The sequence below is a fragment of the Streptosporangium brasiliense genome (genome assembly GCF_030811595.1).
Classification (GTDB): domain Bacteria; phylum Actinomycetota; class Actinomycetes; order Streptosporangiales; family Streptosporangiaceae; genus Streptosporangium; species Streptosporangium brasiliense.
This window is the reverse complement of record NZ_JAUSRB010000001.1, coordinates 1711914-1827256: the sequence shown is the minus strand read 5'-3', so window position 1 is coordinate 1827256 and position 115343 is coordinate 1711914. Positions and strand designations below refer to the sequence as shown.

Sequence of the window (115343 nt, the reverse complement as noted above, 5' to 3'; positions counted from 1 at the left end):
CGGCGGCGCACCAGGTCGCCGGTGCGGTACATGCGGCCGCCCGCCGGGCCGTACGGGTCGGCCACGAACCGCTCGGCGGTCAGGCCGGGCCTGATGTGGTAGCCCCGGGCGAGCTGTACGCCGGTCAGGTACAGCTCGCCGGGCACGCCGGCCGGCACCGGGCGCAGGCAGGAGTCCAGCACCCGCAGCCCGGTGTTCCACACCGGGCGGCCGATGGGCACGGTGGTGTCGGCGGAGCCGTCGCAGACGTGGTGGGTGACGTCGACGGCGGCCTCGGTGGGCCCGTACAGGTTGTGCAGCGGCACCGCGGTGAGCGCCCGCCAGCGTGCGGCGGCGGCGCCGGGCAGCGCCTCGCCGCTGCTGAAGACGCGGCGCAGCGGGGCGGCCCAGGACGGGTCGGCGGTAACCTCGTCGGCCCGCAGGAATGCCTCGAGCATCGACGGCACGAAATGCATCGTCGTGACGCGCTCCCGGCCGATGAGCCCGGCCAGGTACGACGGGTCGCGGTGGCCGTCGGGCCTGGCGAGCACCACGGCGGCGCCCTCGCACAGCGCCCAGAAGAACTCCCAGACGCTCACGTCGAAGCCGGCGGGCGTCTTCTGCAGCACCCGGTCGTCGGCGCGCAGCCCGTACTCGCCCTGCATCCACGCCAGCCGGTTGACGATGGCGCGGTGAGTGACGACGACCCCCTTGGGCCGTCCGGTGGACCCGGAGGTGTAGATCAGGTAGGCCGGATCGTCCGGCCCCGCGGCCGCCGGGGCGGGGTCCGTGCGCCGGCCGCCGCCGTCCGGGGTGTCCGAAGTATCCGGGGCGTCCGGCACGTCCGGGGTGTCAAGGACGAGCAGGGTGTCGAGCGTTTTCGGGGTGTCCGGCACGTCTGGGATGTCCGGGGTGTCCGGGGTGTCCGGGGTGTCGAGGACGAGCGGGGCCGGCCCGCCGGTCCGGGGCAGCCGCGAGGCCGCGGCGGCGGTCGTCACGACCGTCCTCGCGCCGGAGTCGGCGAGCATGTACGCCACGCGGTCGGCCGGGTAGTCCAGGTCGAGCGGCAGGTAGGCGGCGCCGGACTTCAGCACGCCGAGCAGGGCGACCATCAGCTCCGCCGAGCGCGGCACGGCGACCGCGACGATCCGTTCCGGGCCCGCGCCGCGGGCCCGCAGGCGGCGGGCCAGCGCCTCGGCGCGGGTGTCCAGCTCCTCGTAGGTGAGGCTCTCCCCCTCGTGGACGACCGCCGTGGCCCGCGGGGTGCGCGCCGCCTGGGCCTCGAAGGCGGCGGCCAGGGTGGTCGCGGGGACGTCCCGCTCCTCCCCCTCCTGCTGCGCCCGCCCCAGCTCCTCGCCGGACAGCAGGTCGACGCGGGCGGCGCGCTGCCCGGGGTCGGCGGCCAGGGCCCGGAGGATCCGGACCAGCCGGTCGGCGATCCGCTGGACGCGCTCGCCGTCCAGCCGCTGGGTGTGGTGCTTCAGGCGCAGGTCGAGCCGGCGGCCCGGCTTGACGATCAGGGCGAGCGGGTAGTGGACGGTGTCGTGGAACTCGTGGCCGGTGATCCGGACCGTGCCCGAGGGGTCGGCCAGGCCGGTGCCGGCCGGGTAGTTCTCGAAGACGACGAGGGTGTCGAACAGCTCGCCGCCCCCGACGAGCCCGGCGATGCGCTGGAGTTCGGCGAGGCCGAGGTGCTGGTGGTCCAGGAGACCGGCCTGCTCGTGCTGGAGCCGGTCCACCAGCTCGGCGAGGGTGTCGGCGGGCTGCCACCGGAAACGGGTCGGCAGGGTGTTGATGAACAGGCCGACCATGGACTCGATGCCGTCGACCTCGGCGTCACGGCCTGAGACCGTGGTGCCGAAGACCACGTCCTGGCGGCCGGTCAGCCGCCCGAGGAGCAGGCCCCAGGCGCTCTGGACGATCGTGCCGAGGGTCACCCCGTGCTCCCTCGCGCGGGCCGCGAGCCGGGCGGTGACCCGCTCGGGCAGCTCGACGCGGATCTGCCCGGTCCGCAGCGGCGCGCCGCCCGCTGGGACGTCGACCAGGCGGGTCGGCCCGTCGAGCCCGGTGAGCGCGGTCCGCCAGGCCGCGCGGGCGGCGTCGCGGTCGGCCGCCGACAGGCGGCGCAGGTACTCGCGGTAGGGGGCCGGCTCGGGCAGCGCGGCGGGGACGGTCCCGTAGGAGGCCATCAGCTCGCGGTGCAGCACCGGCAGCGACCAGCCGTCCGCCACGATGTGGTGGAACGTCAGCACCAGGAGGCCGCGGTCGTGCCCGAGCCGTACCAGCGCGCAGCGCACGAGCGGCGGCCGGGCCAGGTCGAAGCGGCGGGCGCGCTCGTCGGCCGTGACGGCGTCGACGAGCGGGCGCTGCGCCTCACCGTCCCGCCCGGACAGGTCCACCTCTCGCCAGGGCAGTTCCAGCCGCCCGGCGACGATCTGAACCGGCCGGCCGTCCGGGCGCCGGCGGAAGCAGGCGCGCAGCGGGGCGTGCCGGTCCAGCAGCCGCTGGGCGGCGCGGCGCAGGGCCTCGCCGTCGACCGGGCCGGCCAGCTCGACGACCTGCTGGACGACGTAGGCGTCGCCGTCCGAGCCGTCCACGAGGGAGTGGAAGAAGAAGCCCTCCTGGAGCGGGCTGAGCGGCAGCAGGTCCTCGACGGCGACCGGGTGCCCGCCCTGGACCTCGGCGAGCTCGTCCGCCGTGAGCCGGACGAGCGGGAGGCCGTCCGCGGCGTCCCGGAGGGCGTCCCCGGCGTCCCGGGGGTCGGCGCGATCCACCGCGACCCGGGCCAGCGCGGCGACCGTGCGGTGCCGGAAGACGTCCCGGGAGGTGAGCTGCACCCCGGCCCTGCGGGCGCGGATGAGCAGTTGGATGGCGATGATGCTGTCGCCGCCGAGGGCGAAGAAGTCGTCGTCGACGGAGACCGACCCCAGACCCAGCACCTCGGCGTACAGCGCGCACAGCAGTTCCTCGCGGGCGTCGCGCGGGGCGCGTCCGGAGCTGAGGGCGGCGTAGTCGGGGGCCGGGAGCGCGGCGCCGTCGAGCTTGCCGCTCGGGGTGACCGGGAGCCGGACAAGGGGGACGAAGGCGGAGGGGATCATGTACTCGGGCAGCCACCCGGCCGCGTACGAGCGCAGGGCCTTCATCAGGCTGGTGACGTCCCGGAACGGCGCGGGCCGGTTGGCGTGCGGGAAGCCGCCGGCCGGGCGGTACAGGCCGCCGGACGGCGTGTCCCCGACGGCGAAGACCACATCGAGGGCGCCGTCGTCGGCGTGGCCGTTCCAGGTGACGGTCACGCGGTAGCCGTGCCGGGCGCCGAGGGCGTGCAGCGTCTCGGGGTCGGCGCCGCCGGTCCGGGCGGCGGGACGGCTGCTGTCCTCGAGGGCGCCCAGTGCGGCGAGGTCCTCGGCGAGCCGGACGTTGGGCACGCCGGTGACCCGGAGCAGGGTGGGGCGGCCGGTCAGGCGCGCGTCGAGCGCGTCCAGGCCGTCGAGGCCATCGAGGTCGTCGAGGTCGGCCCAGCGGATCTCCTCCCCGCCGGGCTCGGCCCGGCCGGCCTCCTCCGGCCCCGGGCCGGCCCGGCCGGTATCCTCCCCGCCGAGCTCGGTCCCGCCGGCCTCCTCCGGATCCGGGGCGGCCCGGCGGGTCTCCTCCGCGTCCACCGGGGCCGGCGCCCCGGCGCCGCCCGGCACGGTGGCGGCGGTGGCGGTGTCCCGCTTGCGCAGCACCACGTCGTAGCGGTAGCGGGTCAGCTCGTTGTGGCAGGTGCCGCGCTTGACGCGGATGTCGGCCTCGAAGTCCTCCAGCGCCGCGAAGAAGTCGGGGTCGAGCAGCAGCTCGCCCTCCCACGCCACGGACCGCTCGACAGCCGCCCGCAGGGCCTGCTTGTCCTGCGGGTCGGCGCCGCGCCGGGTCTCGACGGCCGCCCGCAGGCAGCGCAGCAGGCGCAGGTTCCGCACGTCGCCGACGAGCACCCGGCCGCCGGGGGCCAGCAGCGTCCCGGCCTTGTGCAGCACGTCGGCCAGGTAGGCGGCGCTCGGGAAGTACTGGGCGACGGAGTTGACGACGACGGTGTCGAAGAAGCCCTCGGGCAGCCCGGTGACGTCGTGGGCGGGCTGGGCGCGCAGCTCCACCCGGGTGGCCAGGTCCGCCACCGCGTCGACCTGGCCGCGCAACGCCCGTACCGCCTCTTCGGAGAGGTCGGTGCCCCAGTAGGTCTCGCAGCCGGGCGCGACGCGGGAGAGGATGAGCCCGCTGCCGACGCCGATCTCCAGCACCCGGCGCGGCCCCAGTTCCTCGATGAGGCCGACCGTGGCCTCCCGCCACTGCCGCATCTCCTCCACCGGGATGGGCAGGCCGTCGTACATGCTGTTCCAGCCCGCGAAGTTCTCCTGGAAGCCCTCGGCGCCGGCGGCGGAGTAGAGCAGCTCGTGCAGGCCCTTCCACTCCTCCACCTGCCCGGTCTCGTCGTGGCCCGCCCCGGCCTCCAGCGACGGGACGACGTAGGCGGCCAGCCGCCGGTCTCCGGGCCGGTCCTCGCGGACCACGACCGTGACCTGGTCCACGGCCGGGTGCCCCCGCAGCACGGACTCGATCTCGCCGGGCTCGATCCGGAAGCCGCGGATCTTCACCTGCGAGTCGGCGCGGCCGAGGAACTCCAGCCGCCCGTCGGGCTTCCAGCGCACCAGGTCACCCGTGCGGTACAGCCGTTCCCCCGGCGCCCCGAAGGGGTCGGCGACGAACCGCTCGGCGGTCAGGCCCGGCCGCCCGAGGTAGCCGCGCGCCAGCCCCGCGCCACCGAGGTACAGCTCGCCCGTGGCCCCGGCGGGGACGGGTTTGAGACGGCTGTCGAGCACGTAGGCCCGGGTGCCCGGGTCGGGGCCGCCGATGGGCACGATGGAGCCGGAGGGGATGTCGGGGTCGCACAGGCCGAGGGTGGAGTTGGTGGTCGCCTCGGTCGGGCCGTAGGCGTTGAACATCATCCGGCCGCGCGCGTAGCGGCCGACCAGCTCGGGCGAGACGCGTTCGGTGCCGGCCAGCAGGGTGGCGGCGGGCGGCAGCAGGACGTCGTCCGGCATGGCGGCCAGCAGGGCCGGGGGCAGGATCATGAAGGTGACGCCGTTGGCGTTGGCGTAGTCGGCCAGCGGCGCGCCGGGCACCCGGCGCTCGGCCGGCGCGACGACGAGGCGGCCGCCGGAGAGCAGGCCCAGGCACAGGTCCCAGAAGGCCACGTCGAAGCCGGGCGAGGCGAACTGCAGGACACGGCTGTCGGGCCCGACGCCGAATCGCTCGCTCTGGGTGGCCACCAGCTTGGCGACGCCCGCGTGGGACAGCACGACGCCCTTGGGGCGGCCGGTGGAGCCGGAGGTGTAGATCACGTATGCCGCGTTGAGGACCGACAGCGGTCCCCGGTCGGCCGCCGTCGGGTCGTGGTCCGGGCGGGCGGACAGCTCCCGCTCCGTCTCCGGCGCGTCGAGGACCAGCGGCTCCGTGCCGGCGTGCCCGGGGATGTCGGCCACCGTGTCGGCGGTGGTGACCAGGCAGACGGGCGCGGCGTCGGCCAGCATGTAGGCGACGCGGTCGGCCGGGTAGTCGGTGTCCAGCGGCAGGTAGGCGGCGCCGGACTTCAGGACGGCCACCTCGGCGACGATCAGCTCGGCCGACCGGGGCAGGGCGAGGGCCACCACCCGTTCGGGCCCGGCGCCGCGGGCGATCAGCGCGTGGGCCAGCCGGTTGGCGCGCTCGTCCAGCTCGGCGTAGGTGAGCGAGACGTCCTCGAACACGAGGGCGACGGACTCCGGCCGCCTGCGGACCTGCTCGGCGAACATCTCCGGCCAGGTGAGCGGCGGGACGGAGTGGCCGGTGTCGTTCCATTCGACGAGGATCCGGTGCCGTTCCCCGGCGCCCAGCAGCTCCAGCTCGCCGACGGGGGTCTCCGGCCGGGCCAGGCCGTCGGCCAGCAGCGTCTCGTAGTGGCCCAGCAGCCGATCGACGGTCGCGGCCTCGAACAGGTCCGGGCGGTAGGTCGCCCGCGCCTGTCCCGCCGAGACGTCCACGGACACATCCAGCGGGCCGGCGCTCTCCCCCGCCGTGGCGCCGGTGCCGAAGCCCACGTTGAACAGCAGCCCGCCGCCGCGGGTGGGTTCCGGCCGCAGCTCGGCCACGAGAGCGGACAGCGGGAGCCGGTGCGCCCGCGCCTGCTCGCAGGCGTCGGCCACGCGCCGGACCAGCTCGCCGAAGCTCATCTCACCGCTCAGCCCGACGCGGACCGGCAGCCCGTCGTAGCCGACGCTGACGTCCGCCGCGCCCGCGTAGCGGTGCAGCAGCGCGACATACGCGGCGAGCAGGGACGCCTCGGGCGCGGCGACGGCGAGCGCGCGGCTGCGCGTCCGGCGCTCCTCGGCGGGCAGCAGCGGATAGGGGAAGTCGACCGGAAGGGCTGTTTCCTGCGGGAGCGGAGCGAGCTGCCGGCGCCAGTACGCCACCGCCTCATCAGCCGTCGCTTCTTCGATAGCAGACACAGTCGACCGCGCCTCCCAAGCTGTACGGAACCGGCTCAACCGAGCCGCGACCGCCACATACTAAGGTAAGCATTACCTAAATTAGTAGACCCTCACAAAGAGGGGATCAACCACACTGGACGTTAAAGTTAAGGTCTGCCTAACCTAAGGAAGTCGCAAAGTGGAGACAGCTCGATGATCCGTGGCGAGGGGCTCCGCCCGGCCCTCCTCGTGGCGCTGCTCGGCGCCCTCCTCGTCGCACTCTGCCTGCTGTCGATCGCGCTCGGCGCTCTGAGCATCCCCCTTGACCAGGTCATACGGACGCTGTCCGGCCACCCGCACAGCCGGCTCATCGAGAACGTCATCTGGTCGGTGCGCGTGCCGCGCACCGCGCTGGGGCTCACGGCCGGCGCCGCCCTCGGGCTGTCCGGCGCGCTCATGCAGGCGCTGACCCGCAACCCGCTCGCCGACCCCGGCCTGCTGGGCGTCAGCGCCGGCGCGGCCTTCGCGATCGTGCTGTCGGTCGCGGTGCTCGGGATCGGCTCGCTGCTCGGCTACATCTGGTCCGCGTTCGCGGGCGCGCTCGTCGCCAGCGTCCTGGTCTTCCTGCTGGGCAAGCTGGGACGCTCCGGCCTGACGCCGGTCAAGCTCGCCCTCGCCGGGGTCGCCGTGACCGCACTGCTGACCTCGCTCACCAGCGCCGTCGTGCTGACCGACCCGGACGCGCTCAACCGCTACCGCTTCTGGTCGGCCGGCTCGCTCGCCGGTCAGGACGGCGACGCGGTGCTCCGGATCCTGCCGTTCGTCGCCGCCGGCGCGGTGCTCGCGCTGGCCTGCGCGCCCACACTCAACAGCCTGGCCCTCGGCGACGACGTGGCCGCCTCGCTGGGGCGGCGGCTCGGTCTCGTACGGCTCCAGGGCGTGGCCGCGGTCACCCTGCTGACCGGCGGGGCGGTGGCGGTCATCGGCCCGGTCGTCTTCCTCGGGCTGGTGGTCCCGCACATCGCCCGGGTCCTCGCCCAGTACGCCGGCCTGGGGCCCGACCACCGCTGGCTGCTGCCGCTGTCGGCGGTGCTCGCCCCCTGCCTGCTCCTCGTCGCGGACATCGCCGGACGGCTCCTCGCCCGGCCCGCCGAGATCCAGGCCGGGGTCCTGGTCGCCTTCATCGGCGGCCCGTTCTTCATCGCCATGGTCCGCCGCCGTCGTCTCGCGGAGGTGTGAACGTGGCCCGCCCGTCGTCCCCGCGCCCCTGGCGGATCTCCCCTCACCCCGGCGACACGGTCCCGGCCCGCTCCCACCGGACCTTCCGGCTGGCCGTACCACCCGTCTCCGGGATCCTGCGGCCCCGGCTGGTCACGGTGTGCGCGGCGCTCGCCGCCGCCGTCTTCCTGGTCTTCTGCTGGGGGATCTCGGTCGGCGACTACCCGATCGGCCTGCCCGCCGTGATGAGGGCACTGGCCGGCTCCGGCGACCCCGGGACCCTGATCGTCGTCCGGGAGCTGCGGCTGCCGCGCGCCGTGGTGGGGCTGCTGGTCGGCATCGCCTTCGCCGTCTCCGGCGCGCTGTTCCAGACGATGACCCGCAACCCGCTGGCCAGCCCGGACATGATCGGCCTCATCGAGGGCGCCGGCACCGCCGTGGTCGCCGGCATCGTGCTCGGCTGGGACGGCGGCCTCGGCACCCAGACGCTCGGGCTGCTCGGCGCGCTGGCCACCGCGCTGGTCGTCTACCTGCTCGCCTGGAGGCGCGGCACCACCGGCTACCGGATCGTCCTGGTGGGCATCGGGATCTCGTGGATCTGCACCAGCGCCACCGACTACCTGGTGGCCGGCGGCGGACGGTTCGAGGCGCAGGCCGCCGTCGGATGGCTGGTGGGCAACCTCAACGGCCGCGCCTGGGAGCAGGCGGTCCCGCTCGCCGTCGTCATGGCGGTGCTGGTGCCGGCGGCGCTGGCGCTGGGCCGCCTGATGCGCACGCTCCAGCTCGGCGACGACGTCGCCGCCGGCCTCGGCACCCCCGTGCAGCCGGTCCGCCTCGCCGTGCTGCTGACGGGCGTCGGGCTGATCGCCTTCGGCACCGCGGCCGCCGGGCCGATCGCCTTCGTGGCACTCGCCGCGCCGCAGATCGCCCAGCGGCTGGCCGGCACCGCCTGGCCGCCCCCGGTCGCCTCGGGACTGACCGGAGCCCTGGTCGTGCTCTCCGGCGACCTCATCGCGCGCACGCTGATCTCCGGCATGGAACTGCCGGTCGGAATCGTCACCGGCGTCCTCGGCGCGCCGGTCCTGCTCTGGCTACTCATCCGCGCCAACCGCGCGGGCTCAGGAGGCTGAACGCATGTCGACCCCCGACCCGGACCTGCGGGCGAGCGGCCTGCACCTGGCGTACGACAACCGGCTGGTCGTGGAGGATCTCGACCTGGTCGTCCCGCCGGGCCGCATCACCGCCATCGTCGGCGCCAACGCCTGCGGCAAGTCCACGTTGCTGCGGGCCCTGGCCCGGCTGCTCGCGCCGCGTCAGGGGAGCGTGCGGCTCGACGGCCGCGCCCTGCAGTCCATCCCCACCAGGGAGCTGGCCCAGCGCCTGGGCATCCTGCCGCAGACGCCGGTGGCCCCCGAGGGGCTGACCGTCATCGACCTGGTCAACCGCGGCCGCTCACCGCACCAGACCTGGTGGCGGCAGTGGTCGAAGGCCGACGAGCAGGCCGTCCACGGCGCGCTGGCCGCCACCGGGATGACCGACCTCGCCGACCGCGCGGTCGACGAGCTCTCCGGCGGCCAGCGCCAGCGCGCCTGGATCGCCATGGCCGTCGCCCAGGGCACCGCGGTGCTGCTGCTGGACGAGCCGACGACCTATCTGGACCTGGCCCACCAGATCGACGTCCTGGACCTGATCACCGACCTCAACCGGCGCGAGGGCCGTACGATCGTGATGGTCCTCCACGACCTCAACCAGGCCTGCCGGTACGCCGACCACGTCATCGCCATGAAGGCCGGCCACATCGTCGCCGAGGGGGCCCCGGCCGACGTCATCACCGCGCGGACCGTGGAGGAGATCTTCGATCTGCGCTGCCAGGTCACGACCGACCCGGTCAGCGGCACACCGTTGATCATCCCGATGGGCCGCCACCACGACGCCCGGGGCGTCGGGACGGCCGCCGGGACGGCCGGCTGACCGCGCCCCCGTGCGGCGCGGCCCACCGCCGCACGGTACGGCCCACCGCCGTGCGGCGCGACCCACCACCGTGCGGTACGGCTCACCCCGCACGGTACGGCTCACCCCGTGCGGCGCGGCCCACCACCGCACGGTACGGCCCACCACCGCACGGCGCGGTTCACGGCTGCGCGGTGAGATAGCCGCCCATGGTCCGGAAGTAGTCGCCGGCCGCGTACTCCGTGCCGTCCTCGGTCCGCAGCCGCTTGACGACCAGCCCGCGCCTCCGTCCGCTCCGGGCGTCCGCGCCGGCGACGATGACCACCCCGTCCCCCTCGCGGATGAAGACGCGCCCCGGGGTGCCCCCGTAGCAGGCCTGCGACACCGCCGCCGACACGATCCGGATCCGCTCTCCGCGGTGATGGGTGAAGGCGTTGGGATACGGGTCCGACTGGGCGCGCACCAGTCGCTCCAGGTCCTCCGCCGGCCAGTCCCAGTCGATCCGGCTGTCCTCGACGGACCGCTTGTGGAAGAAGCTCGCCCTGCTGCGGTCCTGCGGGACCCACTGCGCCCGGCCGGAGGCGATCAGGTCGAGCGCGTCGCGCACGATCGGCCCGATCAGGTCGACCGTCCTGTGGAACAGGTCGGTCGCGGTGTCGCCCGGCCCCACCGGCACGGCCCGCTGCAGCACGACGTCGCCCGCGTCCAGCTCGGCGTTCATCCGGTGCGCGGTGACGCCGACCTCCTCCTCCCCGTTGATCAGAGCCCAGATCAGCGGGGAGAAGCCCGCGTACGCCGGCAGCAGCGAGTCATGGACGTTGAGCGTGCCGTGCGGCGGGGCGTCGAAGATCTCCGGCGGCAGCCAGGTCCGCCAGTTGTTGGCGACGATGATGTCCGGCTCCGCCTCGCGCAGCGCGCGCAGCAGCTCCTCGTCGTCGGGCCGGTAGCGCAGCAGCACCGGGACGCCGTGCTTGTCGGCGAGCTCTGCGACCGAGTCGTCCCAGATCTTCTCGTAGGCGTGGTCGCTCTTGGGGTGAGTGACGACGAGCACCACCTCGTGGTCGGAGTCCAGCAGGGCCTGCAGCGTGCGATGGCCCCACGTCTGGTAGCCGAACATGACGACCCGCATGGTGGATCCTCTCCTCGAAAGGGATCATTGCAAGGCAAGGCTAACCTTATTTAACATATGGCGCACAGAGGGAGGCGATGCCGCGGTGGACACACTGCACAGTGAGCCGGACAGCATCTACGACATCCTGGGGGTTGGTTTCGGACCATCGAACCTGGCGCTGGCCATAGCCGTCGAAGAGCACAACGAGGGGGCGCCCGCCACGGAACGGCTCCATGCCGGCTTCCTGGAACGGCAGCCGCATTTCGGCTGGCATCGAGGCATGCTCATCGACGACGCGACGATGCAGGTGTCCTTCCTGAAGGACCTGGTCACCATGCGTAATCCGGCGAGCGGGTTCAGCTTCCTGTGCTACCTGCAGGAGCGCGGCAGGCTGACCGACTTCCTCAACCAGAAGACCCTCTTCCCGCTGCGCATCGAGTTCCACGACTACTTCGAGTGGGCCGCCGCCCGGGTGCGGCACCTGGTCGACTACTCGGCGGAGGTCCTGGCCGTCGAGCCGGTGACGACGGAGGACGGCGAGGTCCGCTGGTTCGACGTGATCAGCCGTGACCCGCAGGACCCGGGCCGCACGGTCGTGCGCCGGGCCCGCAACATCTCCGTGGCCACCGGCCTGGAACCCCACCTACCGCCGGGCACGGTCCTGTCCGACCGGGTCTGGCACAACAGCGAGCTGATCCCGCGCGTCGCCGGGCTGACCGGCGCCGGCACCCCGGTGCGCCGGGCCCTCGTGCTCGGCGCCGGGCAGAGCGCCGCCGAGGCCGTCGACTACCTGCACCGCACCCTCACCGGGGCCGAGGTCTGCGCGGTCTTCGCCAAGTACGGTTACACGCCCGCCGACGACAGCCCCTTCGCCAACCGGATCTTCGACCCCGAGGCGGTCGACACCTTCTTCAACTCCCCGCCCGGGGTCAAGCAGTCGCTCTTCGACTACCACCGCAGCACCAACTACTCGGTGGTCGACATGGATCTCATCCAGTCCCTGTACGCGACCACCTACCGCGAGAAGATCCAGGGCCGGGAACGGCTGCGCATCCTCAACGTCTCCCGCATCCGGGACGTGCGCGCCCTGGACGACCGCCTGGACGTCACCGTGGAGTTCCTGCCCACCGGCGAGCGGCAGGTCCTCGCCGTGGACATCCTCGTCCACGCCACCGGCTACCGCCCCCAGGACGTCGGCGCCCTCCTCGGCGAGACGGCCAAGCTCTGCCTGCGCGACGAGGAGGACGCCGTCCGCGTCGGCCGCGACCACCGTGTCGAGGTCGCACCTCAGGTCACCGCCGGCATCTATCTCCAGGGAAGCACCGAGCACACCCACGGCATCACCTCTACCCTGCTGTCCACCACCGCCATCCGCGCCGGCGAGATCCGCGACTCGCTGCTCGCCCACCATGCGCGCACGGCGCCCGCCCTCGCCGACCGCTCCGCCTGAACCCGGCCGTGTTCCGCGACGGCGTCGGACCGTCGCGGTACACGGCCGGGTCCCGCCCGCACCGTGGCGGCCCGCACGGGACCCGGCCGGCGGCTCACGCCACGTCATGATCCAGCGTCTGGATCACGCTGACCACACGCTAGGGCTTGGCCGTCAGAGCGAGGCGGACGGCCAGACCGATCAGCAGGGTTCCTGACACGTACTCCAGGTAACGGCGTACGGCGGGCCGCCTGAAGAATCGCTCGGCCGCACCGACCAGCCGGACGATCCCCAGATACCAGGCCAGGTCGATGAGGGCCGAGGCCACCGCCAGGAGCAGCAGCATCGGCAGCGCCGGCGCCCCTTCGGGCACGAACTGCGGCAGGAAGGACAGCGCGAACACGCCGGCTTTCGGATTGGCCAGGTTGGTCAACAGCCCGGACCGGTAGCAGCTCCACAGCGAGGGCCTGACGGCCGATGACGCGGCCAGGTCTTCGGCCGGGCCGCCCCGCGCCTGCCACAGCATCCTCACACCGAACCAGACCAGCACGATCGCGCCGACGATCCGCATGATGTCGAAGGCGAGCTCGGAGACGAGCAGCAGCGCGGACAGGCCGAAGGCGGCCGTCAGGCACCACACCAGCCAGCCGGTCTCGTTGCCCAGCACGGTCGCCACCCCCGCCGACCGGCCCGCGCGGATGGACTGCCGCAGGATCACCACGGTGGTGGGCCCGGGAATCATGGACACCAGCAGGGAAGCGACCGCAAAGGCGATCATTTCCTTCAACATCGGACTTCCCTCCCGAAAACCGACTTAACTCCTCACGAGACCCTAGATGCTCCCTTCATGCCCATTCGACACCGCATCAGGATCATTCACGGGTTTGACGGCACCGCTAGTAGTAGCTCTGCTCCTCGGAGCGCTCGTAGTCGTCATCGTCGTGGGTCCGGCCGGACCAGCGCGAGGGCATCAGGACGGGCACGAACAGCGCGACCCCGAGGAGGGCGTAGACGCCGTTGGCGAGCAGCAGTCCCATGCCCCGGCCGGCCGGGGCGAGGGCCTCGTGGAGGGAGACGACGTCGGACAGCAGGCCGGCGGCACGTCTGGCGTCGAGGGCGTAGACCACGTTCCAGGACAGCAGGACCATCGACGGGACGAAGGCCGCCAGCGGGGAGACCCGGCCGGCGACCACCAGGCCGAACAGCAGGCCGATCACGGCCATGGCGCCGAGCGCCACCCAGGTCGCCGGACCGCTCTCGCCGGAGAGCGCGATCACGTTCGCCCCGGCCTCCTGCACCGCCCAGCCCCCGCCGGGCAGCAGGGCGGCCGTCATGATCAACCCGATCAGCAGCCCGGAGAAGTGCCGCATCACCACCACCTCGGCTCGGAGCGCTTGTCACGGTCGCGGCAACCTTAGCGACAAACAACTTGAAACGGCAGGCGCTGCGGAGGCGTGGGAATCTATAACATGTGGGGCATCATGCGTGCCCGACTCCCGTTACGCGTCATGCGCGCGGCCGCCTTCTCGGCCGTCTGCGTGATGCTCGCCGCCCTCGGCCACCTGGCCGCCGGCGGTTCGGGACCCGCCCCGTGGGCGATGGCCACCGGGACCTCGGCGGTCACGGTCCTGGCCGTGCTGCTCGCCGGGCGCGAACGCTCCACCGCGACGATCAGCGTGGGGCTGTCGGCCATGCAGCTGTTCCTGCACGAGCTGTTCGCCTACGGCGACCCCTCGGGGATCGCCCTGACCGCGCACCCGCACGGTCAGGGGCTGGGCGAGGGCCTGGGCATGCTGATCGCACACCTCACCGCCACGCTGGTCACCGGCTGGTGGCTGGCGCGCGGCGAGGCCGCCCTGTGGGCGCTGCTGCGCGCGGCCGGACGGCGCCTGGGCGCGCTGCTCCTGCTGCTGCCCTCCCCCACGGCGCCCGCCCCGCCCGCCCGCGCGGCCGGGGCCGCCGACGTGCCCGCCCCCGCGCGGAGCCCCCTCCGTCACACCGTCAGCCGGCGCGGTCCTCCACTGCCCGCCGTCTGACCTTCCCGCCCGCCCTTCCCGCGCGTCCTGACGCGGGGAGGTTCCCCGCACATCCCGGCGTGCCCGGGATCCACCGCACGCCCTGACACGCGCAACGCCCACCGCACGCCCTCACGGCATGTCCTCACGGCATGTCCTCACGCGCGGCGCCCACCGCACGTCCTGGCCGGTCGGAGTCCCCGCACGTCCGGCGTGTCCGGAAGATCCCGGAATCGAAATCCGAAGTGGAGAACCCCCATGTCGCTTTCCTCTGCCTGCCGCCGCACCGTGGCCGTCGCCGCCGGCGTCACCGCCCTCACCCTCGGCCTGGCCCTTCCCGCCCTCGCCCACGTGACCGTCAATCCCGGCAGCGCCGTACAGGGCGGCTTCACCAAGGTCGCCTTCAGGGTCCCGAACGAGCGTGACGACGCCTCGACCAGCAAGGTCGAGGTCGCCTTCCCCACCGACCACCCGCTGGCGTTCGTCTCGGTCAAGCCGCTGCCCGGCTGGGAGGTCAAGGTGACCGAGGGCAAGCTGCCCAAGCCGGTCACCACCGAGTACGGCGAGATCACCGAGGCCGTCACGAAGGTCACCTGGTCGGGCGGGAAGATCGAGCCCGGCCAGTTCCAGGAGTTCGAGGTGTCCATGGGCGCGCTGCCCAAGGACACCGACCACCTCGTCTTCCCCGCGACCCAGACCTACACCGGCGGCGAGGTCGTGAAGTGGGCCGACGAGCCCAAGGCCGACGGCTCCGAGCCCGAGCGCCCGGCCCCGGTGCTGAAGCTCACGCCCGCCTCCGCCGAGGGCGACGGCCACGGCGCGGTCTCCGCGAGCCCGTCGGCGGCCGCCTCGGCCACCGGCGCCGCGCCGTCGGTGGCGCCGGCCGCGGCCGCCGGGAGCGCGGACTCCTCCGACGGCACGGCCCGCCTGCTCGGCGGCGTCGGCCTGCTGGCCGGGCTGGCCGGGCTGGTGGCCGGCGTGCTCGGCCTGCGCCGCGGTGGCCGCGCCTCCTGAGCCGCCGTAGCCCGGCCGGAGCGGCCCCGCGGGGCCCGCTCCGCGGGGCCGTCCCGGCCGGGACGGCGCAGCGCGTCGAGCCGGGCGGCGGTGTCGGCCTCGCCCGGGACGTCGCCGATCTCGGCGAACAGGGCCCGCGCGAGGCCCAGGGTGTCCAGGCACTCCCGCTGCCGGCCCTGGCGGTGGTCCAGCTCGCCCAGGCCGCGCAGGGTGACGGCCTCGCCGCGCCGGTTGCCGGTGGCGCGGCAGGCCAGGAGCGCGGAGCGGTGGGTGGCGCCGCTCTCGGCCCACGGCGTCCGGGTGATCGCGGCGTTCAGCGTGGCGGCGGCCAGCTCCCAGGCCAGCTCGTCGTGGCCCAGCTCCGAAGCCTGCCGCACGGCGGCGGCCAGGCAGGGCCGTTCGCTGTCGAACCAGGCCAGCGGGTCGGCGAGCAGCGTCTCCCGGATGGCCGCCGGCGGCGGCCAGCGCGGCGACCGCCCCTGGACCGGCGCCCGGACGGTGTGCGGCAGGCGGCCGTCGGCGTCCTGGGCCAGCGCCAGCAGCGTGGCCAGGGCGCGGGTGACGACCGTCCTGACGGTGACCTCGCTCTCCTCCCGCAGCGCCAGCTCGCGGGCGTAGCGGCGCACCAGCTCGTGGAAGCGGTAACGGGGCCGGCCACCGGCGTCGGCCCCGGCGAGATCCAGCAGGTAGGCGTCGGCCAGCGCGTCGATGAGATCCTCGGCCGCCTCGGTGGACGTCTCCAGCACCCCCGCGGCCAGCCATGGCGCGAAGGTCGGCAGGTCCAGCAGCCCGAGCAGGCGCAGGGCCCGCTGGGCCGGCCCGTCGAGCCTGCGGTAGCCGAGCGCGAGGGTGGCCCGCACGTCCGACAGCTCGTCGAGACCACGCCGCTCGTCGGCCATGCGGCTGGCCATCCTGGCGAGCGTCCAGTGGGGGCGGGCGGCGAGCCGGGTGGCGGCGATCCGGATGGCCAGCGGCAGCCGGCCGCAGAGCCTGACGAGTTCGGTGGCGGCCTCCGGCTCGGGCGCGACGCGCTCCTCACCGACGATCAGCGCGAGCAGGTCGCCCGCGTGGTGGGGCTCCAGCAGGTCGAGGTCGACGGCGTGCGCGCCGGGCCAGCCGGCCGTCCGGGACCGGCTGGTCACGATGACGGAGCAGGACGGCGACCCGGGCAGCAGCGGCCGCACCTGGGCCTGGTCGGCGGCGTCGTCCAGCACGACGAGGACGCGGCGGCCGGCCAGCCGGGTGCGGTACAGCTCGGCGCGCTCGTCCGGATCCTCGGGGATCACCGGATCGCAGACGCCCAGCGAGCGCAGGAACCGGCTGAGCACCCTGGATGGGTCGGCCGGCTGCTCGTCGGAGCCCCGCAGGTCGGCGTAGAGCTGGCCACCGGGGAAGTCGCCGCTCATGCGGTGCGCCAGATGGACGGCCAGCGTCGTCTTGCCGACGCCCGCCCTGCCGGTGATCGTCGACACCGGGATCGGCCCCGGCCTGCGGTCGGCGATGAGGGCACTCAACTGCTCGACCAGCTTCTCCCTGCCGGTGAAGTCGGCGATGTCGGCGGGCAGCAGGGACGGGCGGGGCGCTCCGGCCGGGTCGGCGCCCTCGTAGCGCGGTTCCTGGCGCAGCACCTGGAAATACGCCTCGCGCAGCTGGGAGCCGGGGTCGACGCCCAGCTCCTCGGCCAGCCTGAGGCGGATGAGCCCGTATTCGGCCAGCGCTTCGGCCTGCATCCCGGAGGCGGCGAGGGCCAGCACGAGCGAGGTGTGCACGGCCTCGTTCAGCGGTTCGGCGGCGGCGACCGCGCGCAGCTGCGGGACGACGTCGGCCGACCGGCCGAGCCGCTGGGCGATCCTCGCCGCCTCCAGCAACGCGTCGATCCGCTCGTGCTCGATGGCGCGGACCCAGGGATGGCCGCGCAGCACATGGTCGAGATCGGCCAGACATGGCCCGTTCCACATTTGCAGCGCGGCGATCAGCAGCGCCAGGGACTCCTCCGGGGCCGCGGCCGAGCGGGCCCCCGCCACCCCCGCCCGGAAGCGGACCAGGTCCACGTCGCACCGGCCGAGCTGGACCACGTAGGCGGCACCCATCCCCTTGAGCCAGGTCGTGGCCGAGGACGCGCCCCTGCCCGGGTCGACCTGGCGGCGCAGCCGTCCCACGTAGGTCTGCACCAGGTTGACCACCGACTCGGGCGTGTCGTCGCCCCAGAGCGTGTCGATGATCTCCTGGCGCCTGACCGGTGAGCCCGCCCGGAGCAGGAGCAGGGCGAGCACGGCCCGCTGCTTGTCCGAGCCGATCCTGACCTCGGTCTCACCCCTCCACACCCGGAGCGGACCAAGCAGGCGGAACCGTATGCCCGTCATATTCCCATCCAGGACAGACCAGCGGCGGGTAGCTAAAACCAGAGAATCATACGATTTGACCTAGTCGAGTGCGAGGTATTGACCTGTCAAAGTACGGCCGGCCGAGTGCGAAGTATTGACCTGGCACCGGCCTGATATCGGCCTGTCGGAGTGCGGCCGCTGGAGCCGTTCTGGCATCCGGCTGTATTCCCCCCTCCCCATAGGGGATCTCCCGTCCAGTGCGGCGTCGGCGTCGCTCCAGCGCCACCGGTCATGGTGATGCGGAACCTTCGACGCAGGGAGGGGGTGCACAGATGAAGAAGATCAAGATTCGCAAGGTCGGCCCGATCCGCCTGACCGCCGCGGCGTGCTCGATCTACAAGGTGCCCAACTAGGCAGCCCCCGTGCGGGTGCCTCTGGCACCCGCACGATCTCTCACGCCCTCACGCCCTCATGCACGGAGCCCTCATGCACGCAAAGGCCCCGCGGTGACCGCGAGCGCCGGCTACGACCCCGACCGGCCACTCCCGCTGCACCCGCTCGTCTACCTGGACGACGGCGATGAGGTGACGGTCGGCAGGCCCGACATCGACTCCTACGGCATCTTCCCCCCCGACGGCGCCGAGATCCTGCGCAGGCTGGAGGCCGGCGCCACGCCGCGCGACACGGCGGCGTGGTATCTGGGGGAGTACGGCGAGAGCGTCGACATGGACGACGTGATCGCGGCACTGGGCGAGCTCGAGTTCGTCAGGCAGACGGGCACGCCGGAGACGGCGGAGACGGCGGAGACGACCCCGGCCGAGACGGCCCCGGCCCCGGTGCGCTGGCGGCGGCTGGGCACGGCGCTCTTCTCTCCCCCGGCCTGGGTCGTCTACGGCGCGCTCGTCGGGTGGGCCCTGCTCGCCATGGCCCGGCGGCCCGACCTGGCGCCGAGCTACGAGCACGTCTTCTTCACCGACTACTACACGGTCGTCCAGGCCGCCCTGTTCGTCTTCGCCATCCCCCAGCTCCTGCTGCACGAGGCCTTCCACGCCCTGGCGGGGCGGCGGCTCGGGCTGCGCTCCACGCTGACGGTCGGGCGCAGGCTCTACTTCATCGTGCTGGAGACGTCGCTGCCCGGCCTGGTCGCCGTGCCGCGCCGCAGGAGATATCTGCCGATCCTCGCCGGGATGCTGGCCGACGTGCTCGTCATGGCCGTGCTCACCCTCGCCGCCGACCTCACCCGGGAGCCGGGCGGCGCCTTCTCCCTCGGCGGGAAGATCTGCCTGGCGATCGCCTTCGCGGTCCTGATCCGGATCGTCTGGCAGTTCTCCTTCTATCTCCGCACCGACCTCTACGTGCTCATCTCCACCGTCCTCGGCTGCGTCGATCTGCACGACACCGCCAAACAGCACCTGCGCAACCGGGTCAACCGGCTGCTGGGCCGTACCGGGCGGCTGGTCGACGAGTCGGACTGGCACGAGACCGACCGGCGGACCGCGCGATGGTACTCCTGGCTGATCGTCGTCGGCTACGCGGTGAGTATCGGCTCCTTCGCCCTGGCCGCCGTCCCGATCGCCTATCGGATGTTCGCGGGGGTGCTCGGGCGCTTCACCGGCGGCGGCGCGGCCGGCTGGGAGGAACTGCTGGACTCGGCCGTCTTCTCCGGGCTGGTCGTGCTCCAGGCCGTGATCATCACCTGGCTGATGATCCGTGACCGCCGGCGCAGGCGCGCGCGGCGGCGGCTCGCCCACGTCATCGCCTGAAGGGATTCACCATGGGCAACCACTACTGGCTCACCGGCGCCCGCCGCCGCGACCGTGACCGTGCCAGGCAGGGGCTCGACCTGCCGCCGACGCTGGCGGTGCTCGACGCGCACCGGCGGCTGCGCGGCCCCTACACCGCGGCCGGCGCGCTGATCCGGTCGATCGCCGCCGAAGCCTTGGCCCTCCGCCCCGAGCTGGGCCCGGCCCACAACATCGAGCTGCTGACCAGCACGCCGGAGCTCGCCGGCGTCGTGCCCCCGGCCTGGGCGACTCTGGAGTGGAGCGTCGGGGAGAAGGAGCGCACGCGTTTCTACTCCCGGCTGCACACGCTGAACATCTCCAACGGTCTGGCCGAGTTCCTCCGCGACTATCTCGCCGCGGCCGGCGGCGGGCCGCGCACCCTGGTCCTGGAGAACATGCATCAGGCCGATCCGACCGACCAGGAGTTCGCCGCGGTGCTGCTGCGCCGGAGCGACCTCGGGGCGCTGACCGTCGTGGTCGGCACCGGCCCGGACCCGGTCGCCGACCCGCCGGGCGAGATCGCCGTCTCCCTGGCGCGGGTCCTGGCCGCCCATGCCGAACCCGTCGACTGCCCCGCCACCACCGGCTCCCCGGCCGGGGACGCGCGCGACTACGTCGACAGCGACGGCACCAGCGACGAACCGGAGCTCCTGGCCGCCTACCGGCGGCTGGCGCCGGAGGAGCGCGCCCGCCTGCACGACGAGCGCGCGGCGCTGCTGGCCGGCCGGGGGGAGTTCTCCCTGCTGCTCGGCGCCGTCCCCTACCACGCCGAACACGGCGGCGACCCGCGCGGGGCGGGGCTGGCCGCCATGCGCCAGGCGCTCCAGCACTGCAAGGACATCGGCCTCTACCAGGCGGCCGTCGAGCTGGGACAGCGCGCCCGCGCGATCGTCGACCGGCCGACGCAGGAGGAGCTCTGGTGGTACTTCACCAACTCCACCAGCACCTGCATGGCCTCGCTCGGCCGGGCCGACGAGGCGGAGGCGATCTATGACGAGGCCCGGGGGGCGACCCAGGACCCGGTCGTGCACATGGACCTCGCCTACGGCACCGCGATGCTCTATGCCCGCCACTACCCCGAGGAGCGCCGGGACTACCAGCAGGCCAGGGCCTGGATGAACCTGTCGGTCGCGATCGCGTCGCTGCTGGGCGACCGGAAGGAGCGCGCCTTCCACTCGGTCTTCGCCAACAACGGGCTCGCCCTGGTCGAGGTGCGGCAGCAGAGCGCCGAGGTGGCCCTGCGGCTGCTGGAGGACGGGATGGCCAGGCTGGACCGGGAGCTGGAGCCGGGCGAGCACGCCCTGCACCGGGCCGTACTGCGCTACAACCGCGCCCAGGTGTTCGGCATGACAGGCCGTCTGGAGGAGGCGCTGGCCGACTACGCCGCGGTCGTCGAGCTCGACCCGGACTTCCCCGAGCACCACTTCAACATCGGCAACATCCTGCGCCGCCTGGGCCGCGACGAGGAGGCGGTCGCCTCCTACGAACGCGCGCTGCGGCTGTCCCCGCCGTTCCCCGAGGCGTACTACAACCTCGCCGACGCCCGGCTCGAACTCGGTGACGTGCAGGGGGCGCTGGCCGACTTCCTCTACACCATCGAGCTGGACCCCGAGCACGTGGACGCCCACGTGAACCTGGCCGGCCTGCTGCACGGGCTGGACGACGGCGAGGCCGCCTGGCGGGTCACGGCCGCCGGGCTGGCCCTCGCCCCGGACAACGCCCATCTGCTCTGCCTCAAGGGGAAGCTGCTGGCCGAGCGGGGCGAGGCCGGCGCCGCCCGCACGGCCCTGTCGGCGGCGCTCCAGCGGGACCCCGGCCTGGCCGAGGCGTGGGCCGCCCGGGGCGAGCTGGCCTTCGAGGCCGGCGACCTGGCCGGCGCCACCGGCGACCTGGACCGGGCGGTCGAGCTGGCCGGGACGCCCGCGATCCGGTTCAACCGGGCCGTGGTCTACCAGGAGGCGGCCCGCTACGCCGAGGCGGCCGCGGATTACGGGACGGTGCTGACGGTGGTCGACGACGCGGAGGCGCGGGAGCGGCTGGAAGCCTGCCTGAAGGCCGCCGCGATGTGAGACTGCCCGCCCCGGCCGGACCGGAGCCCGCGAGTACGCGGCGTGGCCGGGGGCCGGGGGTGACGCCACCGGCCCTCGACCGCGCCACCGCCCTCCACTAAGGCCGCCGGAGGCCGGCGGGCCGGACGGTCACGCGACACTCGCGACCGCCCGGCCCGCCGCGGCGAACTCGCGGTAGCCGCCCGAGTGGAAGACCAGCGGCTCACCTGCCGAGCGCTGGAAGCGCTCGACCTCCCCGATGAAGATCAGGTGGTCGCCGCCGTCGTAGGTGGTCACCGTACGGCAGGCGAAGTAGGCCAGCGTCCCGGCGAGCACCGGCACGCCGTCAGGACACGGACGGGTCTCCACCCCGGCGAACTTGTCGGGCAGCGGGGTGGCGAACCGCCGCGACAGGTGGTCCTGACCCGCGGCCAGGACGTTGACCGTGAACCGCCCGGCCCCGAGGAAGACCGGCGCGCTCGGCGCCCGCCTGGACAGGCACCACAGGACCAGCGGCGGGTCGAGGGAGACGGAGGTGAAGGAGTTGACGGTCACTCCGGCCCGCTCCCCGGCCGGGGTCGCGGTGGTGACCACCGCCACCCCGGTCGCGAACTGGCCGAGCGCCTCGCGCAGCGATCTCATGATGTCTCCTCAGGCGCCGATCCGCGCCAGGTACTCGCCCGCTCCGGCGGGGTCCATGAACCAGCCGGCGTAGTCCGACGGGTCGTCGAAGCCGTTGACGAAGCGGGAGGCCACCTCGGGCAGCCGGCCGGCCGCGGTGAGGAGCTCCAGCACGTGCGGCGGCGGGGGCGCCAGGAGCGCGTTCGTCCAGGCGGTGACGTGCCGGGCGCCGTCCCAGTAGCGCTCGAAGGTCCGCTCCATCCAGGCGGCGTCGAAGGGCCGCTCGCCGTGCTCCAGGATGCTCGACAGGTAGGAGACGGCGCATTTGGCGGCGTTGTTGGCGCCCTGACCGGTGATCGGGTCGTTGAGCACGACGACGTCGGCGACCCCGAGGACCGCGGCTCCGGAGGGCAGTGCCGCGACGGGCCTGCGGACGGTCGGGGCGAACCGGCCCGACAGGACGCCGCCCTCGTCGGTGAGCTCGACGCCGCCGCAGCGCTCGGCCTCCCACGGCAGGAAGGTCTCCAGGATCCACCGGCTCCTGGCCAGGTGCTCGGCGGGGGTGCGCACGTCCGACCAGCAGTCCATCGGCCCGCCGGGGACCCCCTCGAACACCATGATCTCGCAGGGGCCGTTGAGGGTGAGCGCGGGGAAGACGAAGTACTCCCCGACCCCCGGGATCAGGTTGAAGCACACCGCCGAGTGTCCGGGCCGGGGCGTGAGGCCGGTGACGTAGGTGACGGCCAGGGCCCGCTGCGGGGCGTCGTACGGCGAGCGCGACCCGTCCCGCTCGAACAGCGAGGCGATCGGCCCCTTGCCGGCGGCGACCAGGACGAGGTCGTACTGGGCGGCGTACGCCTCCAGGTCCTCCACCGTCGCGTCGTGGATGAGGATCTTGCCGCCGAGCCGTTCCACCTCGCCCATCCAGACGGGCATCTTCAGCCGCTGGTCGATCGAGCGGGCGGGCGTGTCGAGCCGGGCCGCCCAGTCGATCGCCCGGCCGCCGCCGGGACCGGGCACGGTGAACTGGATCCCGTCGATCGGCGGGCACCGGTCGGCCCACAGATCCAGGCCGAGCTCGCGCTCATGGCCGAGGGCCGTGCCGAACATGGCCTGGCCCGACATGACGCGGCCGTCGCGGATGTCCTCCGGCGTGCGGTTGGAGACGACGGTGACGTCGTAGCCGTTGCGCAGCAGGCCGGCGGCGAGGTGGAGACCGGCCTGGCCGGCCCCGACGATGAGGATTCTGCGCATGACGATCTGTCCTTTCCAGGTGGGAGGGAGGGGGTCTGGCGGCGCCTGATGAAAAGGTACGGCGGCCGGTACGGGACGGGCCATCCGCTCAGCGCGGGTCCCATCCATCTGGCGCGGAATCCTCCGGAGCGCCTCCTCGACCACCGGCGGACGGCCGGCGGGGAACGGCGGACGGGGCCGGCAGGGCGCGACGGACGGCCGGCAGCGGACGGCCGGCGCCGAGCGGTCAGCGCCGGACGGTGAATGCCGGACAGCCGATATCGGACAGTCAACGCCGGACAGCCAGTGCCGAACGGTGAATGCCGGATGGCCGATACCGGACGGTGAATGCCGGATGGTCAGCGCCGGACAGCCGGTGCCGGACGGTCAGTGGCCGCGCAGCGTCTGCGACGGCGCCTGTCCGTACCGCGTGCGGTAGGCCGCGGCGAACCGCCCCTGGTGCAGGAAACCCCACCGCGCCGCCACGCCCGTCACGGTGCACCGGGCGGGGTCGCCGATCACCAGCTCCTCGTGGACCCGGCCCAGGCGCACGTCCCTGAGATAGGTCATCGGGGTCAGGCCGAGATGGCGGCGGAAGCCCTCCTGCAGCGAGCGTCCGCTGACGGCCACGGCGCGGGCGACGTCGTCGGTCGTCAGCGGCTGATGGGCGTGCCCGTCGATGAACTCCATCGCCCGGCGCACCACCTTGGGCACGGCGGGGGCGCGGGGGGCGTTCAGCCGCTCGTGGTAGTTGGACGGCTGCATGGTGAGCAGGGAGGTGAGCATCGCGTTCTCCAGATGGGCGATCGCCAGCGGCTGCACGGCGAGCCCGTCGTCGTGCTCGGCCTCCCCGACGATCAGGTCGGCCATCGCCCTCCAGGCCCGCGCCCAGCCGGCGGTCATGTCCATGCCCAGGTCGAAGACGATCGGCCGGTCGAGCCGCTCCCCCAGCATCCGCTCCAGCGCGTCCTCGACGGCCGGCCGGTCGAACTTGACGATCAGCTGGGGGCAGCCGGCCTCCCAGCGCATGTCGAGGTGCTCCGACGGCGAGGGCAGGGAGGCCAGCCCGGGGGTCGAGACGATCTCCTGCCGGCCGCACCGGATCAGGCTGCGCCCGGCCAGCGGGATCTGCACCAGGAAGAAGGACTCCAGCTCCCCCGGCTCGATGCGGACGTCGGTCCCGTAGTCCAGATAGTTCACCCGAACGGCGCCGAGCTGGGCGGAGTTGAACCGCGCGGCCAGCCGCGACACCTCACCGGTCAGCTCCAGCCGGTGCGGGCAGAACACCCGCGCCACCTGCTCACGGGCCTCGTCGAGGTCCCGGGTGCCGAAAAGCGGCCTGTTGCCGAGCGGGACCCGCTGCCGCGCCTCACCCATCGACGCTCCCACCGTCGGGGGTCCATCGCCCGCTTACGGCGGTGCGGGACCACGCATGACCGGACACGCCGATGATCCCTCTTGCGGCCGCGCCCGACCATGTACAAATACGCAGAGGCCGGGCCCGGGCGCACGGAGGTTCAGCAGGTGACGTCCTTGCCGGTGAAGCGGGCCCAGGCGAGCGAGCCGAAGACCACGGCGTAGGCGGCGAAGACCAGCAGGCCCTGACCCATGTCGCCGGTGGCCACCGGGTCGCGCAGCACCCCGTCGAAGCCGCTCCACCAGCGGCTCAGCAGATACGGCTGGAGCCCGGCGAGCTGCGGGACGACGCCGAGCACCTGGGCGACGATGACGAACACCACGGTCGAGGCGATGGCGCCGACGGCCACCTCGGTCAGCGTCGACAGCGCCAGCGCGACGGCGGCCAGGGCCGCCATGCCCGCGGTGACGTACAGCACGACGAGGCCGATCCTGAGAATGCCGTCGAGCAGGGGGACCGTCCCGCCGGACAGCAGGGTGATCGGGCCGGCCGGGAAGAGCAGCAGCCCGGTGATCAGCGCGGACAGCGCGATCGAGGTGACGGCCGCCAGGCAGAAGACGACGGCGTTGGCGTATTTGACGGCCAGCAGCCGGCTCCGGCCGGCCGGGGCGGCCAGCAGGTAGCGCAGCGTGCCGATGCCCGCCTCTCCGGCGATGGAGTCTCCGGCGACCACCGCGACCGCGACCGGCAGCAGCAACTGCACCAGGACCGAGAACGCGGCGAAGGTGAGGAACAGCCCGTTCCCGGTGACCTGCCCGAAGATGGACGGGCCGTCGTCGCCCTCGCCCTGCCCGCCGAACGTCCGCAGCGCGACGCCGATCAGCACCGGGACCAGGGCGAGAACGGACAGCATGGCGATGTTCCTCGGCCGCCGGAAGGTCAGCCCCACTTCCGAGCCGAGCAGCCTCAGCCACGCCCGGGGGGCGCCCACCGCCCGCACCCGGACGGCACCCGTGCCGGTACCGAGACCGGTGCCCGTGCCGGAGCCCATGCCGGGACCCATACCCGTGCCCGTGCCGGAGCCCGTGCCGGAGCCCATGCCGGGACCCGTACCGGCACTCGTGCCCGCGCCGGGACCGGTTGCGGTGCCGGGACCGGGTACGGCGGACGCGGGCGGCGCGGATCCCGCCCCCGCGGGCGGCGCGTCGCCCGTGCCGGCGGCCATGACCTCTCCTCCGCTAACCGTTGACATCGAACCCCTCCCCGGTCAGGCCCACGAACACGTCCTCAAGGCTCGGCCGCTGCACCGCCAGGCCGCGCACGGCGACGCCGGCGGTCACCAGCGCCGCGCAGATCCGCTCCGGGGCGGCGGAGCCCAGCTCGGCACCGGCCTCGCCGTCACCGGTGCGGACCCCTGCCAGCCCGAGACCGGCGAGCACGGCCGCCGCCTCGGCGGTGTCGGGTGTCTCCACCCGGATCCGCGCCACCTCCCCGGCCCGCAGGTCGGCGATGGGCCCCTGGGCGACCAGCCGCCCGCCCCGCATGACGGCGACGTGGGAGCACATCTGCTCCACCTCGGCCAGCAGGTGGGAGGAGACGAACACGGTCGTCCCCTCGGTGGCGATCTCCCTGACCAGTCCCCGCACCTCGCGGGTGCCCTGCGGGTCGAGGCCGTTGGTCGGCTCGTCGAGGATCAGCAGCTCCCTGGGCCCCAGCAGCGCTGCGGCGATGGCCAGCCGCTGGCGCATGCCCAACGAGTAGGCCCGGTAGCGTTTGCGGGCCGCGGCGGCCAGCCCCACCCGGTCGAGGGCCAGCCCGATCCGGGCGGAGGCCGTGCGCGGGTCGGCGGCCGGGTCGGCGGCGTCGTAGCGGCGCAGGTTCGCCTCGCCCGACAGGTAGGGATAGAACGCCGGCCCCTCGACCAGCGCCCCCACCCGTGACAGCACCGCGGGCATCCCGGCCGGCATCGGCGTGCCGAGCAGCTCCCAGGTGCCGGCGGTCGGCGCGGCCAGGCCGAGCAGCATGCGGATGGTCGTGGTCTTGCCCGAGCCGTTGGGGCCGAGGAAGCCGAAGACCGACCCCCGGGGCACGGCCAGGTCGAGGCCGTCCACGGCCACCTGACCGCCCCGGAACCGCTTGGTCAGCCCACGGGTGACGAGCGAGCAGTCTTCGGCGGGGGCCGCGGCGGGCGGCGTCGCCTCCTGGACGGTCAGCACTGCTCTCCCATCGGTCGGCGTGGTACGGCGGGCGGGCGGGGGCGCCCCGTGGACGCCCCCGGGTTCTCGTCGAGCCCCGCACCGTGGAACCCGCCGTCGCGGTCTCCGCGGCCGCCCGCCAGGAGTCGCGTGTCTCCCGGCATCTCGCTCACTTCCGCCCGGCCGCCTCGGTCAGCTTCTCCGGGGTGACCGCGCCGACCAGCAGGCGGCCGTCGTCGGTCAGCAGCGCGGAGACCAGCTTGGTCTGGATGACCCTGCCGCTGCCCCACGCCCCGCTGACCGGCTTGGCCGACTTCATCAGGGCGTCGGCGACGGCGGCCGTGTCCTGGCCGGCGGGGTTCCCGTCCTGCTGCTGGGCCTGGCCCGTGAGCGCCTGCTCGGGGAGCGGGAGCACCGCGACCGTGGTCCAGCCCTCACCCACGGTCGTGACCGCGCCCTTCAGCAGCTCGGCCCTCTCCTGCCCGGCCGCCGGGCCCCGGACCAGGTCGGCGAGCGACTTCTCCTCCACCTTCGCGCCCGCCGGCGGGGTGAAGGTGAAGTTGTCCGGGGCGGGAGGGGTGAACGTCACCGAGGTGAAGCCGACCTCGAAGGCCGGCTCGGCCGCGCTCTTGGCGTAGACCTGGACCCGCAGCGGGACGAGGGTCTCCCCGTCGAGTGCCAGCTTGACCTCCTTGACCAGCGAGGAGGTGTCCTTGGGCGCCAGGACGAGCTGGTAGGCCGGCCGGTCGGCGACCTTCTCGGTGTTGCTCACGCTGACCGCGGTGCCGGCGTCGGCCCGCTCCAGCACCTCCTGGGCGAGCTGCTGCGGGGTGGTGGCCGTGGGCAGGGCCTTGTCGTGGTCGCGCTCCACCTGGTCGACGCCCTTGAGCCGGGTGGCCTTGTTGGCCTCGCTCTCCCACAGCCACGCCTGGTCGCCGTTGACGATCAGGTCGGTCTCGCTCATCCGCCCGGGAAGGGCGAAGCGGAGCCGGTCGGCGCCGCCGTACCAGACCTTGAGCTCGTGCGAGCCGGCCAGCAGGGCCGCGGGCGACGTGCCGCCCATGCCCGTCACCTCCGGCAGCCCGGGCAGGCCGAGGGAGGCGGTCTGCATCACGGTGCCCGACATGGGCTTCAGGCCGGACCTGGCGGCCTGGGTGGCGTCGGCCAGCAGCTGTGCGGCGGTGCGCTCGGGCAGCACCGGCTCCCCCTGGACCGCGGCGATCACCGGACCTGCGCCGATCGCGCCGGCGACCACCGCGGCCGCGGCGATCGGCACGCTCCACCTCACCATGCGGCCTCGTCTCGCTCGCTCTGACATGTCACTCCCTCACGGTATGCCGTCAATCTCTGTCATTCGCAGCTTGCGTGAGCGGTCCTGTGCCGGAGCTGAGACAGACTGAGAGGGCTCACAGGGTTCTCAGCCGCCTCTCAGGACGGCTGGTCGAAGATGGGTCCGACAGCGGAGGAGGTGGGAGATGCGGGTTCTCGTCGTGGAGGACGAGCGGCGGATGGCCGCGGCGCTCCAGCGCGGGCTGCAGGCCGAGGGGTTCGCGGTCGATCTCGCGCACGACGGCGAGGACGGCCTGCACCTGGCCAGGCACGGCGACTACGACGTGGTGGTGCTGGACATCATGCTGCCCAGGATCTCCGGATACAACGTCTGCAAGCATCTGCGGGCGGAGGAGAACTGGGTGCCGATCCTGATGCTGTCGGCCAAGGACGGCGAGTACGACATGGCCGACGGGCTCGACCTGGGCGCCGACGACTACCTGACCAAGCCGTTCTCCTACGTCGTGCTGGTGGCCAGGCTGAGGGCGCTGCTGCGGCGCGGCGCCGGGCGGCGCCCGTCGGTGCTGCAGGCCGGGGACCTGTCGCTGGATCCCGCGCGGCGGCGGGTCCACCGGGGCGAGACGCCGGTGGAGCTGACGCCCAGGGAGTTCGCGCTCCTGGAATACCTGATGCGCCGCCACGACGAGGTGGTCTCCAAGGCGGAGATCCTGGAGCACGTCTGGGACACCTTCGACACCGATCCCAACGTGGTCGAGGTCTATGTCGGCTACCTGCGCCGCAAGATCGACGCGCCGTTCTCCCGGAGCGCGCTGCAGACGGTCCGGGGGGCCGGATACCGGCTGGCCGGCGATGGCGGCTGAGCGGCCGTCCCGGGCGGCCGCCCGGGACGGGCGGCGCACGGTCGGCTGGTGGCGGCGCAAGAGCCTGCGCTTCCGGCTGACCGCGGTGGCCTCGGCCGTGCTGGCGGCGGCGCTGGCGGTCTCGGCGTGGGTGATGATCGGCGTGCTCGGCAGGTCGCTGCTGTCCACCATCGACGACTCGATCTACCAGCGGGCCCGTGGCACCGTCTCGCTGGCCGACGCCGAGCGGCTGCCGGGCGAGCTGACCTCGCCGGACGGCACCCTCCTGCAGGTGATCGACGGCGCCGGGCGGATCACCCACGCCACCGCCGGCACCGACCGGCTGGTCCCGCTGCTGAACTCCGGGGAGCGGGCGGCGGCGGTCCGGGAGGGCCGGGCGCGGTTCCTGAACGGCGAGCCGTACGGGATCCCGCACGTGCTGCGGGTGCGGGTGCTCAGCGCCGACCGGGGCCTGACGGTGATCGCCGCACGCCCCTTCAGCGAGGTGCAGGCCAGCATCACCACGGCCGGGCACGTGCTGCTCGGCGGCACGCCGCTGCTGCTGGTGCTGCTCGGCGGGGCCAGTTGGATGATCATCGGCAGGACCCTGCGGCCCATCAACGCGCTGCGCCGGGGCGCGGAGGAGATCACCGACACCGCCCGGTCCCGGCGCCTGCCGGTGCCCGAGGCCCGGGACGAGGTGCACAGCCTGGCCGTCACCCTCAACGACATGCTGGCCAGGCTGGAGAAGGCCGACGCCCGCCAGCGGGCCCTGGTCTCCGACGCGGCGCACGAGCTGCGCAGCCCGCTGGCCAGCATCCGGCTCCAGCTGGAGGTGGCGCTCGGCCACCCGCACGGCCAGGACTGGCAGGAGACGGCCGAAGGGGTGCTGGAAGACACCATGCGCCTGGCCCGGCTGGCCGAGGACCTGCTCGCGCTGGCCCGCCTGGACGAGCGCGGCGGCGCGCCGGGCCGCCGGGAGCCGGTGGAGCTGGACCAGCTCGTCCCCCAGGCCGTCGAGCGGTACGGCGAGGCCGTCACGGTGCGGATCGGCGGCCTGCCGCCCGGCCCGCCGGCGCCGGCGGAGGGGACGGACGGGGCGATCGTGGTGGCCGGAGACGCGCTGGACCTGGGGCGGGTTCTGGTCAACCTGGTGGACAACGCGCTGCGACACACCCATGCCCCGGTGGCGGTGGAGCTGCGCGTCGAGGGCGCCGACGCGGTGCTGACCGTCACCGACGACGGCCCCGGCATCCCCGAGCCCGACCGGGAGCGGGTCTTCGACCGCTTCACCCGGCTGGACAGCGCGCGCAGCCGCGACGAGGGCGGGGCCGGGCTCGGCCTGGCCATCGTCCGCGAGACCGTCCACGCCCACGGCGGCGCGGTCCACCTGGAGGACGCCCGCCCCGGCCTGCGGGCCGTCGTACGGCTTCCGCTATCTTGACCGAGGCTTGCCCGTCGGGTGATTGGCCCGGCCGCGTTTCCGGATCTAGCGTCATTTTCATGACTTCCGCTGATGGCGGTCAGCGGGAGCTGATCCTGCAGGTCGCGACCAGGCTGTTCGCCGCCCTGGGCTACGACGCGACCTCCGTCAGCCAGATCGCCGAGGCCGCCGGGCTCGACATCGCCGCCATCACCGGGTCTGTCGGCTCGAAGCGGGATCTGTATCTGGCGGTCATGGAACGCGCGCACCAGGCCGAGCTGACCGGTCTGGAGAGGTCGGTCCGGGAGATCGCCGCCGCGGCGCCGGAGGAGACCACGGCCGCCGTGCACCGCCTCATCGACGACTACATCGACTTCTGCACCCAGAACTCCGAGTTCCCCGCGCTGTGGATGCACCGCTGGCTGTTCGACGCCAGCGACGTCACCGAGCTGGACCGGCACTACGTCCAGCCGCTGGTCCAGTACGTCACCGAGGCCCTCGCGCCCCTGACCTCCGGCTCCACCGACCTGAAGTACGTGATCTGGTCGGTGATCTGGTGCACCCACGCCTTCGCCCGCGGCGGGGTGCTCGACGAGGACGGCAACCGCGTCGGCCCCGAGGATCCGGAGACCCTGCGGCGCTTCCGCGCCTACCTGCACCAGATGCTGCACTGCGTCCTCACCCTGCCCGGGGACGCGCCCCCGGCCCCCGGCGGCCCTCCCCCGGCGCCCGGCCCTCCCCCGCCCCTCGGAGGCCCCTTCTGACAGTCGCCCCTTGGAGGCCCCTTCTGACAGTCCGGCCGCGCAGGGGCGCAACCCCCGTCCGCGGGCCGCCGTACGGCTTCCGCTATCTTGACCGAGGCTTGTCCATCAAGTGATTGGCCAGGGCATGTATCCGGATCTAGCGTCACTTTCATGACTTCCGCTGATGGCGGTCAGCGGGAGCTGATCCTGCGGGTCGCGACCAGGCTGTTCGCCGCCATGGGCTACGACGCGACCTCCGTCAGCCAGATCGCCGAGGCCGCCGGGCTCAACGTCGCCGCCGTCACCGGACACATCGGCGGCAAGCGCGAGCTGTATCTCGAGGTCATGGAACGGATGTACCAGGTCGAGCTGGCCTCCCTGGAAGGGGTGCTCAAGAACACCTCCGTGGCGAGCCCCGAAGAGGCGTCGGCCCTCATGCACCAGCTCATCGACCACTACCTGGACCTGTGCCTGGCCTACCCCGAGATGCCGGCGCTGTGGATGCACCGCTGGCTGTCCGACGCCAGCGACATCACCGAGCTGGAGTGGCGCTACACCCAGCCGCTGAGCGGTCTCATCTGGGACGCGCTCGAACCGGCGGTGGCCGCCGGATACATCCGCCGCGACGTCGACATCGAATACCTCATCTGGTCGATGATCTGGTGCGCCAACAGCTTCTCCCAGAGCGGGGTGCTCGACCAGCGGGGCAACCGCAGGCGGATGGACGACCCCCGGGCCATGCGCAGGTTCCGTGCCCATCTCCATCGGATGATGCACCTCACCGCCTATCTCCAGGGAGACCCTCCCACCTGACCCCGCCTCTCCCGACGCCCCGCCCCCCTCTCTCCTCCTCCCGGGAGCCCCTCCTTGCCACCTGGACATCCCCCCTCGCGGTCCGCGGCGGTCGGCGCGGTGATGACGGCGGCTCTGCTGCCCGCCGCCCTGTCCACCCGGTGGGTGGTCTCCCGGCCGGGCGCCCGGCCGCTCGGCCTGGTGGCCGCCCAGGCCGGGCCGGCCCTGACCGGCCTGCTGCTCGGCTTCACCGCCCTGCCGGCGGCGCTCATGCTGCTCAGCCTCCCTCTCGTCATCGCCTACCACCGGCTTGCCCGAGCCGTATCACCCAAGGAGATCCATGAACCTGCCTGAGAAGGGCCGGGACGTCGAGGAACTGCTCGCCGAGATCGCCCGGCTGAAGGAGGACGACCTGCCGGTACGCGGAGGCAAGGTGACCGCGTACGTGTACGACACCGGGCGGCCGGAGGTGCACGAGGCCGCGGCCCGGGCCTACTTCGAGATGCTGGAGGTCAACACCCTCGACCCGACCGCGTTCCCCAGTGTGGTGGAGATGGAGAAGCAGGTCGTCGGCGCGGTCGCCGAGCTGCTGGGCGGCGGCTGCGGCATCTTCACCAGCGGCGGCACCGAGTCGATCATGCTGGCGGTGAAGGCCGCGCGGGACTCGCGGCGGGTGCCGGGGCGTCCCCGGATGGCCGTCCCGGTCACCGCGCACCCGGCCTTCCACAAGGCGGCGCACTACCTGGGGGTGGCGGTGGACACCGTGCCGGTCGACCCCGAAACGTTCCGGGCCTCCGCGGCGGCCGTCGAGGCGGTGATCACCGAGGACACGGTGCTGGTGGTCGCCTCGGCGCCCTCCTACCCGCAGGGCGTGGTGGACCCGGTCGCCGAGATCGCCGCGGCCGCCTCGGCGCGTGGCGTGCTCTGCCACGTGGACGCCTGCGTGGGTGGGTGGCTGCTGCCGTGGCTGCGCGAGGCCGGGGCGCCGGTCCCGCCGTTCGACCTGTCGGTGCCCGGCGTCACCTCGCTCTCCTGCGACCTGCACAAGTTCGGTTACTCCCCCAAGGGAGCCTCGGTCGTGCTGTTCGCCGACCCGGCGCTGCGGCGCAGGGCCTACTTCGCGTCGGCGTCGTGGCCCGGCTACACGGTCATCAACGCCACCGTGCAGAGCTCCAGGTCCGCCGGTCCGCTGGGCGGCGCCTGGGCCACCCTCCAGGCCCTCGGCCGGGAGGGTTACCTCGAACTCGGCCGCGCCACCCTGGCGGCGGCCCGGCGGCTCCGCGAGGGCATCGCGGAGATCCCCGGCCTGCGGGTGCTCGGCGACCCCGACTCGGCCCTGGTCGCCTTCGGCTCGGAGGAGGTGGACGTGTTCGTGCTGTCCGACGAGGCCCGCAGGCGCGGCTGGTTCCTGCAGCCGCAGCTCTCCTACGCGGGGATCCCGGCCAACATCCACGTCACGGTCACCGGGGTGACCCTGCGGGGGGTGGAGGCGATGCTGGAGGTGATCGCGGAGTCCGCCGCGGCGGCGCGGGAGCGCGGCCCGGCGACCCTGCCCGAGGGGCTGGTGGAGCTCGTCGCGGAGCTGGACCTGGACGCGCTGGACGACGCCGCCTTCGGCGAGCTCGCCGCGGCCGTCGGGGTGGAGCTCGGCGGGCCGGGTCAGCCGGAGATGGCCGTGGTCAACGCGGTCCTGGACGCGCTGCCGGCCGACAGGCGCGAGGCGGTCCTGATCCGCTTCCTGTCGGTGATCTACGCCTGAGCGGGCCGGCCGACGTACATAACAAATTGATTTACCCAAGTCAGGATATTGCGGTAAATATCCTCATTGGTTGACCATGGGGATGTCCGATCGCCGCCCGCGCACCTCGCGGAGGCGTGCCGGTCGCCCTCCACGGGCCCCGGCGGCGCCGGGATCGGCAACGGCAGGACCACGCGAAAAGCGAGACACGTCCCGTCTCGCCATCGGGCCACCCGTCCCCCCCGCGGGTGGCCCGACCTCTTCCCGGCCGGGCCCAGCGCCGGCCCGCGTCGCCCGGGGACGGCATCGGCCCGCGCCGCCCGGGGACGGGATCGCCGGCGGGCCCCCGCCTCCCGCTCAGCCCGAGGCTAGCGCCGCAGCTCGGCGACGGTGGCCAGCGCGGTGCGGGCGGAGGCCGCGTCGTGGACCCGGAAGACCCGGGCGCCCTGCCAGGCCGAGACCGCCAGGGTCGCCATGGTGCCGGCGTGGCGCTCGTCGACCGGGAGACCGCCGAGGGTCTCGCCGACGAAGTCCTTGTTGGAGACCGCGACGAGCACCGGCCAGCCGGTGGCCACCATCTCGTCCAGGCGGCGGCTGACCTCCAGGGAGTGCCAGGTGTTCTTGCCGAAGTCGTGCGCCGGGTCGATCAGGATCGACTCCCTGCGGACCCCGGCGGCGACCGCCCGCTCGGCGAGCTCGACGGTGTAGCCGATGACGTCGGCGACCACGTCGGCGTAGGCGATGCGGTGCGGGCGGGTGCGGGGGGCGACGCGGCCGGCGTGCGCGCAGACCAGCCCGATGCCGTGCTTGGCGGCGACCTCCGCCAGCGCGGGGTCGACCCCGCCCCAGGTGTCGTTGAGCAGGTCGGCGCCCGCCTCGGCGACGACCTCGCCGACCTCGGCCCGCCAGGTGTCGACACTGATGATCAGCCGGGGGTGGCGCTCCCGAACCGCCGCGACCAGATCGGCCACCCGGCGGATCTCCTCGGCGGGGTCCACCTCGTCGCCGGGGCCCGCCTTGACGCCGCCGATGTCCACGATGTCCGCGCCACCGTCGACGGCCCCGGCCACCGCCTCCAGGGCGGCCTCGAAGCCGTAGGTCCTCCCCTTGTCGAAGAAGGAGTCCGGGGTGCGGTTGACCACCGCCATGATCGCGAATTCGCCGGGCCGGAACTCACGGCCACGCAGGCGCAAGATAGTCATCGAGACCGAGCCTATCGCCCGGTGTCGGAGAGGCAGGCGCTCCCACCTGCGCCGCCTCTGGGGGGTTTCGAAAGGACGTGACGTTCCTAGGCGGCCGACCCACCTTCGGCCACCGACAAGAACTCCTGGGCGATGGCGGGCAGCCGCCGCCGCGCGTGGACGAGGGCGATCACCCGGCGGACCGAGGGATCGAGGGGACGGACCACCAGCCCGGCCCGGGCGGCCTGCTCGGCCATCCCCCGGTACCAGAGCAGGGAGGCCGCGCCCGAGCGGACGGTGTTGAGCCAGTTGCCCCGCTCGTCCAGCTGCACGGTCGGCACCGGGGCGACGCCGTACTTGGCGAACAGCGCGTCGAACTCCCTGCGCCGGGCGCTGCCGGGGACCGGCAGGACCAGCCGCATGCCGTTGAGCCTGCTCATCGGCACCGGGTCGGGCAGGTCCAGGCCGGGCGGGGAGATCAGCACGATCTCCTGACGCTCCAGCGGGTGACTGATCAGGTCGGCGGGGACGGGCAGGTCCGTCAGGCCGAGGTCGGCCCGCTGGTCCCTGATGGCGTTGACCACGCCGTCCCGCCCGTCGCAGCGGACGATGTGCACGCGCACTCCGGGGTGCTCGGCACTGTAGGCGGGGAGGAGGCGTCCGGCCAGCCCCGGTTCGAGGCTGGGGGTGGAGGCGATCCGGAGTTCGGCCTCCGAGTCTCCGTGGCTGGACAGTTCCTCGATCTCGCGGACCGCGTCGAGCGCCTCCCTGGCGAGCTTGACCACCCGGCGCCCCTGCGCCGTGACGACCACGCCACGCCCGGAACGGGCGAACAACGTCATCCCGAGTTCTCGTTCGAGGTCTCTGATCGCACGGGAAAGCGCAGGTTGTGCGATGTACAGCGACCTGGCCGCATCGGTCATGGTGCGGTGCTCCGCCGTCGCGACCACATAGCGGAGCTGCTGCAGATTCATGGTTTTGAAGCTAAATCACAGTGCCCGGCCCGGTCCCGCACATCGCGGAGATCACCTCGGATGATTTCGGAATGTAATCGAACGCAGCGACATCCGTGACGGGTGAGAAATCAGTATGCTTACGCCCCAAATTCGGCAAAGGTCCGGGCTTTCATGCCATATCGGACGCTCGGGTTAACGGGGAGACAGCGTGACAGGCAACGGGCACTACCCTCCACCACCCCCGCCCCAAGGACACCCGTACCCCGCCCAGCAGCCGCCCGCATGGGCCCCCGCCCCGCCGCAGGGACCGCACCAGGGACCTCCGCAAGGACCGCCTCAGGGTTATCCGCCCCCGCCGGGACAGGGTTATCCGCCGCCCCCAGGACAGGGCTACCCGCCGCCTCCGGGGCAGGGGTATCTCCCGCCCCCGCCGGGACAGGGCCTCCCACCGGGCCACGGCCATCCGCCGCAGCCGGCCCCCGGGCCGCCCCCGCCGGACCGGGGCCGCCCCCCGCAGGGACCGCCCCAGGCCTATCCGCCGCAGCAGCCCATGCCGCAGGGGCCGCCCCAAGGGCCACCCCAGGGCCGTCCGGGGCCGGGATACCCGCCCCCGCCCGGACAGGGACACCCGGCACCCCCCGGACAGGGATACCCGCCGCCCCCGGCACAGGGATACCCGCCCCCGCCGCAGGGGCGGATGCCGTACGGCCAGCCGCCCCCGCCGCCGGACCCCCGGCACCGGCGGCCGCCGTATCCGCCGCCCCAGTGGCAGCCGCAGCGCCCCCGCTCCGGCGGCGGCGCGGGGGCGATCATCGGCGGCGTCTTCGGCGTGGTCGCGCTGGTGTTCGTCGGGCTCGTGGTGGTCGGCGCGCTGATCAAGAGCAGCCGCCACGCGGACCCGGTCTCACCGGTCGCGATCCCCACCTTCAGCCCGTTCGACAGGCCTACGGACAGCTCCGCCTCACCGGAGCCCGCCGAATCGCGCTCCACCGAACCCACCTCCTCCGCCGAGCCCACCTCGGACACGGTCCCGACCGGGCGGCAGACCCTCAACACCAGCCTGAAGAACAACACCCTCTACCGGACCGGCGGCCTGCCCAGGGTGAACTGCCCGGTGGGCTCGCCCAGCGTCCGCAGCGGCAGCCAGCTCAAGGCACTGATCATGAGGACGTCCACCTGCCTGGACAGGGGCTGGTCGCAGATCATGCGCGCGCAGGGACTGAGCTGGCAGCGCCCGGGCTACGCCATCGCCTCCGTCCGGGGGCGCGGCGCCTGCGGGGACTACCCCTCGGCCGGCAGCAACGTGCCGTACTACTGCCCGCGCAACCTCACCATCTACGCCTCGACCACGGCCCTGGTGAAGGAGTACGGCGACATCACCGACTGGCACGGCACGATCGTCAGCATGATGGCCCACGAGTACGGGCATCACGTGCAGCAGATGTCGGGCCTGTCCGACTCCTGGTGGGAGCAGACCTCGCGCTCCAGCAGCCAGAGCGGCAGGCTCGCACTGAGCCGCCGCTTCGAGCTCCAGGCCACCTGCTTCGGCGCGATGTTCATGCGTTCGGTCTCGGCCAGCTACCCGGTGACCCCGGCGCGGCGTAACACGCTCTACTACTTCTACTCGCGGGTCGGCGACTGGCCGGGCCACCCCCGCGACCACGGCTCGCCCGCCAACAACAATCGCTGGTTCCGCCAGGGCTACGAGAAGAACAAGACCTTCCAGTGCAACACCTGGCTGGCCCCCGCTTCGACGACGTCGTAGCTTAGATGACCGTTAACCGAGAATTGGTCATCTGTCTGTCATGTCCAGGTATGGGGACTAGAATCCTGGCAATTCTGTGAAATCGGGGAATCTTGGCCGTTTTGCCAGGTTGACCGGGATAAGACGTAGGAAGCGGTGTGACGATGCGCCTTGGGCAAGACTCGGGGGATCCCGCCGGCGACGGTGGGAAACGGCGCACTCGGCGGCGCGGCCCGGGCGGTGAAGCGCAGCCCGGCACCGGCGGCGCGCAGGACCTCCCCGGGGCGCCGGCCGTAGGGGGGCCGGAGACCGGCCAGGCCGGGCAGCCCGAGCGGACGGCGGAGACCTCCGCGCAGGCGGGGGGACCCGCACCGGCGCGGGAGCCGGCCGGGCAGCCCGGGCCGGTGCCCGCGGCCGGCCCTCCGGCGCCCGGCCAGGCCCCCGAGGGCAAGGGCCGGCCGCAGTTCGCCAGGCCGCTGACGACCGCCTCGCTCATCGGCTGGACCCTGCTGTCGGCGGTCCTGCCCGGCGCGGCGCACCTGCGCGCCGGGCGCCGCCGCACCGGCTACATCCTGCTGGGCGTCTTCGGCGTGCTGCTGGTGGCCGCGCTGGCCGGCGGTCTCATCATGTACGGATCGGGCAACACCGGCTTCATCACCCGGGACGGCACGCTCCTGGCCGGGGCGCTCATCGCCGGGCTCGGCGCGCTCGTCTGGTTCCTGCTGGTGCTGTCGTCCTACATCTCCCTGAAACCCAACCGGCTGAACCGCAGCGGGCAGGTCGTCTCGGGCATCGCGGTCGGCCTGCTGTGCGTGTCGGTGATGGCGCCGTTCGCGCTGGCCGCGAGCACGGTGCTGACCGTCAAGGAGACGGCCAACAGCCTCTTCCCGACCGTCAAGGACGACCCGACGGCGGCCCCGATCAAGCACGAGGACCCGTGGGGCGGGCGCGACCGGGTGAACTTCCTGCTCATCGGCGGCGACGGGGCCGGCAACCGGGAGGGCGTGCGGACCGACAGCATGACCGTGGCGAGCGTGCACGTCGCCACCGGCAACACGGTCATGTTCAGCCTGCCCCGCAACCTGCAGCACGTCCGCTTCACCCCCGGCACCCCGCTCGCCAAGCACTTCCCCAACGGCTTCATGCGCGAGCTGCCCAACGGCGGCCTGCTCAACGAGGTCTGGCAGTACGGCGAGGACCACCCCGAGATCGTGCCGGGCAAGAACGAACAGCGCGGCCCCCGGGCGCTCATGGACGCCATCGGCCACACGCTCAACCTGAAGATCGACTACTACGCCCTGGTGAACATGTTCGGCTTCGCCCACCTGGTGGACGCCATCGGCGGGCTGAAGATCCGGGTGGACACCGACGTCAAGTGGGGCGGTCTCTACGGCACCGCGGGCACGATCAAGGCCGGCTACCAGACGCTGTCCGGCGAGGAGGCGCTCTGGTACGGGCGCTCCCGCGTCGGCAGCGACGACTTCTCCCGCATGGCCCGCCAGCGGTGCGTCATCGGCGCCTTCGCCCAGCAGGCCACCCCCCAGGTGGTGCTCACCAACTTCGTCAAGATCGCGAATGTGGCCAAGCGGATGGCCAAGACCAACATCCCCCGCGAGCTGCTGGAGCACGTGACCGACCTCGGCCTCAGGGTCAAGAACGCCAGGATCACCAGCCTGCAGTTCGTGCCGCCGGAGTTCTACACCGGCTCCCCCGACTGGCCGAAGATCCGCACCGCGGCGGCCAAGGCGCTGCGCCAGTCGCTCCAGCCCAGCCGCCGCGCCCTGGCGGCCGGCGTGACCGCCTCCCCCGGCGCGACGACCTCACCCGGCGAGACGGCCTCACCCGGCGAGAGCGGCGCCTCTCCCGCCCCGACGCCCAGCAGGACCGCGACGGTCCGGCCGAGCCAGACCCCCACCCAGAACGGCAAGGGAGCCAAGTCCCTCGGCGAGCTCTGCGGGTTCTGACCCCTCCCCGCGCACGCGTGGCCCGGCTCCCCCTGGAGGAGCCGGGCCACCGTCTTTCCCGCCGGCGCTCAGGCGGCCTTGGCCCCGCGGGGCAGCAGGGCGAAGGCGCCGAGGTAGAGCAGGCCCGCCACGATCAGCAGGGCCTGGTAGCCGATGACCAGCGCCAGATACTCCAGGCAGCCGCCGACCATCGCGCCCAGCAGGTTCGCGCCGAAGGCCGTCGTGCCGTCGCCGGAGTCGGCGAAGCGCTTGGCGAACACCACGTTGGCCGCGAAGATCGGCAGGAACGCCACCACCACGGCGACCAGCGCCCGCAGCGGCAGCGGCAGGCCCAGCAGCCAGGAGTTGGGCACCAGCCAGGCCAGCACCAGCCCGCCGAGGAGCACGCCGTACATGACGGGCAGCGGCGGGATCCTGAAGCGGCGCGTCACCTCCACCGCGGCGAGCACGGCGACCAGCACCCCGGCGAACACGATGGCGTTGACCACCCAGGTCGTGCCGAACAGCAGCGCGAAGCCGGTCACGCTCTTGGTCTCCAGCAGCAGGAAGGCCACGCCCAGCAGGAACAGGTCGGCGTAGGGGCGCATCCGGGTGTACGGCCCGGCGACGGCCCGGACGGCGAGCATGCTCACGATCAGGATCAGGCCGAGGGTGATGATGTAGATCTGCGGGACCGTGCGGTCCTTCAGGTAGAGGAACGGCCGGTCGTCGCCCGTCGGCGGCGGGGTGGCGGCGGTCGCGCCGGCCCACTCCGCGCCGCAGCTCTGGGCCTGGGGACCGAGACCCGCGGTGATCACGGCCTGCTGGCCGGTCTCGCTGACGATGTCCACGCACGGCTTGTGGCCGAAGGCGGCCTGCATGGTGGCGGCGAGCCGGTCCACCAGCCAGCTCTCCCGGTAGTAGTTGTACATCGAGAAGGTGCCGCCGGGCTTGAGGTGGTCCCTGGCCGCCTCCATGGCCTGCTGGGTGAACAGGTAGCTCTCCAGCCGCAGCGAGCTCGCCCCGGAGACCAGGGTGAGCGAGTCGGGCAGCGCGAAGAGGATCAGGTCGTACTTGCCGGAGGTGCGCTCCAGGAAGGCGCGGCCGTCGGTGACGACGGTGGTGACGCGGGGGTCGGCGTAGGGCCGGTCGGGGTGGTAGGTCCCGCCGAGCTCGCGGAGCTTGGGGTCGATCTCCACCGCGTCCACGTGCTTGGCGCCCTTGGACAGCGCGATGGCCACGTCGGTGCCGCTGCCCGCGCCGACGATCAGGACGTCGTCCAGCTTCCGCGCCGCGGCCCGCTCGTACGGCAGCGCGTACTGGCGCTCCCATTGGAGCCGGCTGGCCGCCGGGACGGCCTGCTGGTGCGGGATGCCGTTGACCTGGATGTCCATCACCGGGACGCCGGCGTAGTCGAGCCGGTCGTAGGTCACCTTGTAGTAAGGCGACCACAGCGCCCCCGCCGTCAGCGTCTCCACCGCGAGCGCTCCGACGACGATCAGGGACGGGACGGCCAGCGCGACCCTCCCCCAGACGTTGCGCGGCCACAGCAGCACGATGTAGGCGGCCGCGGCGATCACCCCCCACACGACCGGGGGCGCGCTGAGGAAGGACAGGGCGGTGAACAGCGCGATGCCGGTGAGGCTGCCGATCAGGTCGTAGCGGTAGGCCTCCAGCCGGTCCAGCTCGGGGAAGCAGCGCCCGACCAGCTCGGCCGGGCCCATCAGCACCACCGCCGCGGCCGCGAAGATCACCGGCAGGATCAGCCAGGGCGGCGGCCCCTGGGTGCTCAGGCTCGTCCAGTACAGGACGCCCTCGGTCTGCCGGTCCACCGTGACCGGGAAGAACAGGATGACCAGCACGAGGACGGCCAGCACGATCGGCGAGTAGTACGGCTGCCGCCTCGTGCGCCCCACCCGGAGGAACCCGAGCCCGATGCCGAGGAACGAGCCGAGCAGGACAAAGTTCGTGAAGTAACTCAGATGCACGATGTTCGATCCGGTCCACCGGATCAGCGCCAGCTCCAGGAAGAGCATGAACGCGCTGGCCACGACCAGTCTCGGCCGGGTGCCCAGCCAGTGCGTGGACAGGACATCGGAATGGGGGGGTGGCGTCGTCTCCGCCGCTGCGGTCATGCCGTCCAACGCTAGTGACCGCCATGCCCCCAGGGAAGGAAATAAGTGTCGGCGGTTTGCGGGCTTCAGGTGGGCTGATACCGATACACGCTGGTTTGAATGGCTGGACGCGATCGAGGCGGATGAAGGAACGTGGTGGAGTCCGATCCCCCGAATTCTGGTGGTGCACCATGCGGGTCCTGATCCAGCTCCGCCCCTCCCCGGACGTCGTCGCGGCGGTGGCCGATCCCGACGTGACCACGACGACGGCCGACGTCGCCGACCGGCTGCCCGGCGTCGTCCTGGACCCCTCCTACACGCCGGTCGCCGTGCCGCGTCCCGTGCCCGCGGCCGGGGGCGACCCCCTCTCCCTGAACCAGGCGCTGACCTTCTCCCTCGCCGCCGACGACGCCTCGGTCATGGTCCGCGGGGAGATCTCCGACGACGAGCTGTCCACCCGCCTCACCCTGCTGCCCACCCTCCGCAACGACGTCGTGGGGATCTACGCCGACCCGGTGATCGAGACCAACCTCACCTGCGGCGGCGACGCCCCCGTGGGCGACTGGCACGACGTGGAGCGGCTGGTGCACGCCGCCGAGCTGCACGCCGAGGGGCTCGACGGGTCGGGCGTCGCGCTGGCGGTGCTGGACACCGGCATCAACGCCGCGCACGTCAAGCACCATCTCGGCCGGGACCTGCTGCTGGACAGGGAGCGGAGCTGGAGCCCCGACGGGGTGAGCGGCGAGCCGGGCGAGTTCCCGGTCAACCACGGCACGATGTGCGCCTTCGACGCGCTCATCGCCGCCCCGCGGGCGTCGCTGATCGACATCCCCGTGCTGCTCTCCCAGCGCCCCGGCGGCTCGGCCCTGGACGGCCTGCTGTCGGACGCGGTGGCGGCCTTCGCCCACCTGCGCACCGTCCTGGAGGCCCAGCCCGCGGAGTCGCGCTCCCTGGTGATCACCAACAGCTGGGGCTCCTTCTCCCCCCGCTGGGACTTCCCCGTCGGCCACCCGGGCAACTACTCCGACAACCCCGCGCACCCGTTCAACCTCATCATCTCCAGCCTGGAGCAGGCCGGCGCCGACGTGCTGTTCGCCGCCGGAAACTGCGGGCGCGACTGCAAGGACAGGCGGTGCGCCTACCCGGACCGGCCGATCACGGGCGCCAACTCCCATCCGGGTGTGCTGTCCATCGGGGGCGTCGACACCAACGGCCAGCGGGTCGGATACTCCTCCCAGGGGCCCGGCCGCCTCACCCTCCGCAAGCCCGACGTCTGCTCCTACACCCACTTCTCCGGCTCCAAGGCCTTCGGCGACGGCGAGCCCGACTCGGGCACCTCGGCCGCCTGCCCGGTGGCCGCCGGCCTGGTCGCGGCCGTCCGCACCCGGTGGTCCTCCACCGCCCTCACCCCCGCCCAGCTGCGCACCCTGCTGCGCCGCACCGCCGACGACCGCAGCGACATCGGGTTCGACTACGACTACGGCTACGGCGTCACCGACACATCGGGGATACTCGCCGCGTTGCGCCGCAGGGCGATGCGCGTAGCGTGAGGTCATGGTCCTTGTCACCGTACGGCTCCCGCCCCAGGCGACACTCACGCAGGCGATGCGCCGCCTGGGGCTGTCGGAGGAGGAGGTCGACACCGGCTACGGCCTGGTGCTCATCGATCCCGGTCAGGGCCTGTACGGCCTGCGGGTGAGCGAGGAGGCCGCCCGCCGGATCGACCCCGAGGCGGGCGGCGGCCCCTACGCCGACCCGAGGATCGAGCCCTACGGCCCGCCGGGCTGAGGCGGCGGCGCGTCCGGGCCCGCGGCGCCGCCGCTCCGTCCCGCCCGGTGGTCAGGCGTTCTCGCGGTTGAAGACGCGGGTGCCCACCGTCACGCAGACCAGCGACAGGGCTAGGGTCACGGCGACGCCCGCGGCCACGGTCCAGCTCGCGTAGTGCCCGTCGAACAGCTCGCGCAGGGCTTCGAGCACGTAGCGGAACGGGGTGAGCCGCGACAGCGCGTCCAGCCAGCCGGGCGCCATCGACATCGGCAGGAACGCGCCCGACAGCAGCACCAGCGGGACGACCGCGGTGCTCATGACCGGCGCGAACAGGTCGGGGTTCATGGTGAGCGCGACCGCGTTGGACAGGGCGGCCAGGCTCACCCCCAGCAGCGCCATGAGGACGAGCCCGGCCAGCACGCCGGGGAGCGCCGCGCGCATGCCGAAGGCGTAGCCCACCACGATCAGCATGACCGACTGGATCAGCAGGGTGACCGAGCTGCCCAGGACCCGGCCGAGCAGCAGGGCCATCCGGTGCGCCGGGGTGACCCGCAACCGCTCCAGCACGCCCGACCGGGCGTCGAAGACGATCCCGAACCCGGCCATGCCCGCGCTGAGCAGCCCCACCTGGACCAGCAGGCCGGGGACCAGCGTCTCCCAGGTCCCGATCGTGGCGAACAGCGGACCGAACAGCACCAGATAGAGCAGGGGCTGCAGGACGCCGAAGACGATCCCGGCCTTCTGCCTCAGGGAGATCCGGACGTTGTACCGGAAGACCAGCCAGGTGTCACGGAGGATGTCCATCGAGCCGTTCACCGTCCCTCTCCGGCCGGCTGGACGGCCTCCGCGTCCGAGACCCGCTCCGCGGGCCCGTTCTCTCTCAGGGAGCGGCCGGTGATGGCCAGGAAGACGTCGTCGAGGGTGCCGGAGCCGCCCTTGAGCTCGGCCGGGGTGCCCTCGGCGACGATCACGCCGTGGTCGATGACGAACAACCGGTCGGCGAGCGCGTCCGCCTCGTCGAGATAGTGGGTGGTGAGGAAGACCGTGAGGCCGCGCTCCTGGCGCAGGCGCCTGACGTGGTCCCAGAGGTTGGCCCGGCTCTGCGGGTCGAGGCCGGTGGTGGGCTCGTCGAGGAAGAGCAGCGACGGACCGTGGACCAGCCCGAAGGCCAGGTCGAAGCGGCGGCGCTGGCCTCCGGAGAGCGCGCCGCCCGGGCGGGCCTCCAGCCCGGTGAGGCCGAAGCCGTCGAGCACCTCGCCGATCCGCTCACGCGCTTCGGCCGGACGCATGCCGTACAGCAGGGCGTGGAGTTCGAGCGCCTCCCCGACCGGGTCGGCCGGGCCGATCCCGCCGTGCTGGGACACGTAGCCGATGTGCCGCCGCACGGCCCGGGGATCGGTGAGCAGGTCGTGCCCGGCGACCGTGGCGGTGCCGCCGGTGGGGCGCAGCAGCGTGGTCAGCATGCGCATGGTGGTCGTCTTCCCCGCGCCGTTGGGGCCCAGGAAGCCCACGATCTCCCCGGCCTCGACGGCCAGGTCGACGCCCCGGACGGCTTCGACCCCGCCCGGGAAGGTCTTGCTCAGGTTCGATGTCTTGATCATTGATCGCCTCCGTTTTTAAAGTAACACCAATTTTGAGGTGGCCACAAAATTTGACCGGCACCATAGGATGGCGCACATGAGCGAGGGCCTGCGCGAGCGCAAGAAGAGAGAGACCCGGCTGCGCATCTCCGACATGGCGACGGGGTTGTTCATGGCGCGCGGCTTCGACAACGTGACGGTGGCCGAGGTCGCCAGGGCCGCCGACGTCTCGGTCAACACGGTCTTCAACTACTTCCCGACCAAGGAGGACCTGCTCTTCGACCGGCAGGACGAGGTGGTGGAGCTGCTCGGCAAGGTCATGCGGGAGCGCAGGCCCGGAGAGAGCGCGGTGCAGGCGCTGCGCCGCGACTTCCTGGACGCCCTCGACACCGGTGACTGGCGATACGGCTTCCACGAGGGGAGCGACGCCTTCCCCCGCATGATCAGCGCCAGCCCGGCCCTCGTCGCCCGGCTGCGGGAGATGAACGAGCTCCGGATGGAGGCCCTGACCCGGGCTCTCGCCGACGAGGCCGACGCCGACCCCGACGACCTCACCCCCGCGCTCGTCGCCGGCCAGATCTGCGCGACGCTCCACACGCTGACGACGCACGCCGTCCAGCGCGTGCTCGCCGGCGAGAGCGTGGCCGCCATCACCCCGGACCTGCGCGAGCACGCCGATCGCGCCTTCCGCCTCCTGGAGTCCGGGATCGGCGACTACTGCGCCCGCCGTACGGAATGAAGATCTTTCAGGCGATATGATCTACCGGCAGTCCGTTCGGCCTTAACCCCCGGGGAGTCATCCGTGCCGGTGCGCGAGCGTGTCCGCGCGACCCTGGAGGCCCCGCGTTTCCAGCAGGTCATCATCGCGGTCATCGTGATCAACGCGGCCACCCTGGGGCTGGAGACCTCCACCACGGCCGTCGAGCGGTACGGCACGGCACTCACCGTCGTCGACCACCTGGCGCTCTACATCTTCGTGATGGAGTTGGCCGCGAAGATCTACGCCTACCGCCGGCGGTTCTTCCAGGACCCGTGGAACCTGTTCGACGCCATGATCGTCGCGGTCTCCCTGCTGCCCACTGCCGGGGGCCTGTCGGTGCTGCGGGCGCTGCGGATCCTGCGGGCGCTGCGGCTGATCTCGGTGGTGCCGAGCCTGCGCAAGGTCGTGACGGCCCTGCTCACCGCGGTGCCGGGGATGACGTCGATCGTGCTGCTGCTCGGCCTGGTGCTCTACGTCACGGCCGTGATGGGCACCAAGCTCTACCACGCCACCGCGCCGGAATACTTCGGCGACCTGCCCACCTCGCTGTTCACCCTGTTCCAGATGATGACCGGGGACGCGTGGTCCGACATCACCCGGGAGGTGATGGACGAGCATCCGTCGGCGTGGGTGTTCTTCGTGCTGTTCATGCTGGTGTGCACCTTCGTGGTGCTGAACCTGTTCATCGCGGTGGTGGTCAGCGCGATGGAGGACGAGCACGCCGAGGAGTCGGTCCAGGCGACCCAGGATCTCGGCGTGGCCGTACTCGCCGAGCTGCACGCGCTCCGGGCCGAGGTGCGGGAGCTGCGGGAGCGGGTCCCCGTGACACCGGGGGCGGGCGGCGGGAACACCGCCCCACCGGCGCCCCGCAGGCGCGGATCGGCGCGCGGGCGCTCCGGCGGCAGATGACCCGGCCACGCCGGACGGCGGACGGTCCGGCCGTCCCGCGGCACCGACGTCCGGGACGGCCGGGCCCGGCGGCGCGGACGCGCGGGGCGGCGGGACACCCGGCCGCGGGCGCGCGAGGTGGCCCGACGGCCCGGTGACCGCGTGATCCGGCCGGCCGGCGCCGGACGGCCCGAGCCGGCGGCCCGGCCGCCGGGCCACGAGGGTCGGCGGGCCGTGGGTCAGCGGGAGTAGAACTCCACCACGAGCTGCTCGTCCACGGGGACCGTGATCTGCTCGCGCAGCGGCCGGCCGACCACGGTGAAGCGGAGCTCGGCGTGGTCGACGGCCAGGTAGGAGGCGATCCGGTCGTCGGCGTAGACGCCCTCGGCCGCGGCGACGAACGGCTGCATCCCGCGGGAGCGCTGCCGCACCGCGACGACCTGACCGGGCTTGACCAGATAGCTGGGGATGTCCACCTTGCGGCCGTCCACGGTGATGTGGCCGTGGGTGACGTACTGACGGGCGGCGTAGATGGACGGGGCGAGGCCCGCGCGCAGGACGAGAGAGGCGAGACGGCTCTCCAGCAGCACCACCAGCTCGGCCCCGGAACGGCCGGTGCCGCGCAGCGCCATGTCCCAGTAACGGCGCATCTGCCGCTCGGATACGTCGTAGTACCAGCGCAGCTTCTGCTTCTCCATCAACCGCAGGCCGTAGTCACCGGTCTGCCGGCGGTTGGTCTTGCGGCCGTGCTCACCCGGCGGGTAGGGCCGCTCCTCGAAGTAGCGGACGGCCTTGCGGGTCAGCGGGACGCCGGCCCTGCGGGACAGGCGCACCTTGGGTCCGGTGTAGCGCACGGTCACTCCTTTGTGGTTAGGTTTACCTTATTGAGGTAAGCCTAACCTTAGTGAATGAGCCGTCCGATCTCAAGGAGAGCCGGTCCATGCAGCAGCAGCCCGTCACCGCTCCGCCGATCCCCGAGCGCGTCCGCACGCTGGCCGCCGCCGCCGTCCCCACCCACGTGTCCCTCGCCGGCACCGACCGGCCGGCGATGCCCGCCAGGGGCGGCGTGGACGGCGCGGGACGCCCGGTGCTGCTGGTCCTGCCGGGGGATCCGCTCTACGACCTGCGCGACGAGCCGGTGGTGACCGTCGACCTGACCGCCGGCCGCTCCCTGGGCGGGCGGGAGGTCTCGCGCGGCCTGCTCAAGGTGCAGGGCTGGACGCAGGCCGTGCCGGCCTCCGAGGCGTGGCAGAGCGCGGCGGCGATCGCCGAGAGCTGCCCGGACGAGGCGCTGTTCGAGGCCCTGGAACGTTCCGACGGCCCCCGGCTGCTCCGGGTCGACGTCGGGCAGGTGATCTATCTCGCCGCCCCCGAATCGGGCGTCCTGGACGGCGAGGAGTATCTCGGCGCGGCCCCCGACCCCCTGATGGACGGGGCCGAGCGGATGCTCCGCCACGTCAACGTCACCCACCGCAGACAGCTGGAGACAGCGCTGCGCACGCTGCTCGACTCCCCCGTCAGCGAGGTGTGGCTGTGGGAACTCGACCGCTTCGGCGCGACCGTCCGCTCCGGCATCGACAGCCCCACCCTGGTCCGACTGCCCTGGCCCACCCCCGCCACCGACGTCGACTCCCTGGAGCAGGCCCTGCGCTGCCTGCTCTGCCACCACCGCTGAGCGGGCGGCTCCCCGAGGGGGCGCCTGCCGCACCGGCAGGGCCGCGAGCTCGCCGAGGCGGCCCGCGAGATCACGGCGCCGTCAGAGGGCGTATTTCCGGACGCGAGCCGCGCGGGCGTCCTCCGCCGCGGGGCGGGAGGCCGACGCCGCCCGGCGTGACGTGCCGCTCCCGGAGGAGACGGCCCGTCACACTCTCGGCAGGGCCTGCCGCCGGTTACGCGGGGAGCCCGCTAGGACTCCCCGGAGAAACTCGGCGCAATTCTCGATGCACGCCTGAATTGAGAGAAAAATCACCTATAAGGTGAATTATGAATTCTCCGCCCCGACCACACTGGTGCTGCGGATGACCTCGTCGACCAGTCCGTAGTCCTTGGCCTCGATGGCGGTGAACCAGCGGTCGCGGTCCCAGTCTTCCTCGATCTGCTCCAACGGCTGGCCGGTGTGGAAGGAGATCCGCTCGCTCATCACCTTCTTGGTGTAGAGCATCTGCTCGGCCTGGATGACGATGTCACTGGCCGTGCCGCCGATGCCGCCGGACGGCTGGTGCATCATGACCCTGGCGTGCGGCAGCGCGTACCGCTTGCCGGGCGTGCCCGCGCAGAGCAGGAACTGCCCCATCGAGGCCGCCATGCCCATACCGACGGTGGCGACGTCGTTCGGGATGTACTGCATCACGTCGTAGATCGCCATCCCGGCCGAGATCGAGCCACCGGGCGAGTTGATGTAAAGCCAGATGTCACGCTCGTCGTCGTCGGCGGAGAGCAGCAGCAGCTCCCCGCAGATCCGGTTGGCCACCTCGTCGTTCACCTCGCTGCCGAGCACCACGATCCTCTTGCGCAGCAGCCGCTGGTACAGCGGGTCCTCGAACACGGGCTGCGGACTGGTCATCTCTTTCACCTGCCCCGAATCCATAATTTACGAATGGTGAATCCCTGCGACCATAACGCGGGGCGACACCCTGATTTCGGCCCGTTCGCTGTCAGCGCTTTCCGCTGACAGCGCAGCGCGTGAATCCGTTCGCGTCTCCGGGACACGGCAGGGCTGAGGCGGGGGCGACCCGGTGGTGTGTGATGATTGCCGAATCATGCCCGCGACCACGATCTTCCGCCTGACCCGCACCACGGCCTTCGCCGTGGTGTCCCTCGGGCTGGGCGCGGTCGCGCACGTGCTCGCCGGCGGCACGGTGCCGGCGTGGAGCGCGGCGGGCGGGCTGGTGCTGGCGGCGGCGGCCGCACTCCCGCTGACCGGGCGCGAGCGCGGCGTGGGGGTGATCCTGCCCCTCCTGGGCAGCACGCAGGCGGCGCTCCACCTGCTGTTCGCCGCGACGGACCCGGCGGCCTGCCACGCGGCCTCCGCGCACCCGCGGCCCGGACTGCTGCCCGAGCTCACCACGCTCATCACCCACCCGCACTCGGGGCTGCTGCCCGGGCTCGCCATGCTGGTCACGCACGGCTGGGCGGTGGGGCTGACCGCGCTGTGGCTGGCCCGCGGCGAGGCCCTGCTCTGGGGCCTGCTGCGCCGGCTCGGCGCCCGGCTCGGCCCGGTCCTCGGCGGCGGCCCCTTCTCCTTCGCGCCACCCGTGGTGACCGTCACCCCGGACGGACCCGCCGTTCTCCGCCCGGCCCTGCTCCGTCACGTGGTGAGCCGGCGCGGCCCTCCCGCACCGCACCCCGTCATGCTCTGACGAGCTCGTCCTTCCGGCGATCTCGCCTCCGTCCCCGACGACGTCCACCGACGCCCTGTCCGGCGACGGCCTGTCCGACGGCGCCCTGTCCGGCGACGGTCCCGGCCACCGGCGGCTCGCCCACCGGGGAGCCCGTCCGACGGCGGCCTGCCGACCGGCGGTCCGGTCCACCGGCGGCCCCGTCCACCGGCGGGTCCTCGCATCCCGGCGGCCTGGTCCTCGGCGATCCCGTCATCCGGCGGCCTCGTTCTCGGCGATCCCGTCCACCGGCGGCCCCGTCCTCGGTGACCTCTGACGACCTCGTCCTCGACGGCCTGACGGGCCCTGCGACCTGACGACCCGGGCCGGACCACGCGGCGCCGGGCGCTCCACCTGACCTGTCCACCTTTCCGGCGCCTCCAGGCGGCATGTCGAGCACCGCTCCGGCCGCGGCGCCGTACGTCGAAAGGCTTTCTCATGATCGTTCGTCGTGTTCTCTCCGCCGGCCTCCTCGCCGCTCTCGCCGCCGCGTCGGTGAGCGCCTGCGGCGCCCAGTCCACCGGGCAGCCCGCCGAGCGGGCGGCCGCGCCCGCCGCGAGCCCGGCCGCCACCGGCGCCGCCGCCGAGGCCGCCCCGCCCCTGGCGATCACCGACCCGTGGGTGAAGACCGCCAAGAAGGGGATGAGCGCCGCCTTCGGCACCCTCGTCAACAACACCGACGCCGAGGTGACCGTCGTCTCCGTGACCTCGCCGCTGTCGCCGAAGGTCGAGCTGCACGAGGTGGTCGACTCCAAGGGAAAGATGGTCATGCGGCCCAAGGAGGGCGGGTTCGTGATCCCCGCGCGGGGCACGCACCAGCTCCAGCCGGGCGGTGACCACATCATGCTGATGGGCGTCACCGAAGAGGTGAAGCCCGGCGCGCAGATCCCCTTCACCCTCACCCTCAAGGGCGGCGAGACCCTGAAGTTCACCGCGGTCGGCAAGGACTTCGCCGGCGGCAAGGAGGACTACCAGCCCGACATGGACATGGGCAAGGACCACGGCTGACGGACGCAGAGCAAACGGACACAGGATCATGCGAGACCCCCAGTTGACTCGCAGGGGCCTGCTCGCCGGGGGCGCCGCCGCAGCGGCCGGCGCCCTCGCGGCGTGCGCCCCCGAGCAGGCCGTCTCCCCCGGCCGGGCCGCCGCGGCGGCCCTCCCGCAGGCGGCCCCGGCCGTCATCGGCTCGGCGGTGGAGTCCTTCCACGGCGCCCACCAGGCCGGGATCGCCACCGCCCCCCAGGCCCACGCCGCGTTCGTCGGCCTGGACCTGCTGCCCGGCACCGGCCGCGAGGCCGTCGTGCGGATGATGCACCTGCTCACCGACGACGCCCGCCGCCTGACCCAGGGCCGGCCCGCCCTGGCCGACACCGAGCCGGAGCTGGCCTCCGCCCCCTCCCGGCTGACCGTCACCTTCGGCTTCGGCCCCGGCCTGTTCACCGCGGCCGGAGTGGAGGAGCGGCGGCCGGAGTCGGTGGCGCCCCTGCCGGAGTTCGTGATCGACAAGCTGGACAAGCGGTGGACCGGCGCGGACCTGCTGCTGCAGATCTGCGCCGACGACCCGGTCACCCTCGCCCACGCCCTGCGCATGACGGTCAAGGACGCCCGTTCCTTCGCCCGGGTGCGCTGGACCCAGCGGGGCTTCCGGCGCGGCCCGCAGACCCTGGCCCCCGGCACGACCCAGCGCAACCTCATGGGCCAGCTCGACGGGACCGTCAACCCCCAGCCGGGCACGCCCGACTTCGACCGGGCCGTGTGGGTCAGCCAGGGCCCCGAGTGGCTGCGCGGCGGCACCACACTGGTGCTGCGGCGCATCCGCATGGAGCTGGAGACCTGGGACGCCGCCGACCGGGTGGCCAAGGAGTTCACCATCGGCCGCCGCCTGGACACCGGCGCCCCGCTCACCGGGCGCGCCGAGCGCGACGAGCCGGACTTCGCCCGGCTCAACGCCCTCGGCTTCCCCGTCATCTCCGAGTACGCCCACATCCGCCGCGCCCACGTCACCGACCCCGGCATGCGGATCCTGCGCCGGGTCTACAACTACGACGCGGGCCTCACCCCCGAGGGACACGCCGACTCCGGACTGCTGTTCGCCTCCTACCAGGCCGACATCAACCGGCAGTTCCTCCCCGTCCAGAAGCGCCTGGCCGAGGCCGACCTGCTCAACGAGTGGACGACCCCCATCGGCTCGGCCGTCTTCGCCATCCCACCGGGCTGCTCCGCCGACGGCTGGATAGGAGAGAGCCTCCTGTCCTGACCCGTCACCGCGCCGGCCCGCCGTACTGATCCGCATCCGCCGCGGGCCGCGCTCCGGGCCCCCATGTCTCCGAAGCCCGGAGCGCGGCCGGGACGCCGCGACGGGAGCCGCTCCACACCGGACCGTCCGGGGCGGAGATCTCCGGCACGCGGTGGAGCGTGCCTACCCGTCGAGCTGGGCGATCCGGGCCTTCTCCAGGCTTCCGGCGAGTTCCTTGACGGCCTGTTCGGCGCCCGATCCCTGTTCGCCGCGGGAGACCAGGACCCCCTGCTCCAGGTGCTCGCGCACGTTCTCGGTGAAGAGCCGGCCGGATCGGGCGTCGATCGCCGGGCCCTCGCGCGTGCCCCCATGGGGCACGTCACGGCAGGCAGGTCTCGTGGGCCCACTCCAGGTAGGCGGGCGTCTCGTCGGTGATGACGCGGTCGACTCCGTAGTCCGCCAGGCGCCGCCACGCATCCTCGTCGTTGGGCGTCCAGGCGTAGACGGCCACGCCGTACTTCAGGTATTCGCGGGCCAGCGCGGAGGTGAGGCTGTCGTGCCTGACCCCGACATAGGAGAACTTCCGGGCGAGCGAGAGCCGCGGCGCGGTGTTCGACAGCAGGCCCTTGCGGGCGGGCACGGACTTGACCGCCTCCATGGCCGCCGTGGAGAACGACATCAGGCTCGCCCATCCGTAGGCGTCGGAGCGACGGTAGGCGCCCTGCAGCGAGCGCAGGTCCCGGGCGTCGGGGACCTCCTTGAGCTCGACCAGCAGCTCCTCGACGCCTCCCCGGAGCAGCTCCAGGGTCTCCGACAGCGTCGGCGGGCGCTGGCCGTCGGCGGTGCGGAGCTCGCGGAACTGCGCCAGCGTCATGTCGGCGACCCGGCCCGTGCCCGTGGTGGTCCGGTCGACCAGGTCGTCGTGCATCAGCACCGGATGATGGTCCCTGGTGAACCGCACGTCGAGCTCGATGCTCGGCGAGCCCTCGTCGAGCGCCTGCTCGAAGGCCCCGAGCGTGTTCTCCACGGTCCCGTCCCAGTAGCCGCGGTGGGAGACCAGACCGGGCACCGAGCACACCGACGCGCCCGGCCGGGCGTGGCCGTGCGCCGCCTGCGCCCCGCCCAGCGCCAGAACCGACACCAGCAGGACCTTCGCGGCCGCCCCCGCACCCGCCCTCCGCCGCCTCCACCGCGCCGGGATCCGCGCCGCCCCGCCGCTGCGCGATCCGCGTATTCGGACCCATCCCCGACGGCCGGTCTCCGGTCCCCGCACGCCGCTCACCCGAGGTCTGACAGGGCCGCGATCCGCTTTCCGAGCATGGCATCCCCTTCGATCCACGTCGCACCCACCGGGTCCGGAGCCACCGGACGGCCGGGCTCCGACCCTCGATCCGCAATACTTACGTAAAGTATCTCTCCAGTTACTTAGAGTACAAACACCTGGAGTGACGGATCAAGCACCCTGCGCATGGATCGGATCCGGCCGGGCGCCGCTCCCGGCGCTCGCCGGAACGCCGACGGCTCGCCGCCCGCCGTACCGCCTCTCACCTACTCGCCGCCGGGGCCCCATCGGGTTCCGCCGTCGAGCCGGGCGCGGAGCGTGCCCAGCGCCTCGTCGACCAGCTCGGGCTCGTCGATCTCCAGGCCGTGCACGACGTCCAGCGCTGGCTCGGCCAGCGCCCAGAAGTCGAGCTTGCCCACCAGCCGCCGGCTGTACGGCAGGTCCCGGTGGGCCTGCACCCGGCAGACGAACTCCGGTCCAGCCTCGGCCCACAGGTAGGACAGGTCGTAGTCGGGGTCGGCGATCGCGGTGTCGCCGAAGTCGATGAGCCCGGTGATCTCCTCCCCGGTGACCAGCAGGTGGTCCAGGCTCATGTCGCCGTGGGTCAGCGTGGGCCGGTAGGCGAAGTTGGCGTCGTCCTCCAGGTAGCCCTCCCAGGCCACGAGCAGCGCCCGGCCCTCCATCGTCTCCAGCCGGGGCAGCACCTCCTGGCGGATCGGGTCCAGGTCGTCGGCGAAGTCCTCCCGCAGGTCCCACACCGGCACGCCGAGGTCCTCGGCCGTCTCCACCGGGAAGGCGTGGACGGCGTCGAGCGCCGCGGCGACCTGCCCCACCGGACCCGGACGGTCGACCAGCCCGCGCGCGTGCCACTGCTCCGGGGCGAGCACCTCGCCGGGGACCAGGCGGTATCCGCAGAAGGAGCCGGGCCCGAGCGGGTTGGGCGCGGTGAACAGGAACCGGGGAATGGCCAGGTCGAGCGCGAGCTCGGGGAGCAGCCGGGCCTCCCGCTCGACGCTCTCGGCCCCGTCGGCGTTCTTCGGCAGCCGCAGGACGATCTGCCCGTCCAGGAGCAGCGTCACGTTGTCCAGCCCGGCCCCGAGAGGCCGGAGCGAGGCGTTCCCCACCTCGGGCAGCACACCGCTGAGCGCGTCGCGGACCTTCGGCTCCCAGCCGTCCGGCAACGAGACCTTTCTGATCATTGGTCCACGGTAGCCGACAGGGCATCGGTAGTGATCGCCTATGGCGATGCCCGCTCTCCGCAGGGCCATGACATTCCGCCGTACCGGGCGGCCTGCGTGACGGCCTCACCGGCCCGTGCGCGGTCAGGCCGGGAGGGTGGGGAGTCCCCGCCGGACGAGGTCCCAGACCTGCTCGGCGCTCCGCGCCGGCGGCACGCGTGACTACCGGTAGTCCTGCGGGTCGCCCGCCGTGCCGCGCCGGGAGTCGGCGAAGTAGCGGCCCCAGTCGGGGCGGGAGCCGTCGGCGTCGGTGAAGCCGTACTCCTTGACCAGCTCCCAGGTGGCCAGCGACCTGCCGTTCCAGCGGTGCACGTCGGGGTCGGCGGCCAGGGCGGCGACCGCGCGGCCCAGGTAGGCGGGGGTCTCCGACATGGCGAAGTAGGGGTCCTTGGCGACCCCGTCGCGCCAGGTGGCCTCGGTCACCCCGAAGTGGTCGAGCATCGCCTCCGAGCGGAGGAAGCCCGGGGTGAGGGCGAGTGCCGTCACGCCGTGCGGCTTCAGGTCGGCGGCCTGCGCCTGGGCGATCCGGATCACGCTGGACTTGACCAGGTCGTAGAAGAAGGTTCCCCGGTAGCCGTGGTCGGCCAGCCCGTCGGTGACCTCCACGACCAGACCCCGGCCCCGGGCGACCATCAGCGGCAGCGCGTGCCAGCTGGTGATGATGTGGGTGTGCACGGCCTGGCGCTGCAGCCGCAGGCCGTCCTGGAGCGGCTGCTCCCACAGGGGCCTGTCCCACACGGTCAGCGGGTCGCCGCCCCAGACGTTGTTGACCAGGACGTCCAGGCGGCCGTCCTGCTCGGCGCCGATCCTGGCGACCAGGTCGCGCACCTGCTCCTCCGCGAGGTGGTCGACCTGTACGGCGATGCCGCGCCCGCCGGCCGCGGTCACCAGCTCCGCGGTCTCCTCGATGGTCTCGGGCCGGTTCATCGGCGACCGGGAGGTCGCGGTCGTGCGGCCGGTGACGTAGACGGTCGCGCCGGCGGCGCCGAGCTGGACCGCGATCCCCCGTCCGCCGCCCCGGGTCGCTCCGGCCACCAGGGCCACCTGTCCACCACTCACTGTTCCTCCTTGATGACGCGGTAGGGGTCGAGCAAGGTCCGCAGGTCCCGGCGGAGCGCCTCGGCGAGCGGCCCCGACCGGTCCATCGCCCAGGCGAGCTGGGTGCCGTTGCGGATGGAGTCGGCGGCCGCGGCGAGCGCGCCGAGATCGGCGGTGCCCGCCAGGTGGCCGCTCGCCACGGCGGCCTCCAGGTAGCCGTGCAGCTCGGCCCGGACACCGCGGATGTGCTCGCCCAGGAGCGCGCGGAACTCCTCGTCGGCCAGCTCCAGGTGGAGGAAGGCCAGGTTGTTGGCGAACTCCGCCGGCTCCGCCTCATGGCCGACGCTGCGCACCACCGCCCGGATCAGCCCCTCGACGGGGTCCGGGGCGGACTCGAACGCCGCGCGCATCGGCCGCACGGAAGAATCCCGGGACAGCTCCCACCGGACGAACCCGAGCAGCAGGCCGCGCTTGCTGCCGTAGCGCTGGACGAGCGCCCCCGTCGACACCCCGGCGGCCCTGGCCACGTCCGCCAGCGTCAGCCGGGCCGGCCCGGCGCTCCCCACGGCCGCCGCGACCGCGGCCATGATGTCCTCTTCCCTGATCGTGCGAGGTCTCCCCGCCACGTCCCACCCCAATTAGATAATGACTGTTCATTATTTATATCAGGAGTGGCGGGGCCGCGGACACGCCGCCCGGCGACCGCCCGCCCCCACGGGCCCGTACGGCGGGGCGGCCGCTGCTTGCACCGGACATGTTTATCCGGCGCCGCCTCGGAAAGTAGGTATCACTGCGTGGAGGGAAACTTCACTTAAGGGGAGGAATCGCACCATGGGTGCCGACGACAAGATCTCCAACAAGGCCGAAGAGATCGGCGGCAAGATCAAGGAGGGCGCCGGCCGCGCCACCGGTGACGAGCGCCTGGAGGCCGAAGGCAGGGCCGACCAGTCCGAGAGCCACCTCAAGCAGGCGGGGGAGAAGGCGAAGGAGGGCATGAAGAAGGTCAAGGACGCTTTCAAGAGCTGAATCCCAGCGCTCCTTCGGCGGAGACCCCGGCTTCCGGGGCCTCCGCCGCGCGCTTTCCGGAGCTCCCGCGCTCTCCGGAGGCTCCCGTGCTCCGCCGGAGGCTCCGAGGCGGCCCCTGGGCGCGGGGACCGCGCCCAGGGGCCGGTCAGGAGGCCGGGCCAACTTCGGGCTCGGGGGCGCGTCCGCCGGACTTCTCGCCGGCGCCGACGGCCGGGCCGGGCTCCTCGCCGCCGCCCGGGGGACGGCGGGCGTCGTCGGGATCGGCCAGGAGCGGGCGCTCGGGGAAGGAGGTGTCGGCCCCCGACCTCTCCGCCACGACCCGGCTCTCACCGTCGATGCCCCGCGGAGCCGCAGGCGCCGGATCCCCGCCCCCGTCGCCTTCCGCGGGCGCGGGACCCTCGCCGCCCATCCGCCCCGCCTCCGCGGTCACGGAGTTCTCGTCGTCCACACGCGTGTCCGCGGACACGGCGCTCTCCTGCGGGGGGACGCCTCCGGCCGCCTTCTCACTCACTTCCACTTCGTGGTCATCGGTCATGCCACCCCCTCTCCCCGACAAAAGCCTAAATATGCCGCCCACCTGGCATGGAGCCGTGCAGCCGGGTACGGGACCTCTGGAGAAAGGAGCAGCACCATGACGGTGACGCGATTTCAGGATCTGCCTCTCGCCGACCGGGATCGGCACTGGGACGGCGACGCGGCCGACAAACACGTCCGCAAGTGGGCGGGGGCCGAGGAGGAGCCCGGTGCGAAATACCGTGACGCGCACGTCTGGTACGACGGCGACAACGCTGACAACTTCGAGAGCTACAAGCTGCCGATCGCCGATGTGGTCGACGGCGAGCTCAAGGCGGTGCCGCGTGCCGTCATGGCCGCCGCTGCGGTCGTGCAGGGCGCGCGGGGCGGGGTCGACGTGCCGGAGGAGGACATCGGCCGGATCAAGTCCCACCTGGCCAAGTACTACGCCAAGATGGGCGAGACCGCTCCGTGGGAGCGCTGAGCGGTGCCGCGTTTCGACTTCGCGATCGAGCCGGCGTGGCGGGCGCCCCTCCGGCTGCTCGGCGTGACCCCGGAGCGGGCCTCCGTCCTTGTCGAGAACGGCACGCTCACGGTCCGTTTCGGGCACTGGCTGCTGCGCACGCCGGTGTCCAATATCGCCGACGCCACTCTGACCGGCCCCTACTCGATGTGGAAGGTCATCGGACCGCACCTTTCGCTGGCCGACCGGGGGGTGACCTTCGGGACCAACCCCAGGCGCGGCGTCTGCGTCCGCTTCCACACCCCGGTCCCCGCGCTCCTGCCCGGCGGCCTGCTGCCCCATCCCGGTGCAACTCTCACCGTCTCCGATCCCGAAGGACTCATGGAGGCACTGAGAGTGCACCAGGCACATGACGGACCACAAGAGACATGACAAGGAGGCATCCGGGTACAGGGTGCGTCTGATCGAAGGAGAGGACAATGACGTTCGAAGGACAGCCGGAGGAGACATCCGCGACCGGTAAGCCCATGGTCCGCGCGACGCCGCGGGATGTGGTCCACATCCGCATGGGATCGTTCGCCCTGATAGCGATCATCGCCATCGGCGTGCTCGGTCTTGTGGCCGGCCTCAAGTGGCTGACGGTCGCCATGGCCGTGCTGGCGGTGATCGCGATCGTCGACATCGCCCTTGCGGTCCACCGCCAGTCACGGAGACCGGGCACCACCACGGAAGCGGGCTGAGCCACCGGCGCGGGTCAGGAGACGGAGTCGACGGCCTCGGGCGAGAGGATGTGGTCGAGGACCATGTGGGCGCAGCCGACGATGCCCGCGCCGGGGCCGAGACGGCTGCGTTCGATCCGCAGGTTGCGGGTGGACAGGGCGGTCGAGCGGCGGTGGACGACCTCGCGCACGCCGGACACCATGGGCTGGAAGGTCTCGGCCACGTCGCCGCCGAGGACGACCACGGCGGGGTTGAGCAGGTTGACCGCGCTGGCCACGACCTCGCCCAGCATCCGGGCGGCGTTGCGGACCACGGTCATGGTCTCGGCGTCGCCCGCCCGCACCAGGCCCACCACGTCGGCCAGGGTCTCCACCTGGTGCCCGCGGGCGCGCAGGTCGCGCAGGATCGCGGTGCCGCTGGCCACCGAGTCGACGCAGTCGATGTTGCCGCAGCGGCACAGCACTCCCCCGCCGTCGCGGACCGGGATGTGCCCGATCTCCCCGGCCGCGCCCAGCGCGCCGCGCAGGATCTCGCCGCCCGCGATGACGCCGGAGCCGATCCGGGTGGAGACCTTGATGAACAGCAGGTCGTCGGCCTCGCCCGCGTAGACCGCGCGGTGCTCGCCGATCGCGATGACGTTGACGTCGTTGTCGAGGAAGACGGGGGCGGGGAAGCGCTCGGCGATGATGGGCGGGATGGCGACGCCGGTCCAGCTCGCCATGATGCGGGCGCTCTCGGTGCGGCCCGCCGCGAACTCGACCGTGGCGGGGACGCCCAGGCCGACGCCGCGCAGCTGGGAGATCGGCCGGTCGCCGAGCAGCTTGGCCCAGGTGTCCATGACCAGGGGGAGGACGACGTCCGGGCCCTCCTCCACGTCGACGGCCAGGCCCTCGCGCTCCAGCTCGCGGCCGGCGAGGTCGCAGACGGCGATCTGCGCGCGGCTCGCGCCCAGGGAGGCGACCAGCACGACGCCGCCGGAGGCGTTGAAGGCCAGGCGGGTGGGGGGCCGGCCCCCGGTGGAAGGGCCCTCGCTGTCCTCCACGACGAGGCCCCGCTCCAGCAGCTCGGTGACGCGCAGGGAGACGGCGGGCCGGGACAGACCGGTCACGCGCCCTATGTCCGCGCGCGTAACAGCCTCACCAGTGCGGATGAGGCGGAGCACCTCACCGCTGGTGGCGAGCGCGGCAGCCGGACGTCGAGGCATCGGCCAAGTGAATCACACCCACTTAGGAAATGAAAACTTCGACCTTTCTCATCTCGAATTACAAAACTCCGCTTGTGTGGAGCGCAAGATGTGGCTAGTGTCCGATCTATCCCCAATTTCGGTAGATCACTACGGAGCACCCCCCATGTCAGAGAACCCGCAATCCGCCGACCTGATCGTCTTCGGCGGCACAGGTGACCTCTCCATGCGGAAGCTGCTCCCCGCCCTCTACCACTGCGACCGCGACGGACGCCTCTCCCCCGAGACCCGCATCATCGCGATGTCCCGCGGCGGGCTCGACGACGCCGACTTCCGCGGCAAGGTGGACGCCGAGGTACGGGGCTCGGTGCCGGTGGACGACCTGGAGACCTGGCAGCGCTTCCTCGGCCGCCTGCACCACGTCTCCATCGACATCGGCGGCGAGGACACGACCGGCTGGGCGAAGCTCACCGGCCTGCTCGCCGGGCACGAGCAGCGGGACCGGGTGTTCTACCTGGCCAGCCCGCCCATGACGTTCGGCCCGTTCTGCCGGGAGCTGCACCGGGCCGGGCTGGTCACCCCCGCCTCGCGGGTGGTGCTGGAGAAGCCGCTCGGCCGCGACCTGGCCAGCGCGCAGCGCATCAACGACGAGGTCGGCGCCATCTTCGACGAGCGGCAGATCTACCGCATCGACCACTACCTGGGCAAGGAGACGGTCCAGAACCTGCTCGTCCTCCGGTTCGCCAACGCGTTCCTGGAGCCGATCTGGAACTCCCTGTGGATCGACCACGTCCAGATCACCGCCGCCGAGACCGTGGGCACGCCGGGCCGCCGCGGCTACTACGACCACGCGGGCGCGCTGCGCGACATGGTCCAGAACCACCTGCTCCAGCTGCTCTGCCTGGTCGCGATGGAGCCGCCGGCGCGCAACGACCGCGAGTCCATCCGCGACGAGAAGGTCAAGGTCCTGGAGTCGCTGCGGCCGATCACCGGTGGCGAGGTGGACCGTTTCACCGTCCGCGGCCAGTACACCGCGGGAGAGTCCGGCGGCGTGCCGGTCCCCGGCTACCTCGACGAGCCCGACAACACCGCGCCCACCGACGCCTCCCGCCAGGTGGAGACCTTCGCCGCGATCCGCGCCGAGGTCAAGAACTGGCGCTGGGCGGGCGTGCCGTTCTACCTGCGCACCGGCAAGCGCATGCCGTACCGGTGCTCGGAGATCGTGGTGCAGTTCAAGGACGTGCCCCACTCGATCTTCCCGGGCAGCGCGCCCAACCGGCTGGTGCTCCGGCTGCAGCCGAGCGAGGGCATCAGGCTGCACCTGATGGCCAAGGAGCCGGGCGCGGGCGAGGTGGCGCTCAAGCCGGTCCCGCTCAGCCTGAGCTTCGCCGAGACCTTCACCAACCGGGTGCCCGAGGCCTACGAGCGGCTGCTCATGGACGTCCTCACCGGCAACCCGACCCTGTTCATGCGGCGCGACGAGGTGGAGGCCGCCTGGCGCTTCATCGACCCGATCCTGCGGGAGTGGGAGTCGTGGGGCACCCCGCCCGAGCCGTACCCGGCGGGCTCCCCGGGCCCCGCCGGAGCCCACGAGCTCGTCCTGCGCAGCGGCCGCTTCTGGCACGAGGAGGACCCCGCATGAGCGCCCACGAGGCCCGGACGGCCCCAGCAGGACACGCAGACCGACCCGACAACGACGGAGGAGGCCGGATGAACCCCGTCATCCAGGAGATCACCGACCGCCTGATCGAACGTAGCCGCGCCAGCCGTACCGCCTACCTGGCACGGCTCGACGCCGAGGCCGAGGAGGCCCGCCGGCGCGGACCGGCCCGGGCCGGCCTGGGCTGCGCCAACCTGGCCCACGGCTTCGCGGCCGCGGGCCAGGCCGACAAGCTCGACCTGCGCTCCAACGTCAAGCCCGGCGTGGCGATCGTGTCGAGCTACAACGACATGCTGTCGGCGCACCAGCCGTACGAGACCTACCCGGCGACGCTCAAGGCGGCCGTCCGCAAGGCCGGCGGCGTCGCGCAGTTCGCCGGCGGCGTGCCCGCCATGTGCGACGGCATCACGCAGGGCCGCGCGGGCATGGAGCTGTCGCTCTACAGCCGCGAGGTCATCGCGATGGCCACCGCGATCGCGCTCTCGCACGACATGTTCGACGCCTCGCTCATGCTCGGCGTCTGCGACAAGATCGTGCCGGGCCTGCTGATCGGCGCGCTGCACTTCGGCCACCTGCCGGCGGTGTTCGTGCCGGCCGGGCCGATGACCTCCGGCCTGCCCAACAAGGTCAAGGCCCGCACCCGGCAGCTGTTCGCCGAGGGCAAGGTCGGCAAGGGAGAGCTGCTCGACGCCGAGTCGAAGTCCTACCACTCCCCCGGCACCTGCACCTTCTACGGCACCGCCAACTCCAACCAGGTCATGATCGAGGTCATGGGCCTGCACCTGCCCGGCTCGACCTTCGTCAACCCGCGCACCGAGCTGCGCGAGGCCCTGACGGAGGCGGCGGGCAGGCGGGCGGTGGAGCTGACCGCGCACGGCGACGAGTACACCCCCGTGGGCCGGGTCGTCGACGAGAAGGCGGTCGTCAACGCCTGCGTGGCGCTGCTGGCCACCGGCGGCTCGACCAACCACACCATGCACATCGTCGCCATCGCCGCGGCGGCCGGCATCAACCTGCTCTGGGACGACCTGGCCGCGCTGTCGAAGGTGGTGCCGCTGCTCACCCGCATGTACCCCAACGGGCAGGCGGACGTGAACCACTTCCAGGCCGCGGGCGGCATGCAGGTGCTCATCGGCGACCTGCTGGACGCCGGGCTGCTCCACCGCGACGTGCTGACGGTCGCCGGGCACGGGCTGGACCACTACCGCTCGTCCGTCGAGCTCAAGGACGGCGAGCTGGTCTGGGAGGAGCGCACCGGCGGCAGCACCGACCTGGACGTGCTCCGTCCCGTCTCGGACGCCTTCTCCCCCGACGGCGGCATCCACATGCTCAACGGCAACCTGGGCTGCGCGGTCAGCAAGGTCTCCGCGGTCAAGGACGAGCACCTGGTCATCGAGGCCCCGGCGAAGGTCTTCGACGACCAGCTGGAGCTGCTGCGCGCCTTCGAGGCGGGTGAGCTGGACGGGCAGGACTTCGTGGCGGTCATCCGCTACCAGGGTCCGAGCGCGAACGGCATGCCGGAGCTGCACAAGCTCACCCCGCCGCTGTCGGTGCTGCTGGACCGGGGTCAGCGGGTGGCGATCGTCACCGACGGCCGCATGTCCGGCGCGTCGGGCAAGGTCCCCGCCGCCATCCACCTGTCGCCCGAGGCCGCCCACGGCGGCCCGATCGCGCTGGTCTGCGACGGTGACCCGATCCGCCTCGACTCCACCGCGGGCACCCTGGAGCTGCTGGTCCCGGCCGAGGAGCTGGCCGCCCGCACCCCACAGGGGGCGCCGCTCACCGACGCCCAGTGGGTGGGCACCGGCCGCGAGCTGTTCGCCGCCTTCCGCCGTACGGCGGGCCCCGCCGAGCGCGGTGCCGGGATCTTCGCCCTGAACGGCGAGGCGGAGGCCGTCGCCCGCGCCGCCGCGGACGGGGTCCCGGCGTGAGCGGGCGGCACGGCGGGCGCGCCCTCTCGCACACGGACGCGGCGGAGAAGGAGGCCCGGTGAGCCTTCCCTGGCTCGTCGCCGACATCGGCGGCACCAACGCCCGGTTCGCGCTGGTCACCGAGCCCGGCGGGCAGCCGGAGGCGGTGGCCGTACTGGCCGGAGCGGATCACGACGGGCTCCCCGAAGCCGTAGCCGCCTATCTCGCAGAACATGCGGGCGGAGTTCAGCCGGGAGCGGCCTGCATCGCGATCGCGGGTCCGGTGGAGGGCGACCGCTACCGGCTCACCAACGCCGGCTGGTCCGGTTCGGTGCTCGATCTGGGGATCCCCCACGTCGAGCTGCTCAACGACTTCGAGGCCCTGGCGGCGTCGCTGCCGCACCTGGAGGGTGACGACCTGGTCTCCCTTGGCGGCCCCGAGCCCTCGCGCGGGGTCAAGGCCGTGCTGGGCCCGGGGACGGGCCTCGGCGTGGGCGGCCTGGTGCCCGCGGCCGAGGGCTGGGTGCCGGTCCCCGGCGAGGGCGGGCACGTCACCGTGCCGGTCCTGGACGAGCGTGACCACGCGATCGTCCAGGCGCTGCGCGCCGAGGGGCTGACCCACGTGGTGGCCGAGCACCTGCTGTCGGGGCCGGGACTGACCCGGCTGCACCACGGTCTCGCGCTGGTGAACGGCGTGGACGCGCCGCGGCTGTCCGCCTCGGACATCGTGGCCCGGCTGGACGACTCGCTGTGCGCCGAGACCATCGAGGTCTTCTGCGGGATGCTCGGCACCTTCGCCGGGAACGTCGCGCTGACCCTGGGCGCCCGTGGCGGCGTCTATCTGGGCGGCGGTGTGCTGCCCCGTATCGTGGAGCGGGTCCGCGCCAGCGACTTCCGCCGCCGGTTCGAGGCCACCCCGACCCTGACCGACTATCTGTCCGCCATCGCCACGACCCTGATCGTGGCCCCCCAGCCCGCGCTGGTCGGCGCGGCGGCCTGGTTGAACCAGCGCCTGTCGAACATGGAGTATGTATGAGTCTGCTGGACATCGCCCCGGTCGTCCCGGTCGTCGTGATCGACGACCTGGAGGCCGCGGTGCCCATGGCGCGCGCCCTGGTGGCGGGCGGTCTGCCGGTGATCGAGGTGACCCTCCGCACGGCCGACGCCCTGCAAGCCATCGAGCGGATCGCCGCCGAGGTGCCCGACGCGGTGATCGGCGCCGGGACCATCCGTACCCCGGCCGACGTGGCGGCCTCCGTGGCGGCCGGCGCCGGGTTCCTGGTCAGCCCGGGCAGCACGCCGAAGCTGGTGGACGCCATGGAGGCGAGCGGCGTGCCGTTCCTGCCCGGTGTGGCGACCGCGTCGGAGGTCATGGCCCTGGCCGAGCGCGGGCTGACGGAGATGAAGTTCTTCCCGGCCGAGGCCGCCGGTGGCCTGCCGTACCTGAAGTCGCTCGGCGGTCCGCTGCCCGACGTGCGGTTCTGCCCGACGGGCGGGATCAAGCTCTCGACGGCCCCCGGCTACCTGGCGCTGCCCAACGTCGGCTGCGTGGGCGGAAGCTGGCTCACCCCCGCCGACGCGCTGGCCACCGGTGACTACGCGCGGATCGAGAAGCTGGCCGCCGAGGCGGCCGCGCTCCGCTAGACCGCTGGACCGCTGGACCGCGCTCCACCGGCGCGGCCCGGCCGGGGCGCGCTCCATCGGGGCCCCTCGGCACGGGCACGCCCGGCCTGGGCCGCGCCCGCCGGGTGCGCCCGGCCTCTCGAACTCGCAGGCGGACCGCCTCCTCCCTAGGTCCGCGTGCGCCATGAGTCACCGTGACCCGGTGTGACGCTCATGGGACCCGGCCCATGGCCGCCTTACCCGGCGCCATGGGCCTTCCCCGTCCTCGGCCTTCCGTCCGGTCGGCGCCGCGCTCACCGGTGCGTGGCCGGCGCGTGGTCGCCGGCGCGGAACGTGTGGCGGTAGGCCATGGGCGACACGCCGATCGTGGCGGTCAGGTGCTGGCGCAGCGAGGCGGCGGTCCCGAAGCCCGCCTCGGCGGCGATGCGGTCCACCGGCAGGTCCGTGGTCTCCAGCAGGCGGCGCGCGTGCTCGACGCGCTGCCGGGCCAGCCACTGGCCGGGGGTCATCCCCACCTCGTCGCGGAAGCGCCGGGAGAAGGTGCGGACGCTCATCCGCGCGTGGCCGGCCAGCTCGGACAGCGAGAGCGGCCGGTCGAGCCGCTCGAGCGCCCACACGCGGGTCGCGGAGGTGGTGGCCGCCGACGGCTCGGGCACCGGCCGCTCGATGAACTGCGCCTGACCGCCCTCACGCCAGGGCGGCACGACGCAGCGGCGGGCCACCCAGTTGGCGACCTCGCTGCCGTGGTCACGGCGCACGATGTGCATGCACAGGTCGATGCCGGCGGCGACCCCCGCCGCGGTGAGCACATCGCCGTCGTCGACGAACAGCACGTCCGGATCGAGTTTGACCCGCGGGAACGTCCGCTGGAAGTGGCCGGCGTCGTTCCAGTGCGTGGTCGCCGGGCGGCCGTCGAGCAGGCCCGCGGCGGCGAGGACGTATGAGGCGGTGCAGATCGACACGATGCGGGTGCCCCGCCGAAGGCGGGTGAACGCCTCGGCCAGCGGCTCGGGGAGCCGGTCCCTGGGTTCCACCGGACCGCAGACGAACGGGGGGATCACCAGGGTGTCCGCCGTATCGAAAGCCTCGACCCCGTGCTCCACGGCGACGGTGAAGTCGGCGTCGGTTCTCACCGGGCCTCCGTCGAGACTGCAGGTGATCACCTCGTAGAGCGGCTCGCCGTCCTTCCCGACCGCGGTGCCGAAGATCCGGACCGGGATGCTCAGCTCGAACGGATAGACACCCTCAAGGGCCAGTACGACAACGCGATGCATGGCCAGATTCTTTCACATATTGGCTATCTGGCCACTCGTAGGGGCCGGCCGGCTGCGGCAACGTTGGCCGTACGCCGCACCAGGCGATCACCCGAGAGCAAAGGAACAACGACTATGCGCGCCATCGGCCAGGACTCGCTCGGCGGACCCGAGGTGTTGAAGGTGGTGGAGGTGGACCGCCCGGAGCCCGGGATCTCGGAGGTGCTCATCCGGGTCCACGCGGCCGGGGTGAACCCGACCGACCGGTGGCACCGGGCCACCGGGGGGCTGCTGGGCGGCTCGCCGGTCAGGCTGGGATGGGACGTGTCCGGCGTGGTCGAGGCCGTCGGACTCGGCGTGAGCGTGTTCAAGCCCGGCGACGAGGTGTTCGGCATGCCGCGCCTGCCGCAGGCGGCGGGCACCTACGCGGAGTACGTGACCTCCCCGGCGCGGCACCTGGCCCGCAAGCCGGCCGGCCTCTCCCACGTGGAGGCCGCCGCGCTGCCGCTGGCCGCGCTCACCGCCTGGCAGTCGCTGGTGGACACCGCCGACGTACGGCCCGGCCAGCGCGTGCTGGTCCACGCCGCGGCGGGCGGCGTCGGCCACCTGGCCGTCCAGATCGCCAAGGCACGCGGCGCGTACGTCGTCGGCACCGCCCGCTCGGCCAAGCACGCCTTCGTCCGCGCCCTCGGGGCCGACGAGGTCATCGACTACACGCAGGTCGATTTCGCCTCGGCGGTCGGCGACATCGACATCGTGATCGACACCATCGGAGGCGACTACGGGCCGCGCTCGCTGCGGACCCTGCGCGGCGGCGGCATCGTCGTGTCGCTCGCCTCACCGGCTGAGGCGTATCTGGCGTCCGAGGCGGACAAGCTCGGCCTGCGGGCCGGGTTCACGATCGTCGAGCCCGACCACGCGGGGATGAAGGCGATCGCGGCGCTCGTCGAGGCGGGGCAGCTGCGCGCCGAGATCGACACGGTCCTGCCGCTCGAACAGGCGGCCAAGGCCCACGAGATCGGCGAGAGCGGCCGGACGGCCGGAAAGATCGTCCTCACCGTCGCCGGCTGAGGGTCCGCCGCCGGCCACACTCAGATCCGGGCCGCCCGGCAGGCGAGCTGCAGGGCCAGACGCTGCTGGGGATCGCCGAGATCGGTGTGGAGGAGGTCCTCGATGCGCCGGATCCGCTGGCTCACGGCGTTGCGGTGCAGGTGGAGCTCCTCGGCGACCCGGGCGGGCGAGCCCTGGTGGTCGAGGTAGGACTGCAGGGTCCGCACCAGCGGCTCGGCCCGCTTGGGCCCGAGGGCCAGCAGCGGGGCGAGGAGCTCCTGCACGGCCTGGCGGGCGGCGTCGGAGGAATACCACTCCACGAGCATGCGGTCGAGCCCCGCCACGTCGTGCGCGGTGACCGGCGAGGCGGCGGCCGGGTTGCGGAGCAGCGCCGTACGGGCTTCGAGGGCCGAGGCGCGCAGGCCGAGCGGGCCGCGGTGCGCGCCGCTGACCCCGCAGCGCAGACCCGCGCCGGGGAAGCGGTCACCGAGCCGGGACAGCAGCCATCCGGCGTCGGCGACGGCGGCCCGCAGGCCGTCCCTGCCCGGGTCGAGCTGCTGGGTGCGGATGACGATCAGCGCGTCGTCGGCGCGGGCCAGGTGCCAGTCGGGTCCGCCCGCCGAGCGCAGCAGGCGCGCCGCGACGGGTCCCACCGCGTCGAGCACGGCGTAACGGTCCGTACCGGCCAGCGCGGTGGGCTCCACGCGGAGCGCGATGTGCCAGGAGTCGACGGCGAGCCCGAGGGCGCGGGCGCGGGTGGCGAGCCGGAACGCCTGCTCCTCGGGGGCGATCAGCAGCTCGGTGAGCAGTTGCGAGCGCGAGCGCACGGGGTGGTCGTCGGACTGGCCGCCGGAGGCGGCGAGAGCGGCGACGCCGAGGACCAGCCGGACGGCGCGGGCGAGATGGCCCTGCGGCGAGGCGGAGCCGGTGGGCGGGGCGTCCGGCGGGTCCGCCGGGAGGTCCGCCGAGAAGACCGCGCCGTCGGTGCGGACCGGGACGCCGAGGGCCTGGGAGGCCGCCTCGGCGATCCGGTCGGGGTCGCCGCCCGCGCGCAGGACGGCCGAGGTCGCCGCCTCGGCCCGGGCCAGCGCGTCCGCCGCCGGGCCGGACAGGGCCCGTTCGGCCGCCACCGCCAGCTCGGCGAGATCTCCGGTGAAGGCGAGCAGCGCGAGTGCGCCCCGCTCGGCCAGGGCCGTCGCGGTGGCGGGGAGCGGGGCGTCGAAGGAGGTGAGCACCAGGGCCGCGGCCGACGCCGCGGCGGCGTCGCGGATGGCGACGTCCAGGCGGTAGCCGGCCGCCTGCCGGGTGGCGGCGCCGGTCAGCACGATCATGGATCCGGGCGGCTGGCGGACCAGGTCGCGCAGGTCCTCCGCCAGCCGGACGTGGACGACCCGCCGGGCGGCGAGCGGGCCGGCCAGATGCCGCAGGCCGTCGAGGCCGGGTGCGCCCAGCAGGCGGTCCATCACCTTCCCAGTGTGCCAGGGTCACATTTACCCGGCCAACCGTGTTCTCCCAGCACAGGGAGCATGCGGGAGGCCGTCCATAGCCTTTCGGTGTGGACATCGACATCGAACTGCTCCCCGCGTACGCGCGCGGCTGCGCCGTCCTGGGTTCGGGCGGCGGCGGATCGGTGTCGATGATGCGCGCGGTGGCCCAGCAGGCCCTGGAGGAGCACGGCCCGGTCCGCGTCGTCCAGCCGGAGGAGCTGGACGGCGACGCCCTCGTCATGCCCTGCGGCAGCGCGGGCACCTCCGCGGTGCAGGTCGAGCGGATCGGCGGCAGAGGCGAACCCGCCTACCTGCGCGACAAGGTCGAGAAGCTGCACGGCTCCCGCGTCGCGGCGCTGATGCCGAGCGAGATCGGCGGCGCCAACGGATGCGTCGCCGTGGCCTGGGCGGCCTACCTCGGGCTGCCGCTGGTCGACGCCGACGGCATGGGGCGGGCCTTCCCCCGGATGGACCAGACCGCGATGGAGCTGCACGGCATCAGCCCCACGCCCGCCGTGCTCTGCGACGAGCGCGGCCGGACCGTTGTGATCGACAACGTCGACGGCCGCTGGCTGGAGCGCCTGGTGCGGGTCTCGCTGGAGGCGTTCGGCGGACAGGTGGCCTCCAGCGAGTACGTGCTGCGCGCCGGCCAGGTCCGGGCCGCCACCGTCACCGGCTCGGTCACCCGCGCGGCCGAGATCGGCCGGCGCCTGCCGGTTCCCCTGCTCACCGGGAAGGTCGCCGAGGTGGAGGGCGGCTCGATCCTCGTCGAGGGGCTGGGCCCGGACGCCGGACGGCTCGTCCGGATCGAGGCGCAGAGCGAATACCTGGCGGTCTTCGAGGACGGCGACCCGCTGGCCGCCGTCCCGGACGTCATCGCGCTGCTGGACACCAGGAGCGGCGACGCCGTCCAGGTCGAGCAGCTCCGGTACGGCCTGCGGGTGGGCGTCGTGCATCTGGAGTGCGACCCCGTCTGGCGGACTCCCGCCGGACTCCGGCTCGGCGGCCCCGAGGCCTTCGGGCTCCGCGGGCTCCCGGAGCTCCCCCGGCCTCGCGGGACGTCCGAGCCCGCCGCCTCCCCCCTGCCGCCGGCCCCGGCCGTCCCCTCCGGACCGTCCGGGACGGCGCGGCGTTCCGCGCCGGAGGTGGGGAGATGAACATCGGCGTGGACGTGGGGCCCACCAACACCGACGCCGCCGCGCTGGACGACGCCGGGGCCGTGCTGGCCACGGTCAAGGTGGGCTCGGTCCACGGCGACCCGGTGGCCGGCGTGGTCGCGGCGCTCGCGGCGCTCGGCTCCACCGGGCGCCTCCCGGCCGCGCCGGTCACGCGTGTCCCCCCGGCCGCCCGGCGCGTCCCCCGCACGCTCACGCACATCCGCTCCGGACACTCCGGCCGCGTCCCCCTCGCGCCCGGCGGCGCCGGGGCCGTCCGGGTCGCCGTCGGGCTGCGCGGGGCCGCCACCGCGGTCGCCGAGCGCGCCGGGCTCTGCCGGGTCGCCGCGCTGCGCATCGGCGGCCCCTCCGCGCAGGCCGTGCGGCCGTTCTTCGGCTGGCCCGCCGACCTGCTGGAGGCGGTCGAGGCGGGCGCGGGGATCGTCGACGGCGGCGGCGGCCTGGGCCCCGAGCACCGGACCCCGCTGGACCGCGAGGCGGTCGCCCGGTTCGCGGGCCGGGTGGCGGGGCGGGCCGAGGCCGTGGCCGTGACCGGCGTGTTCTCCCCCATCGACGGGGACCAGGAACGCGAGGCCGCGGAGATCCTCCGCGCCGAGCTCGGGCCGGTGCCGGTCTCCCTCTCGGCCGACCTGGGCTCCCTGGGGCTGATCGAGCGGGAGAACGCGACGATCCTGGACGCGGCGCTCTCCCGGTTCGCCCAGGACACCGCCGAGCGGCTGGCCCTCGCCCTCCCCGGTGCGGCCGTCTTCGTGACCCGGGGGGACGGCACGCTGATGAGCCTGGAGTATCTGGCCCGCCATCCCGGCCTCAGCCTGGGCAGCGGGCCGGCGAGCACGCTGCGCGGCGCGGGCGTGCTGACCGGGCTGCGGGACGCGGTGGTCGCCGACGTGGGCGCGGGCCGCATCCGGGTCGGGGCGCTGGCCGGGGGTTTCCCCGAGGAGACCACGCGGGGCGCCGACATAGGCGGGGTGCCCGTGGGCTTCCGCATCCCCGAACTGATCCGGGTGCCCCGCGCCCCGGCCGGTGACCGCGCCCCCGGGCCCTCCGACCGCGTCCCGGCGGCCCCCCACCGTGGCCGCGCCCCCGACCCCTTCGGGGAGGACGGGACCCTCACGGAGCTGGCCGAGGCGGTGGACCGGCTGCAGCCGGGCCTGGACCGGCTGCCGGTGGTCATGGTGGGCGGCGGGGCGCCGGCCGTACCGGACGGGGCGCTGGGAGTCCCGGACGTCCGGCGGCCCGAGCACGGCCGGACCGCCGGGGCGATCGGCGCGGCGACCAGCCCGGTCGGCGGGCAGTACGAGCGGATCGTCCGCCTGGAGGGACGGGCCCCGCTCCCCGAGGCGCTCGACGCCGTCGTGGAGGAGGCGCGGGCGCACGCGGTGCGCGCCGGGGCCGATCCCCGGCACGTCGAGATCGTCGAGACCGACGCCTCCCCGCTGCCCTACCTGCCCGGCCCGTTCCTCAGGCTCCGTGCCCGGGCGGCCGGTCCCCCCTCACAGCTCTGAACCCCCCTGAAAGGCCTTCGCAATGATCGATGAGGACTACCCGCTGGAGCGGGTCCCGCAACAAGCCCGTTACTCCTGGTTCAACGTGGCCGTACAGCGCTTCGGCCAGCTGTCGGACCTGACGCAGTTCCTGCTCGGCGCGACGCTGGGCGCGGGGCTGTCGTTCTGGGGGGCGTTCTGGGCCTTCACGCTGGGGTCGGTGATCCTGGAGGTCGTCTGCATCTTCGTCGGCGTCGCCGGGATGCGCGAGGGCCTGTCCACCTCCGTGCTGGCCCGCTGGACCGGGTTCGGCCGGTACGGCTCCACGCTGATCGGTGTGATCATCACGCTGAGCCTGTTCGGCTGGTTCGGCGTACAGACCGCGGTCTTCGCGGCGGGCCTGCACGCCATCATGAGCGGCGTCCCCCTGTGGGCCTGGTCGCTCATCGCCGGGCTCGGGGTGACCGCCCTGGTCCTCAAGGGGTTCAGGGCGATGGGCTGGACGGCCTTCGTCACCGTGCCCGCCTTCCTCGGGCTGGCCGGCTGGGCCATGTGGGTGGAGGTCTCCCGGCACAGCCTGGGCGAGCTGGTCTCCTCCGCGCCGTTCGGCGAGCCGATCACGATCGCCACCGGCGCGACGATCGTCGCCGGTTCCTACATCGTCGGCGCGGTCACCACCCCGGACATGACCCGCTTCAACCGCAGCACCGGTGACGTGGTCAAGCAGACGCTGGTCGGCATCTCCCTCGGCGAGTACGTGCTCGGCCTGGCCGGGGTGCTGCTCGCCTACGCCGTCAAGACCTCCGACATCGTCGCGATCATCACCGCCTCCTCGGGCATCGTCGGCGTCGTCATCCTGGTCTCGGCCACCGTGAAGATCAACAACTGGAACCTCTACTCGGCGGCGCTCGGCCTGATGAACGCCGTGGAGTCCACGGTCGGCGTGCGGCTCAACCGGGTCGCCGTCACCCTCGGCATCGGCCTGCTGGGCAGCGTCGCCGCCGCGGCCGGGATCCTGGACGCCTTCGCCGGCTTCCTGTTCGTCCTCGGCGTCGTCACCCCGCCGATCGCCGGGATCATGGTCGCCGAGTATTTCGTGGTCAAGCGCTGGCGGCCCGTCCTGGACACCTCCCGGGAGCTCGGGCGGCTGCCCGAGACCGAGCCCGCCTGGGTGCCCGCCACCCTCGTGATCTGGGGGGCCGCGGCCCTGGTCGGCTGGCTGAGCGACATCTACGGGTGGATCGGCATCCCCGCCCTCAACTCCCTCGTCCTGGCCGGGCTCGGCTACGTCGCCGCCGGAAGGCTCGGCCTGGTCCGGGGGACACGGGAACTCCCCGTCGAACAGCCCGCCGTACACGCCTGAAAGCCATCGGGAAGAAGAGCATGATGCGCATCGGAATCGACGTCGGCGGCACCAACACCGACGCCGCCCTGCTCGGCGACGCCGGCGAGGTGCTGGCCGCCGTCAAGTCCCCCACCACGGCGGACGTCACCTCCGGCGTCGCAGGGGCGATCACCGCCCTCGGCGCCGCCGACGCCTCCGCCGTGATGATCGGCACCACCCACTTCGTCAACGCGCTGGTGGAGGCCTCCCGCCTGGAGCCCGTCGCCGCCGTACGGCTGGGCCTGCCCGCCACCGCCGCGCTGCCGCCGATGGTCGACTGGCCGGCCCGGCTGCGCGAGGTCGTCAGGGGGCACGACTACCTGTGCCACGGCGGCCACGAGTACGACGGCACCCCCATCTCCGACCTCGACCCCGAGGAGCTGAAGCGGGTCGCGGCCGACATCGCCGCCCGGGGGCTGCGCTCGGTGGCGGTCTCCTCGGTCTTCTCTCCGGTCAGCGGGGAGTTCGAGCTGCGCGCCGCGGAGATCCTGGCCGCCGAGCTCGGCCCGGAGGTCCACCTGTCGCTCTCCCACGAGATCGGCAGGATCGGCCTGCTGGCCAGGGAGAACGCCACCATCGTCAACGCCGCCCTGCGACCGCTCGCCGAGCGCACCGTCGGCGCCTTCGAAGACGCGCTGAAGACCGCGAGCATCGTCGCCCCGCTGTTCCTGTCGCAGAACGACGGGACGCTGATGGACCTCCGGCAGGCGCAGCGCTACCCGGTGGCGACGTTCGCCTCGGGGCCGACCAACTCGATGCGGGGCGCGGCGTACCTGTCCGGGCTCACCGACTGCGCCGTGGTCGACATCGGCGGCACCACCACCGACGTGGGCATCCTGGTCGGCGGCTTCCCCCGGGAGGCCACCGGCGAGGCGGAGCTGGCCGGGGTGCGGACCAACTTCCGCATCCCCGACGTGCTGTCGCTGGGCATCGGCGGCGGCTCGCTCATCGCCCCGGACGGCTCGGCCGGGCCGCGCAGCGTCGGCTACCGGCTCACCGAGGAGGCCCTGGTCTTCGGCGGCTCCACCCTCACCGCCACCGACCTGGCGGTGGCGGCCGGCTACGCCGAGATCGGCGACCCCTCGCTCGTCGCGCACCTCGACCCCCGCGCCGCGCTGGCGCGGATCGCCGAGCGCGTCGCCGAGACCGTGGACCGGATGCGGACCTCGGCCGCCCCGCTGCCCGTCGTCGCCGTCGGCGGCGGCAGCATCCTCATCCCCGACGGCCTGCCCGGCTTCGACGAGGTCCACCGGCCCGGCCACTTCGCCGTCGCCAACGCCGTCGGCGCGGCCATCGCGCAGGTCGGCGGCGAGGTGGACCAGGTCTTCTCCGGAGCCCGCGACGCCATGCTCGACGAGGCCCGCGACAAGGCGGTCTCCCGCGCCGAACGGGCCGGGGCCCGCGCCGGCAGCGTGCGGATCGTCGAGGTGGAGGAGATCCCCCTGGCCTACCTGCCCGGCGGCGCGACCCGCGTCCGCGTCAAGGCGGTCGGCGACCTGGACCTGGAGAAGATCAATGCGTGAACTCGGAGCCGACCAGCTCGACGACCTCGCCCGCGGCGCCGGGATCCTGGGCACCGGCGGCGGGGGCGACCCCTACATCGGCAAGCTCCTGGCCCGCGAGGCGATCCGCGCCCACGGCCCGGTGACCGTCCTGGACATCGACGAGGTGCCGCACGACGCCACCGTCGTGCCGGTCTCCGGCATGGGCGCGCCGACCGTGCTGCTGGAGAAGCTCCCGGCGGGCACCGAGGAGCTCACCGCCCTGCGCGCGCTGGAGGCCGTGCTCGGCCGGCGGGCCACCCACATCGTCCCGATCGAGGTCGGCGGCGTGAACTCCATGATCCCCATCGCCGCCGCCGCCCAGGCCGGGCTGCCGCTGGTCGACGGGGACGCCATGGGCCGGGCCTTCCCCGAGGCCCAGATGGTGCTGCCCACGCTGATCGGCGTCTCGACCACCCCGATGGCCCTGGCCGACGACAAGGGCAACACCCTGGTCGTCGACGCGGTCTCCAACCGGTGGTCGGAGAAGATCGCCCGGGCGGCCTGCGTGGAGATGGGCTGCCAGGTCTCCTGCGCCGACACCGTGCTCCGCGGCGACCAGCTCCGCGACGGGCTGGTCCCGGCGACGCTCACGCTGGCGGAGGACCTGGGCCGGGCCGTACGGCTGGCGCGGGCCGAGCACTCCGACCCGGTGGAGGCGGCCAGGCGGCTGCTGGAGGGCGTGCGCCTGCTCAGCGGCAAGGTCGTCGACGTGGAGCGCCGCACCACCGGCGGCTTCGCCCGGGGCCGCGCCCGGTTGGAGGGCCCGGACGGCGTCCTGGAGCTGAGCTTCCAGAACGAGCACCTGCTGGCCGTGCGGGACGGCGCCACCGTCGCGACCACCCCGGACCTGATCTGCGTCCTGGACACCGACACCGGCGAGCCGGTCACCACCGAGGCCATGCGGTACGGCCTGCGTGTCACGGTGATCGCGGCGCCCTGCGACCCCCGGTGGACCACCCCCGCCGGGCTGGCGCTCGCCGGGCCGCGCTACTTCGGCTACGACTGTGATCACGTGCCCCTGGCCGGCGTGCGGGGGTAGGCCCGGCGCCGTCCGCGGCCCGGGCGGGCCGCCGGGGCGGGCCGCCGGATCCGGTGGATCCGGCCGGATGGGTGGAGCGGCACGCCGCGGTCGCCTAACCTGTAGGGACGAGGGGAGTACTTCCCAAGAACCGGTCCGGTCAATACGGACGCCCCACGGCGTCCCCGGGCGGTCGCCCGCGAGGTGCGGGTGAAGGAGACCTCGAATGGCCGAGCGCATTCGAGGAGCCCCCATGCCGGCTGACAGACCGCTTCCGACCTCCGCTCCGGCCCCCGCCGGTCCGCTCCGACCGGAGACGGTCCCCGCCGGTCCGCTCCGGCCGGGGACGGTCCCCGCCGGTGAGCTGAGCTATCCCCCCGGGTCGCTGGTGCTGCTCGCCGGGCTGCCCGGCGCGGGCAAGAGCACCCTGCTGGACCGGCTGTACGGACTGCGCGGCGACGAGCGGGGACCGGTCCGGGCCGGCGCGGTGCGGGTGATCGACTCGCGGCAGTCCCGCAACTGGTGGGCCCGCTATCTCGGCCCGATCCCGCCGCGGATCCGCACCCCGATCGTGCACGCCACCCATGTGTCGCGGATCGCGCGGGCGCTGCTGCGCGGGCACGGCGTCGTCGCGCACACCCGGGGCACCTGGCCGCACATCCTGTACGGCTTCGCCTGGCTGACCCGCCGGGTCGGCAGCGAGGTCCACCTGATCCTGCTGGACGTCGAGCCGGGGGTCGCGCGCGCGGGGCAGCTGTCCCGCGGCCGGGTCGTCACCGCCACCGGCTTCGCCCGGCACTGCCGGCGCTGGCGGGTGCTCGTCGCCCGCGCCCGCGGCGGCTCCCTCCCGCCGGCCGCGGGCGTCACCGTGCTGGACCGCCCGGCGGCGGACCTGCTGGGCGCCATCCGTTTCGACAGGCTGCCGGACCCGCGGCGGGAAGAGCACCGCTAGGAGCCGTCAGCTGGGCAGACCCCATCCGCCTGACCCAGGCCCGGTTGAGTGCCGCCTGTGCTGTGGTCACACGGTGTGCAGGAAGTCTTCGAGGATGTCGTTGTAGAGGTCCGGGCGCTCCATGTTGGGGTAATGGGCGGCACCGTCGATCGCGGTCGCGCGGCCGTCGGCGACGGTGCCGGCGAGGCGTTCGGCCATGCCGATGTGGTCGGGCGAGTCCAGGGCGCCGTTGATGGCCAGCACGGGTATGTGGATCTTGGGGACGCGCTCCCAGGTGTCGCGCACCGGGACGAGCAGGTTCGCTTCGCCGGCGGTGTGCTTGGACATGGTGGCCCTGACCATTCGACGCAGGCGGGCGGCGACGCCGGGATCGAGATCATCGACGGTGCGGTACGGGCCCGCGGCGAAGAGCATGAAGCCCTCGATCGAGGCCTCCAGATCACCGGCGGCCATCGCCGCATGCCATGTCGCCATGGACCGGGTGGTCCAGGGGTCGGTGAGGTACGGCTCGCCGGTTCCCGCGCCGCTGACGACCACGGCGCTGACCAGTTCCGGGTGCTCCAGCGCGGTCTCGACCGCGATGCTCGCGCCCATGGACACTCCCACCATGATCGCAGGCCCCACGCCCAGATGGCGGAGCAGCGCGGCGAGGTCGTCGGTGAGCCGGTACGGCTCGGTGGCGTTGGCCGAACGGCCGTGGCCACGGGCGTCGGGGACGATGACGCGGTATCGGGAGGCGAAGACGGGAATCTGGTCGTCCCACATGCCGTGGTCCACGAAGCCGCCGTGCAGCAGGACGAGGGGGCGGCCGGCGCCGGTGTCGAGCCAGAACAGATCCTTCATGACAACTAAGGTGTCATTATTTGGCCAAGATGACAACTGAGCTGTCAATATAAGAGGATGAGCGAGACAGACCGTGGCCCGGCGTCCGAAGAATCGACCGACCGGCTCGCCGAGGTGTTCGACCTCGTGGGTCCGCTCTACCGGCGCGCCTATCGCAAAGTGGAGCAGGACGCGCCCATCGAGGGGCTGTCGGTGGGCGTGCGGGCCGTGCTCAACATGCTCCGCAAGGATGGGCCCATGACCGTCCCCCAGATGGGCCGGGCCCAGGCGCTGAGCCGCCAGTTCGTGCAACGCATGATCAACGACGCGGCCGCGCGAGGCCTGGCCGAGTCCGTCCCCAATCCAGCGCACAAGAGGTCCTCGCTCATCCGGCTGACGGAGGAGGGCCAGGCCGCCATCACCGCCGTGTTCGACCGCGAGCGGGCGGTACTGCGCCAGGTCGGCGGCGACCTCACCGACGACGACATCGCCGCCTGCATCCGCGTCCTCTCACGCCTCCTACGGCATCTCGACGACGTCGACGTGGACTGAGACCTCTCCCCGGAAGGGTGGCACGTGAGTGGCCGATCAGCGCTGCCGCAGGCCGGGATCGGGCCTCGCTCGTCCAGGGGCGGGTGAGGCTCGATCACGGACCGTTCCTCGTCGGTGCGGTCTCCACGCGCCATGGCGACGGCCCGCCAGGATCGGAGGCCAGAGCGAGGCGGATCCCTTTGATCTCAACTCCGTACAGGCCCTAACGGGCGGAGCCCCTCAGGTCGGCGAGGATCGCGCGGTGGTCGCTGCCCGACCCCGGCAGCACCCGGCTGTCGAGGCCGGTGAAACCCCGGGTGAGCACGTGGTCCAGGCGGACGGCGGGCCAGGCGTCGGGCCAGGTGAACTGCAGGCCGGTGCCGGCCTGCTCCGACACCGGCGACAGCAGCGCGGTGAGGCGGCTCAGCTCCCGGTCGGTGGTCGCGGTGTTCAGGTCGCCGACGACGATGATCCGGGGGCTGGGGTCCGCCCGGACCGCGCGGGCCAGGGCCTCCACCTCGGCGTTGCGGTTGGCGATGACGGACGGCCGGTAGGGGCGGAAGGAGGCCAGGTGCACCGCGTAGAGGCTGACCGGGCCCTGCGGCGTGTCGATGATCGCCTGCTGTGCGCGCAGCACCCCGGGCACCGGCCGTGGAAGGCCCTCGAAGGGGTATCTGCTCCACACCGCCACACCCGGGTTGCCGGGGAAGCGGTGGGGGTAGCCGGGGTTGATCTCCCGGACGAAGGCGGAGTCGACCGCTCCGTCGGCCGGCGCGGGGTCGTCGGGGATCTCCGCGGCCACGAGGATGTCCGCGTCGGCGGCCCGCAGCGCCCTGGCCGTCGCCACCAGGTCGCCGTTGGCGTAGCTGACGTTCTGGTGGACCACGCGCAGGTCCCGCGGGCCGGCGCCGGCGGTGCGGACGAACGCGGGCCCGAAGATCGCCGCCCACATCACGGCCGGGATCACCACTCCGGTCAGCGCGAGCCACGACCAGCGGGCGAGGGCGGCCAGGGCCAGGGCCGGGACCGCCAGGCCCAGCCAGGGCAGGCCGCTGTCGAGCGTGTTGCCCAGGCCCCGCCAGTTGGGCACCTGCCGGTGTCCCGCCAGGACGAGAGCGACCAGCACACCCGCGACCGCTGTCAGCCCGCCTCGGAACCGCGGCGACATGATGATGAGAGATCCCTTCGGCGGCTGCGGGTCCCGGCGCCCTTCACCGAAGCAGTTCATCACGGCGTCGGCGGATGCGGCGAGGAGGCTTGCGGTGTCGGAGGGGCCGACATGCCCGTGCCCGGCGGACGATTTTACCGTCGCCCGGCGATCTCCTCCACCTTCCCGCACCCCGGCCGCCGCCCCCGCACCCCGCGCCTTCCCGCCCCCGCGCCCCGGCCGCCGCTCCCCCTCACCGGCCGCCGTGCCCTCTCACCGGCCGGGCACGGCGTCCAGCGGCGGGGCGGCCGGGGACGCCGGGGGGACGCACGCCCGGTCGTCGCACCCGGCCGGCCCGGCGACCGGGTGGAGCAGGCCGGCAGGATCGGCCGCCGGGCGGAGCAGGCCGGCCAGTCCCCCCTCCCTCCCGTACGGCCGGGCGCGGAGCGCCTCGGCGATCAGCCCGGAGCGCGGATGGCGCTCCCTCAGCTCGGCGTAGCGCAGCGCCACCACGCGGGCCACGGCGGCCGGGCTGTCCAGGCTGTAGACGGCGTAGAGCCGCTGCCTGGTCCTCGGCGACAGGCGCCCGGTCCACCAGCGGTAGACCACGCCGTCCGTCCAGACCACCAGGTCGGCCCAGACGGACACCAGGGCCAGGCCGTAGCCGTCGTGGACGTCGCCCTCGACGCCGTGCCGCGCCAGTTCGTCACGGAGCAGACACGCGGCCTGAACGGCGGGCGTCTCCGCGAGCACACCTCGGAGGTTCGCCACTGCCCACCTCCTCTCGGCGTTCGATGAAAACGGCAGACCGTTTCCCATTCCCAGGGTGCCGTGGGATGATTACTTTCGGTAGGTGTCCGATTACTAAGAGACACATGCATCTCGGTTGGGGTCCGCTGTGGGACCCACCCCGACACATGTAGGACCCGAAAGGACGGGAGCCCCCATGCCCGCCCCAAACGAGCTGGATCCCAGTGCCAGTGTCATGGCCTACTGGGGTTCCGAGCTGCGCCGGCTGCGAGAGGCCATGGGCTGGAGCCAGCAGGAGCTCGCCAAGCGGACGACTTACTCCACCTCGCTGGTGGGTCTGGTCGAGACCGCCATGCGCGCTCCGACCAGGAAGTTCGCGCAGAGATGCGACGAGGTGCTGGAGACCGGCGGAACGCTCGTCAAGCTCTGGCCGCTGATCGGCCGGGAGTCCTCGCCCGCCTGGGTCCGCTCACTGTTCGAGCTGGAGTGGGAGGCGCGCACCCTGCGCAACTACCAGCTCGCGGTGGTGCCGGGGCTGCTGCAGACCGAGGACTACGCACGGACGCTGACCCGCTCGGGTCGGCCGTTCGACACCGTCGAGCAGGTGGAGGAGATGGTGACGGTGCGGATGCAGCGGCAACGGCTGCTGGACCGGCCCGATCCGCCGATTCTCTTCGTCCTGCTGGATGAGGCCGTGCTGGCGCGCCCCATCGGTGGTGCCCGGGTGATGCGAGAGCAGCTCGAGCACCTCCTGGAGGCGACCGCGCGGCCACGGGTCACCCTTCAGGTGATCCCGTTCGAGGTGGGGGCCTACCCCGGGCTGGCCGGACCCATGTTGGTCCTCTCCTTCAAGGGGGCGCCCGACGTGGTCTACATGGAGAACGCGGAGAACGCGCAGCTCCTGACCGATCCGGCCCGGGTCGACCCCCTGTCGGCCCAGTTCGACGCATTGCGTTCCTGGGCACTCCCACAGGCCGCCTCGGCGGCCTTTATCGAGAAGAGGATGAGTTCATGGATCTGACCGGTGCCCGGTGGCGCAAGAGCAGCCGCAGCAACGGCAACGGTGGTGAGTGCGTCGAGGTGGCCGTCAACCTCCCCGGCGTCGTCGCCGTCCGCGACAGCAAGAACCCCGACGGTCCCGCGCTGCTGTTCTCCCCGGAGGTGTGGGCCACCTTCCTGACCCGCATCAAGGGCGGCTCGCTCTAGAGCCGTCCACCGCGTGGTGAGGTCGCTCCTGCGGGCGTAGCGTAGATCTTCCACCCCGGCGGCATCCATCGTGGATACAAGCCCGAACTGTTTGGGTATGCGACTCATTCAGGGGAAGTGCGCCGGGCAGAGCTCGACGCCGGTGCGCACGGAGGGTCTGGCCAGGGAAGGCACGATGAGAGCTGCCCGGCAGGAGAGGGCCAGCGGGCTGGGGCTGGAGGTGTTCGATCCGGCCCCTGTCGGGGTGTCGGTGAGCAGTGTGCGAGACCACCGGCTGGTCTACGCCAATGCCGTCTACCGGTCGGTCTTCGGTGACAGGTCGATCAGGACCCTCGCGCGCGAGGCGTTCAGCGATCACGTCGAACGGGACTACTACTTCGGCCTGCTGGACCAGGTCCTGAGCACCGGGGAGCCGGTGACCGTCACCGAGGCCTCGGTGGCCATCGACTACGCCGACACCGGCCCGCAGGAGCGTTTCTTCACCTTCAGCCTCTCGGAGATCTCTCTCGGCGGCGACGAGCGCGGGGTGCTGCTGGTGTCGGTGGAGGTCACCGAGCAGGTCACCGCCGCGCGGCGGATCAAGGCTCTCGCCGAGGAGCGGGGCCGTCTGCTCCAGCGCTACCGGAAGCTGGGCAGCGTCGGCGCGGAGATGGTCTGGGTGACCGCGCCCGACGGCAGTGTCATCGAGCCGAGCCCTGGCTGGGAGAAGGTGACCGGGCAGTCGTGGGAGGAGTTCAGGGAGGAGGGGTGGCTGGAGGCCGTCCACCCCGACGACCGCGAGCCGACCGTCCAGTCGTGGTCCCGGGCGGCCCGGGAGGTGCCGCCCCTGTGGGAGCACGTCCACCGGATACGCCGCGCCGACGGTACCTACCGGCACTTCAACGTCCGGGCCGTGCCGGTGCTGGAGGGCGACACCGTGGTGGAGTGGGTGGGCAGCTGCACCGACATCGAACAGGAATGGCAGGAGGACCAGCGCCGGGAGCTGCTCGACCGGGCCGCCGCCGCCACCGCCGACATCACGCGCCTGGAGGAGATGCTCACCGCGCTGGCCCATGTGATCGTGCCGGACCTCGCCGACGGCTGCATCATCTACCTGCTGCCCCACTCGCCGGACCGGCCCGAGCACGCGCCGCTCCTGGCGCACCTCGTCGCCTCCGCGGTCCGGCCCGGCCTGCCCGCGCTGCCCGAGCACGGCGAGGAGACCTTCGCCCCCGACAACGTGTTCGCCCGCACGGTACGGCGCCGCCGCCCCATTCACCGGACGTTCCCGCCGGGGGCCCCGGCGCCCGGCGTCGCGCCGGCGGAGGCCGAGGCGTGGCTCGTCTCGGCCGCGGCCAACAGCGTGGTCCTCGTGCCGGTCATCGTCGACGGCACCGTGGCGGCGGTGGTGGCCGCCTCCGCCTGCGGGGGACGCCCCCCGCTCAGCACCTCCGACGTCGCCCTGATAGGCCAGATGCTCGACCACGCGCACGACCCCTTCAGCAACGCCATCGAATACCGGCGCACGCAGCGCACGGCGCTGGCCATGCAGCACAGCCTGCTCCCGGAGCCGCCCACCGTCCCGGGCCTGCAGATCACCGCCCGTTACCGGCCGAGCCCCGCCGCCGCCGAGGTCGGCGGGGACTGGTACGACTGCTTCCGGCTCCGCGACGGCGCCACCATGCTGACGATCGGCGACGTGGCCGGCCACGACCTGCCGGCCGCCGTCACCATGAGCCAGCTGCGCAACATGCTCAGAGGGCTGGCCGTCGACCGGGAGGAGCCGGTCGGAGACATCCTGAGGCGCCTGGACACGGCCATGGAGACCCTCTACGACGATGAGACCGCGACCTGCGTCCTGGCGCGCCTGGAGACGACGGAGGGCGGCTGGCAGCTGAGCTACTCGGTGGCCGGGCACCCGCCGCCCCTGCTGGTCACCCCCGACGGCCGCGGCCGTCTCCTGGAGGGGGCCGCCAACCCCCTCCTGGGCGTGCTGCGTGACAGGCCGCGCACCAACGCCGTCGAGCCGTTGCCACCGGGCAGCACGCTGCTGCTGTACACCGACGGCCTCGTCGAGCGCCCGGGCGAGCACCTCGACGTGAGCCTGGACCGGCTGTGCCGGCACGCGACGACGCTCGCCGGGGAGCCGCTGGAGGACTTCTGCGAGGGACTGCTGACCGATCTGACCGCCGGCGGGAAGGACGACATCGCCATGATCGCGGTGCGCCTGCCGTCCGGGCCGCTCACAGCGGCAGGACGCCCCCCGGTTTGAGGGCCTTCATGGCGATCTGGGAGGTGAGCTTGTCGAGCCCGGGCAGGCGGCCGAGCTTCTCCAGGCAGAGCTGACTGTAGGAGTCCATGTCGGGCACCGCGACCCGCAGCACGTAGTCGGGGCGGCCGAACATGCGCAGGCACTCGACCACGTCCTCGACCTCCATGACCGCCGCCTCGAAGGCGGTGACGGTCTCGGCGTCCTGCCCCTCCAGCTCGACGTAGGCGAGAACCTGGAACCCGCGCCCGACGGCGGTGGGGTCGACCATGGCGCGGTAGCCGGTTATCACCCCCGACTCCTCAAGATTGCGGACCCGGCGCAGGCACGGCGAAGGGGTCAGCCGTACCCGCTCGGCGAGTTCGAGGTTGCTGAGCCGCCCTTCCGCCTGCAGAAGACCGAGAATTGCGCGATCGGTTGCATCCATGGCAACGGATGCTAACCAATCCGCTAATCGCAATAAATATTGACATCGGATTTCGCACCTCCTGACATAACCTTGCGGGCAATCGAAGCGGCGCAGACAGACGGGACCACAACCATGACGATCTTCGCCGACGCCCGCGAGGTGACCCCCGACGACCGGTACGTCCTCGACGAGGGCCAGGTCTTCATGACCGGCACGCAGGCGCTGGTCCGGGTGATCCTCGACCAGATGCGCGCCGACCGCTCCGCCGGCCTCGACACCGGCGCGATGGTGTCGGGCTACCCCGGCTCCCCGCTCGGCGGCTTCGACCAGGAGCTCGCCCGCTCGCACCGGCACGCCGGGCCGCTCGGCGTCGTGCACCGGCCGGGCCAGAACGAGGAGCTGGGCGCCACCGCCGTCTGGGGCAGCCAGCTCGTGCCGTCGCTCCCCCTGCCGCGCAAGGCGGGCGTCCTGGGCGTCTGGTACGGCAAGGCCCCCGGCGTCGACCGCGCGGCCGACGCGTTCCGGCACGGCAACTTCGTCGGCGCCCACCCCGACGGGGGCCTGATCGCCTTCTGCGGCGACGACCCGACCTGCAAGTCCTCGACGCTGCCCTCGGCCACCGAGAGCGCGCTCGCCGCGCTGGGCATGCCGATCGTCCACCCCGGCAGCGTCCAGGAGCTGCTCGACCTGGGCCGCCACGCCATCGCGGCCTCCCGGGCCAGCGGCCTGTGGGTGGCGGTGAAGGCCGTCGCCGACGTGGTGGACGGCACCGGCACGGTCGGCGTCGGTCCCGGCCGGGTGGTCCCCGTCATGCCGGTCGTGGAGTACGAGGGCAGGCCGTACCGGCACACGCCGGACGCCACGCTCCTGACCCCCTGGTCGCTGGAGATGGAGCGGACGCTGGTCGGCCCGCGCCTGGAGCTGGCGCGGGCCTACGCCAGGGAGAACGGCCTCAACCGGATCACCGTGGACCCCCGCGACGCCTGGCTCGGCATCGTCGCCTCGGGCACCGCCTACTACGACGTGCGCGAGGGCTTCCGCAAGCTGGGCGTGGACCCCGCCGAACTGGGCATCCGCATCCTCAAGATCGGCATGCTCTGGCCGCTGGAGCCCGGCGTCGTGCGGACCTTCGCCCGCGGCCTGGAGGAGATCCTGGTCGTCGAGGAGAAGGCCCCGCTGCTGGAGACCCTGGTCAAGGACGTCCTGTACGGCACCGCCGACGCCCCGCGCGTCCTCGGCAAGCTCGACGAGAACGGCGCCCCCCTGATCCCGCGGGCCGGGAGCGTCGACGCCGACCTGGCCGCCAAGGCGATCGCCTTCCGGCTGCGGCGCAAGGGCCTGGACGGCCGGGCCGAGATCGCCGAGGGCCTGGCCGTGATCTCCCGCCCGGCACCGCTGAAGCTGCTCGGCGCCCAGCGCACCCCGTTCTTCTGCTCGGGCTGCCCGCACAACCGCTCCACCGCCGTCCCGGACGGCGCCCCGGTGGGCGCGGGCATCGGCTGCCACACGATGGTGGTGCTCAACCGGGAGGGCAAGGGCACGCTGACGGGCCTGACCCAGATGGGCGGGGAGGGCACGCAGTGGATCGGCCAGGCGCCGTTCACCGACACCCCGCACATCTTCCAGAACCTGGGCGACGGCACCTTCCACCACTCCGGCTCGCTCGCCGTGCGCGCCGCCGTGGGCGCGGGCGTCAACATCACCTACAAGCTGCTCTACAACAGCGCCATCGCCATGACCGGCGGCCAGACGATCACCCCGTCCCTCGCCGTGGCCGACCTGACCCGCTGGCTGGAGGTGGAGGGGGTGCGCCGGGTGATCGTCACCACCGACGAGCCCGAGCGCTACCGGGGCGTCAGGCTGGCGCGGATCGCCGAGGTCCGCGACCGCACCGCGCTGCAGGACGCCCAGCGCGAGCTGGCCGCGACACCCGGCGTGACCGTGCTGGTCCACGACCAGCAGTGCGCGGCCGAGAAGCGGCGGCTGCGCAAGAAGGGCGACCTGCCCGACCCGGTCCGGCGGGTGGCGATCAACCAGCGGGTGTGCGAGGGCTGCGGCGACTGCGGGCAGAAGTCCGAGTGCCTGTCGGTGCTGCCGGTGGAGACCGAGTTCGGCCGCAAGACCGAGATCCACCAGTCGTCCTGCAACAAGGACTACTCCTGCGTGGAGGGCGACTGCCCCTCCTTCCTGACCGTCACGCCGGGCAGGGCCTCGCGCGGGCGCGCCGCCGTACCGGCTCCCCCCGAGATGCCCGCTCCGCCGCCGCGGACCGGGGAGACGATGATCCGGCTGGTGGGCATCGGCGGCACCGGCGTGGTGTCGGTGGCGCAGATCCTCGGCACCGCCGCGATGTTCGACGGCAGGCAGTCGCGCGGGCTCGACCAGACCGGCCTGGCCCAGAAGGGCGGCACGGTCGTCTCCGACATCCTGATCTTCGACGGCGGCGGCGACGGTGACCGGTCCGGCCGCGCCGGCACGGGCGGCGTGGACGCCTACCTCGCACTCGACCTGATCGGCGCCACCGACCCCAAGCAGCTGCGCGGCGCCGACCGCGACCGGACCGTCGCGGTGGTCTCCACCAGCCTGGCGCCCACCGGCTCCATGGTCCTCGACCCGGCCACGCACGTCACCGACCTCGGCGGGCAGGTCGGCGCGCTGGAGTCGCGCACCCGGCGTGAGCTGAACGTCTACCTCGACGCCGAGGACGTCGCCCAGAAGCTGTTCGGCGACCACATGCCGGCCAACACGATCGTGGTCGGCGCGGCCTGGCAGCGCGGGCTCATCCCGCTCAGCCTGGAGGCGATCGAGCGGGCCATCCGCCTGGGCGGCGGCAAGAGCGCGGACAGGACGATCGCCGCCTTCCACTGGGGCCGGGCCGTCGTCGCCGACCCGGAGGCCGTGGCACGGGCGACCGGTTCCCCCGCGCCGGTCGAGCAGCCGCCGAACCCCGAGATCGTCAGGCTCGTCGACTCGGTCGCCGCCCCCGGCACCGAGCTGCACCGGATCCTGCTGGTCCGGGTGCCCGACCTCGCCGCCTACCAGAACCCGCGCTACGCCGTCCGCTACGTCGAGGCGGTCCGCGCGGTCCTCGCCAGGGAGGCGGAGATCTCGGCCGGGCACTGCCCGATCACCGAGGCCTACGCCCGCCACCTGCACCGTCTGATGGCCTACAAGGACGAGTACGAGGTGGCCCGGCTCCACCTCGACCCGGCCGAGCGGGCCCGCGTCACCGCCGAGTTCGGCCCCGGGGCGAAGATCTCCTACAACCTGCACCCGCCGGTCCTGCGCGCCCTGGGCATGGACCGCAAGATCCGTCTCGGCTCCTGGTTCGACCCGGCCTTCCGCCTGCTGTACGGCATGCGCGTGCTGCGCGGCACCCGGCTGGACCCGTTCGGCGGGGCGGGGGTCCGCAGGACCGAGCGCGAGCTCGTCGCCGAGTACACCCGCGACGTGCACAGCGCCCTTTCGCACCTGCGCCCGGAGACGGAGGACCGGGTCCGCGAGCTGGCCGAGCTGCCGGAGGTGATCCGCGGCTACGAGCACGTCAAGATGCGCAACGTGGCGGCCTACCGGGAGCGGGCGGCCGCGCTGCTCGGCGAGCTCGGCGGCCGGTAGGTCACGCCCTGACCGAGGACAGGGGCGGGGCGATGTCCTCCAGGGAGGTCCGCTCCGCCTTGACCCCGAGCAGGATGGTGACGATCCCGGCCAGCACCATCATGCCCGCGGCGACCAGATAGCCGTAGAACAGGCGGGTCGGGTCGGGGTTGGCCTGGTCGCCGATCAGCGCGCCGAAGATGGCCGGGCCGAGCGCGCCGAAGGTCTGGGCGACGGCGAAGAACACCGCGATGGCCAGCGCCCGGATCTCCAGCGGGAACAGCTCGCTGACGGTGAGGTAGCCGGAGCTGGCCGCGGCGGAGGCGATGAAGAAGATGACCGACCACAGGAGGGTCTGGGTGGCCGCGGTGAGCAGGCCCTCCTTGAACAGCCAGCCGGTCACGGCCAGCAGGAGGCCGGAGGTGATGTAGGTGGAGGAGATCATCGGCTTGCGGCCGACGGTGTCGAACAGCGGCCCCAGGACGAACGGGCCGAGCAGGTTGCCCACGGCGAAGGCGAACAGGTATTTCGACGCCTCCGAGGCGCTCACCCCGTAGAACTGCGAGAGCACCAGCACGTAGGTGAAAAAGATCGCGTTGTAGAGGAACGACTGGCTGACCATCAGGGTGGCGCCGAGGACCGAGCGCTTCGGGTAGTCCCTGCAGATCACGCGCAGGACGTCGCGGTAGCTGACCGTGCCGTGCGGCCGGATCCCGATGACCTTGCGCTCGTCCACCGGCGGCAGCTCCTTGCCGGACTCCCGGACGTGCTCCTCGATCTCCCGCACCGCCAGCTCGCCCTCGCGCTCCCTGCCGTGCATGACCAGCCAGCGCGGGCTCTCCGGCAGGTGCCGCCGCAGACTCCAGATCGCCAGGCCGATGAGCGGGCCGATCAGCAGGCCGAGCCGCCAGCCCAGGTCGACCGGGAGCAGGTCGGGGTTGAGCAGGACGTAGGTGGACGCGGTGCCGATCATGGCGCCCAGCCAGTAGGTGCCGCTGACCGCCAGGTCGATCCGGCCCCGGTAGCGGGCGGGGATGAGCTCGTCGATGGCCGAGTGGATCGCCGCGTACTCCCCGCCGATGCCCATGCCGGCGAAGAACCGGAAGATCAGCAGCCACCAGTAGGAGAAGGAGAGCGCGGTGATGCCGTTGGCGACGAGATAGAGGCCGAGCGTGATGATGAAGAGCTTACGCCGCCCGAACCGGTCCGACAGGCGTCCGAACAGCAGCGCGCCCGCGACCTCGCCGAGCAGGTAGACCGTGGCGGCGAAGCCCACCTCGGCCGAGGTCAGGGCGAGCGTCTGCCTGTCGCGGAGGACGTCGCCGACGGCGCTGGCGATGGTGATCTCCATGCCGTCGAGCACCCAGGCCACGCCGAGCGCGACCACCATCTTGGTGTGGAAGCGCGACCAGGGCAGCCGGTCGATCCGCGCCGGGATGAGCGTCCGGATGATCTGATCCTGCGATGCCCCCATAGCTACTCAGTGTAGTGATTAATGGCTTAAAGTCACGGTCGGCGGACCGCCATGGGCAGGGCAGGACGCCACCCGGTGAGACACCGGCCCGGTGAGACGCCAGGGCGGGCAGGACGCCAGGGCGGACGGGACGTCAGGCCCGGCGGGAGATCAGGACTGCTGGACGTCAGGACGGCTGGACGCGGGCGAGCTCCTCCCTGCGGCTGAGCAGGGACGGCTCGTCGATGGGGTTCTCGTGGGTGCCCGTCGACGTGCAGGCGTGCGCGCCCGCGACGGCGCCCAGCCGGACGGAGTCGTCCAGGGACCGGCCCGACAGCAGGCCGTACAGGACGCCGGAGACGAACGCGTCCCCGGCCCCGTTGCTGTCGGCCACCGGTCCGGGCAGCGGGGCGGCGGGGAAGTGCCGCAGCCCGTCGGCGTCGAGGACGTGGCAGCCCTCGGCGCCCGACGTGCAGATCACGGTCCTGGCGCGGCCGCCGGTCAGGATGTCGCGCATGACGGCCTCGCGGCGGGAGCCGAGCGCCGTGTCCGACAGGAAGACCAGGTCGGAGGAGTAGGCGTAGTCCCGGTGGAAGTCGTTGTCCCCGTCCCAGTCGTGCAGGTCGGTGGAGACGGACCCGCCCTCCAGGTCGGGGTAGACGTGCCGGGAGAAACCGGTGAGCGACACGTGCACGTGCCGGGCCTCGCGCACCGCCGGCAGGTAGAGCTCCCTGGGCAGCCGTTCGCCGGGCGCGTCACGCGGGTCGAACAGCGACAGCCGCCGCCCGTCGGGGCCGACCAGCAGGACGCTGCGCCGGGTGCCCTGGGGGGCCAGAGCCCATTCGAACTCCACCCCCTTGGCCTCCATGTGGGCCCGGATGAAACGGCCCTGCGGGTCGTCGCCGATCAGGTCGACGAGCTTGACCTTCAGGCCGAGTGAGTGACAGCCGAGCGCCACGCCGCTGCCGGTGTTGCCGATCCGGTCGATCACCGGGGGGACGGCGTAGGTGTCGGCGTACGGCAGGGGCAGCTCGGGCACGTAGGCCGTGGTGTCCACCCCGGTCCCACCGATGACGACGACGTCGTGACCAGTCTTCATCGCCCCATGATCCCACCCCGCCGGCAGGCGGCCCGCCCCGCGCCCCGGCCGGCCGGACCGGGGGCGCCGCCGGGCCGCAGGACGTCACGCCGGCAGTCCGGCAGCGGGTCGCCGCCCTGCCCCGTCGGGAACAGGATCCGGCCGTCGGCCGGGACGTCACGGCCGGACACGGCCCGGTGTGATCCGGTTGTGGCTGATCAGGCGCATCCCCATCCGTTGACCAGGCCATCCTTCGGAGCTTCGATTTTTCGAAGATCTCGCGAAAGTTTCGATCTCGACGGTCGTGGCCATCCTGATCCGGGGCCTCTTCCATCAGCCGCAGTGTGGAACGGCCCCGCCCGGCCGGACGGTCCCCACCGGGCGGGCGCGGCCCGGCGGGTGGGGCGCCGTCAGCGGTTGACCAGCGGCCCGGAGCCGGTCGAGCGGCGCACCACCAGCTCCGGCTGGAACATCAGCTCGATGTGCCTGCTCCGGATGCCGTTGATCTCCTCCAGCAGGGTCGCCACGGCGGCCGAGGCCATCGCGCCGATGGGCTTGCGGACGGTGGTCAGCGGCGGATCGGTGAAAGCGATCAACGGCGAGTCGTCGAACCCCACCACCGACACCTCCCCCGGCACCGACAACCCCCGGTCCCGGCACGCCCGGATCGCCCCCAACGCCATCAGGTCCGAAGCGCACACGATGCCCGTGCACCCCCGCTCCAGCAACTGCGCCGCCGCCGCCTGACCCCCCTCCACCGAGAACAGCGAATGCGAGATCAGCTCATCCACCTCGGTCGCCCCCAGCAACTGCGCCATCGCCTGCCGGTAACCCTCGATCTTGCGGATCACCGGCACGAACCGGCGCGGCCCGACGGCCAGACCGATCCGCTCGTGCCCCAGATCCACCAGATGCTGCACCGCCAGCCGCGCGGCGGCCCGGTCGTCCGGCGAGATGAACGGCGCCTCGATCTGACCGCTGTAGCCGTCCAGCAGGACGATCGGCAGCCCGCGATCGGTCAGGCGGGTGTAACGGTCCATCTTGGCCGTCGTGTCGGCGTGCAGGCCGGAGACGAAGACGATGCCGCTGACCCCCCGGTCAATCAGCAGCTCGGTGAACTCGTCCTCGGGGGCCCCGCCGGGGAGCTGGGTGCACAGCACCGGGGTGTAGCCGTGCTGGGTCAGCGCCTTCTCGATCGCTTGGGCGAACGCCGGGAAGATCGGGTTGTCCAGCTCCGGGGTGACCAGCCCGATCAACCCGTTGCTGCGCTGGCGCAACCGCTGCGGCCGCTCGTAGCCCATGACGTCGAGCGCGGCCAGGACGGCCTGCCGGGTGGCGGCGGATACGCCCGGCTTGCCGTTGAGCACCCGGCTCACGGTCGCCTCGCTCACCCCTGACTGGGCGGCGATGTCGGCCAGCCGGATGCCCGCTCCCTCGGGGCGGGACCGCGAGGTCTGCGTGAGTTCACCGTCCATCAGAAGTACCCCACCATGCTGCTGAATTGGGCGCAACCCAGACGGTATTCAACGCCCTGGATGTGAAACTCGTTTCCGAAAGTTTTCGTAAACTGTAACATCCCTTGCTCTCTGTCACGGCCATCACCTCGCATGCGGCCGGAAATCTCCTAATTCGCTACTTAGCTACTCACCAGGAACAGGGAAGTAACCAGCAGGTGTGCGATTTCTAACGACATCTATGGACACGCGGGCAAGTAGCGCGATGTACTACCTCATCAATCACACGGCTGGATCCGGGCAGTGGCGCCCGGGGGGAACGAGCGCGCATGAGTACCGTCGTCCTCGACAATGTGACCAAGGTCTACCCCGGCGGGTACCTGGCGGTTGACCGCATGAACCTGCGCGCCGAAAACGGGGAATTCCTCGTTCTGCTGGGGCCCTCCGGCTGCGGAAAGTCCACGCTGCTCCGGATGATCGCCGGCCTGGAGGAGATCACCTCCGGAGACCTTTGGCTGGGCGGCACGCTCGCCAACGACCTCGCCCCGCGCGACCGGGACGTCGCCATGGTCTTCCAGAACGGCGCGCTCTATCCGCACCGCACGGTACGCGGCAACATGGCCTTCCCCCTGGAGATCGCCAAGGCCGATCCGGCGATGGTCAGGGAGCGCGTGACGGAGCTGTCCAAGGCGCTGCACATCGACGAGACCCTTGAGCGCCGCCCTGGAACGCTCTCCGGCGGCCAGCGCCAGCGTGTCGCGATGGGCAGGGCGATCGTCCGCCAGCCCTCGCTCTTCCTGATGGACGAGCCGCTGTCCAACCTCGACGCGGGCATGCGCACCGAGCTCCGCATGGAGATCTCCTCGCTGGTCCGTTCCCTCGGCGTGACCACGATCTACGTGACACACGACCAGGTCGAGGCCCTGACGCTGGCCGACCGGATCGCCATCATGAACCGCGGCGTGCTCCAGGACGTCGGCACCCCCGCCCAGGTCTACAACGACCCGGCCACCGCCTTCACCGCCGCCTTCCTCAGCTCCCAGCAGCTCAACCTGCTCGCGGCCACCGTGCGCACCCCGCAGAACCAGTTCATCCTGCTGGACTTCGGGGTCCACCAGATCATGATCCCTTGGACCGATCCCAGGGCCTACGCCATCTCCCAGCACGTCGGCCGCCAGATCATCGTCGGCCTGCGCCCGGACTGCCTGGCCCCGGTCCCCGAGACGTTCGAGGGCCCCACCTTCCTCGGCCGCGTCCGGGCCCTGGAGTATCACGGCCACGAGTGGCTCGCCTACGTCGAGAGCGGCATCCCCACGGTGGCCGTCCCCGAGCCTCCGGACCCCCGGCACAAGGCCCGCAGCCTGGCGGCCGCCGCCCCGGGCGGCCGGGCCCGCGCGGTCATCAGGCGCCTGCTGCCCGGCTCCGGATTCGACCCCGAGCCCGAGCAGGCCCAGGAGCAGGTCGGCGGCACCCACCGCCGGGCCGACCTGATCGTCCGCGTCGGGTCCCGCCCCGTCTGGCGGACCGGCGAACCGGCCCGCGTGGGCGTCGACACCACCCGCCTGATGCTCTTCACCCCCGACGGCTCCCGGATCGACCCCCCGCACCGCTGACCGGCCGGCCCGGCCGCACCCCCGCGTGGCCCGCCGTACCCTGTCCGGCCCCGCGCCCGCCGGGCCCGCCACGGGGATCAGCGGCCGATGATGGAGACGATCTCGACGACGCGGGCGGCGCGGTCCAGCTCCGCCCGGTGGAAGGACGGCCCCTCGGGGCGGGCGAGGATCAGGTGCAGGCCCGCGCCCGGCACCGGGAGGCTCATCAGACGATGGCTGCCCGAGGCGAGGGTCGAGGGGCGCAGGGGGGTGAGATCGCCCGCCTTGACGCCGAGGAGGCCGCCTTCTCCGTCGAGCGCGGCGGGGGCCTGCCAGCTCCGGTGGACGAGCTCACCACTCCCCGAGGACACCGCGACCGCCCATTCGGCGCTCAGCAGGCCGGGCACGGCGTCCACGAGGGTGGCGAAGGCCCGGGCGGGCTCGGTCGCGACATGTTTGAGCAGGTCGTAGTCGGGGGCGGCGCCGGGGATCTCACGGGTGGGCCAGACGGCCTCGACACGTATGCCGGGCACGACGGACAGGCGTTCCCGGACCGTCTCGGCGTCGGCGGCGCCGGGCCAGGCGACGGTGAAGTCGTCCACGGCCCGGCCGGTCTCGCGCTCCAGCACCGTCACCTGGAGGATGTCGGCCCCCAGCGTGCCGAGCACCCGGGCGACCTGCCCCAGGGCGCCCGGACGGTCAGGGAAGGACACCCGTAGCCGCAACATCATTGTCGATCACCTCTCTTTGGACAGCCAGGGTGTCCTAGACAGGTTTCACGAAGGTTCCGGGGAGATGTCCAGGATAAGACCTGGCATCCGAAAACATCAGTCCTGATCGGACGCCATGCCGGTGATCCGGTCCCGGCCCGGCGCGAGCGTTTCCGGCGGGCTCCCCCACCGACCCGTCACCGTCCTCTCACCGGCCCGTCACCGTCCTCCCGGCGGCCCGTCATCCCCCTCCGCCGGCGCGGGCAGCGGCACCGTCGTGCCACCGGCCTTGAGCACCGCGCAGAAGGCGACCGCGTACTCGGCCCATCCGTCTCCGCCGAACAGCAGGCCGATCCGGTCCCCGGGGCGGAGACCCCGGTCGAGCAGGCCGCGGGCGACGGCGTTGGAGCGCCGTTCCCACTGGCCGAAGGTCAGGTCGCCGAGTCCGTCGGCGACGAGGGCGGGCCTGTCGGGATCGGTCTCCGCCCGTACGGCGAGCAGCCGGGGGATCGTGGGCGGAGCCGGGTGTGCACACTCATGCCGGCCTCCTGGGCGGGCGCGCGAGATCGGATGATCGAACGAGAGTGGGACCGGGCCGAGAACGGCCCGGGTGATGCACGTGCCGAGGAGAGGGATCGGCCGGGGACAGCCGGTCCCCAGGAAAAAGGGGAAGGGGAGAGAAGGGTCAGCGAGAGAAGGGGAGAAGGGTCAGCGGAGGATCTTCGGGCCCGAGCCCGTGGAGCCGCGCACGATGAACTCCGGCTGGAAGATGAGCTCGGAGTGCTGCACGGGCGCGCCGGAGACGGCCTCCAGCAGGGTGTGCACCGCGGCGGTCACCATCGACTGGACCGGCTGGCGGACGGTGGTCAGCGGCGGATCGGTGAAAGCGATCAACGGCGAGTCGTCGAACCCCACCACCGACACCTCCCCCGGCACCGACAACCCCCGGTCCCGGCACGCCCGGATCGCCCCCAACGCCATCAGGTCCGAAGCGCACACGATGCCCGTGCACCCCCGCTCCAGCAACTGCGCCGCCGCCGCCTGACCCCCCTCCACCGAGAACAGCGAATGCGAGATCAGCTCATCCACCTCGGTCGCCCCCAGCAACTGCGCCATCGCCTGCCGGTAACCCTCGATCTTGCGGATCACCGGCACGAACCGGCCCGGCCCGACGGCCAGACCGATCCGCTCGTGCCCCAGATCCACCAGATGCTGCACCGCCAGCCGCGCGGCGGCCCGGTCGTCCGGCGAGATGAACGGCGCCGGGACGTCGTCGGCGTGCCCGTTGAGCAGGACGATCGGCACGCCCTGCCCGATGATCTGGGTGTAGCGGTCCGAACGCGCGGTGACGTCGGCGTGCAGGCCGGAGACGAAGATGATGCCGCTGACCCCGCGCTCCACGAGCAGCTCGGTGAACTCGTCCTCCACCGCGCCGCCGGGGAGCTGGGTGCACAGCAGCGGGGTGTAGCCGTGCTGGGTCAGCGCCTTCTCGAAGGCCTGGGCGAACGCCGGGAAGATCGGGTTGTCCAGCTCCGGGGTGACCAGCCCGATCAACCCGTTGCTGCGCTGGCGCAACCGCTGCGGCCGCTCGTAGCCCATGACGTCGAGCGCGGCCAGGACGGCCTGCCGGGTGGCGGCGGATACGCCCGGCTTGCCGTTGAGCACCCGGCTCACGGTCGCCTCGCTCACCTTCGCCTGCGCGGCGATGTCGGTGAGCCTGGCCGCGCTGTTGCCGGGCGGGCCGCCGCCGCTAGACGGCATCGCGTTCCCACCAGACGGCCGAGTCGGGTGCCAGCCGCGCCACGCCGCCGTCGACGGCCGGCTCCTCGCTGGCCAGCAGGACCCGCCCGGGGGCGGGCAGCTCGACCGGCTCGCCGGTCAGGTTCATGGTGCAGGCGAACCCGTCGCCCCGGGTGAAGGCCAGCGTGCCCTCGGGGGAGTCCAGCCAGGTCAGCGGCGCGTCGTCGAAGGAGCGGCGGGCCCGCCTGATCTCCAGCGCCGTCCGGTAGAGGCTCAGCGTGGAGTGCGGGTCGCGTAGCTGGGACTGGACGCTGAGCGGGCCCCAGGAGGCGGGCATGGGCAGCCACGTCTCCTCGATGCCCGGCAGGCTGAAGCCGAAGTGCGGCTCGACGTCGGCCCACGGGATGGGGACCCGGCAGCCGTCGCGACCGTCGTCGGGGTTGCGCAGCCGCTGCGGGTCGCGCAGGAACTCCTCCGGCAGGTCGAGGACCTCCGGCAGGCCGAGCTCCTCACCCTGGTAGAGGTAGGTGGAGCCGGGCAGGCAGAGCGTCAGCAGGGCCGCGGCGCGGGAGCGGCGCAGGCCGAGGTCGCCGCCGCCGTAGCGGGTCAGGTGCCGCTTGACGTCGTGGTTGGACAGCACCCAGGTGGTGGGCGCGCCGACCATTCCGGAGGTGGTCAGCGACTCCTGGATCACCGTGCGGAACCTGGCCGCCTCCCACGGGGTGTTGAGGAAGTGGAAGTTGAACGCCTGGTGCAGCTCGTCCGGGCGGACGTAGTTGGCCAGCCGCTGCGGCGACGGCGCCCACGCCTCGGCGACGCCGATCCGCTCGCCCGGGTAGGAGTCGAGCAGCCTGCGCCAGGCGCGGTGGATCTCGTGCACGCCGTCCTGGTCGAAGAACGGGACCACGTCGGCGCCGATCATCCGGACCTGGTCGGAGTGGCCGACGTCGGGCAGGCCCTCGGCCTTGACCATGCCGTGGGCCACGTCGACGCGGAAGCCGTCCACGCCCAGGTCGAGCCAGAAGCGCAGGACCGACTCGAACTCCGTGTGGACCTCGGGGGTGTCCCAGTTGAGGTCGGGCTGCTCGGGGGCGAACAGGTGCAGGTACCACTCGCCGTCGGGCAGCCGGGTCCAGGCGGGGCCGCCGAAGACCGACTCCCAGTCGTTGGGGGGCAGCTGCCCGTCCTCGCCCTTGCCCGGGCGGAAGATGTAGCGCTCCCGCTCGGGGCTGCCGGGGCCGGCCGCCACGGCCTGCTGGAACCACACGTGCCGGTCGGAGGTGTGGTTGGGCACGACATCGACGATCACCCGCAGGCCGTGCCGGTGCGCGTCGTCGATCAGGGCCTTGGCGTCGGCCAGCGACCCGAAGATGGGGTCCACGTCCCGGTAGTCCGCCACGTCGTAGCCGAAGTCGGCCATCGGCGAGGTGTAGAACGGCGTCAGCCAGACGGCGTCGACCCCCAGGTCGGCCAGATAGCGCAGCCGGCTCCGCACGCCCAGCAGGTCCCCGACCCCGTCGCCGTTGCCGTCGGCGAAACTGCGCACGTAGACCTGGTAGATCACCGCGTCCCGCCACCACCGGGTGGCGGTCTCGCTGGCATGGTCCGCGTGGACGAGCTCGGTCATATTAATCCCCCGATCAAGTGACATATCAGGACGTGATAGCACGGTGGTGTTACGACTTTGTGGCGCCGGCGGTGAGTCCGGCGACCAGATGACGCTGGACGAGCAGGAAGATGACCGCCGCGGGCAGCGCGATCAGCACGGCCGAGGCGGTCAGCAGCCCCCAGTCGGACCAGTGCTGGCCGACGAACTGCTGCAGGCCGGCCGCGAGTGTGCGCGTCTCCTCTCCCGTCATGAAGACCGAGGCGTAGGCGACCTCGCCCCAGGCGGTCATGAAGGAGTAGAACGCGGTGACCGCGATGCTGGGCCGGGCCAGCGGCAGGATGACCCGCCAGAAGGTGCCGAACGGGGTCAGCCCGTCGATCATCCCCGCCTGGTCGATCTCGCGCGGGATGGAGTCGAAGTAGCCCTTCATCATCCACGCGCAGAACGGCACCGCCACGGTCATGTAGGCGATGACCAGGCCCGGGATCTGGTTGAGCAGCCCGAGGCCCGCCATCAGGTTGTAGAGCGGCACGATCAGGATCGCCACCGGGAACATCTGGGTGATCAGCAGCATCCACATGACGCCGCGGTAGCCCGGGAACCGGAAGCGGCTGACCGCGTATCCGGTCGTCGAGGCCAGGAACACGCCGATGACCGTGGTCAGCCCCGCGATGATCACGGAGTTGAGCAGCCAGTTCGGGAACTGCGTCTCGGTCAGCACCCGGGCGTAGTTGCCCAGCGACGAGTTGTCGAAGAAGGTCAGCTCGGTGGAGAGCCAGCCGTCGCGCGGCTTGAGCGAGGTCAGGATCAGCCACACGATGGGGAACAGCGCGACGAGGGAGGCGACGACGAGCGTCCCGTGCAGCAGGATCGAGCTGCCGACGCTGCGTTCCCCACGGCCGCGGGCGCGGCCACGCCTCGTGGGACCTGCGGTGACGGTGCTCACCAGACCTCCCCTTGCTTGCGCAGCGCGCGGCGGTAGACCAGGGCCAGCACGACGAGGAGCAGGAGGATGATCACTCCCCAGGCCGCCGAGCCCGAGTAGTTGCGGATGCCGGTGAAGGCCTCACGGTAGGCGTAGGTGACCAGGATCTCCGTGGAGCTGCCCGGTCCCCCGCCGGTGATCAGGAAGATCAGCGGGAACATGTTGAACGTCCAGATCGTGCCCAGCAGGACGACGGTGCTGGAGACCGTGCGCAGGCCGGGGACGGTGATGTGGCGGAAGCGCTGCCACGGCGTGGCGCCGTCCACCTCGGCCGCCTCGTAGAGCTCGCCGGGGATCGACTGGAGCCCGCCGAGCATGGCCACCATCATGAACGGTACGCCCACCCAGACGTTGACCGCGATGACCGCGATCTTCGCCGTGGTCGGGTCGTCGAGCCAGCCGACCGCCCCGAGGCCCGCGGCCTTGAGCATCGCGTTGATGACGCCGTAGTCGCTGTTGTACAGGTAGCGCCAGATGAAGGCGGCGACGAAGGGCGGGACCGCCCACGGCAGGATCAGCAGCAGCCGGTAGACCGAGCGCAGTCGCATCTTCCGGTTGAGCAGCAGGGCCAGGCCGAGACCGAGGCCGTAGTGGAGCCCGACGCACGCGACGGTCCAGCCGACCGTCCAGATCAGCTTCTCCCAGAACAGGCCGCTGGTCAGGATGTCGACGTAGTTGCCGAACCCGACGAACTCGTAGCTCGAGGGGATCACGTTGACGCCGATCGTCCGCCCCATCGTGGCCTCGGTGGCGTCGGTCAGCGACAGGTAGACGCCTCGGACCAGCGGCCAGCCGATCAGCACGGCGGTGACCACGATGACCGGGGCGACCATGGCCCAGGCGTACCAGTAGCGCGACGTCGCCCGCCGGACCGGGCCGACCTTCTTGGGGCGGCCCCGGCCGCGGGCGCCGTCAGCGGCGCCCGCGGCCCGGTCCCTGGCCGTGCCGGTTACACGTCCAGTGGAAGTCGCCACCGGTCAGCTCCAGTCCTTGAAGATGCCGTGGTACTTCTCGTCAACCGACTTGACCATGTCCTCGGGCGAGGACTTGCCGCCGACCAGGGACTGGTAACCCTCCAGGAGCGGCTGGAAGAGCTGGCCGCCCTCGGGGATCCACGGCCGCGCGACCGCGGTGTCGATGATCGGCTTGAAGGTGGCGACGTCCTTGTTGCCCTGGACGTCGGGGTTGTCGTAGGCGGAGGCGCGGGTCGGCAGGAGGCTGATCTCCTTGGCGACCTTGGCCTGGGCCTCGGGGGTGCTCATGAAGCGGACGAACTCGTAGGAGGCGTCCAGGTTCTTGGAGCCGGCGTAGATGGCGTAGTTCCAGCCGCCGGTGGGGGCGCCGGCCTTGGCGGAGCCCGCGGGGACGGGCGCGATGCCGAGGTTCTCCTTGTCCTGGAACTCCTTGCCCTGGTAGATCTCCGACAGCGCCCAGGGGCCGTTGTAGATCATCGCGGCCTTGCCGTCCTTGAGGGCGGTCATGGCGTTGGCGTAGCTGTCCTGGATGGCGGGCTTGGGCGCGGCGCCGGAGGTGACCAGGTCGGCGACCGTCGCCATGGCCTTGACGTTGGCCGGGGAGTTGACGGTGATCTTCTTGGCCTGGACGTCGAGGAGGTCGCCGCCCTCGCCGTACATGAAGGGCAGCAGGAAGTAGGCGTCGACGTTGAGCGCGAGGCCGTTGACGCCGGTCTTGGCCTTGACGTCGAGGGCGACCTTCTTGAGCTCCTCGACCGTGGCCGGCGCCTTCTCGTACCCGGCCTCTTTGAGGAGCTTCTTGTTGTAGAGCAGCGCCAGGGTGTCGGTGACCTGCGGCACCGCGTAGGACTTGCCGTTGTACTTGGTGCTGCTCAGCGGGCTGGGCAGGAAGTCCGACTCGTTCTCCAAGGCGCGCGTGCCGTCCAGCGGCTGGAGGTAGCCGAGGGAGGCGAACTGGGAGGTCCAGGCCACCTCGGAACGGATGACGTCCGGCGCCCCGGCGCCGGCCTGCGCGGCGGTCTGGAACTTGTTCTGCGCCTGGTCCGAGGGGACGTTGACGTACTTGACCTTGATATTGGGGTACTTCGCCTGAAATTCCGTGATGAGCGCCTGGAACGTCGGGCCCTCGCTGTCCGGCCGGACGGTGTCCCACCAGGTGATCTCGCCGCTGATCTTCGACGGGTCGGCCGCGGCGGACTGGGCGGGCGCCGCCGTCGAACCGCTGTCGCCGCCGCCGCAGGCGGAGACCGCCAGGGCGAGGGCCGCGACGATCGTCGCAGCCGAGAAGGCTCGCCGCATCATTTCTCCTCATAGTTCAGGGGACCGGGCCGGGCCGGGGAAGCCACCGGGCCGGGTTGGAGTACGCCGGACGTTACGCCGACGTGAACCGCATTGGAAGAACTTTCTGCAAGAGTCTGCAAAGTTGTTACATATTCCACCAAAGGTGCGGACCGCATCCCGCCCGCGGCCGGCCGGACAGGGAAGATCGGCACCTCAGAGGGCCTTTCCGCGGTGCCGCACCTACCGCCGCCCGCGGGCCGGAGCCTCGGCGAGGACCCGGGGACCATCGTGATTCAGAAAGTTTCGGCAAAGGATTGCATAGATCATGTCCAGTGAGTAACTTCCGGGCAACACCCTCGAAACAACTCCGCGGAGGCCCCCCGGTGGTCTGGCCACTCCTCCCACGACGCGCGAGAGCGAATCTCCTGACGGGCGCCGCCCTCACCGCGGCCCTGACCGTCTCCCCCCTCGCCGCTCCCCCGTCCCCCGCCGCCGCCACGGCCGCGGGACAACCGCCCCCCGCCGCCGCGGCGGAGCAGCCGGCCGCCGCCCCCGTGGTCTCCGCGCTGAGCCGTACGGCGGAGCCCTCCGACAAGGACCTCGCCCGGGACGCGCTCCGCGCCGACCTGAGCCGCGAGCGCTTCTACTTCGCGATGACCGACCGGTTCGCCAACGGCGACACCGGCAACGACCGGGGCGGCCTGTCCGGCGACCGGCTCGCCACCGGCTTCGACCCCACCCACAAGGGCTTCTACCAGGGCGGCGACCTCAAGGGGCTGCTCGGCAGGCTCGACTACGTCAAGAACCTCGGCAGCACCGCGATCTGGATCACCCCGGCGTTCCGCAACCGGCCCGTCCAGGGCACGGGCGCCGACGTCTCGGCCGGCTACCACGGCTACTGGATCACCGACTTCACCCGGATCGACCCGCACCTGGGCACGAACGCGCAGATGAAACAGCTCGTGCGCGAGGCGCACCGGCGCGGGATGAAGGTCTTCTTCGACATCATCACCAACCACACGGCCGACGTGATCGACTACCGGGAGAAGACCTACTCCTACCGGTCGAAGGGCGCCTACCCCTACCTCGACGCCGACGGCGCGCCGTTCGACGACCGGCGCCACACCGGAGGGGACGCCTTCCCCAAGGTGAACGCCGAGTCCTTCCCCTACACGCCGGTCGCGCCCAAGGACGTCAAGACCCCGTCCTGGCTGAACGACCCGACGATGTACCACAACCGGGGCGACTCCACCTTCAGCGGCGAGAACTCCGAGTACGGCGATTTCTTCGGCCTCGACGACCTGTGGACCGAGCGGCCCGAGGTCGTCAGGGGCATGACCGACATCTACAAGACCTGGGTCCGCGAGACCGGCATCGACGGCTTCCGCATCGACACCGCCAAGCACGTCGGCATGGACTTCTGGGAGAGGTTCTCCCCCGCCCTGCGCGGCTACGCGGCCGAGCTGGGCAACAAGCGGTTCTTCATGTTCGGCGAGGTCTACAGCAGCGAGCCGGCCTACACCAGCCGCTACTCCACCCGCGGCGGGATGAACGCCACCCTGGACTTCCCCTTCCAGGAGGCCGCCCGCTCCTTCAGCGGCGGCACGGCGGGCGCGGCCCGGCTGGCCCAGCTCTTCGCCGGGGACGACCATCACACCGACGCCGACTCCAACGCGGCGTCGCTGCCGACCTTCCTCGGCAACCACGACATGGGCCGCATCGGCCGCTTCCTCGCCCAGGACAACCCCGGGGCGCCCGACGCCGAACTGCTCCGCCGGGACCTGCTCGCCCACGAGCTGATGTATCTCACCCGGGGCCAGCCGGTCGTCTACTACGGCGACGAGCAGGGCTTCACGGGCAAGGGCGGCGACCAGGACGCCCGCCAGCCGATGTTCGCCTCCAGGACCGACAGCTACCTGGGCGACGACCTGATCGGCACCACGTCCACCCACGCCCAGGACAACTTCGTCCCCGCCCACCCGCTCTACCGGGGCATCTCCGCCCTGGCCGGGCTCCGCGACGCCCACCCCGCCCTCGCCGACGGCGCCCAGATCGAGCGTCTGGCCGCGGGCGGCGTCTACGCCTTCTCCAGGATCGGCGCCAAGGAGCAGGTCGAGTACGTCGTCGCGGTCAACAACGCCGAGCAGGCCGCGGCGGTGAACGTGCCGACCTTCTCCGCCGGCGCCGCCTTCGCCAGGGTGTACGGCCAGGCCGCCGCGGCGCTCACGACGGGCGCCGACGCCAAGCTGGCGGTGACCGTGCCGGCCCTGTCGGCGGTGGTCTACCGGGCCTCGGCGAGGCTCGCCGCCCCGGCGGCGGCCCCGGCGGTCTCGATCGCCCTGCCCGGCGCCCGGATCAGGGGCACCGCCGAGGACGGCCGGATCCCCGTCACCGCGACCGTGCCGGGGACCGGCTTCGACCAGGTGACCTTCGCCGCCAAGGTCGGCGGCGGCGCGTGGCGGACGCTCGGCACCGACGACGCGCCCAACCCCTCGGCCACGGGCCGCCTCTTCCGCGTCTTCCACGACCTGCGCGGCCTCCCGGCGGGCACGGAGATCACCTACAAGGCCGTCGTGAAGGACTCCGCGGGCAGGTTCGCCGCGGCGACCGCGACGGCCGCCGTCGGCCCGGAGCCCGCCCCCGAGGAGCCCGGCGCGGTCAAGCGCGACTGGCTGGTCGTGCACTACCAGCGCGAGGACCCGGACGGCTGGGGCCTGCACGTCTGGGGTGACGTCGAAAAGCCCACCGAGTGGGGCAGCCCGCTCCCGCTGACCGGTGAGGACGCCTACGGCAGGTTCGCCTGGATCAAGCTGAAGCCCGGCGCCGCCAACGTCGGGATCATCGTCCACAAGGGCGACGAGAAGGACGGCGGCGACCGGCTCGTCAACCCCGCCAGAACCGGCGAGGTCTGGCTGGCCGAGGGCCGGCCCGAGACCCACCCCTCCCGCGCGGCGGCCCAGGGCTACGCGACCGTCCACTACAGCCGCCCCGGCAAGGACTACGACGGCTGGGGCCTGCACCTGTGGGGCGACGGGCTGGCCGACGGGGTGCCCACCGAGTGGGCCACGCCGCGCCCGCCGGACGGCACCGACTCCTACGGCGCGTTCTGGAAGATCCCGCTGAAGAACGCCGCCGCCCCGGTGAACTACATCATCCACAAGGGCGACACCAAGGACCCCGGCCCCGACCAGGTCTTCACCCCCGCGCTGCAGCCGGAGGCCTACGTCGGCTCGGGCGTGGCCAAGGTCCACCCGACCCGGGCGGCGGCCGAGAACGTCGCGATCCTGCATTACCACCGGCCGGACGGGAATTACGAGGGCTGGGGACTGCACCTGTGGGGTGACGTGGCCACTCCCACCGAGTGGGCCACCCCGCTCCAGCCGGCGGGCAAGGACGGATTCGGAGTCCACTTCCGCGTCCCCTTGACCGAGGGGGCGAAGAACGTGAGCTACATCATCCACAAGGGTGACGAGAAGGACCTGCCGGCCGACCAGGCGCTGGACCTCACCACCGCGGGCCACGAGGTCTGGCGGACGGCGGCCACCGAGGGCCACGTGCTCCCCCAGCCCCCGGCCCGCGGCGCCGACGCCGACCTGACCAAGTCGGCGGCGCACTGGATCGACCGGGACACCGTCGCCTGGAAGGTCGAGCCGTCCCCTTCGCTCCACCACTCCCTGGCCTTCTCCGAAAAGGGTGACATCGCCTACGCCAAGGGAGACCTCACCGGCGACCTGCGGATCATCCGGCTGATCCCCGGCGCGCTCACCGACGCGCAGCGGGCCAAGTGGCCGCACCTGGCCGGCCACGCCGCGCTGAAGGTGGACCCGCGCGACGCCGACCTGGTCACCAGGGCGCTGCGCGGCCAGGTCGTGGCCGTCGAGCGGGACGCCTCCGGTGCCCTGCTGACCGCCACCGGCGTGCAGATCCCCGGCGTGCTCGACGACGTCTACGCCAGGGCCACCGGCGCCGAGCTCGGCCCGGTCTGGCGCGGGGCCCCCAGGCTGTCGGTCTGGGCGCCGACCGCGCGCAAGGTCGAGCTGGCGCTCTACCGCGACGCCGCGGGCGCCGGCCGTACCGTCCACGAGATGCGCCGCGACGACGGGACCGGCGTCTGGTCGGTGCGGGGCCTGTCCTCCTGGAAGGGGCGCTACTACACCTTCCTCGTCACGGTCTACTCCCCGGCGGCGGGCAAGGTCGTCACCAACGAGGTGACCGACCCCTACAGCCTGTCGCTGGCCGCCGACTCGGTCCGCAGCCAGGTGGTGGACCTCTCCGACCGCTCCCTGTCGCCCAAGGGCTGGTCCTCCCTGACCAAGCCCGAGGCCGTGGCCCAGGACCGGGCCTCGATCTACGAGCTGCACGTGCGCGACTTCTCCGCCTCCGACGCCTCGGTCCCCGCCGAGCGGCGCGGCACCTACGCGGCGTTCGCCGGGGACTCCACCGGGATGAGGGAGCTGCGCAGGCTCGCCGGGGACGGCCTGACCCACGTGCACCTGCTGCCGGTCTTCGACATCGCGACCGTCCCCGAGCGGCGGGCCGACCGCGCCGAGCCGGACTGCGACCTGGCCTCGATGCCGGCCGACTCCGACCAGCAGCAGGACTGCGTCGCCAAGGTCGCGGCCAAGGACTCCTTCAACTGGGGATACGACCCGCGGCACTACACGGTGCCCGAGGGCTCCTACGCCTCCGACCCGGACGGCTCCGGCCGGATCAAGGAGTTCCGGGGCATGGTGGCGGGGCTGAACGGGGCGGGGCTGCGGGTGGTGATGGACGTGGTCTACAACCACACCCACGCCGCCGGCCAGGATCCCACCTCGGTGCTCGACCGCATCGTGCCCGGCTACTACCACCGGCTGCTCGACGACGGCGCCGTGGCCACCTCCACCTGCTGCGCCAACACCGCGCCCGAGCACGCGATGATGGGCAAACTCGTCGTCGACTCCGTCGTCACCTGGGCGCGCGACTACAAGGTGGACGGCTTCCGGTTCGACCTGATGGGCCACCACCCGAAGGCGAACATGCTCGCCGTCCGCAAGGCACTGGACGGGCTGACCCTCGCCGAGGACGGCGTGGACGGCAAGTCGATCATCCTGTACGGCGAGGGCTGGAACTTCGGCGAGGTGGCCGACGGCGCCCGCTTCGAGCAGGCCACCCAGCTCAACATGGCCGGCACCGGGATCGGCACCTTCAGCGACCGCCTGCGTGACGCGGTGCGCGGCGGCAGCCCCTTCGACGCCGACCCCCGGATCCAGGGCTTCGGCTCGGGCCTGGCCGGCGCGCCCAACGGATCGGCGGCCAACGGCACGGCCGAGCAGCAGCGGGCCCGCCTCCTGGGCTACCAGGACCTGATCAAGGTGGGGCTCACCGGCAACCTGCGCGACTACACCTTCACCGCCTCCAGCGGCCGGCAGGTCAAGGGCTCGGAGGTCGACTACAACGGCTCCCCGGCCGGCTACACCGCCTCGCCGGGCGAGGTCGTGACCTACGTGGACGCCCACGACAACGAGACGCTGTTCGACGCGCTGGCCTACAAGCTGCCGCAGGCGACCCCGATGGCCGACCGGGTGCGCATGCAGTCGCTCTCGCTGGCCACGGCGGTGCTCTCCCAGGGCACCTCGTTCGTCCACGCGGGCAGCGAGCGGCTGCGCTCGAAGTCGCTCGACCGCAACTCCTTCGACTCCGGTGACTGGTTCAACCGGCTGCTGTGGGACTGCTCGCAGGGCAACGGCTTCGGCGCGGGCCTGCCGCCCAGAGCCGACAACGGGGACAAGTGGCCCTACGCCCGGCCGCTGCTGGCCGACCCGGCGCTCCGGCCGGACTGCGCGGCGATCGCCTCGGCGCGGGCCGGGTACGGCGAGCTGCTGAAGATCCGCGCCTCCTCCCCCGCCTTCGCGCTCGGCTCCCTGGCCGAGGTGCAGAAGCGGCTGACCTTCCCCACCAGCGGCGCCTCGGAGACCCCGGGCGTCGTGACCATGCACCTGGACGCCTCCGGCCTCGACCCGCGCTGGAAGTCGATCACCGTCGTCTTCAACGCGACTCCCGAGACGCAGCCGCAGACCGTGGCCGCGCTGAAGGACTCCCAGGTGACGCTCCACCCCGTCCAGGCGACCGGCGACGACGCTGTCGTGAAGCAGTCGACCTTCGACCCGTCCACCGGCACGCTGACGGTCCCGGCCCGCACGGTCGCCGTCTTCGTGCGGTCATAGCGGGTCAGCAGAGAAACGCCGGGCCGGGTGTTGCAGCACCCGGCCCGACCTAGGGATCCCATCCACAACCCTGGAGGCCCCCGCATGAAATCCTACAAAATCATCGTCGCGACGGCGTTGAGCGCGCTGGCGAGCGCCGTCGTGGTGGTGCCCACCGTGCTCAGCGCCCCCGCCCAGGCGGCACCGCCCACGCCCGGCCCCATCGTCAAGCTGTGGAACTGGAACTGGAACTCGGTGGCACGCGAGTGCACCGACGTGCTCGGCCCCGCCGGGTACGGGGCGGTCCAGGTCTCCCCGCCGAGCGACTCGATGAGCAAGGGCGGCTCGGTCTGGTGGGACATCTACCAGCCCGCCCGCTACACGCTCACCAGCAAGTTCGGTGACGAGAACGCGTTCAGGAACATGGTCCGGGCCTGCCACGGCGCGGGCGTCAAGGTCCACACCGACGCGGTCGTCAACCACATGACCGGCCAGGGCAGCAGGAGCTACGGCGGCTACGGGTTCGGCAAGTACGACTACCCGGGGCTCTACTCCTCCGCGGACTTCCACTCCCCCGCCTGCTCGATCAACGACTCCGACTACACAGGCAACGGCTGGCGGGTGCAGAACTGCGAGCTGGTGGGGCTGTCCGACCTCAACACCGGCTCCGACCACGTCCGCGACCAGATCGCCGGCTACCTCAACAGGCTGACCGACCTCGGCGTGGACGGCTTCCGCATCGACGCCGCCAAGCACATCAACCCCGGTGACCTGGCGGCGATCAAGTCCAGGCTGAAGGGCTCGCCGTACATCCACCAGGAGGTCATCCAGGGTGACAACGAGGCCGTCACTCCGGGCCAGTACACCGGGATCGGCGACGTGCACGAGTTCGTGTACGGCCGCAAGATGAAGGAGCAGTTCACCGGCCAGATCAAGTGGCTGCGGACCTTCGGGCAGAGCTGGGGCCTGTCGGTGCCCAGCGACAAGGCCGTGGTCTTCGTCGACAACCACGACACCGAGCGCAACGGCTCCACGCTCAACTACAAGTACGGCGACGCCTACAGGCTGGCCAACGTCTTCATGCTGGCCTGGCCGTACGGCACGCCGCGAGTCTACTCCGGCTTCACCTGGGGCGACCGCGAGGCCGGTCCGCCCTCGGCCAACGGGGGCTTCGTCACCGACGCCGACTGCGGCAGCGGGCGGTGGAGCTGCTTCCACCGCCAGATGAGCGGCATGGTCGGCTTCAACCGGGCCATCGCGGGCACCTCCGTCGGCAACTGGTACGACAACGGCGACAACGTGATCGCCTTCAGCCGCGGCGACAAGGGCTGGGTCGCCATCAACAACGAGGGCGGCTCCGTCACCCGGACCTTCACCACCGGCCTGCCGGCCGGGACCTACGCCAACGACGCGGGCGGCGGCTCGGTGACGGTCGGCGCCGGCGGCACCGCCTCGGTGACCGTCCCCGGCAAGGGCGCGGTCGCCATCCACGTGGGCGGCGTCAGGCCCACCGACCCGCCGGCCGGCGAGGCGACCGTCTACTACGCCACCGGCTGGAGCGGCGCCAACATCCACTACGCCCCCACCGGCGGCACCTGGACCCCCGTCCCCGGCGTCGCCATGGACGAGACCGCCTGCGCCGGCTGGAAGAAGAAGACCATCGACCTCGGCTACGCCACCGGGCTCCGGGCCGCCTTCAACAACGGCTCCGGCACCTGGGACAACAACGGCGGCACCGACTACGCCATCGGCGGCGGCGTGAGCACGGTCAAGAACGGCGTCGTGACCGCGGGCGCCGCCAGCCCCTGCGGTGACGGCCCCGGCCCGACCCCGACGGTGAACCCGGGCAAGGTGGCCACCTCCTTCAACGCGAACGTGACGACCTCCTACGGGCAGAACGTCTTCGTCGTCGGCGACGTGGCCGAGCTGGGCGGCTGGGACCCCGCCAGGGCCGTGGCGCTGTCGTCGGCGAGCTACCCGGTCTGGAAGGCCACCGTCGACCTGCCCGCCGGCACGGCGGTCACGTACAAGTACATCAAGAAGAACCCCGACGGCTCGGTGACGTGGGAGAGCGACCCCGACCGCTCCTTCACCACCCCTTCCGGCGGCACCGCGACACGCGACGACTCCTGGCGCTGACCCCGTGATCCGGCGGGGCCGTACGGCCCCGCCGGATCCCCGGTGACCGGCGTGCCACCGGTAGGACGCCGCGGCCGTCCACGACTACGGAGCGTCACCTCACATGAGGTGATCAAATGTTGTTTAAGAGTAATTTATTGCGATCAATACCGTTCGGGTAACAAAACGATCTTTGCCTTACATCGTCCGAGTGCCCTTTGCCACCCTTGCCGTCGTACGGCCTATGCCCCCCTTCCGTACCCCAAGGAGACCAGTGGTGGCTGGCAACCTCGCATCGCTCGGACCGGTCCACAATGCCTTCGAGCAGCAGGCGCGACGCACTCCCCATCGCACGGCGGTCATCGCCGGCACGACCCGCACGACCTACGCTGACCTGAACGTCCAGGCCAACCGGATAGCCCACGAGCTCGTCGCTCGGGGGGTACGGCGGGGCTCGACCGTCGGCGTGTGCCTGAACCGCGACGAGACGCTGATCGCGGCACTACTGGGCGTCTGGAAGACCGGCGCCGCCTACGTGCCGCTGGACCCGGCCTACCCGGCCGACCGGCTGGAGTTCATCGCCGAGGACGCCGGGGTGTCACACACGGTGACCTCCGCGGCGCTGGCGGAGCGGCTGCCCGGCAGTGAACTCATCCTGGTGGACGCGGTCGGCGACCGCCCGGACGGCGATCCGGGCCTGCCGAGCGACCCGGCCGACCTGGCCTACGTCATGTACACCTCCGGCTCGACCGGGCGCCCCAAGGGCGTCGTGATCGAACACCGCAACGTGATGACGCTGCTGCGCTGGGACGCCGACCACTTCACCGCCGAGGAGCTGGCCGGGTTCCTCGCCTCGACCTCGGTCTGCTTCGACCCGTCCGTCCCCCAGCTCTACCTCCCCCTGCTGCTGGGCGGCACGGTGATCATGGCGGAGAACCCCCTCGCGCTGCACACCCTGCCCGCCAGGGACGAGGTCACGATGATCAGCGCGGCGGCCTCGGCGCTGACCGCGCTGCTGCGGGAGCCGCTGCCCCCGGGGGTGCGCACGGTGCTCTCCAGCGGTGAGCCGGTGAGCCGGGCGCTGGCCGACCGCGTCTTCGCCAACCCCGGCGTGCGACGCATGGTGAACCTGTACGGGCCCACCGAGTGCACCGTGCACTGCTGCGCGCACGAGATCCCCAGGGACGAGACGGGCGAGCCGCCGATCGGCACGCCGTACGCCTGGTCGGAGCTGTCGGTGCGCGGCGCCGGCGGCGAGGCGCTCGGCGACGGCGAGCTCGGCGAGCTGTGGGTGGCCGGTCCGCTGGTCGGCCGGGGCTACCTGAACCGGCCCGAGCTGACCGCCGAGCGGTTCGTGACCGACGCCGCGGGCGTGCGCCACTACCGCACCGGCGACCTGGTCCGCAGATCGGGCGGGACCTACTTCTACGAGGGGCGGATCGACGACCAGGTGAAGGTCGCGGGCTTCCGCGTCGAGCTGGGCGAGGTGCAGGGCAGGCTGGTGCGCCACCCGCTGGTGAACCACGCCGTCGTGCTCGCCCCCGTCGACGGGGAGGGCACCCGGCGGCTGGTCGCCTACGTCGAACCGGCCGGCCCCGGCCTCGACGGCGGGCGGTTGCGGTCCTGGCTGCGCGACTGGCTGCCCGACTACATGATCCCCTCCAGGATCGTGTTCCTCGACGCCATCCCGGTCGGCCCCACGGGGAAGGCCGACCGCTCCCGGCTGCCCGCGGTGGCGTTCTCCTCCGCCCCCGGCTCCTCCGGCTCCGTCGCCGCCACGGGCACGGCCGGGACCGGCCACGTCGCCCCCCGCGACGAGACCGAGCGGCGGCTCGCCGCCATCACTTCCGAGGTGCTCGGCGCCGAGCGGGTCGGCGTCCACGACCACTTCCTCGACCTGGGCGGGCACTCCCTGGCCGCCGCCAAGATCTGCGCCAGGATCGAGCACGCGCTCGGGGTCCACGTCCCGCTGACGACGCTCCTGGCGCGGCCCACGGTCGCCGAGCTGGCCTCGTACGTCGCCGAGGCCGCCCCGTCCGCCGTGACGCCGCTGGTCCGCCACGCCGGGCGGACCGGCTATCCGCTGACCGCCGCCCATCGCGGCATGTGCCTGCTGCGCGAGGTCAGCCACAACCCCGGCGCCACCGCCATCGCCTTCCGGCTCGGGCTGCGCGGCCTCACCTCGGCGGAGCCGCTGCGCGCCGCGCTGGACGCGATCGTGCGCCGCCACGAGGCGCTGCGCACCCTCGTCGTGGACGGCGCGACCCTGGAGATCGGGCCGCCGGTGCCGGTGCCGCTGGAGGAGCACCGCCCGGCCTCGGAACGGGAGGCCGACGCGCTGCGACGGGCCGCGGTCGCCCACGACTTCGACATCTCCGGCGAGTCGCCGCTGCTGCGGGCCACCCTCCTGTGGTCGGGGCCGGACAGCGCGGAGCTGGTGCTCCTCACCGACCACACCGCCTTCGACGGCTGGTCGCTGGGGATCGTCATGCGGGAGCTCCTCGACGGGCTCACCCGCCCCGGCGACATCCCGGAGCCGCCGTTCCAGATCGGCGACGTGGCGCTGCGCGAGCAGGCGGCCGGCGGGAGCACCGAGGCGCTGCGGGCCTTCTGGGCCGAGGAGCTCGCCGGGGCGGTCCCGCCGTACGAGCTGCTGCCCCGCCCCGACGGCCGCCCCAGCCGGCTGCGCGGCGAGCGCCTGGTGCGCCGGCTCACCCCGGCGACGACCGCGCAGGCCGGCGAGCTGGCGGCCGGCTGCGGCGCCACCCCGTTCGCCGTCTACCTGACCGTGCTCGGCATGCTGGTCGCCGGGCTGACCGACCGGCGGGACGTCGTCCTCGGCGCCGCCGTGGCCGACCGCGCCGACCCCGGTCTGGAGGCCGTGGTCGGCATGCTGGTCGACGTGCTGCCGGTACGGCTGCGCCTGGAGGACGGGCTGTCGCTGCGCGAGGCCGTACGGCACGCGGGGGCCGTGACCGCCCGCGCGATGGACCACCGCGCGCTGTCCGCGTGGGAACGGGCCGAGGTCAGCGGGGTCGAGCGCCCGCCCGGCGCGGTGCTGACGCCCGTCACGCTCTCGATCCAGCCGCCCGCGGTCCCCGTCCGTCTGGAACGCGGGGGCGTGGGCGTGGACCTGGTCGGCGAGCTGGACGCGGGCAGTGCCCAGGCGCCGTTGATCGTCTACCTCAACGACACGGCGGCCGGGCCCGAGCTCCAGGTCGAGTACGACGTGGAGCACCTGGACCGCTCCGGCGCCGAGATCCTCACCGACCGGCTGGTCCGCCTGCTGGCGGACGCGCTGGCCCACCCCGACCGGCCGCTGTCGGCGTTCGAGGTGGTCGGCGCCGAGGAGCGGGCGGCGCTGCTGGCCGCGGGGACCGGCGTGCCGCTGCCCGCGGACGCGCCGCGGACCGTGGTGGAGGCGGTGCTGGAGCGGGCCGCACGGCACCCGCACGCCCCGGCGGTCGTCGACGCCGACGGCGTCCTCAGCTACGGCGAGCTGGCCGACCGGTCACGCCAGGTGGCCGCGGCGCTGGGCCCGGCGGCCGCGGGCGCCTGCGTGGGCGTGTGCCTGCCCCGCGACCGGCACCTGCCCGCGGCGCTGCTGGGCGTGCTGCTCGCCGGTGCCGCCTACGTCCCGCTCGACCCCGGCCACCCGCTCCAGCGGCTCCGCCACCAGGTCGACGACTCCGGCACCAAGATGATCATCGCGGCGGGCGAGGGGCTGGCGGTGGCCGAGCGGCTGGGCGGCACCGTCGTCGACCTGGCCGGGCCGTTCACGGCGGGGGCGGCGCCGGACGGGGTGAACGCCGGCGGTCCCTCCCCGGTGGAGCCCGGCGACCTCGCCTACGTCCTCTACACCTCCGGCTCCACCGGGAACCCCAAGGGCGTCGAGGTCACCCACGCCAACCTCGCCGCGTTCGTCTCCTCGATGACGCTCGCCCCGGGGATCCGGCCCGGCGACGTGATGCTCGGCCTGACGCCGTTCTCGTTCGACGTGTTCGGCTTCGACCTGTGGGTGAGCCTCTGCCACGGCCTGCGGCTGGAGCTGCTGGGCCGGGACGACGCGCTCGACGGGCGGGCCGTCGCGCGGCGGATCGAGGAGACGGGGGTCACGCTGATGACCGCGACCCCGACGGCGCTGCGCATGCTGGTCGCCTCCGGCTGGCGCGGCGGGGACGTGCGCGTGGTCAGCATCGGCGAGGTGCTCGACGCCGCCCTCGCCGGTGACCTGCTGGAGCGGGTCGCCGAGCTGTGGAACGCCTACGGGCCCACCGAGACCACGATCTACTCCACCATGGTCCGGGTCACCGCCCCGGCCGGCGACCCGGTGTCGATCGGCGTCCCGCTGGCCGGGGAGCGGGCCTACGTGCTCGACCGGGCGGGCCGCGTGCTGCCCGCCGGGACGCCCGGTGAGCTGTGGATCGGCGGCGCCGGCGTGGCCAGGGGGTACCGGGGGCGGCCGGAGCTGACCGCCGCGGCCTTCACCGAGGACCCGCTGGGCGGGCGCCGCTACCGCACCGGCGACCTGGCCCGCTGGCGGCCCGACGGCACACTCGACTTCCTCGGCCGCCGGGACCGGCAGGTGAAGGTCCGCGGCCACCGGATCGAGCTGGGCGAGATCGAGACCGTGCTCCGCGAGAGCGTCGCCGACGCGGCCGTGACCGTGCACGGCGGCGACCACCTGGTCGGCTACCTCGCCGCGCCGCCGGGGACCGACACCGGCGAGCTGGAGCGGCGCCTGGGCTCCCGGCTCCCCGACTACATGGTCCCCCGCCGCTGGGTGCTCCTGGACGCGCTGCCCGTCACGGCCTCCGGCAAGGTGGACCGCACCGCCCTGCCCGAACCCGGCGACGCGGCCACCCGGGTGCCGCCGAGCACCGAGGCCGAGCTGCTGGTCGCCGAGGTGTGGACCGCCGTTCTGGACCGCTCCGACCTCGGCGCGCACGACGACTTCTTCGCCCTCGGCGGTCACTCCGCGACCGCCGCCCTCGTGACGGCCCGGCTGAGCGACGCCCTGGACCTGCGGGTGCCGGTGCGCCTGCTGTTCGAACGGCGGACGCTGGCCGACTACGCCGCGCGGCTGGAGGCCCTGCTGCTGGACGACCTGGAGGAGGGGTCGTGACCGGGCTCGCCGGAGCCGCCGGCGCACACCGCCTCGATCACGAGGCCGGCGGAGAAGGTTCCGTGACCGGGTCCGCCGAAGTCACCGGAGAGCACAGCACCGCGGTCACGGGACCGACGGAGGAGGACTCATGACCGTCAGTGACGAGCGCCGCAGCGCCCTCTCGGCGCGGCTGTCGGCCGCGCGCCGCGCCGCCGCCCAGGCCGTCCCGGCGATCCCCGCCAGGGAGACGACCGGTGGCCCCGCTCCCCTGTCCCCGGCCCAGGCCCGGCTGTGGTTCCTCGCCCAGCTCGACGACCTGGCCGCCTACAACGTGCCCGCCGTCGTACGGCTGCGCGGCCCGCTGGACGTCGCCGCGCTGCTGGGCGCCGTGCGCGACCTCGCGGACCGGCACGAGGTGCTGCGCAGCCTGGTCACCGACGAGGGCGCCACCCCGGTCGACGCCGGCCGGGTCCCGATCGCGGTCGAGGACCTCGACGACCACGATCTGCTGGAGGAGCGGCTGCGGGAGGAGGTCGCCCGCCCGTTCGCGCTGGACTCCGAGCCGCCCACCCGCGCCCTGCTGCTCCGCCTCACCGGCGCCGACGAGCACGTCCTGGCGCTGACGGTGCACCACATCGCCTTCGACGCCCAGTCGCGGAACCTGGCACTGGCCGAGCTGGCCGCCCTGTACGCGGCACGGCTCGGCCTGGCCGGGCCGCCCGCGGCGCCGCAGGTGCGCTACGCCGACTACGCGGCCTGGCTGGCCGGGCAGCCGGAGGGCGACCTCGCCTGGTGGACCGGACGGCTGGCCGGGCTCGAACCCGTCCTGGACCTGCCCGTGGACCGGGCCCGGCCGTCGGTGGCCGACTGGTCCGGCGCCGCCGTCCCGGTGCGGCTGCCGCGCGCGCTGACCGCCAGGGTCCGCGAGGCCGCCGCCGAGACCGGCTGCACGCCGTTCATGGTGCTGCTGGCCGCCTGGCAGGAACTGCTGGGCCGCACCTCCGGCACCGACGACGTGCCGGTCGGCGTGCCCGAGGTGGGGCGGCTCCACCCCGACACCGCGCGCATGCTCGGCTGCTTCGTCAACACGCTTGTCCTGCGCGGCGACAGGTCCGGCGAGCCGACCGGCCGCGAGCTGCTGGCCCGGACCAAGGACGCCGTGCTGGACGCCCTCACCCACCGCGACGTGCCCTTCGAGCGGATCGTGGAGCACCTGCACCCCGAGCGCAGCCTCGCCACCACGCCGATCTTCCAGGCGCTGCTCAACGTCCTGGACGACCGCCCCCAGGTGCTGGACTTCCCCGGCCTGACCGCGGAGCAGGCACCGCCTGCGCCGCGCACCACCAAGTACGACCTCAACCTCGCCTTCGTCAACGACGGGGACGAGTACGACGGCGAGCTCACCTACCGCACCGACCTGTTCGACGAGGCGACCGTGCGGCGCATGACCGGCTGGTACCTGAACCTGCTGGAGGGCATGCTCGCCGACCTGGACGCGCCCGCGGCGGCCGTGCCGCTGGAGCCGGTGACCGGGCCCGCCGTCGCGGGCGCGCGGACGCGGATGGACCTGACCCGGCCGCTGCACGCGGTGGTCGGCGACTGGGCGCGGCGCACGCCGGAGGCGACCGCCGTGGTGGACGCCTCCGGATCGCTCACCTACGGCGAGGTGGACCGGCTGGCCGACCGCCTGGCACGTCACCTGGCCGCGGCCGGGGTGCGGCCGGACGAGCCGGTCGGGGTGCTGGTGGACCGCCGCTCCGTGCTGGTCCCCGCGCTCCTCGGCGTGCTGCGGGCGGGCGGGGCCTACATGCCGATGGAGCCCGCCTACCCCGACGACCGCCTCGCCTACATGCTGGAGACGGCCGGCGCGCGCGTCGTGCTGGCCGACCGTGAACACGCCGGCCGGGTCCCCGGCACGCTGGTCCTGCCCGACCTGCTGGCCGCCGGGCCCGACGGGCCCGTGGAGGTCGACGTCACCCCCGGCCACCTCGCGCATGTGATCTTCACCTCGGGCTCCACCGGGCGGCCCAAGGGCGCCGCGATCGAGCACCGGTCGGCGCTGCACTACCTGCACGGCCTGGCCGAGCTGGTGCCCGAGGACTGCTCCTCCTACGGCATGGTCTCCACGATCGCCTCCGACCTGGTGCTGACCTGCCTGTACGGCGCCCTCGTCCGGGGCGCCGCGGTCCATCTCGTGGACCAGGACGCCGCCACCG

The 115343-nt window shown here is 72.9% G+C and carries 89 protein-coding genes and 1 pseudogene (2 of these 90 cut by a window edge); 49 read left to right on the top strand and 41 right to left on the bottom strand.

The features are described 5' to 3' along the window. Positions 1 to 6497, bottom strand: partial view of a non-ribosomal peptide synthase/polyketide synthase gene (locus tag J2S55_RS08055; RefSeq protein ID WP_306858412.1) — the 5' end (the start) only. It extends 15925 nt beyond the left edge of the window; only the first 6497 of its 22422 coding nucleotides appear in the window; it begins with the start codon at positions 6495 to 6497; its stop codon lies off the left edge, out of view. 174 nt (positions 6498 to 6671) lie between these two features. Between J2S55_RS08055 and J2S55_RS08050 the strand changes: the two genes are divergently transcribed. From J2S55_RS08050 to J2S55_RS08040, 3 genes are read left to right on the top strand one after another with little or no spacing between them, the layout of a single operon-like run. Further along, positions 6672 to 7697 (top strand): FecCD family ABC transporter permease, encoded by a 1026-nt coding sequence (locus J2S55_RS08050; RefSeq protein ID WP_306858410.1) that lies wholly within the window; start codon positions 6672 to 6674, stop codon positions 7695 to 7697. Positions 7698 to 7699: 2 nt separating this feature from the next. Continuing rightward, positions 7700 to 8806: a FecCD family ABC transporter permease gene (locus J2S55_RS08045; RefSeq protein WP_306858409.1), complete on the top strand. Its 1107-nt coding sequence runs from the start codon at positions 7700 to 7702 to the stop codon at positions 8804 to 8806. A 4-nt stretch (positions 8807 to 8810) separates the two neighbouring features. Further along, a complete protein-coding gene (locus tag J2S55_RS08040; RefSeq protein WP_306858407.1) occupies positions 8811 to 9647 on the top strand; it encodes an ABC transporter ATP-binding protein in 837 nt (278 codons plus the stop codon). 160 nt (positions 9648 to 9807) lie between these two features. Here J2S55_RS08040 and J2S55_RS08035 read toward each other — a convergent pair whose 3' ends face one another. Beyond that, complete coding sequence (locus J2S55_RS08035) at positions 9808 to 10755, bottom strand: methionyl-tRNA formyltransferase (protein ID WP_306858406.1); 948 nt, start codon at positions 10753 to 10755, stop codon at positions 9808 to 9810. Between the two features lie 85 nt (positions 10756 to 10840). Between J2S55_RS08035 and J2S55_RS08030 the strand changes: the two genes are divergently transcribed. Continuing rightward, entirely contained in the window at positions 10841 to 12187 is a 1347-nt protein-coding gene (locus J2S55_RS08030; protein ID WP_306858405.1) for a lysine N(6)-hydroxylase/L-ornithine N(5)-oxygenase family protein, read from the top strand. 139 nt (positions 12188 to 12326) lie between these two features. Here the strand turns inward: J2S55_RS08030 and J2S55_RS08025 are convergent, their stop codons facing one another. Both J2S55_RS08025 and J2S55_RS08020 read right to left on the bottom strand, forming a co-directional pair. Next, on the bottom strand, positions 12327 to 12944 hold the full coding sequence (locus J2S55_RS08025) for a LysE family translocator (protein ID WP_306858403.1): 618 nt from the start codon (positions 12942 to 12944) through the stop codon (positions 12327 to 12329). Between the two features lie 118 nt (positions 12945 to 13062). Beyond that, positions 13063 to 13536: a hypothetical protein gene (locus J2S55_RS08020; RefSeq protein ID WP_306858402.1), complete on the bottom strand. Its 474-nt coding sequence runs from the start codon at positions 13534 to 13536 to the stop codon at positions 13063 to 13065. Between the two features lie 111 nt (positions 13537 to 13647). On the opposite strand from J2S55_RS08020, the gene J2S55_RS08015 reads away from it, so the two are divergent. Further along, a complete protein-coding gene (locus tag J2S55_RS08015; protein WP_306858400.1) occupies positions 13648 to 14202 on the top strand; it encodes an MFS transporter in 555 nt (184 codons plus the stop codon). 237 nt (positions 14203 to 14439) lie between these two features. Beyond that, positions 14440 to 15195, top strand: a complete 756-nt coding sequence (locus J2S55_RS08010; RefSeq protein WP_306858398.1) for a YcnI family copper-binding membrane protein — start codon at positions 14440 to 14442, stop codon at positions 15193 to 15195. A gap of 1040 nt (positions 15196 to 16235) precedes the next feature. Here the strand turns inward: J2S55_RS08010 and J2S55_RS08005 are convergent. Beyond that, positions 16236 to 17558 (bottom strand): annotated as a pseudogene (locus J2S55_RS08005) (AfsR/SARP family transcriptional regulator); the annotation flags it as partial. A 467-nt stretch (positions 17559 to 18025) separates the two neighbouring features. Here J2S55_RS08005 and J2S55_RS08000 point away from each other — a divergent pair. Further along, the gene (locus J2S55_RS08000) at positions 18026 to 19282 is read left to right on the top strand and encodes a hypothetical protein (RefSeq protein ID WP_306858396.1); all 1257 of its coding nucleotides are present in this window, start codon (positions 18026 to 18028) and stop codon (positions 19280 to 19282) included. A gap of 11 nt (positions 19283 to 19293) precedes the next feature. Next, positions 19294 to 21372 (top strand): tetratricopeptide repeat protein, encoded by a 2079-nt coding sequence (locus J2S55_RS07995; RefSeq protein WP_306858394.1) that lies wholly within the window; start codon positions 19294 to 19296, stop codon positions 21370 to 21372. 129 nt (positions 21373 to 21501) lie between these two features. On the opposite strand, the gene J2S55_RS07990 is transcribed toward J2S55_RS07995, so the two are convergent. The 6 genes from J2S55_RS07990 to J2S55_RS07965 form a co-directional block, all read right to left on the bottom strand. After that, positions 21502 to 21993, bottom strand: a complete 492-nt coding sequence (locus tag J2S55_RS07990; RefSeq protein WP_306858393.1) for a flavin reductase family protein — start codon at positions 21991 to 21993, stop codon at positions 21502 to 21504. 9 nt (positions 21994 to 22002) lie between these two features. Then, positions 22003 to 23226: a styrene monooxygenase/indole monooxygenase family protein gene (locus tag J2S55_RS07985; RefSeq protein WP_306858392.1), complete on the bottom strand. Its 1224-nt coding sequence runs from the start codon at positions 23224 to 23226 to the stop codon at positions 22003 to 22005. A gap of 366 nt (positions 23227 to 23592) precedes the next feature. Next, complete coding sequence (locus J2S55_RS07980; RefSeq protein ID WP_306858391.1) at positions 23593 to 24582, bottom strand: AraC family transcriptional regulator; 990 nt, start codon at positions 24580 to 24582, stop codon at positions 23593 to 23595. A 140-nt stretch (positions 24583 to 24722) separates the two neighbouring features. Next, on the bottom strand, positions 24723 to 25787 hold the full coding sequence (locus J2S55_RS07975) for an ABC transporter permease (protein ID WP_306858388.1): 1065 nt from the start codon (positions 25785 to 25787) through the stop codon (positions 24723 to 24725). 13 nt (positions 25788 to 25800) lie between these two features. Further along, the gene (locus J2S55_RS07970) at positions 25801 to 26778 is read right to left on the bottom strand and encodes an ABC transporter ATP-binding protein (protein WP_306858387.1); all 978 of its coding nucleotides are present in this window, start codon (positions 26776 to 26778) and stop codon (positions 25801 to 25803) included. Positions 26779 to 26926: 148 nt separating this feature from the next. Then, complete coding sequence (locus J2S55_RS07965) at positions 26927 to 28048, bottom strand: LolA family protein (protein WP_306858386.1); 1122 nt, start codon at positions 28046 to 28048, stop codon at positions 26927 to 26929. Between the two features lie 184 nt (positions 28049 to 28232). On the opposite strand from J2S55_RS07965, the gene J2S55_RS07960 reads away from it, so the two are divergent. The 6 genes from J2S55_RS07960 (at position 28233) to J2S55_RS07935 (ending at position 33603) form a co-directional block, all read left to right on the top strand. Then, on the top strand, positions 28233 to 28907 hold the full coding sequence (locus J2S55_RS07960; RefSeq protein ID WP_306858385.1) for a response regulator transcription factor: 675 nt from the start codon (positions 28233 to 28235) through the stop codon (positions 28905 to 28907). Further along, positions 28897 to 30330 carry a sensor histidine kinase gene (locus tag J2S55_RS07955; RefSeq protein ID WP_306858384.1) on the top strand — a complete coding sequence of 478 codons (1434 nt, stop codon included), beginning with the start codon at positions 28897 to 28899 and terminating at the stop codon, positions 30328 to 30330. Before J2S55_RS07960 ends, J2S55_RS07955 begins: the two co-directional genes overlap by 11 nt. Positions 30331 to 30389: 59 nt before the next feature. Beyond that, positions 30390 to 31073: a TetR/AcrR family transcriptional regulator gene (locus J2S55_RS07950; protein WP_306858383.1), complete on the top strand. Its 684-nt coding sequence runs from the start codon at positions 30390 to 30392 to the stop codon at positions 31071 to 31073. A gap of 150 nt (positions 31074 to 31223) precedes the next feature. Next, positions 31224 to 31865: a TetR/AcrR family transcriptional regulator gene (locus J2S55_RS07945; RefSeq protein ID WP_306858382.1), complete on the top strand. Its 642-nt coding sequence runs from the start codon at positions 31224 to 31226 to the stop codon at positions 31863 to 31865. Between the two features lie 102 nt (positions 31866 to 31967). Continuing rightward, positions 31968 to 32198, top strand: coding sequence for a hypothetical protein (locus tag J2S55_RS07940; protein WP_306858381.1), 231 nt, complete (start codon positions 31968 to 31970; stop codon positions 32196 to 32198). Continuing rightward, positions 32185 to 33603 carry a pyridoxal phosphate-dependent decarboxylase family protein gene (locus J2S55_RS07935; protein WP_306858380.1) on the top strand — a complete coding sequence of 473 codons (1419 nt, stop codon included), beginning with the start codon at positions 32185 to 32187 and terminating at the stop codon, positions 33601 to 33603. The genes J2S55_RS07940 and J2S55_RS07935 overlap by 14 nt, the downstream gene beginning before the upstream one ends. 347 nt (positions 33604 to 33950) lie before the next feature. On the opposite strand, the gene folP is transcribed toward J2S55_RS07935, so the two are convergent. Both folP and J2S55_RS07925 read right to left on the bottom strand, forming a co-directional pair. Then, a complete protein-coding gene (gene folP / locus J2S55_RS07930; protein WP_306858379.1) occupies positions 33951 to 34784 on the bottom strand; it encodes a dihydropteroate synthase in 834 nt (277 codons plus the stop codon). 86 nt (positions 34785 to 34870) lie between these two features. After that, positions 34871 to 35737: a LysR family transcriptional regulator gene (locus J2S55_RS07925; protein ID WP_306858377.1), complete on the bottom strand. Its 867-nt coding sequence runs from the start codon at positions 35735 to 35737 to the stop codon at positions 34871 to 34873. A gap of 679 nt (positions 35738 to 36416) precedes the next feature. On the opposite strand from J2S55_RS07925, the gene J2S55_RS07920 reads away from it, so the two are divergent. Together J2S55_RS07920 and J2S55_RS07915 are read left to right on the top strand one after the other, a co-directional pair. Next, positions 36417 to 37484 (top strand): neutral zinc metallopeptidase, encoded by a 1068-nt coding sequence (locus J2S55_RS07920; protein ID WP_306858376.1) that lies wholly within the window; start codon positions 36417 to 36419, stop codon positions 37482 to 37484. A gap of 143 nt (positions 37485 to 37627) precedes the next feature. After that, complete coding sequence (locus tag J2S55_RS07915; protein ID WP_306858586.1) at positions 37628 to 39427, top strand: LCP family protein; 1800 nt, start codon at positions 37628 to 37630, stop codon at positions 39425 to 39427. Positions 39428 to 39495: 68 nt separating this feature from the next. On the opposite strand, the gene J2S55_RS07910 is transcribed toward J2S55_RS07915, so the two are convergent. Further along, entirely contained in the window at positions 39496 to 41541 is a 2046-nt protein-coding gene (locus J2S55_RS07910; protein WP_306858375.1) for a spermidine synthase, read from the bottom strand. Between the two features lie 170 nt (positions 41542 to 41711). Between J2S55_RS07910 and J2S55_RS07905 the strand changes: the two genes are divergently transcribed. Together J2S55_RS07905 and J2S55_RS07900 are read left to right on the top strand one after the other, a co-directional pair. After that, positions 41712 to 43070 carry a S8 family peptidase gene (locus J2S55_RS07905; RefSeq protein WP_306858374.1) on the top strand — a complete coding sequence of 453 codons (1359 nt, stop codon included), beginning with the start codon at positions 41712 to 41714 and terminating at the stop codon, positions 43068 to 43070. 4 nt (positions 43071 to 43074) lie between these two features. Next, complete coding sequence (locus J2S55_RS07900; protein ID WP_306858372.1) at positions 43075 to 43308, top strand: hypothetical protein; 234 nt, start codon at positions 43075 to 43077, stop codon at positions 43306 to 43308. Between the two features lie 51 nt (positions 43309 to 43359). Here the strand turns inward: J2S55_RS07900 and J2S55_RS07895 are convergent, their stop codons facing one another. After that, on the bottom strand, positions 43360 to 44091 hold the full coding sequence (locus J2S55_RS07895) for an ABC transporter permease (protein WP_306858370.1): 732 nt from the start codon (positions 44089 to 44091) through the stop codon (positions 43360 to 43362). 8 nt (positions 44092 to 44099) lie between these two features. Beyond that, positions 44100 to 44888: an ABC transporter ATP-binding protein gene (locus J2S55_RS07890; protein WP_306858368.1), complete on the bottom strand. Its 789-nt coding sequence runs from the start codon at positions 44886 to 44888 to the stop codon at positions 44100 to 44102. 76 nt (positions 44889 to 44964) lie between these two features. Here J2S55_RS07890 and J2S55_RS07885 point away from each other — a divergent pair, with 76 nt between their 5' ends. After that, positions 44965 to 45606 (top strand): TetR/AcrR family transcriptional regulator, encoded by a 642-nt coding sequence (locus J2S55_RS07885; protein ID WP_306858367.1) that lies wholly within the window; start codon positions 44965 to 44967, stop codon positions 45604 to 45606. 69 nt (positions 45607 to 45675) lie between these two features. Continuing rightward, positions 45676 to 46536, top strand: a complete 861-nt coding sequence (locus J2S55_RS07880; protein ID WP_306858585.1) for an ion transporter — start codon at positions 45676 to 45678, stop codon at positions 46534 to 46536. Between the two features lie 218 nt (positions 46537 to 46754). Here the strand turns inward: J2S55_RS07880 and rpsD are convergent, their stop codons facing one another. Next, positions 46755 to 47369: a 30S ribosomal protein S4 gene (gene rpsD / locus J2S55_RS07875; RefSeq protein ID WP_306858365.1), complete on the bottom strand. Its 615-nt coding sequence runs from the start codon at positions 47367 to 47369 to the stop codon at positions 46755 to 46757. 86 nt (positions 47370 to 47455) lie between these two features. Between rpsD and J2S55_RS07870 the strand changes: the two genes are divergently transcribed. After that, a complete protein-coding gene (locus J2S55_RS07870; RefSeq protein WP_306858364.1) occupies positions 47456 to 48190 on the top strand; it encodes a DUF2470 domain-containing protein in 735 nt (244 codons plus the stop codon). A gap of 306 nt (positions 48191 to 48496) precedes the next feature. On the opposite strand, the gene J2S55_RS07865 is transcribed toward J2S55_RS07870, so the two are convergent. Further along, positions 48497 to 49078, bottom strand: a complete 582-nt coding sequence (locus J2S55_RS07865; protein WP_306858362.1) for a ClpP family protease — start codon at positions 49076 to 49078, stop codon at positions 48497 to 48499. 196 nt (positions 49079 to 49274) lie between these two features. Between J2S55_RS07865 and J2S55_RS07860 the strand changes: the two genes are divergently transcribed. From J2S55_RS07860 to J2S55_RS07850, 3 genes are all read left to right on the top strand, one after another. Then, a complete protein-coding gene (locus J2S55_RS07860; RefSeq protein ID WP_306858360.1) occupies positions 49275 to 49874 on the top strand; it encodes an MFS transporter in 600 nt (199 codons plus the stop codon). A 456-nt stretch (positions 49875 to 50330) separates the two neighbouring features. After that, positions 50331 to 50900, top strand: coding sequence for a copper chaperone PCu(A)C (locus J2S55_RS07855; RefSeq protein ID WP_306858359.1), 570 nt, complete (start codon positions 50331 to 50333; stop codon positions 50898 to 50900). A 28-nt stretch (positions 50901 to 50928) separates the two neighbouring features. Then, the gene (locus J2S55_RS07850; RefSeq protein WP_306858358.1) at positions 50929 to 52152 is read left to right on the top strand and encodes a Dyp-type peroxidase; all 1224 of its coding nucleotides are present in this window, start codon (positions 50929 to 50931) and stop codon (positions 52150 to 52152) included. A gap of 162 nt (positions 52153 to 52314) precedes the next feature. Here J2S55_RS07850 and J2S55_RS07845 read toward each other — a convergent pair whose 3' ends face one another. The 5 genes from J2S55_RS07845 to J2S55_RS07825 form a co-directional block, all read right to left on the bottom strand. After that, positions 52315 to 52509: a hypothetical protein gene (locus J2S55_RS07845; RefSeq protein WP_306858357.1), complete on the bottom strand. Its 195-nt coding sequence runs from the start codon at positions 52507 to 52509 to the stop codon at positions 52315 to 52317. A 1-nt stretch (position 52510) separates the two neighbouring features. After that, positions 52511 to 53272: a glycerophosphodiester phosphodiesterase gene (locus tag J2S55_RS07840; RefSeq protein ID WP_306858355.1), complete on the bottom strand. Its 762-nt coding sequence runs from the start codon at positions 53270 to 53272 to the stop codon at positions 52511 to 52513. A 407-nt stretch (positions 53273 to 53679) separates the two neighbouring features. Further along, a complete protein-coding gene (locus tag J2S55_RS07835; protein ID WP_306858353.1) occupies positions 53680 to 54612 on the bottom strand; it encodes a phosphotransferase in 933 nt (310 codons plus the stop codon). Between the two features lie 201 nt (positions 54613 to 54813). Beyond that, the gene (locus tag J2S55_RS07830) at positions 54814 to 55710 is read right to left on the bottom strand and encodes an SDR family oxidoreductase (RefSeq protein ID WP_306858352.1); all 897 of its coding nucleotides are present in this window, start codon (positions 55708 to 55710) and stop codon (positions 54814 to 54816) included. Next, positions 55707 to 56276, bottom strand: a complete 570-nt coding sequence (locus J2S55_RS07825) for a TetR family transcriptional regulator (RefSeq protein WP_306858350.1) — start codon at positions 56274 to 56276, stop codon at positions 55707 to 55709. Before J2S55_RS07825 ends, J2S55_RS07830 begins: the two co-directional genes overlap by 4 nt. Positions 56277 to 56520: 244 nt before the next feature. Between J2S55_RS07825 and J2S55_RS07820 the strand changes: the two genes are divergently transcribed. Further along, entirely contained in the window at positions 56521 to 56715 is a 195-nt protein-coding gene (locus J2S55_RS07820; RefSeq protein ID WP_306858349.1) for a CsbD family protein, read from the top strand. Positions 56716 to 56860: 145 nt separating this feature from the next. Here the strand turns inward: J2S55_RS07820 and J2S55_RS07815 are convergent, their stop codons facing one another. Beyond that, positions 56861 to 57250, bottom strand: a complete 390-nt coding sequence (locus tag J2S55_RS07815) for a hypothetical protein (protein WP_306858348.1) — start codon at positions 57248 to 57250, stop codon at positions 56861 to 56863. A gap of 96 nt (positions 57251 to 57346) precedes the next feature. On the opposite strand from J2S55_RS07815, the gene J2S55_RS07810 reads away from it, so the two are divergent. The 3 genes from J2S55_RS07810 to J2S55_RS07800 are packed head-to-tail and all read left to right on the top strand — an operon-like array spanning position 57347 to position 58431. Then, a complete protein-coding gene (locus tag J2S55_RS07810; protein WP_306858347.1) occupies positions 57347 to 57712 on the top strand; it encodes a hypothetical protein in 366 nt (121 codons plus the stop codon). 3 nt (positions 57713 to 57715) lie between these two features. Beyond that, positions 57716 to 58123, top strand: coding sequence for a hypothetical protein (locus J2S55_RS07805; RefSeq protein ID WP_306858345.1), 408 nt, complete (start codon positions 57716 to 57718; stop codon positions 58121 to 58123). Positions 58124 to 58170: 47 nt separating this feature from the next. Further along, positions 58171 to 58431: a hypothetical protein gene (locus J2S55_RS07800; protein WP_306858343.1), complete on the top strand. Its 261-nt coding sequence runs from the start codon at positions 58171 to 58173 to the stop codon at positions 58429 to 58431. A 14-nt stretch (positions 58432 to 58445) separates the two neighbouring features. Here J2S55_RS07800 and J2S55_RS07795 read toward each other — a convergent pair whose 3' ends face one another. After that, positions 58446 to 59615 (bottom strand): ROK family transcriptional regulator, encoded by a 1170-nt coding sequence (locus tag J2S55_RS07795; RefSeq protein WP_306858342.1) that lies wholly within the window; start codon positions 59613 to 59615, stop codon positions 58446 to 58448. A 145-nt stretch (positions 59616 to 59760) separates the two neighbouring features. On the opposite strand from J2S55_RS07795, the gene zwf reads away from it, so the two are divergent. The 4 genes from zwf to eda all read left to right on the top strand — a co-directional run bounded on the left by zwf (position 59761) and on the right by eda (position 64808). Continuing rightward, positions 59761 to 61236, top strand: coding sequence for a glucose-6-phosphate dehydrogenase (gene zwf / locus J2S55_RS07790; RefSeq protein WP_306858340.1), 1476 nt, complete (start codon positions 59761 to 59763; stop codon positions 61234 to 61236). 68 nt (positions 61237 to 61304) lie between these two features. Beyond that, positions 61305 to 63185 carry a phosphogluconate dehydratase gene (gene edd, locus J2S55_RS07785; protein WP_306858339.1) on the top strand — a complete coding sequence of 627 codons (1881 nt, stop codon included), beginning with the start codon at positions 61305 to 61307 and terminating at the stop codon, positions 63183 to 63185. A gap of 58 nt (positions 63186 to 63243) precedes the next feature. After that, entirely contained in the window at positions 63244 to 64200 is a 957-nt protein-coding gene (glk, locus tag J2S55_RS07780; protein WP_306858338.1) for a glucokinase, read from the top strand. Next, positions 64197 to 64808, top strand: coding sequence for a bifunctional 4-hydroxy-2-oxoglutarate aldolase/2-dehydro-3-deoxy-phosphogluconate aldolase (gene eda, locus J2S55_RS07775; RefSeq protein WP_306858336.1), 612 nt, complete (start codon positions 64197 to 64199; stop codon positions 64806 to 64808). The genes glk and eda overlap by 4 nt, the downstream gene beginning before the upstream one ends. Positions 64809 to 65080: 272 nt before the next feature. Here the strand turns inward: eda and J2S55_RS07770 are convergent, their stop codons facing one another. After that, on the bottom strand, positions 65081 to 66061 hold the full coding sequence (locus J2S55_RS07770; RefSeq protein ID WP_306858334.1) for a GlxA family transcriptional regulator: 981 nt from the start codon (positions 66059 to 66061) through the stop codon (positions 65081 to 65083). 114 nt (positions 66062 to 66175) lie between these two features. Here J2S55_RS07770 and J2S55_RS07765 point away from each other — a divergent pair, with 114 nt between their 5' ends. Then, entirely contained in the window at positions 66176 to 67111 is a 936-nt protein-coding gene (locus J2S55_RS07765; protein WP_306858332.1) for an NADP-dependent oxidoreductase, read from the top strand. Positions 67112 to 67131: 20 nt separating this feature from the next. Here J2S55_RS07765 and J2S55_RS07760 read toward each other — a convergent pair whose 3' ends face one another. Next, positions 67132 to 68553, bottom strand: a complete 1422-nt coding sequence (locus tag J2S55_RS07760; RefSeq protein ID WP_306858584.1) for a helix-turn-helix domain-containing protein — start codon at positions 68551 to 68553, stop codon at positions 67132 to 67134. A 92-nt stretch (positions 68554 to 68645) separates the two neighbouring features. On the opposite strand from J2S55_RS07760, the gene J2S55_RS07755 reads away from it, so the two are divergent. The 6 genes from J2S55_RS07755 to J2S55_RS07730 all read left to right on the top strand — a co-directional run bounded on the left by J2S55_RS07755 (position 68646) and on the right by J2S55_RS07730 (position 76134). Next, complete coding sequence (locus J2S55_RS07755; RefSeq protein WP_306858331.1) at positions 68646 to 69734, top strand: S-methyl thiohydantoin desulfurase family protein; 1089 nt, start codon at positions 68646 to 68648, stop codon at positions 69732 to 69734. Next, positions 69731 to 71257 carry a hydantoinase/oxoprolinase N-terminal domain-containing protein gene (locus tag J2S55_RS07750; RefSeq protein WP_306858330.1) on the top strand — a complete coding sequence of 509 codons (1527 nt, stop codon included), beginning with the start codon at positions 69731 to 69733 and terminating at the stop codon, positions 71255 to 71257. Before J2S55_RS07755 ends, J2S55_RS07750 begins: the two co-directional genes overlap by 4 nt. A 22-nt stretch (positions 71258 to 71279) precedes the next feature. Beyond that, the gene (locus J2S55_RS07745; RefSeq protein ID WP_306858329.1) at positions 71280 to 72599 is read left to right on the top strand and encodes a purine-cytosine permease family protein; all 1320 of its coding nucleotides are present in this window, start codon (positions 71280 to 71282) and stop codon (positions 72597 to 72599) included. 20 nt (positions 72600 to 72619) lie between these two features. Then, positions 72620 to 74143 carry a hydantoinase/oxoprolinase N-terminal domain-containing protein gene (locus J2S55_RS07740; RefSeq protein WP_442480399.1) on the top strand — a complete coding sequence of 508 codons (1524 nt, stop codon included), beginning with the start codon at positions 72620 to 72622 and terminating at the stop codon, positions 74141 to 74143. Next, on the top strand, positions 74136 to 75203 hold the full coding sequence (locus tag J2S55_RS07735) for an S-methyl thiohydantoin desulfurase family protein (RefSeq protein ID WP_306858328.1): 1068 nt from the start codon (positions 74136 to 74138) through the stop codon (positions 75201 to 75203). The genes J2S55_RS07740 and J2S55_RS07735 overlap by 8 nt, the downstream gene beginning before the upstream one ends. Positions 75204 to 75435: 232 nt before the next feature. Then, positions 75436 to 76134 carry an ATP-binding protein gene (locus J2S55_RS07730; RefSeq protein ID WP_306858325.1) on the top strand — a complete coding sequence of 233 codons (699 nt, stop codon included), beginning with the start codon at positions 75436 to 75438 and terminating at the stop codon, positions 76132 to 76134. 66 nt (positions 76135 to 76200) lie between these two features. Here J2S55_RS07730 and J2S55_RS07725 read toward each other — a convergent pair whose 3' ends face one another. Next, entirely contained in the window at positions 76201 to 76977 is a 777-nt protein-coding gene (locus tag J2S55_RS07725; protein ID WP_306858324.1) for an alpha/beta fold hydrolase, read from the bottom strand. Positions 76978 to 77034: 57 nt separating this feature from the next. Between J2S55_RS07725 and J2S55_RS07720 the strand changes: the two genes are divergently transcribed. Then, the gene (locus J2S55_RS07720; protein ID WP_306858322.1) at positions 77035 to 77508 is read left to right on the top strand and encodes a MarR family winged helix-turn-helix transcriptional regulator; all 474 of its coding nucleotides are present in this window, start codon (positions 77035 to 77037) and stop codon (positions 77506 to 77508) included. A gap of 202 nt (positions 77509 to 77710) precedes the next feature. Here the strand turns inward: J2S55_RS07720 and J2S55_RS07715 are convergent, their stop codons facing one another. Together J2S55_RS07715 and J2S55_RS07710 are read right to left on the bottom strand one after the other, a co-directional pair. Further along, the gene (locus tag J2S55_RS07715; protein WP_306858321.1) at positions 77711 to 78655 is read right to left on the bottom strand and encodes an endonuclease/exonuclease/phosphatase family protein; all 945 of its coding nucleotides are present in this window, start codon (positions 78653 to 78655) and stop codon (positions 77711 to 77713) included. A 252-nt stretch (positions 78656 to 78907) separates the two neighbouring features. Beyond that, positions 78908 to 79405, bottom strand: a complete 498-nt coding sequence (locus J2S55_RS07710; RefSeq protein ID WP_306858320.1) for a hypothetical protein — start codon at positions 79403 to 79405, stop codon at positions 78908 to 78910. Between the two features lie 175 nt (positions 79406 to 79580). Here J2S55_RS07710 and J2S55_RS07705 point away from each other — a divergent pair, with 175 nt between their 5' ends. The 3 genes from J2S55_RS07705 to J2S55_RS07695 all read left to right on the top strand — a co-directional run bounded on the left by J2S55_RS07705 (position 79581) and on the right by J2S55_RS07695 (position 82841). Then, positions 79581 to 80405 (top strand): helix-turn-helix domain-containing protein, encoded by an 825-nt coding sequence (locus tag J2S55_RS07705; protein WP_306858318.1) that lies wholly within the window; start codon positions 79581 to 79583, stop codon positions 80403 to 80405. Then, positions 80396 to 80590, top strand: coding sequence for a DUF397 domain-containing protein (locus J2S55_RS07700; RefSeq protein WP_086577970.1), 195 nt, complete (start codon positions 80396 to 80398; stop codon positions 80588 to 80590). The genes J2S55_RS07705 and J2S55_RS07700 overlap by 10 nt, the downstream gene beginning before the upstream one ends. A 175-nt stretch (positions 80591 to 80765) precedes the next feature. After that, positions 80766 to 82841: a SpoIIE family protein phosphatase gene (locus J2S55_RS07695; protein ID WP_306858315.1), complete on the top strand. Its 2076-nt coding sequence runs from the start codon at positions 80766 to 80768 to the stop codon at positions 82839 to 82841. Here the strand turns inward: J2S55_RS07695 and J2S55_RS07690 are convergent. After that, positions 82813 to 83265 (bottom strand): Lrp/AsnC family transcriptional regulator, encoded by a 453-nt coding sequence (locus J2S55_RS07690; RefSeq protein WP_306858313.1) that lies wholly within the window; start codon positions 83263 to 83265, stop codon positions 82813 to 82815. The genes J2S55_RS07695 and J2S55_RS07690 overlap by 29 nt on opposite strands. Positions 83266 to 83379: 114 nt before the next feature. Here J2S55_RS07690 and J2S55_RS07685 point away from each other — a divergent pair, with 114 nt between their 5' ends. Next, positions 83380 to 86862 carry an indolepyruvate ferredoxin oxidoreductase family protein gene (locus tag J2S55_RS07685; protein WP_306858312.1) on the top strand — a complete coding sequence of 1161 codons (3483 nt, stop codon included), beginning with the start codon at positions 83380 to 83382 and terminating at the stop codon, positions 86860 to 86862. Between the two features lies 1 nt (position 86863). Here J2S55_RS07685 and J2S55_RS07680 read toward each other — a convergent pair whose 3' ends face one another. The 3 genes from J2S55_RS07680 to J2S55_RS07670 all read right to left on the bottom strand — a co-directional run bounded on the left by J2S55_RS07680 (position 86864) and on the right by J2S55_RS07670 (position 90847). Continuing rightward, the gene (locus J2S55_RS07680; RefSeq protein WP_306858311.1) at positions 86864 to 88315 is read right to left on the bottom strand and encodes an MFS transporter; all 1452 of its coding nucleotides are present in this window, start codon (positions 88313 to 88315) and stop codon (positions 86864 to 86866) included. Between the two features lie 166 nt (positions 88316 to 88481). Further along, on the bottom strand, positions 88482 to 89393 hold the full coding sequence (locus tag J2S55_RS07675) for a carbohydrate kinase family protein (RefSeq protein ID WP_306858309.1): 912 nt from the start codon (positions 89391 to 89393) through the stop codon (positions 88482 to 88484). A gap of 389 nt (positions 89394 to 89782) precedes the next feature. Beyond that, the gene (locus J2S55_RS07670) at positions 89783 to 90847 is read right to left on the bottom strand and encodes a LacI family DNA-binding transcriptional regulator (RefSeq protein WP_306858308.1); all 1065 of its coding nucleotides are present in this window, start codon (positions 90845 to 90847) and stop codon (positions 89783 to 89785) included. A gap of 308 nt (positions 90848 to 91155) precedes the next feature. Between J2S55_RS07670 and J2S55_RS07665 the strand changes: the two genes are divergently transcribed. Further along, entirely contained in the window at positions 91156 to 92439 is a 1284-nt protein-coding gene (locus J2S55_RS07665; protein WP_306858307.1) for an ABC transporter ATP-binding protein, read from the top strand. A 77-nt stretch (positions 92440 to 92516) separates the two neighbouring features. Here J2S55_RS07665 and J2S55_RS07660 read toward each other — a convergent pair whose 3' ends face one another. The 7 genes from J2S55_RS07660 to J2S55_RS07630 form a co-directional block, all read right to left on the bottom strand. Next, a complete protein-coding gene (locus tag J2S55_RS07660; protein WP_306858305.1) occupies positions 92517 to 93149 on the bottom strand; it encodes an ACT domain-containing protein in 633 nt (210 codons plus the stop codon). A 198-nt stretch (positions 93150 to 93347) separates the two neighbouring features. Further along, positions 93348 to 93563 (bottom strand): AMP-binding protein, encoded by a 216-nt coding sequence (locus J2S55_RS07655; RefSeq protein ID WP_370879608.1) that lies wholly within the window; start codon positions 93561 to 93563, stop codon positions 93348 to 93350. A 273-nt stretch (positions 93564 to 93836) separates the two neighbouring features. Beyond that, complete coding sequence (locus J2S55_RS07650) at positions 93837 to 94889, bottom strand: LacI family DNA-binding transcriptional regulator (protein WP_306858304.1); 1053 nt, start codon at positions 94887 to 94889, stop codon at positions 93837 to 93839. Then, positions 94879 to 96495 (bottom strand): glycoside hydrolase family 13 protein, encoded by a 1617-nt coding sequence (locus J2S55_RS07645; protein ID WP_306858303.1) that lies wholly within the window; start codon positions 96493 to 96495, stop codon positions 94879 to 94881. Before J2S55_RS07645 ends, J2S55_RS07650 begins: the two co-directional genes overlap by 11 nt. 49 nt (positions 96496 to 96544) lie before the next feature. Next, a complete protein-coding gene (locus J2S55_RS07640) occupies positions 96545 to 97423 on the bottom strand; it encodes a sugar ABC transporter permease (protein WP_306858302.1) in 879 nt (292 codons plus the stop codon). After that, positions 97420 to 98295 (bottom strand): carbohydrate ABC transporter permease, encoded by an 876-nt coding sequence (locus J2S55_RS07635; RefSeq protein ID WP_306858301.1) that lies wholly within the window; start codon positions 98293 to 98295, stop codon positions 97420 to 97422. Before J2S55_RS07635 ends, J2S55_RS07640 begins: the two co-directional genes overlap by 4 nt. A gap of 144 nt (positions 98296 to 98439) precedes the next feature. After that, a complete protein-coding gene (locus J2S55_RS07630; RefSeq protein ID WP_306858299.1) occupies positions 98440 to 99738 on the bottom strand; it encodes an extracellular solute-binding protein in 1299 nt (432 codons plus the stop codon). Positions 99739 to 100100: 362 nt separating this feature from the next. On the opposite strand from J2S55_RS07630, the gene pulA reads away from it, so the two are divergent. The 4 genes from pulA to J2S55_RS07610 all read left to right on the top strand — a co-directional run. After that, positions 100101 to 105923 carry a pullulanase-type alpha-1,6-glucosidase gene (pulA, locus tag J2S55_RS07625; RefSeq protein ID WP_306858297.1) on the top strand — a complete coding sequence of 1941 codons (5823 nt, stop codon included), beginning with the start codon at positions 100101 to 100103 and terminating at the stop codon, positions 105921 to 105923. 84 nt (positions 105924 to 106007) lie between these two features. After that, positions 106008 to 108041 (top strand): carbohydrate-binding module family 20 domain-containing protein, encoded by a 2034-nt coding sequence (locus tag J2S55_RS07620; RefSeq protein WP_306858295.1) that lies wholly within the window; start codon positions 106008 to 106010, stop codon positions 108039 to 108041. A 256-nt stretch (positions 108042 to 108297) separates the two neighbouring features. Then, positions 108298 to 113145: a non-ribosomal peptide synthetase gene (locus J2S55_RS07615; RefSeq protein ID WP_306858293.1), complete on the top strand. Its 4848-nt coding sequence runs from the start codon at positions 108298 to 108300 to the stop codon at positions 113143 to 113145. Positions 113146 to 113275: 130 nt separating this feature from the next. Further along, positions 113276 to 115343: the 5' portion of a non-ribosomal peptide synthetase/MFS transporter gene (locus J2S55_RS07610; RefSeq protein ID WP_306858292.1), read on the top strand. Its footprint extends 3272 nt past the window's final position; only the first 2068 of its 5340 coding nucleotides appear in the window; its start codon is at positions 113276 to 113278; the stop codon falls past the right edge of the window.

What these genes read in the sequence shown, in the direction of transcription:
- J2S55_RS07795 (WP_306858342.1), bottom strand. Translation starts at nt 59,615, where the DNA reads ATGCCTCGACGTCCGGCTGCCGCGCTCGCCACCAGCGGTGAGGTGCTC.
- J2S55_RS07870 (WP_306858364.1), top strand. Translation starts at nt 47,456, where the DNA reads ATGCAGCAGCAGCCCGTCACCGCTCCGCCGATCCCCGAGCGCGTCCGC.
- J2S55_RS07855 (WP_306858359.1), top strand. Translation starts at nt 50,331, where the DNA reads ATGATCGTTCGTCGTGTTCTCTCCGCCGGCCTCCTCGCCGCTCTCGCC.
- J2S55_RS08040 (WP_306858407.1), top strand. Translation starts at nt 8,811, where the DNA reads ATGTCGACCCCCGACCCGGACCTGCGGGCGAGCGGCCTGCACCTGGCG.
- J2S55_RS07740 (WP_442480399.1), top strand. Translation starts at nt 72,620, where the DNA reads ATGATGCGCATCGGAATCGACGTCGGCGGCACCAACACCGACGCCGCC.
- J2S55_RS07865 (WP_306858362.1), bottom strand. Translation starts at nt 49,078, where the DNA reads ATGACCAGTCCGCAGCCCGTGTTCGAGGACCCGCTGTACCAGCGGCTG.
- J2S55_RS07850 (WP_306858358.1), top strand. Translation starts at nt 50,929, where the DNA reads ATGCGAGACCCCCAGTTGACTCGCAGGGGCCTGCTCGCCGGGGGCGCC.
- J2S55_RS07745 (WP_306858329.1), top strand. Translation starts at nt 71,280, where the DNA reads ATGATCGATGAGGACTACCCGCTGGAGCGGGTCCCGCAACAAGCCCGT.
- J2S55_RS07895 (WP_306858370.1), bottom strand. Translation starts at nt 44,091, where the DNA reads ATGGACATCCTCCGTGACACCTGGCTGGTCTTCCGGTACAACGTCCGG.
- J2S55_RS07750 (WP_306858330.1), top strand. Translation starts at nt 69,731, where the DNA reads ATGAACATCGGCGTGGACGTGGGGCCCACCAACACCGACGCCGCCGCG.
- folP (WP_306858379.1), bottom strand. Translation starts at nt 34,784, where the DNA reads ATGACTATCTTGCGCCTGCGTGGCCGTGAGTTCCGGCCCGGCGAATTC.
- J2S55_RS07975 (WP_306858388.1), bottom strand. Translation starts at nt 25,787, where the DNA reads ATGGCCGCCGGCACGGGCGACGCGCCGCCCGCGGGGGCGGGATCCGCG.
- zwf (WP_306858340.1), top strand. Translation starts at nt 59,761, where the DNA reads ATGTCAGAGAACCCGCAATCCGCCGACCTGATCGTCTTCGGCGGCACA.
- J2S55_RS07990 (WP_306858393.1), bottom strand. Translation starts at nt 21,993, where the DNA reads ATGAGATCGCTGCGCGAGGCGCTCGGCCAGTTCGCGACCGGGGTGGCG.
- J2S55_RS08020 (WP_306858402.1), bottom strand. Translation starts at nt 13,536, where the DNA reads ATGCGGCACTTCTCCGGGCTGCTGATCGGGTTGATCATGACGGCCGCC.
- J2S55_RS07820 (WP_306858349.1), top strand. Translation starts at nt 56,521, where the DNA reads ATGGGTGCCGACGACAAGATCTCCAACAAGGCCGAAGAGATCGGCGGC.
- J2S55_RS07765 (WP_306858332.1), top strand. Translation starts at nt 66,176, where the DNA reads ATGCGCGCCATCGGCCAGGACTCGCTCGGCGGACCCGAGGTGTTGAAG.
- J2S55_RS07980 (WP_306858391.1), bottom strand. Translation starts at nt 24,582, where the DNA reads ATGGGTGAGGCGCGGCAGCGGGTCCCGCTCGGCAACAGGCCGCTTTTC.
- J2S55_RS07695 (WP_306858315.1), top strand. Translation starts at nt 80,766, where the DNA reads ATGAGAGCTGCCCGGCAGGAGAGGGCCAGCGGGCTGGGGCTGGAGGTG.
- J2S55_RS08010 (WP_306858398.1), top strand. Translation starts at nt 14,440, where the DNA reads ATGTCGCTTTCCTCTGCCTGCCGCCGCACCGTGGCCGTCGCCGCCGGC.
- J2S55_RS07965 (WP_306858386.1), bottom strand. Translation starts at nt 28,048, where the DNA reads ATGGTGAGGTGGAGCGTGCCGATCGCCGCGGCCGCGGTGGTCGCCGGC.
- J2S55_RS07945 (WP_306858382.1), top strand. Translation starts at nt 31,224, where the DNA reads ATGACTTCCGCTGATGGCGGTCAGCGGGAGCTGATCCTGCGGGTCGCG.
- J2S55_RS08025 (WP_306858403.1), bottom strand. Translation starts at nt 12,944, where the DNA reads ATGATCGCCTTTGCGGTCGCTTCCCTGCTGGTGTCCATGATTCCCGGG.
- J2S55_RS07675 (WP_306858309.1), bottom strand. Translation starts at nt 89,393, where the DNA reads ATGAAGACTGGTCACGACGTCGTCGTCATCGGTGGGACCGGGGTGGAC.
- J2S55_RS07935 (WP_306858380.1), top strand. Translation starts at nt 32,185, where the DNA reads ATGAACCTGCCTGAGAAGGGCCGGGACGTCGAGGAACTGCTCGCCGAG.
- J2S55_RS07995 (WP_306858394.1), top strand. Translation starts at nt 19,294, where the DNA reads ATGGGCAACCACTACTGGCTCACCGGCGCCCGCCGCCGCGACCGTGAC.
- J2S55_RS07650 (WP_306858304.1), bottom strand. Translation starts at nt 94,889, where the DNA reads ATGCCGTCTAGCGGCGGCGGCCCGCCCGGCAACAGCGCGGCCAGGCTC.
- J2S55_RS07670 (WP_306858308.1), bottom strand. Translation starts at nt 90,847, where the DNA reads ATGGACGGTGAACTCACGCAGACCTCGCGGTCCCGCCCCGAGGGAGCG.
- J2S55_RS07925 (WP_306858377.1), bottom strand. Translation starts at nt 35,737, where the DNA reads ATGAATCTGCAGCAGCTCCGCTATGTGGTCGCGACGGCGGAGCACCGC.
- J2S55_RS07810 (WP_306858347.1), top strand. Translation starts at nt 57,347, where the DNA reads ATGACGGTGACGCGATTTCAGGATCTGCCTCTCGCCGACCGGGATCGG.
- J2S55_RS07770 (WP_306858334.1), bottom strand. Translation starts at nt 66,061, where the DNA reads ATGCATCGCGTTGTCGTACTGGCCCTTGAGGGTGTCTATCCGTTCGAG.
- J2S55_RS07725 (WP_306858324.1), bottom strand. Translation starts at nt 76,977, where the DNA reads ATGAAGGATCTGTTCTGGCTCGACACCGGCGCCGGCCGCCCCCTCGTC.
- J2S55_RS07705 (WP_306858318.1), top strand. Translation starts at nt 79,581, where the DNA reads ATGCCCGCCCCAAACGAGCTGGATCCCAGTGCCAGTGTCATGGCCTAC.
- J2S55_RS07630 (WP_306858299.1), bottom strand. Translation starts at nt 99,738, where the DNA reads ATGATGCGGCGAGCCTTCTCGGCTGCGACGATCGTCGCGGCCCTCGCC.
- J2S55_RS07960 (WP_306858385.1), top strand. Translation starts at nt 28,233, where the DNA reads ATGCGGGTTCTCGTCGTGGAGGACGAGCGGCGGATGGCCGCGGCGCTC.
- J2S55_RS07835 (WP_306858353.1), bottom strand. Translation starts at nt 54,612, where the DNA reads ATGATCAGAAAGGTCTCGTTGCCGGACGGCTGGGAGCCGAAGGTCCGC.
- J2S55_RS07620 (WP_306858295.1), top strand. Translation starts at nt 106,008, where the DNA reads ATGAAATCCTACAAAATCATCGTCGCGACGGCGTTGAGCGCGCTGGCG.
- J2S55_RS07685 (WP_306858312.1), top strand. Translation starts at nt 83,380, where the DNA reads ATGACGATCTTCGCCGACGCCCGCGAGGTGACCCCCGACGACCGGTAC.
- J2S55_RS07730 (WP_306858325.1), top strand. Translation starts at nt 75,436, where the DNA reads ATGCCGGCTGACAGACCGCTTCCGACCTCCGCTCCGGCCCCCGCCGGT.
- J2S55_RS07715 (WP_306858321.1), bottom strand. Translation starts at nt 78,655, where the DNA reads ATGTCGCCGCGGTTCCGAGGCGGGCTGACAGCGGTCGCGGGTGTGCTG.
- J2S55_RS08015 (WP_306858400.1), top strand. Translation starts at nt 13,648, where the DNA reads ATGCGTGCCCGACTCCCGTTACGCGTCATGCGCGCGGCCGCCTTCTCG.
- J2S55_RS07885 (WP_306858367.1), top strand. Translation starts at nt 44,965, where the DNA reads ATGAGCGAGGGCCTGCGCGAGCGCAAGAAGAGAGAGACCCGGCTGCGC.
- J2S55_RS07915 (WP_306858586.1), top strand. Translation starts at nt 37,628, where the DNA reads ATGCGCCTTGGGCAAGACTCGGGGGATCCCGCCGGCGACGGTGGGAAA.
- J2S55_RS07635 (WP_306858301.1), bottom strand. Translation starts at nt 98,295, where the DNA reads ATGGTCGCCCCGGTCATCGTGGTCACCGCCGTGCTGATCGGCTGGCCG.
- J2S55_RS07825 (WP_306858350.1), bottom strand. Translation starts at nt 56,276, where the DNA reads ATGGCCGCGGTCGCGGCGGCCGTGGGGAGCGCCGGGCCGGCCCGGCTG.
- J2S55_RS07660 (WP_306858305.1), bottom strand. Translation starts at nt 93,149, where the DNA reads ATGATGTTGCGGCTACGGGTGTCCTTCCCTGACCGTCCGGGCGCCCTG.
- J2S55_RS07955 (WP_306858384.1), top strand. Translation starts at nt 28,897, where the DNA reads ATGGCGGCTGAGCGGCCGTCCCGGGCGGCCGCCCGGGACGGGCGGCGC.
- J2S55_RS07860 (WP_306858360.1), top strand. Translation starts at nt 49,275, where the DNA reads ATGCCCGCGACCACGATCTTCCGCCTGACCCGCACCACGGCCTTCGCC.
- J2S55_RS07890 (WP_306858368.1), bottom strand. Translation starts at nt 44,888, where the DNA reads ATGATCAAGACATCGAACCTGAGCAAGACCTTCCCGGGCGGGGTCGAA.
- J2S55_RS07800 (WP_306858343.1), top strand. Translation starts at nt 58,171, where the DNA reads ATGACGTTCGAAGGACAGCCGGAGGAGACATCCGCGACCGGTAAGCCC.
- J2S55_RS07910 (WP_306858375.1), bottom strand. Translation starts at nt 41,541, where the DNA reads ATGACCGCAGCGGCGGAGACGACGCCACCCCCCCATTCCGATGTCCTG.
- J2S55_RS07905 (WP_306858374.1), top strand. Translation starts at nt 41,712, where the DNA reads ATGCGGGTCCTGATCCAGCTCCGCCCCTCCCCGGACGTCGTCGCGGCG.
- J2S55_RS07920 (WP_306858376.1), top strand. Translation starts at nt 36,417, where the DNA reads ATGCCGTACGGCCAGCCGCCCCCGCCGCCGGACCCCCGGCACCGGCGG.
- J2S55_RS07680 (WP_306858311.1), bottom strand. Translation starts at nt 88,315, where the DNA reads ATGGGGGCATCGCAGGATCAGATCATCCGGACGCTCATCCCGGCGCGG.
- J2S55_RS07720 (WP_306858322.1), top strand. Translation starts at nt 77,035, where the DNA reads ATGAGCGAGACAGACCGTGGCCCGGCGTCCGAAGAATCGACCGACCGG.
- J2S55_RS07760 (WP_306858584.1), bottom strand. Translation starts at nt 68,553, where the DNA reads ATGGACCGCCTGCTGGGCGCACCCGGCCTCGACGGCCTGCGGCATCTG.
- J2S55_RS07645 (WP_306858303.1), bottom strand. Translation starts at nt 96,495, where the DNA reads ATGACCGAGCTCGTCCACGCGGACCATGCCAGCGAGACCGCCACCCGG.
- J2S55_RS07815 (WP_306858348.1), bottom strand. Translation starts at nt 57,250, where the DNA reads ATGACCGATGACCACGAAGTGGAAGTGAGTGAGAAGGCGGCCGGAGGC.
- J2S55_RS07950 (WP_306858383.1), top strand. Translation starts at nt 30,390, where the DNA reads ATGACTTCCGCTGATGGCGGTCAGCGGGAGCTGATCCTGCAGGTCGCG.
- J2S55_RS07665 (WP_306858307.1), top strand. Translation starts at nt 91,156, where the DNA reads ATGAGTACCGTCGTCCTCGACAATGTGACCAAGGTCTACCCCGGCGGG.
- edd (WP_306858339.1), top strand. Translation starts at nt 61,305, where the DNA reads ATGAACCCCGTCATCCAGGAGATCACCGACCGCCTGATCGAACGTAGC.
- J2S55_RS07690 (WP_306858313.1), bottom strand. Translation starts at nt 83,265, where the DNA reads ATGGATGCAACCGATCGCGCAATTCTCGGTCTTCTGCAGGCGGAAGGG.
- eda (WP_306858336.1), top strand. Translation starts at nt 64,197, where the DNA reads ATGAGTCTGCTGGACATCGCCCCGGTCGTCCCGGTCGTCGTGATCGAC.
- J2S55_RS07735 (WP_306858328.1), top strand. Translation starts at nt 74,136, where the DNA reads ATGCGTGAACTCGGAGCCGACCAGCTCGACGACCTCGCCCGCGGCGCC.
- J2S55_RS07900 (WP_306858372.1), top strand. Translation starts at nt 43,075, where the DNA reads ATGGTCCTTGTCACCGTACGGCTCCCGCCCCAGGCGACACTCACGCAG.
- J2S55_RS08050 (WP_306858410.1), top strand. Translation starts at nt 6,672, where the DNA reads ATGATCCGTGGCGAGGGGCTCCGCCCGGCCCTCCTCGTGGCGCTGCTC.
- J2S55_RS08035 (WP_306858406.1), bottom strand. Translation starts at nt 10,755, where the DNA reads ATGCGGGTCGTCATGTTCGGCTACCAGACGTGGGGCCATCGCACGCTG.
- J2S55_RS07700 (WP_086577970.1), top strand. Translation starts at nt 80,396, where the DNA reads ATGGATCTGACCGGTGCCCGGTGGCGCAAGAGCAGCCGCAGCAACGGC.
- J2S55_RS07940 (WP_306858381.1), top strand. Translation starts at nt 31,968, where the DNA reads ATGACGGCGGCTCTGCTGCCCGCCGCCCTGTCCACCCGGTGGGTGGTC.
- J2S55_RS07985 (WP_306858392.1), bottom strand. Translation starts at nt 23,226, where the DNA reads ATGCGCAGAATCCTCATCGTCGGGGCCGGCCAGGCCGGTCTCCACCTC.